The 110,337-nt window shown below is 69.5% G+C and carries 110 protein-coding genes and 4 pseudogenes (1 of these 114 only partly in view); 57 read left to right on the top strand and 57 right to left on the bottom strand.

Going from position 1 to position 110,337, the window contains the following annotated elements:
• The 4 genes from FGX59_RS16485 to FGX59_RS16470 form a co-directional block, all read left to right on the top strand.
• Positions 1–529: the 3' portion of an ABC transporter ATP-binding protein gene (locus tag FGX59_RS16485; protein ID WP_138468234.1), read on the top strand. The gene continues 254 nt to the left of window position 1, outside the view; 529 of the gene's 783 nt are visible here — the last part of the coding sequence; its start codon lies beyond the left edge, outside the window; it ends in the stop codon at positions 527–529.
• Positions 526–1,290, top strand: a complete 765-nt coding sequence (locus FGX59_RS16480) for an ABC transporter permease (protein WP_138468233.1) — start codon at positions 526–528, stop codon at positions 1,288–1,290. The genes FGX59_RS16485 and FGX59_RS16480 overlap by 4 nt, the downstream gene beginning before the upstream one ends.
• An 86-nt stretch (positions 1,291–1,376) precedes the next feature.
• Positions 1,377–1,802 (top strand): MerR family transcriptional regulator, encoded by a 426-nt coding sequence (locus FGX59_RS16475; protein WP_138468231.1) that lies wholly within the window; start codon positions 1,377–1,379, stop codon positions 1,800–1,802.
• Positions 1,741–2,160 carry a carboxymuconolactone decarboxylase family protein gene (locus tag FGX59_RS16470; protein ID WP_138468229.1) on the top strand — a complete coding sequence of 140 codons (420 nt, stop codon included), beginning with the start codon at positions 1,741–1,743 and terminating at the stop codon, positions 2,158–2,160. The genes FGX59_RS16475 and FGX59_RS16470 overlap by 62 nt, the downstream gene beginning before the upstream one ends.
• Positions 2,161–2,904: 744 nt before the next feature.
• On the opposite strand, the gene cobN is transcribed toward FGX59_RS16470, so the two are convergent.
• From cobN to FGX59_RS16405, 13 genes are all read right to left on the bottom strand, one after another.
• Positions 2,905–6,636, bottom strand: a complete 3,732-nt coding sequence (gene cobN / locus FGX59_RS16465) for a cobaltochelatase subunit CobN (RefSeq protein ID WP_138468227.1) — start codon at positions 6,634–6,636, stop codon at positions 2,905–2,907.
• Positions 6,636–7,733, bottom strand: coding sequence for a cobalamin biosynthesis protein CobW (gene cobW / locus FGX59_RS16460; protein WP_138468225.1), 1,098 nt, complete (start codon positions 7,731–7,733; stop codon positions 6,636–6,638). Before cobW ends, cobN begins: the two co-directional genes overlap by 1 nt.
• Before the next feature lie 51 nt (positions 7,734–7,784).
• A complete protein-coding gene (locus FGX59_RS16455; RefSeq protein ID WP_138468223.1) occupies positions 7,785–8,507 on the bottom strand; it encodes a cobalt-precorrin-6A reductase in 723 nt (240 codons plus the stop codon).
• A gap of 58 nt (positions 8,508–8,565) precedes the next feature.
• Complete coding sequence (locus FGX59_RS16450; protein ID WP_138468221.1) at positions 8,566–9,597, bottom strand: cobalt-precorrin-5B (C(1))-methyltransferase; 1,032 nt, start codon at positions 9,595–9,597, stop codon at positions 8,566–8,568.
• Entirely contained in the window at positions 9,598–10,362 is a 765-nt protein-coding gene (cobM, locus tag FGX59_RS16445; RefSeq protein ID WP_138468219.1) for a precorrin-4 C(11)-methyltransferase, read from the bottom strand.
• The gene (gene cobJ / locus FGX59_RS16440; protein ID WP_138468217.1) at positions 10,359–12,158 is read right to left on the bottom strand and encodes a precorrin-3B C(17)-methyltransferase; all 1,800 of its coding nucleotides are present in this window, start codon (positions 12,156–12,158) and stop codon (positions 10,359–10,361) included. The genes cobM and cobJ overlap by 4 nt, the downstream gene beginning before the upstream one ends.
• Positions 12,151–12,849, bottom strand: a complete 699-nt coding sequence (gene cobI / locus FGX59_RS16435) for a precorrin-2 C(20)-methyltransferase (RefSeq protein WP_138468215.1) — start codon at positions 12,847–12,849, stop codon at positions 12,151–12,153. Before cobI ends, cobJ begins: the two co-directional genes overlap by 8 nt.
• A 109-nt stretch (positions 12,850–12,958) precedes the next feature.
• The gene (cbiE, locus tag FGX59_RS16430) at positions 12,959–14,155 is read right to left on the bottom strand and encodes a precorrin-6y C5,15-methyltransferase (decarboxylating) subunit CbiE (RefSeq protein WP_138468213.1); all 1,197 of its coding nucleotides are present in this window, start codon (positions 14,153–14,155) and stop codon (positions 12,959–12,961) included.
• Positions 14,156–14,222: 67 nt separating this feature from the next.
• Complete coding sequence (locus tag FGX59_RS16425; RefSeq protein WP_138468211.1) at positions 14,223–14,864, bottom strand: precorrin-8X methylmutase; 642 nt, start codon at positions 14,862–14,864, stop codon at positions 14,223–14,225.
• Entirely contained in the window at positions 14,861–16,060 is a 1,200-nt protein-coding gene (locus tag FGX59_RS16420) for a sirohydrochlorin chelatase (RefSeq protein ID WP_138468209.1), read from the bottom strand. Before FGX59_RS16420 ends, FGX59_RS16425 begins: the two co-directional genes overlap by 4 nt.
• A gap of 180 nt (positions 16,061–16,240) precedes the next feature.
• A complete protein-coding gene (locus FGX59_RS16415) occupies positions 16,241–16,648 on the bottom strand; it encodes a DUF805 domain-containing protein (RefSeq protein ID WP_206078371.1) in 408 nt (135 codons plus the stop codon).
• Between the two features lie 269 nt (positions 16,649–16,917).
• Positions 16,918–17,382, bottom strand: a complete 465-nt coding sequence (locus FGX59_RS16410; RefSeq protein ID WP_138468207.1) for an Hsp20 family protein — start codon at positions 17,380–17,382, stop codon at positions 16,918–16,920.
• Between the two features lie 129 nt (positions 17,383–17,511).
• Entirely contained in the window at positions 17,512–18,345 is an 834-nt protein-coding gene (locus FGX59_RS16405; protein ID WP_171060673.1) for a serine protease, read from the bottom strand.
• A gap of 210 nt (positions 18,346–18,555) precedes the next feature.
• Between FGX59_RS16405 and FGX59_RS16400 the strand changes: the two genes are divergently transcribed.
• Positions 18,556–19,818: an MFS transporter gene (locus FGX59_RS16400; protein WP_240722502.1), complete on the top strand. Its 1,263-nt coding sequence runs from the start codon at positions 18,556–18,558 to the stop codon at positions 19,816–19,818.
• Between the two features lie 43 nt (positions 19,819–19,861).
• A complete protein-coding gene (locus FGX59_RS16395; RefSeq protein ID WP_138468203.1) occupies positions 19,862–20,599 on the top strand; it encodes a DUF599 domain-containing protein in 738 nt (245 codons plus the stop codon).
• Between the two features lie 76 nt (positions 20,600–20,675).
• Here the strand turns inward: FGX59_RS16395 and FGX59_RS16390 are convergent, their stop codons facing one another.
• The 5 genes from FGX59_RS16390 to FGX59_RS16370 are packed head-to-tail and all read right to left on the bottom strand — an operon-like array spanning position 20,676 to position 28,361.
• Positions 20,676–22,766, bottom strand: a complete 2,091-nt coding sequence (locus tag FGX59_RS16390; protein WP_138468201.1) for a hypothetical protein — start codon at positions 22,764–22,766, stop codon at positions 20,676–20,678.
• Positions 22,767–22,769: 3 nt separating this feature from the next.
• A complete protein-coding gene (locus FGX59_RS16385) occupies positions 22,770–25,544 on the bottom strand; it encodes a DUF4159 domain-containing protein (protein ID WP_138468199.1) in 2,775 nt (924 codons plus the stop codon).
• Entirely contained in the window at positions 25,544–26,416 is an 873-nt protein-coding gene (locus tag FGX59_RS16380) for a DUF58 domain-containing protein (protein ID WP_138468197.1), read from the bottom strand. Before FGX59_RS16380 ends, FGX59_RS16385 begins: the two co-directional genes overlap by 1 nt.
• Positions 26,413–27,357: a GIY-YIG nuclease family protein gene (locus tag FGX59_RS16375; RefSeq protein WP_138468195.1), complete on the bottom strand. Its 945-nt coding sequence runs from the start codon at positions 27,355–27,357 to the stop codon at positions 26,413–26,415. The genes FGX59_RS16380 and FGX59_RS16375 overlap by 4 nt, the downstream gene beginning before the upstream one ends.
• The gene (locus tag FGX59_RS16370; protein ID WP_138468193.1) at positions 27,354–28,361 is read right to left on the bottom strand and encodes a MoxR family ATPase; all 1,008 of its coding nucleotides are present in this window, start codon (positions 28,359–28,361) and stop codon (positions 27,354–27,356) included. Before FGX59_RS16370 ends, FGX59_RS16375 begins: the two co-directional genes overlap by 4 nt.
• Before the next feature lie 61 nt (positions 28,362–28,422).
• On the opposite strand from FGX59_RS16370, the gene FGX59_RS16365 reads away from it, so the two are divergent.
• From FGX59_RS16365 to FGX59_RS16350, 4 genes are all read left to right on the top strand, one after another.
• On the top strand, positions 28,423–29,022 hold the full coding sequence (locus FGX59_RS16365) for a DUF1285 domain-containing protein (protein ID WP_138468191.1): 600 nt from the start codon (positions 28,423–28,425) through the stop codon (positions 29,020–29,022).
• A gap of 81 nt (positions 29,023–29,103) precedes the next feature.
• The gene (locus FGX59_RS16360; protein WP_138468189.1) at positions 29,104–30,339 is read left to right on the top strand and encodes a calcium-binding protein; all 1,236 of its coding nucleotides are present in this window, start codon (positions 29,104–29,106) and stop codon (positions 30,337–30,339) included.
• Between the two features lie 62 nt (positions 30,340–30,401).
• Positions 30,402–33,194 carry a DNA polymerase I gene (gene polA, locus FGX59_RS16355; protein WP_138468187.1) on the top strand — a complete coding sequence of 931 codons (2,793 nt, stop codon included), beginning with the start codon at positions 30,402–30,404 and terminating at the stop codon, positions 33,192–33,194.
• Positions 33,191–33,640, top strand: coding sequence for a hypothetical protein (locus FGX59_RS16350; protein WP_138468185.1), 450 nt, complete (start codon positions 33,191–33,193; stop codon positions 33,638–33,640). The genes polA and FGX59_RS16350 overlap by 4 nt, the downstream gene beginning before the upstream one ends.
• Before the next feature lie 19 nt (positions 33,641–33,659).
• Here FGX59_RS16350 and FGX59_RS37590 read toward each other — a convergent pair whose 3' ends face one another.
• Positions 33,660–33,812: a hypothetical protein gene (locus FGX59_RS37590; RefSeq protein WP_171060672.1), complete on the bottom strand. Its 153-nt coding sequence runs from the start codon at positions 33,810–33,812 to the stop codon at positions 33,660–33,662.
• A 735-nt stretch (positions 33,813–34,547) separates the two neighbouring features.
• Positions 34,548–34,757: a zinc-finger domain-containing protein gene (locus FGX59_RS16345; protein WP_138468183.1), complete on the bottom strand. Its 210-nt coding sequence runs from the start codon at positions 34,755–34,757 to the stop codon at positions 34,548–34,550.
• A gap of 107 nt (positions 34,758–34,864) precedes the next feature.
• Here FGX59_RS16345 and FGX59_RS16340 point away from each other — a divergent pair, with 107 nt between their 5' ends.
• Positions 34,865–35,803 (top strand): ABC transporter ATP-binding protein, encoded by a 939-nt coding sequence (locus FGX59_RS16340; RefSeq protein WP_138468181.1) that lies wholly within the window; start codon positions 34,865–34,867, stop codon positions 35,801–35,803.
• Positions 35,804–36,499: 696 nt separating this feature from the next.
• Positions 36,500–36,618: pseudogene (locus FGX59_RS16335) on the top strand (IS5/IS1182 family transposase); the annotation flags it as partial.
• A gap of 363 nt (positions 36,619–36,981) precedes the next feature.
• Here FGX59_RS16335 and FGX59_RS16330 read toward each other — a convergent pair.
• Both FGX59_RS16330 and FGX59_RS39700 read right to left on the bottom strand, forming a co-directional pair.
• Positions 36,982–37,902 carry an IS110 family transposase gene (locus FGX59_RS16330; protein ID WP_370296066.1) on the bottom strand — a complete coding sequence of 307 codons (921 nt, stop codon included), beginning with the start codon at positions 37,900–37,902 and terminating at the stop codon, positions 36,982–36,984.
• Positions 37,903–37,926: 24 nt separating this feature from the next.
• Entirely contained in the window at positions 37,927–38,058 is a 132-nt protein-coding gene (locus FGX59_RS39700; RefSeq protein WP_370296065.1) for a hypothetical protein, read from the bottom strand.
• A gap of 38 nt (positions 38,059–38,096) precedes the next feature.
• Between FGX59_RS39700 and FGX59_RS16325 the strand changes: the two are divergent.
• A pseudogene (locus tag FGX59_RS16325) lies at positions 38,097–38,901 on the top strand (IS5 family transposase).
• A 38-nt stretch (positions 38,902–38,939) separates the two neighbouring features.
• Positions 38,940–39,266, top strand: a complete 327-nt coding sequence (locus FGX59_RS16320) for a hypothetical protein (RefSeq protein WP_138468179.1) — start codon at positions 38,940–38,942, stop codon at positions 39,264–39,266.
• Between the two features lie 597 nt (positions 39,267–39,863).
• Here FGX59_RS16320 and FGX59_RS16315 read toward each other — a convergent pair.
• Together FGX59_RS16315 and FGX59_RS16310 are read right to left on the bottom strand one after the other, a co-directional pair.
• A complete protein-coding gene (locus FGX59_RS16315; protein WP_138468177.1) occupies positions 39,864–40,241 on the bottom strand; it encodes an HIT domain-containing protein in 378 nt (125 codons plus the stop codon).
• A 65-nt stretch (positions 40,242–40,306) separates the two neighbouring features.
• Positions 40,307–41,587, bottom strand: a complete 1,281-nt coding sequence (locus FGX59_RS16310; RefSeq protein ID WP_138468175.1) for a beta-1,6-N-acetylglucosaminyltransferase — start codon at positions 41,585–41,587, stop codon at positions 40,307–40,309.
• 78 nt (positions 41,588–41,665) lie between these two features.
• Between FGX59_RS16310 and FGX59_RS16305 the strand changes: the two genes are divergently transcribed.
• A complete protein-coding gene (locus FGX59_RS16305) occupies positions 41,666–42,469 on the top strand; it encodes a sulfotransferase family protein (protein ID WP_138468173.1) in 804 nt (267 codons plus the stop codon).
• 19 nt (positions 42,470–42,488) lie between these two features.
• On the opposite strand, the gene FGX59_RS16300 is transcribed toward FGX59_RS16305, so the two are convergent.
• A complete protein-coding gene (locus FGX59_RS16300) occupies positions 42,489–43,481 on the bottom strand; it encodes an adenosine kinase (protein ID WP_138468171.1) in 993 nt (330 codons plus the stop codon).
• A complete protein-coding gene (nth, locus tag FGX59_RS16295; protein WP_138468257.1) occupies positions 43,478–44,122 on the bottom strand; it encodes an endonuclease III in 645 nt (214 codons plus the stop codon). Before nth ends, FGX59_RS16300 begins: the two co-directional genes overlap by 4 nt.
• Before the next feature lie 736 nt (positions 44,123–44,858).
• Between nth and FGX59_RS16290 the strand changes: the two genes are divergently transcribed.
• The 4 genes and pseudogenes from FGX59_RS16290 (at position 44,859) to FGX59_RS16275 (ending at position 48,201) form a co-directional block, all read left to right on the top strand.
• Positions 44,859–45,362 (top strand): hypothetical protein, encoded by a 504-nt coding sequence (locus FGX59_RS16290; RefSeq protein ID WP_138468169.1) that lies wholly within the window; start codon positions 44,859–44,861, stop codon positions 45,360–45,362.
• 365 nt (positions 45,363–45,727) lie between these two features.
• Positions 45,728–46,114, top strand: a pseudogene (locus tag FGX59_RS16285) (calcium-binding protein); the annotation flags it as partial.
• Between the two features lie 294 nt (positions 46,115–46,408).
• Complete coding sequence (locus FGX59_RS16280; RefSeq protein WP_240722501.1) at positions 46,409–47,773, top strand: MATE family efflux transporter; 1,365 nt, start codon at positions 46,409–46,411, stop codon at positions 47,771–47,773.
• Positions 47,770–48,201 carry a glyoxalase superfamily protein gene (locus FGX59_RS16275; protein WP_138468165.1) on the top strand — a complete coding sequence of 144 codons (432 nt, stop codon included), beginning with the start codon at positions 47,770–47,772 and terminating at the stop codon, positions 48,199–48,201. The genes FGX59_RS16280 and FGX59_RS16275 overlap by 4 nt, the downstream gene beginning before the upstream one ends.
• A 19-nt stretch (positions 48,202–48,220) precedes the next feature.
• Here FGX59_RS16275 and FGX59_RS16270 read toward each other — a convergent pair whose 3' ends face one another.
• From FGX59_RS16270 to FGX59_RS16235, 8 genes are all read right to left on the bottom strand, one after another.
• A complete protein-coding gene (locus FGX59_RS16270; RefSeq protein ID WP_138468163.1) occupies positions 48,221–48,994 on the bottom strand; it encodes a FadR/GntR family transcriptional regulator in 774 nt (257 codons plus the stop codon).
• 205 nt (positions 48,995–49,199) lie between these two features.
• Positions 49,200–49,838, bottom strand: a complete 639-nt coding sequence (locus tag FGX59_RS16265; RefSeq protein ID WP_138468162.1) for an OmpA family protein — start codon at positions 49,836–49,838, stop codon at positions 49,200–49,202.
• A 54-nt stretch (positions 49,839–49,892) separates the two neighbouring features.
• Complete coding sequence (locus FGX59_RS16260; RefSeq protein ID WP_138468160.1) at positions 49,893–50,765, bottom strand: bifunctional helix-turn-helix domain-containing protein/methylated-DNA--[protein]-cysteine S-methyltransferase; 873 nt, start codon at positions 50,763–50,765, stop codon at positions 49,893–49,895.
• A 151-nt stretch (positions 50,766–50,916) separates the two neighbouring features.
• Positions 50,917–51,474 carry a F0F1 ATP synthase subunit B gene (locus FGX59_RS16255; RefSeq protein WP_138468158.1) on the bottom strand — a complete coding sequence of 186 codons (558 nt, stop codon included), beginning with the start codon at positions 51,472–51,474 and terminating at the stop codon, positions 50,917–50,919.
• 4 nt (positions 51,475–51,478) lie between these two features.
• Positions 51,479–52,063 (bottom strand): F0F1 ATP synthase subunit B', encoded by a 585-nt coding sequence (locus tag FGX59_RS16250; protein WP_138468156.1) that lies wholly within the window; start codon positions 52,061–52,063, stop codon positions 51,479–51,481.
• Between the two features lie 85 nt (positions 52,064–52,148).
• Positions 52,149–52,385 (bottom strand): F0F1 ATP synthase subunit C, encoded by a 237-nt coding sequence (locus FGX59_RS16245; protein WP_108262886.1) that lies wholly within the window; start codon positions 52,383–52,385, stop codon positions 52,149–52,151.
• A gap of 55 nt (positions 52,386–52,440) precedes the next feature.
• Positions 52,441–53,196 (bottom strand): F0F1 ATP synthase subunit A, encoded by a 756-nt coding sequence (locus tag FGX59_RS16240; RefSeq protein ID WP_138468154.1) that lies wholly within the window; start codon positions 53,194–53,196, stop codon positions 52,441–52,443.
• 34 nt (positions 53,197–53,230) lie between these two features.
• Positions 53,231–53,584, bottom strand: a complete 354-nt coding sequence (locus FGX59_RS16235) for an AtpZ/AtpI family protein (RefSeq protein ID WP_138468152.1) — start codon at positions 53,582–53,584, stop codon at positions 53,231–53,233.
• 234 nt (positions 53,585–53,818) lie between these two features.
• Here FGX59_RS16235 and FGX59_RS16230 point away from each other — a divergent pair, with 234 nt between their 5' ends.
• Complete coding sequence (locus FGX59_RS16230; RefSeq protein WP_138468150.1) at positions 53,819–54,199, top strand: helix-turn-helix transcriptional regulator; 381 nt, start codon at positions 53,819–53,821, stop codon at positions 54,197–54,199.
• A 369-nt stretch (positions 54,200–54,568) separates the two neighbouring features.
• Here the strand turns inward: FGX59_RS16230 and FGX59_RS16225 are convergent, their stop codons facing one another.
• Complete coding sequence (locus FGX59_RS16225; RefSeq protein ID WP_138468255.1) at positions 54,569–55,450, bottom strand: LysR family transcriptional regulator; 882 nt, start codon at positions 55,448–55,450, stop codon at positions 54,569–54,571.
• Positions 55,451–55,621: 171 nt separating this feature from the next.
• On the opposite strand from FGX59_RS16225, the gene FGX59_RS16220 reads away from it, so the two are divergent.
• A complete protein-coding gene (locus FGX59_RS16220) occupies positions 55,622–56,098 on the top strand; it encodes a hypothetical protein (RefSeq protein WP_138468148.1) in 477 nt (158 codons plus the stop codon).
• 103 nt (positions 56,099–56,201) lie between these two features.
• On the opposite strand, the gene FGX59_RS16215 is transcribed toward FGX59_RS16220, so the two are convergent.
• Positions 56,202–56,657, bottom strand: coding sequence for a histidine kinase (locus tag FGX59_RS16215; RefSeq protein ID WP_171060671.1), 456 nt, complete (start codon positions 56,655–56,657; stop codon positions 56,202–56,204).
• A gap of 439 nt (positions 56,658–57,096) precedes the next feature.
• Here FGX59_RS16215 and ffh point away from each other — a divergent pair, with 439 nt between their 5' ends.
• The 14 genes from ffh to FGX59_RS16145 all read left to right on the top strand — a co-directional run bounded on the left by ffh (position 57,097) and on the right by FGX59_RS16145 (position 64,968).
• A complete protein-coding gene (gene ffh / locus FGX59_RS16205) occupies positions 57,097–58,569 on the top strand; it encodes a signal recognition particle protein (protein ID WP_138468142.1) in 1,473 nt (490 codons plus the stop codon).
• Positions 58,570–58,571: 2 nt separating this feature from the next.
• On the top strand, positions 58,572–59,096 hold the full coding sequence (locus tag FGX59_RS16200) for a GNAT family N-acetyltransferase (RefSeq protein WP_138468140.1): 525 nt from the start codon (positions 58,572–58,574) through the stop codon (positions 59,094–59,096).
• On the top strand, positions 59,093–59,323 hold the full coding sequence (locus FGX59_RS16195; protein ID WP_138468139.1) for a hypothetical protein: 231 nt from the start codon (positions 59,093–59,095) through the stop codon (positions 59,321–59,323). The genes FGX59_RS16200 and FGX59_RS16195 overlap by 4 nt, the downstream gene beginning before the upstream one ends.
• Positions 59,320–59,622 (top strand): chorismate mutase, encoded by a 303-nt coding sequence (locus FGX59_RS16190; RefSeq protein WP_138468137.1) that lies wholly within the window; start codon positions 59,320–59,322, stop codon positions 59,620–59,622. The genes FGX59_RS16195 and FGX59_RS16190 overlap by 4 nt, the downstream gene beginning before the upstream one ends.
• Positions 59,623–59,670: 48 nt before the next feature.
• Positions 59,671–60,036 carry a 30S ribosomal protein S16 gene (rpsP, locus tag FGX59_RS16185; RefSeq protein WP_138468135.1) on the top strand — a complete coding sequence of 122 codons (366 nt, stop codon included), beginning with the start codon at positions 59,671–59,673 and terminating at the stop codon, positions 60,034–60,036.
• A 5-nt stretch (positions 60,037–60,041) separates the two neighbouring features.
• Positions 60,042–60,668 (top strand): 5,6-dimethylbenzimidazole synthase, encoded by a 627-nt coding sequence (gene bluB / locus FGX59_RS16180; RefSeq protein ID WP_138468133.1) that lies wholly within the window; start codon positions 60,042–60,044, stop codon positions 60,666–60,668.
• Between the two features lie 22 nt (positions 60,669–60,690).
• The gene (locus tag FGX59_RS37585; protein WP_171060670.1) at positions 60,691–60,834 is read left to right on the top strand and encodes a hypothetical protein; all 144 of its coding nucleotides are present in this window, start codon (positions 60,691–60,693) and stop codon (positions 60,832–60,834) included.
• Positions 60,834–61,382 carry a ribosome maturation factor RimM gene (rimM, locus tag FGX59_RS16175; RefSeq protein ID WP_138468131.1) on the top strand — a complete coding sequence of 183 codons (549 nt, stop codon included), beginning with the start codon at positions 60,834–60,836 and terminating at the stop codon, positions 61,380–61,382. The genes FGX59_RS37585 and rimM overlap by 1 nt, the downstream gene beginning before the upstream one ends.
• Positions 61,379–62,194, top strand: coding sequence for a tRNA (guanosine(37)-N1)-methyltransferase TrmD (gene trmD, locus FGX59_RS16170; protein ID WP_138468130.1), 816 nt, complete (start codon positions 61,379–61,381; stop codon positions 62,192–62,194). Before rimM ends, trmD begins: the two co-directional genes overlap by 4 nt.
• Before the next feature lie 82 nt (positions 62,195–62,276).
• A complete protein-coding gene (locus tag FGX59_RS16165; protein ID WP_138468128.1) occupies positions 62,277–62,597 on the top strand; it encodes a hypothetical protein in 321 nt (106 codons plus the stop codon).
• A gap of 270 nt (positions 62,598–62,867) precedes the next feature.
• On the top strand, positions 62,868–63,260 hold the full coding sequence (gene rplS / locus FGX59_RS16160; protein ID WP_138468126.1) for a 50S ribosomal protein L19: 393 nt from the start codon (positions 62,868–62,870) through the stop codon (positions 63,258–63,260).
• An 11-nt stretch (positions 63,261–63,271) separates the two neighbouring features.
• The gene (gene rpmE, locus FGX59_RS16155; protein WP_138468124.1) at positions 63,272–63,493 is read left to right on the top strand and encodes a 50S ribosomal protein L31; all 222 of its coding nucleotides are present in this window, start codon (positions 63,272–63,274) and stop codon (positions 63,491–63,493) included.
• A 161-nt stretch (positions 63,494–63,654) separates the two neighbouring features.
• On the top strand, positions 63,655–64,434 hold the full coding sequence (locus tag FGX59_RS16150) for a transglutaminase family protein (RefSeq protein WP_370296061.1): 780 nt from the start codon (positions 63,655–63,657) through the stop codon (positions 64,432–64,434).
• A 186-nt stretch (positions 64,435–64,620) separates the two neighbouring features.
• Positions 64,621–64,968: a hypothetical protein gene (locus FGX59_RS16145; RefSeq protein ID WP_138468122.1), complete on the top strand. Its 348-nt coding sequence runs from the start codon at positions 64,621–64,623 to the stop codon at positions 64,966–64,968.
• Positions 64,969–65,023: 55 nt separating this feature from the next.
• On the opposite strand, the gene FGX59_RS16140 is transcribed toward FGX59_RS16145, so the two are convergent.
• Positions 65,024–65,263 (bottom strand): DUF6489 family protein, encoded by a 240-nt coding sequence (locus FGX59_RS16140; protein WP_138468119.1) that lies wholly within the window; start codon positions 65,261–65,263, stop codon positions 65,024–65,026.
• Between the two features lie 226 nt (positions 65,264–65,489).
• On the opposite strand from FGX59_RS16140, the gene FGX59_RS16135 reads away from it, so the two are divergent.
• Positions 65,490–66,302 (top strand): division plane positioning ATPase MipZ, encoded by an 813-nt coding sequence (locus FGX59_RS16135; protein ID WP_138468117.1) that lies wholly within the window; start codon positions 65,490–65,492, stop codon positions 66,300–66,302.
• 80 nt (positions 66,303–66,382) lie between these two features.
• Positions 66,383–67,351: a carbohydrate kinase gene (locus FGX59_RS16130; RefSeq protein WP_138468115.1), complete on the top strand. Its 969-nt coding sequence runs from the start codon at positions 66,383–66,385 to the stop codon at positions 67,349–67,351.
• 1,534 nt (positions 67,352–68,885) lie between these two features.
• Here FGX59_RS16130 and glmM read toward each other — a convergent pair.
• The 7 genes from glmM to FGX59_RS16095 all read right to left on the bottom strand — a co-directional run bounded on the left by glmM (position 68,886) and on the right by FGX59_RS16095 (position 78,584).
• Positions 68,886–70,226: a phosphoglucosamine mutase gene (gene glmM, locus FGX59_RS16125; RefSeq protein ID WP_138468113.1), complete on the bottom strand. Its 1,341-nt coding sequence runs from the start codon at positions 70,224–70,226 to the stop codon at positions 68,886–68,888.
• A gap of 137 nt (positions 70,227–70,363) precedes the next feature.
• The gene (locus FGX59_RS16120) at positions 70,364–71,023 is read right to left on the bottom strand and encodes a cell wall hydrolase (protein WP_138468111.1); all 660 of its coding nucleotides are present in this window, start codon (positions 71,021–71,023) and stop codon (positions 70,364–70,366) included.
• A 167-nt stretch (positions 71,024–71,190) separates the two neighbouring features.
• Positions 71,191–73,731 carry a putative PEP-binding protein gene (locus tag FGX59_RS16115; RefSeq protein ID WP_138468109.1) on the bottom strand — a complete coding sequence of 847 codons (2,541 nt, stop codon included), beginning with the start codon at positions 73,729–73,731 and terminating at the stop codon, positions 71,191–71,193.
• A 185-nt stretch (positions 73,732–73,916) separates the two neighbouring features.
• Complete coding sequence (gene glyS / locus FGX59_RS16110) at positions 73,917–75,995, bottom strand: glycine--tRNA ligase subunit beta (protein ID WP_138468107.1); 2,079 nt, start codon at positions 75,993–75,995, stop codon at positions 73,917–73,919.
• An 87-nt stretch (positions 75,996–76,082) separates the two neighbouring features.
• On the bottom strand, positions 76,083–77,300 hold the full coding sequence (gene gltS, locus FGX59_RS16105; RefSeq protein WP_138468105.1) for a sodium/glutamate symporter: 1,218 nt from the start codon (positions 77,298–77,300) through the stop codon (positions 76,083–76,085).
• Positions 77,301–77,303: 3 nt separating this feature from the next.
• A complete protein-coding gene (locus FGX59_RS16100) occupies positions 77,304–77,822 on the bottom strand; it encodes a DUF6446 family protein (RefSeq protein WP_138468102.1) in 519 nt (172 codons plus the stop codon).
• A gap of 87 nt (positions 77,823–77,909) precedes the next feature.
• The gene (locus FGX59_RS16095) at positions 77,910–78,584 is read right to left on the bottom strand and encodes a DUF6639 family protein (protein ID WP_138468100.1); all 675 of its coding nucleotides are present in this window, start codon (positions 78,582–78,584) and stop codon (positions 77,910–77,912) included.
• Positions 78,585–79,379: 795 nt separating this feature from the next.
• On the opposite strand from FGX59_RS16095, the gene FGX59_RS16090 reads away from it, so the two are divergent.
• From FGX59_RS16090 to FGX59_RS16080, 3 genes are all read left to right on the top strand, one after another.
• Positions 79,380–81,560, top strand: coding sequence for a primosomal protein N' (locus tag FGX59_RS16090; RefSeq protein ID WP_138468098.1), 2,181 nt, complete (start codon positions 79,380–79,382; stop codon positions 81,558–81,560).
• A gap of 152 nt (positions 81,561–81,712) precedes the next feature.
• Positions 81,713–82,357, top strand: coding sequence for a MarC family protein (locus FGX59_RS16085; protein ID WP_138468096.1), 645 nt, complete (start codon positions 81,713–81,715; stop codon positions 82,355–82,357).
• On the top strand, positions 82,354–83,013 hold the full coding sequence (locus FGX59_RS16080; protein ID WP_138468094.1) for a bifunctional 2-polyprenyl-6-hydroxyphenol methylase/3-demethylubiquinol 3-O-methyltransferase UbiG: 660 nt from the start codon (positions 82,354–82,356) through the stop codon (positions 83,011–83,013). The genes FGX59_RS16085 and FGX59_RS16080 overlap by 4 nt, the downstream gene beginning before the upstream one ends.
• Here the strand turns inward: FGX59_RS16080 and FGX59_RS16075 are convergent.
• Positions 83,001–83,921 carry a glycine--tRNA ligase subunit alpha gene (locus FGX59_RS16075; RefSeq protein WP_138468092.1) on the bottom strand — a complete coding sequence of 307 codons (921 nt, stop codon included), beginning with the start codon at positions 83,919–83,921 and terminating at the stop codon, positions 83,001–83,003. The two genes, FGX59_RS16080 and FGX59_RS16075, sit on opposite strands and share 13 nt — an antisense overlap.
• A 371-nt stretch (positions 83,922–84,292) precedes the next feature.
• Entirely contained in the window at positions 84,293–85,144 is an 852-nt protein-coding gene (locus tag FGX59_RS16070; RefSeq protein WP_171060669.1) for a glycosyltransferase family 2 protein, read from the bottom strand.
• Between the two features lie 178 nt (positions 85,145–85,322).
• Here FGX59_RS16070 and FGX59_RS16065 point away from each other — a divergent pair, with 178 nt between their 5' ends.
• From FGX59_RS16065 to FGX59_RS16055, 3 genes are all read left to right on the top strand, one after another.
• Positions 85,323–86,333: an FUSC family protein gene (locus tag FGX59_RS16065; RefSeq protein WP_171060668.1), complete on the top strand. Its 1,011-nt coding sequence runs from the start codon at positions 85,323–85,325 to the stop codon at positions 86,331–86,333.
• A gap of 53 nt (positions 86,334–86,386) precedes the next feature.
• On the top strand, positions 86,387–87,385 hold the full coding sequence (locus tag FGX59_RS16060; RefSeq protein WP_138468086.1) for a serine hydrolase: 999 nt from the start codon (positions 86,387–86,389) through the stop codon (positions 87,383–87,385).
• A 67-nt stretch (positions 87,386–87,452) separates the two neighbouring features.
• Entirely contained in the window at positions 87,453–88,262 is an 810-nt protein-coding gene (locus FGX59_RS16055; RefSeq protein WP_138468085.1) for a leucine-rich repeat domain-containing protein, read from the top strand.
• Positions 88,263–88,463: 201 nt separating this feature from the next.
• Here FGX59_RS16055 and cobO read toward each other — a convergent pair whose 3' ends face one another.
• The 6 genes from cobO to FGX59_RS16025 all read right to left on the bottom strand — a co-directional run bounded on the left by cobO (position 88,464) and on the right by FGX59_RS16025 (position 93,808).
• On the bottom strand, positions 88,464–89,069 hold the full coding sequence (gene cobO / locus FGX59_RS16050; RefSeq protein ID WP_138468253.1) for a cob(I)yrinic acid a,c-diamide adenosyltransferase: 606 nt from the start codon (positions 89,067–89,069) through the stop codon (positions 88,464–88,466).
• A 72-nt stretch (positions 89,070–89,141) separates the two neighbouring features.
• Positions 89,142–89,858 carry an LrgB family protein gene (locus FGX59_RS16045; protein ID WP_138468082.1) on the bottom strand — a complete coding sequence of 239 codons (717 nt, stop codon included), beginning with the start codon at positions 89,856–89,858 and terminating at the stop codon, positions 89,142–89,144.
• Positions 89,855–90,205, bottom strand: coding sequence for a CidA/LrgA family protein (locus tag FGX59_RS16040; RefSeq protein WP_138468080.1), 351 nt, complete (start codon positions 90,203–90,205; stop codon positions 89,855–89,857). Before FGX59_RS16040 ends, FGX59_RS16045 begins: the two co-directional genes overlap by 4 nt.
• Positions 90,202–90,600, bottom strand: a complete 399-nt coding sequence (locus tag FGX59_RS16035) for a GFA family protein (protein WP_138468078.1) — start codon at positions 90,598–90,600, stop codon at positions 90,202–90,204. Before FGX59_RS16035 ends, FGX59_RS16040 begins: the two co-directional genes overlap by 4 nt.
• 124 nt (positions 90,601–90,724) lie before the next feature.
• Entirely contained in the window at positions 90,725–91,009 is a 285-nt protein-coding gene (locus FGX59_RS16030; RefSeq protein ID WP_138468076.1) for a hypothetical protein, read from the bottom strand.
• Between the two features lie 30 nt (positions 91,010–91,039).
• Positions 91,040–93,808 carry a glutamine-synthetase adenylyltransferase gene (locus tag FGX59_RS16025; RefSeq protein WP_138468074.1) on the bottom strand — a complete coding sequence of 923 codons (2,769 nt, stop codon included), beginning with the start codon at positions 93,806–93,808 and terminating at the stop codon, positions 91,040–91,042.
• 42 nt (positions 93,809–93,850) lie between these two features.
• Between FGX59_RS16025 and FGX59_RS16020 the strand changes: the two genes are divergently transcribed.
• From FGX59_RS16020 to FGX59_RS16005, 4 genes are all read left to right on the top strand, one after another.
• A complete protein-coding gene (locus tag FGX59_RS16020; protein ID WP_138468072.1) occupies positions 93,851–94,321 on the top strand; it encodes a YbaK/EbsC family protein in 471 nt (156 codons plus the stop codon).
• Between the two features lie 130 nt (positions 94,322–94,451).
• Complete coding sequence (locus FGX59_RS16015) at positions 94,452–94,844, top strand: DUF2852 domain-containing protein (RefSeq protein WP_138468070.1); 393 nt, start codon at positions 94,452–94,454, stop codon at positions 94,842–94,844.
• A 78-nt stretch (positions 94,845–94,922) separates the two neighbouring features.
• Positions 94,923–95,372 carry an RDD family protein gene (locus FGX59_RS16010; protein WP_138468068.1) on the top strand — a complete coding sequence of 150 codons (450 nt, stop codon included), beginning with the start codon at positions 94,923–94,925 and terminating at the stop codon, positions 95,370–95,372.
• A gap of 230 nt (positions 95,373–95,602) precedes the next feature.
• Positions 95,603–96,445: an arginyltransferase gene (locus tag FGX59_RS16005; protein ID WP_138468066.1), complete on the top strand. Its 843-nt coding sequence runs from the start codon at positions 95,603–95,605 to the stop codon at positions 96,443–96,445.
• A gap of 9 nt (positions 96,446–96,454) precedes the next feature.
• Here FGX59_RS16005 and FGX59_RS16000 read toward each other — a convergent pair whose 3' ends face one another.
• Both FGX59_RS16000 and FGX59_RS15995 read right to left on the bottom strand, forming a co-directional pair.
• Entirely contained in the window at positions 96,455–97,471 is a 1,017-nt protein-coding gene (locus FGX59_RS16000) for a hypothetical protein (protein ID WP_138468064.1), read from the bottom strand.
• A gap of 103 nt (positions 97,472–97,574) precedes the next feature.
• Entirely contained in the window at positions 97,575–98,594 is a 1,020-nt protein-coding gene (locus FGX59_RS15995; RefSeq protein WP_138468062.1) for a hypothetical protein, read from the bottom strand.
• Between the two features lie 386 nt (positions 98,595–98,980).
• Between FGX59_RS15995 and FGX59_RS15990 the strand changes: the two genes are divergently transcribed.
• Positions 98,981–100,732, top strand: coding sequence for an acetolactate synthase 3 large subunit (locus FGX59_RS15990; RefSeq protein WP_138468060.1), 1,752 nt, complete (start codon positions 98,981–98,983; stop codon positions 100,730–100,732).
• A gap of 44 nt (positions 100,733–100,776) precedes the next feature.
• Here the strand turns inward: FGX59_RS15990 and FGX59_RS15985 are convergent, their stop codons facing one another.
• Positions 100,777–101,268 (bottom strand): hypothetical protein, encoded by a 492-nt coding sequence (locus tag FGX59_RS15985; protein ID WP_240722500.1) that lies wholly within the window; start codon positions 101,266–101,268, stop codon positions 100,777–100,779.
• Positions 101,269–101,533: 265 nt separating this feature from the next.
• Here FGX59_RS15985 and ilvN point away from each other — a divergent pair, with 265 nt between their 5' ends.
• Positions 101,534–102,100, top strand: coding sequence for an acetolactate synthase small subunit (gene ilvN / locus FGX59_RS15980; protein ID WP_138468058.1), 567 nt, complete (start codon positions 101,534–101,536; stop codon positions 102,098–102,100).
• Positions 102,101–102,143: 43 nt separating this feature from the next.
• Here the strand turns inward: ilvN and msrA are convergent, their stop codons facing one another.
• The gene (msrA, locus tag FGX59_RS15975) at positions 102,144–102,800 is read right to left on the bottom strand and encodes a peptide-methionine (S)-S-oxide reductase MsrA (protein WP_138468056.1); all 657 of its coding nucleotides are present in this window, start codon (positions 102,798–102,800) and stop codon (positions 102,144–102,146) included.
• A gap of 198 nt (positions 102,801–102,998) precedes the next feature.
• On the opposite strand from msrA, the gene FGX59_RS37580 reads away from it, so the two are divergent.
• The 5 genes from FGX59_RS37580 (at position 102,999) to FGX59_RS15955 (ending at position 107,189) form a co-directional block, all read left to right on the top strand.
• Complete coding sequence (locus tag FGX59_RS37580; RefSeq protein ID WP_171060667.1) at positions 102,999–103,157, top strand: hypothetical protein; 159 nt, start codon at positions 102,999–103,001, stop codon at positions 103,155–103,157.
• Positions 103,158–103,505: 348 nt separating this feature from the next.
• On the top strand, positions 103,506–103,757 hold the full coding sequence (locus FGX59_RS15970; RefSeq protein ID WP_138468054.1) for a hypothetical protein: 252 nt from the start codon (positions 103,506–103,508) through the stop codon (positions 103,755–103,757).
• 258 nt (positions 103,758–104,015) lie between these two features.
• The gene (locus tag FGX59_RS15965) at positions 104,016–104,867 is read left to right on the top strand and encodes a glycosyltransferase family 2 protein (protein WP_138468052.1); all 852 of its coding nucleotides are present in this window, start codon (positions 104,016–104,018) and stop codon (positions 104,865–104,867) included.
• 87 nt (positions 104,868–104,954) lie between these two features.
• Positions 104,955–105,980, top strand: coding sequence for a hypothetical protein (locus tag FGX59_RS15960; protein WP_138468050.1), 1,026 nt, complete (start codon positions 104,955–104,957; stop codon positions 105,978–105,980).
• Between the two features lie 192 nt (positions 105,981–106,172).
• A complete protein-coding gene (locus FGX59_RS15955) occupies positions 106,173–107,189 on the top strand; it encodes a hypothetical protein (protein ID WP_138468048.1) in 1,017 nt (338 codons plus the stop codon).
• Between the two features lie 440 nt (positions 107,190–107,629).
• Here the strand turns inward: FGX59_RS15955 and FGX59_RS15950 are convergent.
• Positions 107,630–108,025 (bottom strand): annotated as a pseudogene (locus FGX59_RS15950) (integrase core domain-containing protein); the annotation flags it as partial.
• 87 nt (positions 108,026–108,112) lie between these two features.
• Here FGX59_RS15950 and FGX59_RS15945 point away from each other — a divergent pair.
• From FGX59_RS15945 to FGX59_RS15935, 3 genes are all read left to right on the top strand, one after another.
• Complete coding sequence (locus tag FGX59_RS15945) at positions 108,113–108,490, top strand: transposase (protein WP_138468044.1); 378 nt, start codon at positions 108,113–108,115, stop codon at positions 108,488–108,490.
• Complete coding sequence (gene tnpB / locus FGX59_RS15940; protein ID WP_138468042.1) at positions 108,487–108,837, top strand: IS66 family insertion sequence element accessory protein TnpB; 351 nt, start codon at positions 108,487–108,489, stop codon at positions 108,835–108,837. Before FGX59_RS15945 ends, tnpB begins: the two co-directional genes overlap by 4 nt.
• Before the next feature lie 54 nt (positions 108,838–108,891).
• A partial coding sequence (locus FGX59_RS15935; RefSeq protein WP_240722499.1) for an IS66 family transposase occupies positions 108,892–110,337 on the top strand: 1,446 nt, incomplete at its 3' end.

Genomic DNA, 110,337 nt, shown 5'->3' with positions numbered 1-110,337 from the left:
CCCGGTCCTGCTGGAATGGCGCTCGATCCTGTCGAACGTGCTCCTGCCCCTCGAGATCGTCCCGAACAAGCTCTCGAAATCCCGGCGCGTGGCCCGCGCCCGCGAGCTCCTGGCCCTGGTCGGCCTCTCGGAGTTCGAGGACAAGCGCCCCTCCGAGCTCTCGGGCGGCATGCGCCAGCGCGCCTCGCTCTGCCGCGCGCTGGTCCACCGGCCCGAAGTCCTGATCCTCGACGAGCCCTTCGGCGCGCTCGACGCCTTCACCCGCGAAGATCTCTGGCAGACCATGCACCGCCTCCGCGAGGAAGAGAACTTCACCGCCGTGCTGATCACCCATGACCTGCGCGAGAGCGTCTTCCTCGCCGACGAGATCGTCGTCATGTCCGCCCGCCCCGCCCGCATCCAGCACCGCATGGCGAGCCGCCTGCCGAAGGCGCGCGACCTCGAGGTGCTCTACACGCCCGAGGCCGTCGAGATGCTCGCCGCGCTGCGCCGCCAGATCCAGATCGCTCAAGGCAGGGACGCGGCATGACCGCCCTGCGCAAGATCCTCGTGCCGCTCGCGGCGATCCTCCTCTTCCTGGCGCTCTGGGAATGGCTGGTCTGGGCCAAGGGCTGGCCCGACTACAAGATGGCCTCGCCCTCCGATCTCTGGCCCGCCTTCTGGAAATACCGCTGGCTCTTCCTGGAAAACGGCTGGCAGACGCTCTGGCGCACGGTGGCGGGCCTCCTCCTCGCGGTCGTCGCAGGCACCGGGATCGGCATGGTGATGGGCTTCTCGCGGCTGGCGCGCGAGGCGCTCTACCCGCTTCTCGTCGGCTTCAACGCCATCCCCAAGGCGACCGTCGTGCCGATCATGGCGCTGATCTTCGTGGGCGAGCACGACTTCAACACGATCATGATCGCCTTCATGATCTCCTTCTTCCCGATCGCGGTCTCGGTCTCGATCGGCCTTTCGACGCTCGAGCCCGAATACCGCGACATCCTGCGCTCGCTCGGCGCCTCGCAGCTCACCGTGTTCTGGAAGATCGCCCTGCCGAAGACCCTGCCCGAGTTCTTCGGCGCGCTGAAGGTCTCGGTGACGCTCGCCTTCATCGGCACCAACCTGATGGAGATCGTCTCCCCCCATGGCCGCGGCCTCGGCGCGCTCTTCGACTCAGGGAAAATCAGCGCCGACTACCCGCTGATGTTCGCGGTCCTGATCGCCTTGGCCTTCCTCGGCATCGTGCTCTACTACATCGTCGTCGCGCTGGAGAAGGTCTTCGCCGGCTGGGCGGAACGGGCGCCGGGCTGACCCCGCAGGGGCCGCGGAAACCCGCTTGACTTCGAGCGCGCTCGAACCCCTAGGGTCGGAGGCGTCTTGATGAGAAGCGGCTTGCGATGAAGATCGGCGAACTTGCGAAACGCAGCGGGCTCTCGGCCCATACCATCCGCTACTACGAGCGGATCGGCCTCCTGCCCTATGCCGACCGCGATGCCGGCGGGCGGCGCGACTACGACGCCTCCATCCTCGCCTGGATCGCCTTCCTCGACCGGCTGAAGACCACGGGCATGCCGATCCGGGACATGCTGCGCTATGCCGAGCTGCGCGCGGCAGGCAGCCGGACCGGCCCCGAGCGGCGCGCCCTCCTGGAGGCGCATCGCGACCGGGTCCGGGCGCATCTGGCCGATCTGCAGGCCTGCCTTCTCGTCCTCGACACCAAGATCGGCGGCTATGCCGAAGCGGAGAAAAGGACGCATCCCGATGACCAATCCCACCCCCCTGACGCCGGAGAGCCGGCTGGAGCGCGGACGCCGCGCGCTTGACGCGATCGACGGCCAGGCCGGACGCGACGTGATCGACAGCCTGGCCGGCATCGCGCCGGATTTCGCCACCTACCTGTTCGAGTTCCCCTTCGGCGACATCTACAGCCGCCCCGGGCTTTCCCTGCGCGACCGCGAGATCGCCACCGTCGCGGCGCTCGCCGCCATGGGCACGGCCGCACCGCAGCTGCGGGTGCATATCGAGGCCGGGCTGAATGTCGGGCTGACGCAGGAGGAGATCACCGAGATCCTGATGCAGATGGCCGTCTATGCCGGCTTCCCGGCCGCGCTGAACGGGCTCGCCGCAGCCAGGGAGGTCTTCGCCGCAAGAGCCGGGGACGTCACCGCAGAGCCGGCCTGACCCCCGTCCCGGCCCTCTCGGCCGCCCTGCTCGCCCCGGGGCGGCCACCTCCCCGCACGGCCGCGCGGCCAAATCTCCCGCCGGGGCCGCCTGCGTCATCCGCATGGCTCGCTCCATCGTCCCGGAACCGCAGAACCTGCCCGGGCGGCATCCGCATTGCCCCTCCGAGCAGCCGAGCCCTCAGACCGGCCGGAAAAGCCGAACGCGGCATCCGCGTGCCCGCTCCCTCGCTCCGGCATTGCCGAGCAGGACCCCGTGCGCAAGCCCCTGCCCAAGGTAGAACGCGCCTGCGCCTCTCAGTGCAGCCACACAAGCCGATCGGCAGCCGCAAGTCCGCTCAGTCATCCGGCGCTGCAGTGCAGGACCCGGGACGTGCCCCTGCCCCAAGGAGGAACGCGCCTCCGTCTCTCCGAGCAGCCGCCCCAGCCGATCGGCAGCCAAGGCCGAGCGCTGCATCCTCATGCCCGCTCCATCACTTCGGTGCCGCAGAACAGGAGCCCGGGCGAACGCCCCTGTCCAGGGCGGAACGCACCTCCGCCTCTCCGTGCAGCCGCCCAAGCCGCCGGGTTCGAACGCAGTGCCCGCATCCCGCGCCGAGGCGCGAGCACCGCGGACCAGGTCCAGGCGGGCATAGCACGCGCTTGCGCGCCTCAGCGCAGCCGCGCGATCAAAGCAGCCGAAGCGGCCGGTCGCAGCGCCCGGATGCCCGCGCCACCGCCCTGTCGCCGCCGCCCAAGCCCCGGCTCAGCCCGGGGCCTGCGCCGTTCCGCGCAGCCGCGCGACCAGATCGGCCGCCGAGTTCGAGCGCGGCATCCACATGCCCCGCTCCATCGCCTCGCCAAAGCGCTCCGCCATCTCGCGCAGCGCCGGGGCATTCGCCCCCTCGATGAAGTCGCGCACCGTCCCGTCGGCCAGATAGGCCTCGAAGACCATGTCGAAATGGTGGCCCTTCACCGCGCCGGTCGTGGCCGCGAAGGCGAAGAGATAGTCGACCGTCGCCGCCATCTCGAAGGCGCCCTTGTAGCCGTGGCGCATCACCCCCTCGATCCATTTCGGATTCGCCGCGCGCGACCGCACCACCCGGGCGATCTCCTCGTCGAGCGTGCGGATCCGCGGCGTCTCGGGGCGCGAATGGTCGGGATGGTAGCTGACCGGCGCCTTGCCGCGCAGCGCCTCCACCGTTGCCGCCATGCCGCCCTCGAACTGGTAGTAGTCGTCCGAATCCAGCAGGTCGTGCTCGCGGTTGTCCTGGTTCTGCACGACCGCCTCGACCTGTCCGAGACGATGCGCGAAATCCTCCCGCGCCGCCTCGCCCCCGGCCTTGCCGCCATAGGCATAGCCGCCCCAGTCGAGATAGCTCGCCGCCAGATCGTCCCGCCGGTCCCAGAGCCGCTCGTCGATCATCGCCTGCAGCCCCGCCCCGTAGGCGCCGGGCTTCGAACCGAAGACGCGGAACCCCGCGCGGGTCTCGCCCAGCTCCGCCGCCTCCGCGCGGAAGCGCGCCGCGGCGGGGTTCCCGTGCTCCGGCTCGTCCAGCGCCATCACCGCGCGCGCCGCCGAGTCGATCAGGTCGATCTGCGCCGGGAAGGCGTCACGGAAGAAGCCCGAGACCCGCAGCGTGACATCCACCCGCGGCCGCCCCAGCGCGGACAGGGGAATGATCTCGAAGCCGGTGACGCGGCCCGACATCTCGTCCCAGCGGGGCTTCGCCCCCATCAGCGCCAGCGCCTGGGCCAGGTCGTCGCCGCCGGTGCGCATGTTCGACGTGCCCCAGGCGGTGATCGCCATCGCCTTCGGCCAGTCGCCCTCGCGCTGCAGGTAGTCGTCGATCAGAAGCGACGCCGATTTCCAGCCCAGCGTCCAGGCCGTGCGCGTCGGCAGGGCGCGGCTGTCCACCGAGAAGAAGTTCCGCCCCGTCGGCAGCACGTCGAGCCGCCCGCGCGTCGGCGCCCCCGAGGGCCCCGGCGCCACGAAGCGCCCGTCGAGCGCCGTCAGCAGCCCCGCCATCTCCGCCGCGCCCGACGCTGCCACGGCCGGCGCGATCCGCTCGCGCAGTTCCCCGAGCACCGCGCCGGAGGAGGGACCGGGAGGAGGCGTGCCTCCTCCCGCGGCGAGCTCCGCCGCCAGCAGCTCCAGCCGCTCCACCGTATCGCCCGCCGTCCGCCACGGATCCTCCGCCGCCTGCGCCAGCAGCTCCGGCCGCGGCCCGGTCCAGGGCGCGCCCATGTCGCAGTCGAGCGGGTCGAAGCCCAGCTCCAGATCCGCCGCCAGCGCGCGGTGGAGCGAGGCGTTCCTCCCCTGCCCGTCGCCCCTGGGCACCCGCGCCAGCGCCACCGCCAGGTCGCGGGCCAGCCGCCCCTCGGGCGCCGCGCCGAAAATGTGCAGCCCGTCGCGGATCTGGCTCTCCTTCAGCTCGCAGAGATAGGCGTCGAGCCGCTGCAGCCGCGCATCGTCATCCTCGATCCCGGCCAGCCCGGCATCCTCGTCGAGCCCGGTCACCGAGATCATCGACAGGATCTCCTTGCGCAGATGCCCGATCCGCCGCGCATCCAAGCCGGCCGCCTGGTAGTACTCGTCGACCAGCGCCTCGAGTTCGCGCAGCGGCCCGTAGGTCTCCGCCCGGGTCAGGGGCGGCGTCAGGTGGTCGATGATCACCGCCGAGGCGCGGCGCTTCGCCTGCGTGCCCTCGCCCGGATCGTTGACGATGAAGGGATAGACATGCGGCACCGGCCCCAGCGCCACTTCCGGAAAGCACTCCGCGCTCAGCGCCAGCGCCTTGCCCGGCAGCCATTCGAGATTGCCGTGCTTGCCCATATGCACGATCGCATGCGCGCCGAAGGGGCCCCGCAGCCAGAGATAGAAGGCCAGATAACCATGTGGCGGCACCAGATCGGGGGCGTGATAGGTGTCCTCCGGATCGATATTGTAGCCCCGCGCCGGCTGCACGCCGACGACCACATTGCCGTATTCCAGGATCGACAGCGCGAAGGCGCCGTCTTCGACGAAGGGATCGGCCTCGGGCGCGCCCCAGCGCTCCTCGATCTTCAGCTTCGTCTCCCAGGGCAGCGCGTCATACCAGGCGCGGTAGGTCCCGACCGGCAGCCGCACGCCGCCCATCCGTTCCGCCCGGTCAGTCAGCCAGTTGGTCGGCCCGGCCAGCACCTGCGCCATCAGCGCCGCGCCATCCTCCGGCGCGTTCTCCACGGCGTAGCCCGCCGCCGCCAGCGCCGCCAGCACACCGGCCGTGGCCGCGGGCGTGTCGAGCCCGACGCCATTGGCCAGCCGCCCGTCCTTGTTCGGGTAGTTCGCCAGCACCAGCGCGACCTTGCGTTCCGCGGGGGCGGCCCGGCGCAGCTTCACCCAGTTCTCCGCCAGATCGACGACGAAGCCCACCCGGTCCATCAGCCCGCGATAGGTGGCGATCATGCATTCGGTGGCCTCGTCGAAATAGGCCTCGTCCTTGAAGCTGACCGCGCGGGTCAGCACGCGGCCGTCGACCTCGGGCAGCGCCACGTTCATCGCCACGTCCCGCGCGGAAAGCCCGCGCACCGAGTCGAGCCAGGCCTGCCCCGAGGCGCCCGACAGCACCACCTGCAGCACCGGCGCGCCCGTCGCGTCGAGCACGGTCGCGGGCCGCTCGCCCTGCCAGCGCGCCGGATCGGGCGAGGAGACGGCGAAGGAGGTGGCGTTCAGGATCAGATCCGGCGGGGTCTCGCCGAAGATGCCCTCCAGCGTCGCGATGCTGACCGGATCCTTCAGCGAGGCGACGAAGACGGGAAGCGGGTTGAGCCCGCGGCGCAGCAGCGTCTTCACCATCTGCCCGATCGGATGCAGCCCGGCCCCCGCGACCAGCGCGCGGTAGAAGACCAGCGCCACGACCGGCGCGCCCTCGGTCCAGGAGCGGGTCACGTCCTCCGCCCGGGCGATGCCCTGCCCCGGCCAGTAGAACCCGGCCCGCAGGAGCGGCGCGGCCGGCGCGGGCCGCTCGCCCTGCCCGGCCATGTGCGCGCAGAGTTCGAGGAACCCGGCCGCATTCGCCGGGCCGCCCTCGATCATGTAGCCCCAGAGCTGCTCCCAGTCTTCGCGCGAGACAGTGGAAAGCGCAAAGAGCTCCTCGTCGGGCTTGTCGTCCCCGGGCAGCAGCGCGAGCTTGATCCCCGCCTCGCCGAGCCGCGCCGAGAGCTGCTCGGCGGCATAGCGGAAATAGGCCGCCCCGCCGAGCACGCGGGCCACGACCAGCCGCGCGCCCAGGCAGGTGTCGTCGATGTACTTGTCGACCGTGAAGGGATGGCTCAGCCAGCCCATATTCGCCAGCCGCAGCCCCGGCGGCGCCGCCATCTGGCCCCGTGCCTCGCTGAGCGCGGCAAGCTCCGTGTCCGCGGCCGAGAGGAAGATCACATCCGCCGGGCTCTGCCCCGGATCGACGGGTTCGGAGCCGTCATTGACAGCTCCGGGCGTTGCGGCCAGCAGATGCATCAGGCGGGCTCGGTCTGCGCCGCGAGCGCAGTCGAGATGGCCGCCCGGTCGAGCCCGGCGAGACCGATGACGACCAGCCGGGTGGCACGCTCCTCTCCGGCGGCGAAGGGGCGGTCGAAATGCGTGTCGATCCGCGGCCCCACGGCCTGCAGCACCAGCCGCATCGGCTTGCCTGCGACCGCGGCGAACCCCTTCACCCGCAGGAGGTCATGCGCGGCAATCGCCTGCGACACCCGCGCCTCGAGCGCCTTCGCATCGGCGATCTCGGGCAGCTCGACCACGAAGCTCTCGAACTCGTCATGGCCGTGCTCGTGGTGATGGTGGTGGTGATCGTGATCGTCGCCGTCATGGTGATCGTCGTCGTCATGATGGTGGTGATGGTGGTGCAGCTCGTGGCGCGCCTCCATGTCGTCCTCCGCCCCCATGTCGAGCCCCAGCAGCACCGCCGGATCGACCGCGCCCTTCGAGGTCGGGATCACCTGCACGCCCTTGCGCACGCGGGCATGCACGGCGGCGGTCACCTCTTCGGGCGCGGCCATCAGGTCGGCCTTGTTCACCAGGACCATGTCGGCGCAGGCCAGCTGGTCCGCGAAGAGCTCGGAGAGCGGCGTCTCGTGGTCGAGCCCCTCGTCCTGCGCGCGCTGGCGGTCGACGGCGGCCTCGTCGGCGGCAAAGCGGCCCTCGGACAGCGCCGGGCCGTCGACCACGGTCACCACGCCGTCGACCGTCACCCGGGTGCGGATCGCGGGCCACTGGAAGGCGCGGACCAGCGGCTGCGGCAGCGCCAGGCCCGAGGTCTCGATCACGATATGGTCGGGCGCGGGCTCGCGCGCCAGCAGCCCCTCGATGGCAGGCACGAAATCCTCGGCCACGGTGCAGCAGATGCAGCCATTCGACAGCTCGATCACGTCCTCCTCGGCGCAGCCTTCGATGCCGCAGCCCTTCAGGATGCCGCCATCGACCCCCAGATCGCCGAATTCGTTGATCACCAGAGCGATCCGGCGGCCATTGGCGTTCTCGATCAGGTGGCGGATCAGCGTGGTCTTGCCGGCGCCGAGAAAGCCGGTGACGACGGTCGCGGGAATCTTCTGGGCCATGGACATCTCCTCTGTCGCTCCGGCGCATTTGCCGGGCGGCGGGCGGGGGTGTCAAGCAAGCCCTTCGATCCAGTCGAGCGCCGCTTCGGGCCGCGCAAAGAGCCGCCCCGGCGGCAGCAGGGGGCGTGCCACGAGGAGCACCTCCAGCCCCAGATCGCGCGCGGCATCGAGCTTGGCCCGCGCCGGGCCGCCGGAATTCTTGGCAACCAGATGGGTGATGCGATGCGCCCGCAGGAGCGCGGCCTCCTCCGCGGCCGTGGCGCCGGGACGGGCGACCAGCACCTCGACGTGATCCGGCAGCGGGCCCGGCGGGGTCATCTGGCGCAGCAGGAACCGGCAGTCGCGGCACGAGGCGAAGGCCGGAAGCGAGCCCGCCCCGGTGGCGAGGAAGACCCGCGCCCCCGCAGGCAGAGCGGCAGCGGCGGCGGCCAAATCCGGCATGCCGCGCCAGCGCTCCCCCGGTCCCGGCAGCCAGGGCGGGCGCTTCAGCATCGCCCGGGGCAGCCCGGCCCCGTCGGCGGCCTCCGCTGCGTTCCAGGGCATGGCGGCGGCGAAAGGATGGGTGGCATCGAGCAGCGCGCGGATGCGGGCCTCGCGCAGATAGCGAGCCAGTCCCGCCGCCCCGCCGAACCCGCCCGAGCGGACGGGCAGCGGATAGTCCGTCCCCGGCACGCGCCCGGCCAGCGAGACCTCCGCCTCAATGCTCCGCGCGGCCAGGAGGCTGCAGAGCGCGCGGGCCTCGGTCGTGCCGCCCAGGATCAGGATGCGGCTCACAGCGGCTGCCGGGGAGGTCCCGGGTCGAGCCCGGGACGGAACAGTGCCAAGCGCGCCGTCATGCCCCGGCCCCCGAGCCGGGGCCTCCTGCCTCTGCCAGGATCGCGCCGGCCCGGTCGATGACCAGCACGTCCACCGCGCAGTCCCCGGCGACGCGCTGCGCCACGCGCCGTGCCTCCTCGGCCACCAGGGCCGCCAGCGGCGGGTGCCGCATCACTGCCTCGAGCGCGGTGTTGCACCCGGCCAGTTCCGGCCGCCCGGCCAGCGCCGCGAGCTGCGCGAAATCCACCTGGCTGCGCTTCGAATGCAGATCCATCGCCCCCTGCGCCAGCTTCGCCAGCTTGCCGATCCCGCCCGCGACCGTCACCCGCGCCACCGGATGGCGCGCCAGGTATTTCAGCATCCCGCCTGCGAAATCCCCCATGTCGAGCATGGCATGCTCCGGCAGGCCGAAATGCGCCTGCGCTGCCTTCTCCGAGGTCGCCCCGGTGGCGCCCGCGACATGGGAGAGCCCCGCCGCGCGCGCCACGTCGATGCCGCGATGGATCGAGGCGATCCAGGCCGCGCAGCTGAAGGGCCGCACGATGCCGGTCGTGCCCAGCACCGACAGCCCGCCGGTGATGCCCAGGCGCGGGTTCCAGGTCTTCGCCGCGATCTCCGCCCCGCCGGGGATCGAGACCGTCACCTCCCACCCGCCGGGGCCGAGCGCGCGGGCGATCATCTCGCGCGGCACCGGGTTGATCGCGGGCTCGCCCGGCGGCACCGGCAGGCCGGGCCGGGTCACCGTGCCGACCCCCTCGCCCGCGCGGAACCGCACGCCCTCGCCGCCGGTCTGGCGCACCCGCGCCCGCACGGTCACGCCATGGGTCACGTCGGGATCGTCGCCGGCATCCTTGACCACCCCCGCCTCGGCCCAGCCGTCGCCCTCGCGGCGCTCGGCCAGCGCGAAGCGCACGACCTGGCCGCGCGGCAGCACGATCTCCACCGGATCGCTCCAGCGCCCCGAGACCAGCCAGCCCGCCGCCGCTGCCGCGGCCGCCGTGGCGCAGGCGCCGGTGGTGAAGCCGGTGCGGAGCGGCCCGGCGGCCATTCAGGCCTTCTCCACCTTCCGCAGCACATGCGGCTTGGCGGCGTCGTAGAGCGCGCTGTCGGGAAAGTCGCTCTCCTCGAAGACCCGGCCGACGAAGACCAGCGCGGTGCGGGTCAGCTTCGCCGCGCGGACCTTGCCGCGGATATCCGCCAGCGTGCCGCGCAGGAAGGCCTGGTCCGGCCAGCCGACGCGGTAGGCCACGACGACCGGGCAGTCCGCCCCGTAGAGCGGCGCCAGCTCGCGCTCGATATGCAGCAGGTTCCGGATCGACAGGTGGATCGCCAGCGTCGCGCGGCTCTGGCCCAGCGTCGCCAGATCCTCGCCCTCGGGCATGCCGGTCGACTGCATCGAGGTGCGCGTCAGGATCACCGTCTGCGCCTGTTCGGGAACGGTCAGCTCCTGCCCCAGCGCGGCGGCCGCGGCCGCATAGGCGGGGACGCCAGGCACGATCTCGAAGGGGATGCCCGCGGCGCGCAGCCGCCGGATCTGCTCGGCAATCGCGCCATAGAGCGAGGGATCGCCGGAATGCACCCGCGCCACGTCCTGCCCGGCGGCATGCGCCGCCTCGATCTCGGCCATGATCTCGTCGAGATGCATCGGCGCGGTATCCATGACCTTCGCGTCCCCGGGCGCGCCCGCGACCACGGCGGGCGGCACCAGCGAGCCCGCATAGAGGCAGACCGGACAGGCCGCGATCAGCCGCTGGCCCTTGACGGTGATCAGATCGGGATCGCCCGGCCCCGCGCCGATGAAATAGACGGTCATTCCGCTGCCTCCTCCAGTTTCTTCGCATAGCCCCGCGGGGTGTAGATCCAGTGCCCGTCGGCGCCTTTCGACCGGTCGCCCGACAGCACCGCGCGGCTGGTCGAGGCGCCGACCAGCACCACGGTCAACATGTCGACCTCGTCGACCTGCAGATCGGCGAGGCGGCGCAGCCGCAGGCTCTCCTCCGGGCGGCCCAGATGCGCGGCCAGCAGCACCGGCGTGTCGGCGGGGCGGTGCTGCAGCAGCGTGTCGCGCGCCTCGGCCAGCAGCGTCCGGCGGCGCATCGAGACCGGGTTGTAGAAGGCGATGACGAAATCGCCCTCGGCCGCCGCCTTGATGCGTTTCTTGATCGCGTCGCGGGGCGTCAGCAGATCCGACAGCGAGATAGTGCAGAAGTCATGGCCGAGAAGCGCCCCCGCCCGGGCCGAGGCCGCCTGCAGCGCCGAGACGCCCGGGCAGTTGACCACGTCGACGCGCCGCGCCGCCGCCGAGACGCCATGGGCGCTCTCGGGCCGGTCGATCAGCTCCATCACCAGCGCGCCCATCGCGTAGATGCCCGCATCGCCCGAGCAGACCAGCGCCACGCGGCGGCCCTTGGCCGCCTCCTCCAGCGCGAAGCGGCAGCGGTCCTCCTCGCCGCCCAGCGGGAAGTCGGCGCGCGCCTTGCCCTTGGCCAGCGGTCCCAGCAGGTCGATATAGAGCCCGTAGCCGACCAGCAGCTCGGCCCCGGCGATCGCGCGGGTCGCCTCGGGCGTGCGCCAGGACGCCTGGCCCGGGCCGATGCCGACCACGGCGAGCGAGCCGCGGGGCATCCCCGCCTCGCCATTGCCCAGCCAGGCCAGCGCGCAGGTGGCATTGGCGGTCTTCTTCTTCTCGACGGCCAGCGCGCCGCCCTCGCCCGCCGCCGCCAGCGCCGCGCCCTCGCTGACGCCGTGGCAGCCGACCTCGGCGAAGACGATGTCCGAGGGCGTGGCGAGGCGCGGGGTCTCGGCCTCCAGCCGCTCGGCCGGAAAGAACCGCGCCGGGACGCCCAGATGGGCGGCCAGCGCATGGACCGCGGCCTCGTCGGATTTCACGTCGATCGAGGCGACCGAGGCGACCTGCCCCTGCGAGAGCCCGGCGCCTGCCAGCGTCTCGCAGGCCAGCGCGACCAGCTCCTCGGGAGGGCAGCCACGGGCGCAGCCGACGCCCAGCACCAGCCCCTGCCGCCGCCAGACCAGCGGCGCGGTGCCCGGCACGCTGAGCACCACAGTGTCGCCCGCGCCCGGATCTGCCAGCACGCGGCCATCCTCGACCAGCGGCTCCAGCCAGTCGGCGCGGCCCGAGAGCTCGCCCTGCGCGCCCGCCAGCAGCGCCGCGGCGCAGGCCTTGGCATCGCCGGGATTGTCGAGCACCCAGCCGGCCGGCGGCTCGTCGAGCGCCACGCCAAGCCGGACATCCCCCGCCGTGGTCAGCGCGGCGCGGATGCCGAGGATGTCGGCGATGCGCGCGGCCAGCTGGTTGGCGCCGCGATGACCGCCCAGCAGCGGCACGGCGGCCGAGCCGTCCTCGGCCAGCACCACCACCGGCGCCTCGGACCACTTGTCGGAAAGATAGGGCGCCAGTGCGCGGATCACGATGCCGCTGGCGCAGATCGCGATCACCGGGCGGCCGGCGAGGAATTCCGCGGCGATGGCGCCGGGCACGTCGCAGCCGAGCTCCGCGCGGGAGAGATGCTGCGCGCCCAGCCGTCCGGCCAGGCGCTCGCCGAGTTCGGCACCGCCCTGGGTCAGGCTGAGGATGACGGGATCAGACATGGGCATCCTTTCCGGGGATGACGATCATCGAGAAATAGGGCACCTCGGCGGGCGCCTCGGCCAGAGGGCAGACCGCCTGGCCGGGCAGCGAGGCATGCTGCACCAGCACCGCGCGGTCCGTCAGGCCGAGCCCGTCGATCACCGCGCGCGCCTTGGGGAAATGGCGGCCGAGCTTCATCACCGCCGCCGCGTCCGTGGCGGCGAGCCGGTCGCGCAGCACCTCTTCGGGCAGGGTCGCGGGCAGCACGGTCAGCACGTCCATCCGCGCGCAGAGCGCCCGCGCCGCCGCCGCCGAGGAAGCGCCGAGCGACGAGACGCCGGGGACGATCTCCACCGGGAAGCGCCCGGCGAGGCGGCCGAAGAGATACATGAAGGAGCCGTAGAAGAACGGGTCGCCCTCGCAGAGCACGACGACATCCTCGCCCGCCTCGAGCACCGCGGAGAGCTCGGCGGCGGCCCGGTCATAGACCTCCTGCGCGGGGAAGCGCGCAGCGCGCATCGGGATCACCACCGGGATCTCGCGCACGCCCTCGGGCAGGTAGTCCGCGACGATGCGGCGGGCGAAGCTCTCGCCGCTGTCGGGGGCGGGATAGGCGATGACCCGCGCCTGCGAGATCAGCCGGTGCGCCTTCAGCGTCAGGAGCTCGGGATCGCCCGGACCGGTGCCGAGGCCGTAGAGGGTTCCGGTCATGTCCGCGGGTCTCCGCATGAGTGGCAAGATGTGTCTGCAGCGCGCGCGAGGCCGGCCGCCGGAGCGGGAGCGGACGGCGCGCCGGGGCGCGCGGGACAGCGGCCGCCGGTCATGTCGCAAGGCTCCACTGGGTGACGGGCATGGCGGGCTTCCAGCCGCGATAGGGGCCGACCGGCTCGGCGCGGGCGACCGAGATGCGGCGCAGCTCGCCGCCATGGCGGGCCTGGAGGGAGAGGAGCAGCGCCTCGCTTTCCAACGTCACGGCATTGGCCACCAGCCGGCCGAAGGGCTTCAGCGCGGCCAGCGCGGCGGTGACGGTCTCTTCGGAGAGGCCGCCGCCGATGAAGACCGCCTCCGGCGCGGGCAGCCCGGCCAGCGCCCCGGGCGCGGTTCCGGCGACGATCTGCAGCCCCGGCGTGCCGAGCCGCGCGGCATTGGCGGCGGCGACGGCGCGGCGCTTCGGCTGGCTCTCGATGCCGACGGCGCGGGCGCCGCGGGCGGCGCGCATCCATTCGATCGCCACCGAGCCGCAGCCGAGGCCGATGTCCCAGAGCATCGCGCCGGGGCGCGGCGCCAGCGCGGCGAGGGTGACGGCGCGGATCTCCTGCTTGGTCATCTTGCCGTCATGGGCGAAGGCGTCGTCGGGCAGGCCGGTCAGCGGCAGCGGCACATGGCCGGGCGCCGCGGCGCAGTCGATTGCGAGCACATGCAGGTCGGGCGCGGCGCCCTCCCAGCTCTCCGCGGTGGCCTCGAGACGGCTTTCCTGCGGGCCGCCGAGATGGGCGAGCACGGTCATCCGCGACGGGCCGAAGCCCGCGCGGGACAGGAGCGCGGCGATCTCGGCCGGGCTCTGCCCGTCGCGGGTCAGCAGCAGCAGGCGGCGGCCGGGGGCGAGATGCGGCAGCACCAGCTCGGCCGGGCGGCCATGCACGGTCAGCGTCTCGCAATCGGCGAAGGCCCAGCCCATCCGCGCCGCCGCCCATTGGAAGGCGGAGAGCTGCGGGTGGAGCGTCGCGGCGCCCTCGGGCAGGGCGGCGAGGAGCCGCGGCCCGGCGGAGTACCAGAGCGGATCGCCGCTGACGAGCACGGCGACGGGGCGGCCCTCCAGCCCGGCGATCTCGGCCTCGAGCGCGCTGAACGGGCTCGGCCAGGCACGGCGCTCGGCCGCGAGCCCGGGCAGCAGCGCATGGTGGCGCGGCGCGCCGAAGATCACCTCGGCGCCTTCCAGGCGGGTGCGGGCGGCGGGCGAGAGCCCGTCGGGGCCGTCCTCGCCGAGGCCGATGATATCGAGCCAGGGGGCGGTCACGGGCGGTCCCCCGGGAGGTCCCGGGTCAGGCCCGGGACGCCGCAGCGCGGGGCGGCATGTCTCCGGCTCATGTGCCGTCCCCGCCGAGGCCGAGGAGCAGCGCATTCACCGCGGCCGCGGCCATGGCCGAGCCGCCGCGGCGGCCGGGCAGCGTGGCGAAGGGGATGCCATGGGGCAGCCGGGCCAGCGCCTCCTTCGATTCCGCGGCGCCGACGAAGCCGACCGGGAAGCCGAGGATCAGCGCCGGGCGCGGCCAGCCCTGTTCCAGCCCCTCGAGCAGGTGGAAGAGCGCGGTCGGCGCATTGCCGATCGCCACCACGGCGCCCTCGAGCGCGGGCTTCCAGTGCTCGGTCGCCGCGGCCGAGCGCGTCGTGCCGAGCGCAGCGGCCAGCGCCGGGGTCTCGGGATCGTTCAGCGTCACCTTCGGCACCGTGCCCGCAGGCAGGGCGCGGGCGATGATGCCGCGGGCGACCATCTCGGCATCGCAGAAGATCGGCGCGCCGGCCGCCAGCGCACGGCGCCCGGCCGCGACCGCGCCGGGCGAGACCAGCAGCTCGGCCCCGACCTCGACCATGCCGCAGGCATGGATGACCCGGATCGCCAGGTCATGCGCGTCCGGCTCCAGATGGTCGAGCCGCGCCTCGCGGGCGATCGCCGCGAAGCTCTCGGCATAGATCCGGGCCGGGTCGCGCTCGTAGGCGAGGCTCATGCGTCGTCCTTCAGATGCTTGCGGACGCTCTCCGGCCCGAGCGGGTGGTCCGCATGCGGATAGGCCGGATGGTGGTGGTGCCCGTGGTCATGGGAGTGATCATGGCCGTGGTCATGGGAATGGGGGTGATGGTGGTGCTCGCCGTGGTCGTGGTCATGGCCGTGCCCGTGGTGGTGGTCGTGGTGGTGGTCGCCGTCATGATGATGATGGGAACCGGCATCGAGCCTGCAAGCCCCGGTGCAGAAGCTATCGCAAAGTTGACACTCCGCGACATTCGAGCCGGGCGCCGCCGCGCCCTGCCCCTCGACATGGTGGTGATGGCTTTCCTGGGCCATGCCGACCTCGGCCTCGAAGCCCAGGACCTGGGTGCGGTACTTGCACATCGCGCAGTTCATCGCGGTGTCGCCGCCGAGGATCTCGGTCACCCGCTCGGCGAAGGTGGCCAGCACGTCCGGGTGGTCGTTGAGATAGCCCGCCTTGACCCATTGCGTGCCGGGATGCGCCGCGGCGACCATGTCGGCGAAGCCGTAGATGCGGTCGATCAGGATGCCGGTGAAAAGGAAGTACGGGAAGACGATCACCCGCTTGTAGCCCAGCCGCGCGGCATGCTCGAGCGCGGGCTCGACGAGCGGGAAGGTCACGCCGGAATAGCCGACCTCGCACCAGCCGAAGCCCATGCCCTCCCACAGGAGCCGCGCGACCTTCGAGACGTTGGAATTGGCATCCGGGTCCGAGGCGCCGCGGCCGATCACCACCAGGCAGGTATCGTGGCGGGCGACCGCGCCATGGGCGGCATCGGCGGCGGCCACGGCCTCCTCGATCCGGGCGGAGGCGGCGCGGACCATGCGCGGATCGACACCGAGCTCGCGGCCGTAATCGACCTTCAGCCCGTTCTCGGCGGCATAGGCGTTCAGGACCGAGGGAATGTCGTTCTTGGCATGCATCGCAGCGAAGAGCATGCCCGGCACGGCGAGGATGCGGGTGCAGCCCGCGTCGCGCAGATTGTCGAGCCCCTTGCGGATCACCGGATTGGCGAATTCGAGATAGCCGTAATCCACCTCCCATTCGGGCGGCAGGTAGCCGGGCAGCTTCTCGGCCAGGACCGCGAATTCGGCCACGGCTGCCTCGCTGCGCGAGCCGTGCCCGCAGAGCATGACGCCGATCTTCTCGGCGGGATCGTGGGAATGGCTGCTCATCGGCTCGCTCCTCGTGCTGCGCCCGGGGATGCAAAGCCGCCATCGGACGCGGAGACCGCGCCCTTGACGACATCCCGGCGCGCCCCCGGATTGGGTCGGCGTCCCGGCATTTCCTTGCAAGCCCCTCGGCATCGTCGGCGCAGGGCCTAGCAGGCGCCGCAGGCTGCCGCAAGCGCCGCGTCAGGCAGCGGCGCGCGGCCGCCTGTCCCAGTGCGGCGCGGGACCGTAGCGGTTGCCCTCCGGCAGGCCCGGCTGGGCGAAGAGCCAGACCAGCGCCAGCGCGCCGATCACCGGCAGCAGAAGGAGCACGAGCCACCAGCCGCTGCGGCCGGTATCGTGCAGCCGCCGGGCGCCGAGCGCGAGCTCCGGCAGGATCAGCACCAGCCCGATCGCCGAAGCCAGCACCCCCGCCGCCCCGGGCAGTCCGAAGACCGGCTCCAGCACGAAGGCGTCGGCGAGCCCCGCCATCAGGTTCAGCAGGATCACCGCCAGCACGAACCGCCAGAACTCGCCCCGCGCGGCCCGGCCGGAAAACGTCGCGTAATTCTCGAAGACCGCCCTGCGGAAGGCGTCGATAATGTCGTCCATGTCATCCCCTCGCCCGGAACGGGCCCTCCCTGCCGGCAAAATAGCCGAACATGGCAAGCATCGCATCTGCGGGGCGCTGCGCCAAGCCATGCAATGATCCGCGAGGCCAATAGCGCAAAGCCGCCGGGGGGGACCGGCGGCTCTGGCACGTTCTGATATCCGGACCGGGGGAACGGACGGGCCGCGCAGGGCGGCTGGGCGCAGGAAATCTCCGCCGCAGCGCGGCCGCCGCTTCCGGGGCGGCTTGCGCGCGCCCCGGGTCCGGGCCGTCAGTTGACGGCCTTCGGCTCCTCGGCCGCCGCGCGGGCGAGACCGCGGGCGATCTCGATCTGGCGGGGCTTCAGCGCTTCGGGCACTTCGCGCTTCAGGTCGACATGCAGCATGCCATTCTCGGCCGCCGCGCCGGTGACGCGGACATGGTCGGCCAAGGTGAAGCGGCGCTCGAAGGCGCGGGTGGCGATGCCGCGATGCAGGTAGGTGCGCGGCTCGGCCGCCTCGGCCTTGCGGCCGGAGATGACCAGGGCGTGCTCCTTGACCTCGACGGTCAGCTCGTCCTCGGCAAAGCCTGCGACCGCGATCGAGATGCGGTAGGCATCATCGGCGGTCTTCTCGATATTGTAGGGGGGGTAGCTTTCGCGGCTCACATCGGTGGACGTGACACGGTCCATGAGATCGGCAATCTGGTCGAAGCCGACAGTGGCACGATAGAGCGGCGCGAGATCGAAGCTGCGCATGGGGATATCCTCCTTGAGCGATGTCCTATGTGATGCCCTCCCCTCGGGGACGGGCGGTGCGCGGAACCCGTATCCGGCGTCCCACGGGAATTAGCTGGGAACTGCCCCGGACGGTTTCAACCCCCCGATTCATCCCCCCGACGGCGCCGCCTGCGCCCCCGGCGCGGCAAGCCCCGCGGCGAGCCGTGCAAGCGCCTCCGGCCCCACCGGGACCACCACCGCGCGGCCGCCCGGCCCCGCCCCGCCGCCGGCCCGGGCCAGGCGGCTCGAGACCACGGCGGCGACCCGCAGGCGCCCCTCGGCATCCTCGACGATCACCGGCGCGCCCGACATGCCGCCCACCGCCTCGCAGCTCGTCACCATCGCCCCGCGCAGCGGCGCCAGCGCCTCGCAGGGCGCCTCGCGCGCCAGCGCGTCGGGCGCGTCATAGCCGAAGGACAGCACCTCGAGCGGATGGCCGCGCAGCAGCGGCGCCTCCGCCACCGGGATCGGCCGGGCGACCTCGGCGGGCACCGGCGCCTTCAGCCGCAGGAGCGCGAGATCCTCGGCCAGCGCGGCCCCTTCGAGATAGCGCCCGGCTACGGCCAGCGCCGCAGCGGCGACGGCCCCGGCCTCCCCGCCCTTGCGGTAGGCCGGCCAGAACACCGTGCGGTAGGGCTGCGCCACCCAGCCGGTCCCGGGATTCGACACGCAATGCGCCGCGGTCAGCACCAGGTCGGGGGCGATCAGCGTGGCGGTGCAGTGGCGCGCTTTGGGCCCGGTGCGCACCTGGCCCACCGCCGAATAGCCCGCCTGCTGCGGCGCCGAGAGCAGCACCCGCGCCGATCCCGCCGGCAGCGCCCGCGGCGCGCCCCGCTCGCCGGACACGGCCAAGCCGGGCAGCAGCCCCGCCAGGAGCGCCGCCCCGAAGACGGCCCCGAGGACAGTCCGGCGGCGGGCGCGGTCACGGTCTCCTTGGGCCATGCGGTCCTCCTGCGGCAGCTCCGGCACCGAGCTTTGCGCCATTTACCGCCGCCATCAAGGTCCGGCTCACAGCCCGCGGCACGCGACGGCGCGGCAAGGGCGCGCCTGGCGCCGCGCGGAAACTGCGGTATCACGGCGGAAAGTGCTGCCGGATGTCTCGCGCTTGCGCCGAAACGCCCTAGATCCCCGGCACTCTCCAGCGAGGCTCCCATGCTCAGCCAGACCTTCTACCGCCTGACCGCGCGCCCGGGCGCCGGTGCCGATCCGCGCGAGGCCCGCCGCTTCGCCACCGCCTTCCTCTCGCTTGCCGCCACCAAGATAGCCGACGGGCTGATCGAGCCGAAGCTGGTCCTCGCCTGGCTCTTCTCCGCGCTCGGCGCGCCGGGCTACCTGACGGGCGCGCTGGTGCCAGTGCGCGAGGCGGGCGCGCTCCTGCCGCAGCTCGCGCTGGCCGGGCGGATTGAGCGGATGCGCCATCGCCGCATCGCCTGGGCCGCCGGGGCCGCGGTGCAGGGGCTCGCCGCGCTCGCCATCGCGGCGGCCGCGCTCCTGCTCGAGGGCGCCGCCGCGGGATGGACGATCCTCGCCGCGCTCGCGGTCCTGGCCATCGCCCGCGCCGCCTGCTCGGCAAGCTTCAAGGACGTGTCCTCGCGCACACTGAAGAAGGGCACGCGGGGCACGCTGACCGGGCTCGCGGGCTCGGCCGGCTCGGCGGCGGTCCTCGCCTGGGCGGTGCTGCTGGGGCTCGGCATCGTCCCGCGCGAGCCGGTCTGGATCGCGGGCTCCGTCGCCGTAGCGGGCGCGCTCTGGCTCGGCGCCGGGGCGCTTTTCGCGACACTCGACGAGCCCGCGGCCGAGCCCGACCCGCCCGGGGGCCTGTCCGGCCTCCTGGCGCCCCTGCGCAGCGATCCCGGCTTCCGGCGCTACCTCGCGGTGCGCGCGCTGATGATCTCCACCGCCCTCGCCCCGCCCTATCTGGTGATGCTCGGCCATGCCGCAGGGCAGGACGGCCCGGGCAATCTCGGCCTCCTCATGATCGCCTCCTCGGCCGCGGCGATCCTCTCCTCCTATGGCTGGGGACGGCTCGCCGACCGCTCGAGCCGCCAGGTGCTGGCCTTCTCGGGCCTCGCCGCCGCCGCCGTGCTGGGCGCGGCCGCCGCAGCGGCACTGGCCGCGGGCGGGCTCGGCGGCAGTTGGGGCACCGCCGGCTTCGTCTTCGCCGCGCAATGCGCCTACCAGGGCGCGCGGATCGGGCGGAAGACCCATCTGACCGACATGCAGAGCCCCGGCGGCAAGGCCGCCGCCACGGCGCTGGCCAATACCCTGACCGGCGGGCTCCTGCTGCTCGGCGGCGGCTTCGGGCTCCTGGCCGAGGCGGCGGGCGCCGGGACCGTGCTGGCCGTCTTCGCCGCCATGGCCCTCGCGGGCGGCGCGGCCGCCTTCCGCCTGGGCGAAGTCCAGCACCCCGGCTGAAGCCCCTTCCCCGCAGCCGCGCGCCTGCGCTATGGGTTCCATCATGGATATCACGACGCTCTTCCTGCTCCTCTCCTGGCCCGACCTGCTGGCCGCCGTCTTCGCGATCCTCTGCTGGGGGCTGGTCGGCTGGCATGTCGAGCATCCGCGGCAGTCGCGCCCCTCGGTCAACCGGCTGATGCGCCAGTACCGCCGCGAATGGATGCTGAACAACATCGACCGCAGCCCGCGGGTGCATGACGCGACGCTGCTGGGCTCGCTGCGCGACGGCACCGCCTTCTTCGCCTCCGCCTGCCTGATCGCGATCGGCGGCGCGCTGGCGCTGATCGGCAATACCGACCGGCTCGACAAGGTCGCCTCCGAGCTGATGATGGGCCCGACCGCCTCGATCCTCTGGGAGGTGAAGATCCTGCTGCCGCTCCTCCTGATCACCAACGCCTTCATGAAGTTCGTCTGGTCGCACCGGGTCTTCGGCTACTGCTCGGTGATGATGGGGGCGATCCCGAACGAGGCCTCCGACCCCGAGGCGCGGCGCCGCGCGCTGATGGCGGCCGAGCTGAACATCGAGGCGGCGCGCTCCTACAACCGCGGCCTGCGCTCGGTCTATTTCGCGCTCGGCACGCTCGGCTGGCTGCTCGGGCCGGTGGCGCTGATCCTGACCACGCTGGCGACCGCCGGGACCATCTGGTACCGCGAATTCGCCTCCTCCTCGCGGCGGCTCCTGCTCGAGGGCAAGCTGCCTGCCGAGAGCCTCGCCGAGATCGGCGAAGAGCTGCCCTGAGCCAGGCGTCCCGCGGCCTCCCGGACCTGATCCGGGAGCTCCGCGCTCTCCGCCCGCGCCACCTTGCGGAAAGGGCTCAGACCGCCCGGCGGCGGCGCCCCTCCAGGAGCCAGGCGCCGATCACCAGCGCCGCGGCCAGGAACAGGAAGGCCCAGGGCGGCAAAAGCGGCATGATCCGCAGATCGGCCGTGACATAGGCCTCGCGCGGGGTGATCCCGATCCAGCCGCGCCCGGCCGCCGGACGTCCGGGCCGCACCTCGCGCAGATCGGGCGCGCCGTCCTCCAGCGCCAGCGTTCCGCCGCGCGTCGCCGAGACCAGGGGCGAGATCGCCTCGCCCGAGGCGATGGTCTGCTCGAATTCCCGCGGCGCCGAGGGCCCCAGCGCGATCACCGCGTCGAGTACCCCGTCGGTGATGCGGTAGAGCCCGATCTCCGGCGCGTCGAATTCCGCCTCGAACCGGCCCGGGCTGACCTCCTCTGGCGCCAGCGTCCAGCTCCGCCCCTCGGGACCGGTGATGGTGATGTCGCCGGTGCTGTCCTCCAGCGTGCGGCGGATCACCGTCATCGACTGGCCTTCGGCCTCGGCCCAGAGCGCCTCTTCCTCCAGCTCGGGCTCCTTCATCATCCAGTGCGCCAGCCGCCGCAGCAGCTCGAGCTGCGGTCCGCCGCCCTCGAAGCCGCGGTTCCACAGCCAGGCATGGTCGGAGGCCAGCAGCGCCACCCGCCCCTCGCCCACCCGGTCGAGCACCAGCAGCGGCTTGTCCTCGGGTCCCGACATCACCGTCTCGCCGGATTTCGGCGCCAGGTCGATCATCCGGAACCAGCGGCCCCAATAAGGCGCCTCTGCGCCGTCGGGCGCATTCTCCGCGCCCCAGGCATCGAGCCCCTCGGTCACCGGATGGCGCCGCCCCAGATCGGTGAGCTGCGGCTTGTAGCCCTGCTCGTAGACCCGCGCGGTCGGCTCGGCCGGGATGATCTGGTTCAGCGGCGACCGGTAGATCGAGGTCGCGCCGGCGAAATCCGGCCCGGCGGCGACCAGCACCGCGCCGCCGTCTTCGACATACTGGCGGATATTGTCGAGATAGATCACTGGCAGGATGCCGCGCCGCTTGTAGCGGTCGAAGATGATCAGGTCGAACTCGTCGATCTTCTCCAGGAAGAGCTCCCGCGTCGGGAAGGCGATCAGGCTCAGCTCGGTGACCGGCACGCCGTCCTGCTTCTCCGGCGGTCTCAGGATGGTGAAATGCACCAGATCGACCGAGCTGTCGGATTTCAGCAGATTGCGCCAGGTGCGCTCGCCCGCATGCGGCTCGCCCGACACCAGCAGCACGCGCAGCCGGTCGCGCACGCCGTTGATCTGCAGCACGGCGGCGTTGTTGCGGTCGGTCAGCTCGCCGGGGCTGTCGGCCAGGGTGAACTGGATCACGTTCATGCCGCCATGGGGCAGCACCACGGGCAGGTCGATATCCTCGCCCACCGGCACCTGGTAGGTGCTGGGCTCGCCGCCGTCGAGCGCCAGCGACAGGGTCGCCATCTGCGGCAGGTCCGCGGGCACCCGTCCCTGGTCCTCGATCCTCAGCGTCAGGTGGAATTCCTCGCCGAGAATGGCGAAGGCCGGAGCGTTCTTGACGATCAGCCGCCGGTCCCAGTCGCTGTCATGGCCGGTCATCAGCAGATGCACCGGCGCGGGCACCGAAGGCGCGCCCTCCATGTCGTGGATCTGCCCGTCCGAGATCACCACGATCCCGGCGACGCGGGCGCGCGGCTCGTCGGCCAGCGCCTCGGCCATGGCCTGCATCACCATCGAGCCCTCGTTGCCGTCGGCATCGCGCACCACGACCTCGCGCAGCTCGGTGCCCGGGCGCTGCGCCACCTCGGCACGCAGCCGCTCGAGCGCCGCCCCGGTCTGATCCGCCCGGTCCGACAGCCGCTGGCTGGCGGTCTCGTCGACCACCGCGATGACGATGTCCGAAAGCGGCGTGCGGTCCTCCTCCTGCAGCGAGGGATTGGCCGCCGCGCCAAGCAGCGCGACTGCCGCCAGCGCGCGCAGCCACCAGCCCGAGAGCCGGTTCACCGCGGCGAAGACCACCAGCAGCCCGGCCATCGCGGCCAGCGTCCAGACAAGCGCCATCGGCACGAGCGGGGCGAAGACGATCTGGTCCGTCATGGCTCAGTTCCCCAGCCGGTCGAGCAGGGCCGGGACATGGACCTGGTCGGATTTGTAGTTTCCGGTCAGCACATGCATCACCAGATTGACGCCGAAGCGGTAGGCGACCTCGCGCTGGCGCTCGCCGCCCAGCCCCGATCCGACGCGCAGCATCGGCTGGCGGCGGTCATCCGTCGCCCAGGCGCCCGCCCAGTCATTGCCGCCGATCACCACCGGCGTCACCCCGTCATTGAGATCGCGGAAGGGCATGCCCTCGACCGCCTCGGCGCCGGGCGGTGCCGCCTCGACCCAGACCTCGCGCCCGGCAAAGCGGCCGGGGAAGTCCTGGATCAGGTAGAAGGCGCGGGTCAGCACGTGATCCGCCGGGATCGGCTCCAGCGGCGGGATGTCGAGCCCGGTGGCGATCTCCTGCAGGCGCCGCCCCTCGGGGGTGCCGCCGCCGAAGCCCGCCACATTGGCGTCGCGGGTGTCGAAGACGATCATGCCGCCGGTGCGCAGATAGCGGTTCAGCTTGGCATAGGCCTCCGCCGAGGGCAGCGGCTGGTCCGCCGTCACCGTCCAGTAGATCAGCGGAAAGAAGCTCAGCTCGTCGGTCTCGATATCGACCTCGGTCGGATCGGCCGGCTCGATCGAAGTGCGCGAATACAGCACGTCCGACAGCCCGGCGAGCCCCGCGCGGGTGATGCCGTCGACCTGGGCGTCGCCGGTGCGGACATAGGCCAGCGTCACCTCCGCGGTCGCGGCGATCGCCTTGGCGTCGGCGTCCTCCTGGGCCTGCGCCTGGCCCTGCGGCAGCCCCAGCAGCGCCGCCGCCAGGATCGCGGCCGCGCCTGCGCGGCGCATCCGGGGCATCTTGCCCGAAAGCCACATCGAGGCCAGCAGATCCGCCATCAGCAGCAGCAGCGCCACCGAGAGCACTCCGCCCTTCAGCGGCGTTTCCTGGCGGATGTCGAGCCCCTCGACCGGGATGCGCTCCGGCCAGGCGGTCGGTGTCAGCACGGTGTCGGCTCCCGTCACGTTCAGCGCCAGCCGGCGGTCGCCATCGGCATAGACCCCCGGCGGCATGTCGGCGGCGGGCACGCCCTCGGCGATCCGCTCGCCCGGCACCCCCGCCATGGTTCCGGCCTCGGCACCCGCGCCGAAGCCGTCGATCACCTCCTGGGCCACCCAGGTCGTCCCCTCCAGCGCGGCGGCATCGGGCCGGGCGCTGCCGGCCGCGACCGAGAGCCGTTCGAGCATCGACATGAAGAGCCCCGAGAGCGGCAGGTTCGACCATTCGGCATTGGCGGTGACATGGAAGAGCACCACCTGCCCCTCGCCCACCGCCTTGCGCGTCACCAGGGGCGTGCCGTCCTGCAGCGCCGCGATCGTGCGCTCCGCCAGGTCGGGATCGGGCTGGGCCAGCACCTGCGCGGTCACCGTCACCTCGCCCGGCACGGCGAGCCCGTAGAAGGGCGAGTCCTCGGCAAAGGGCATCAGCGTCTTCGGCGCGCCCCAGCTCATCGCCCCGCCGACCGAGCGGCCGCCCGCGCGGAGCCGCACCGGCATCAGCGGATCCTCGGTCTCGCGGCTGACATCCGAGGCGGCGAGCCGCGGCCCGGCGAAGCGCAGGAGCAGCCCGCCCTTCTCGACCCATTCGCCGATCTGCGTCTCCTCGGCGGGCGAGAGCCGCGCCACATCGGCCAGCACCAGCACGTCGGGGTTCGCCAGCAGCATGTCGGCGAGGTCGGTCTCGATCAGGTCGGCATTCGGCGCCAGCGCCTGGCGCAGGTAGTGCAGCGGCGACAGCAGCTCGAACCCCTCGCCCTCGCCCTGCCCGGACAGCAGCGCGACCTCGCGGCGGCGCAGCGCATCATCGGCCAGGGAGACCGCGCCGGCGGAGCGCACGCCCTCGATCTCGAAGCGGGTGACGCGGTTGCGCAGCTCGGCCGGCAGGCTCAGCTCCACCGTCGCCGTTGTGGCCTCGGGCTCGAAGCTGCCCTCGGCGCGGGCCAGGATGCGGTCGGCCCCGGTCGGGTCGAGACCGCGCGCCGCCACCGCGAAGCCCGCCTCGCTGCCCGCGCGCTCGCGCAGCGCCTCGAGCCGGATCACCCCGTCCTCGTAGACCGCCGGGCGCAGCGCCATCACCGGGCGCGGGCTTTCGAAGATCCGCACGCGGCCATGGTCCTCGAAGGCGGCCAGGAGCGCGTCGCGCCCCGGACGGGCCAGCCCGTCGGAGAGCCAGAGCGTCTCGAACCCCTCGTCAGGCAGCGCCTCGGCCCAGTCCGCCACGGCCGCGGCATCGGGCGCCCAGGGCTCGGGGACGAGCGAGGGCAGCCGGGTCAGCCAGGTCTCGGCCGCCTGGAAGGGCAGCTCGCCCGGCGACAGGTCCGTCAGCGTCGTCACCGCGGCCGGGCGGCCGTCGCGCGCCGCCTCGGTCAGCGCCGCCTCCACCCGGTCGAGCCGCCGCGTCCAGTCGCGCGCATCCGCCCAGCTGCCGTCGAGCACGATCAGCAGGGGCCCGCGCCCGCCGGCGGTCTGGGACGGGTTCAGCACCGGCCCGGCAAAGCCCAGGATCACCAGCGCCACCGCCGCCATCCGCAGCAGCAGCAGCCACCAGGGCGTGCGGTCGGTCTGGCTCTCGTCGTCGGTCAGCCCCAGCAGCAGCGCCACGCCGGGAAAGCGGCGGCGCACCGGCGCGGGCGGCACGGCGCGCAGGATCACCCACAGGACCGGCAGGGCCAGGAGGGCGAAGAGGAGCGCGGGGGCAGTGAATCCCAGGGAACCCAGGGTCAGCATCAGCGGGTCTTCTCCATCGCGCCGTAGAGCCAGAGCAGCGCGGATTGCGCGCTCTCGCCGGTATGGTGGCAGGCGAACTGCCAGCCGGTCAACCGCGCGAGGTCGGAAAGCCGCGCCTTGCGCTCGGCCAGCCGCTCCAGGTAGCGGTCGCGCAGCGAGGCCGCCTGCAGGGTTTCATGCGCGAGCCCGCCGCCCATGCTCTCGAAGACGGTGCGCCCGTCGAAGGGGAAGGCCTCCTCCTCGGGATCGAGGATCTGCAGCAGCGCGCCGCGCACGCCGCGGTCGGCCGCCTGGGTCAGCGCCGCCTCGACCTGGTCGAACGGGCCCATGAAATCCGACACGAAGAGCGCGCGGGATTTCGACATCATGCCGCGGATATCGGGCGCGCCGTAATCGCCGCCCGCCCCCTGCAGGAGCCCTTCGGCCATGCGCAGGAGCTGGATCTCGCCGGTGCGCGGCGGCACGTCGAGCCCCGCGAGGCCGACCCGCTCGCCCGCGCGCAGCATCAGGATGGCGGCGGCCAGCGCCAGCGACCGGCCGCGATCGGCCTTGGGCGGCATGCCCTTCGAGGCGAAGCTCATCGACTGCGCGCCGTCGACCCAGATCAGCACGGTCTGGCTGGCCTGCCATTCGCGCTCCTTGATGAACTGCTGGTCGGAGCGCGCGGAGCGGCGCCAGTCGATCAGCCGCGCCTCGTCGGTGGCCTGGGCGGGGCGGTACTGCCAGAATTCCTCGCCAGTGCCGGGACGGCGGCGGCCATGCGCGCCGAGCAGCATGTTGGCGGCCAGATGCTCGGCATCGGCCAGAAGCGGCGGCAGCGCGGCAGAGAGCCCGTGCGCTTCGCGGCGCAGATCGGCAGGCGTCCGGATCATGCCGCCGCCTCCGTTACGAGGGCCAGCCGCGCCGCTTCCCAGTCGCGGCAGGTCTGGCCAGTGCCCTCGACGCGCCATTCGATCGGTCCGGCGCAGGAGCGCCCGGCGACGACGGCCCCAGCCGCGCTTGTGCTGTTGAAAGCGTAGTCGCGCACGAAAACCAGCCGCCCCGGTTCCGTCGTGGGCACGAGCACGCCGGAGGCCACGAGATCCTGATGACTCTGCGCATAGGTCTGCGGCGTCGCGCTCGAGCACTCCGCTCTGGCGAAGGACCCTTCCCGCACGACGAATTCCCCGTCGATCTGGCTCGCATGCGCCACGAGGGAGTGCTTCGGCATGCGAAGCTCGAAGGCTGTCGCACCTGACGGCGCGGGCACCCCGCTGATGGATTGCGGGTCGTTGGCACTCTGGCCGGCCGGAGCCGAAATCGCGCGCCGCCGGTCCTCGAAGGCAGTCACCCCGAGCGCCGGCAGCACCACGCGCAGTTCCGAGAGGAAGCCTTCCATATTCGCCGCCTGCGCCTCCGACAGCCCCGCCCCGCCGGGGGTATTGCCATTCTCCAGATCGCGGCCGAGCCCGCGGGCGATCTCGGCCAGTCGCGCCTCGAGGTAGCGCGCATGCGCCTTGTTGAGCGCATCCGCCCGCGCCGTGACAAGCACCGCGCGGTCCCACCAGTCCTTGTCGGCGGCATGCTGCCGGAGACGCGCCGACAGGCGCTCGGTTTCGCCGATGTAAAGCTGCGCGCGGCCCCCGCTTTCGCCCATCAGCAGGTAGACGCCGGTATAGCCCGCCTCCGGGCGGCGCAGCGCGGTCTCCAGCCGCACCCGCGGCACCATCAGAACATGGCCCGTCCAGTTGAACATCTCGGCCGTCACCAGCCCGTCCGGCGTGCCGTCGACGAAATAGAGCTCCAGGGACCTGCCCCGGCCCGGATCGCTCATGCCGCGGCCTCGACCTTCGTCATCTGGGCGGCGACGCTGCGGATCAGGCCGTTCAGGCTCTGGCCGCGGGCGCGCGACGCGAAGGTCAGCTGCATGCGGTGGGTCAGCACCGGCACCGCCATGCGGGCGACATCCTCGGCGGTCGGCACCAGCCGCCCCTCGAGCAGCGCCTGCGCGCGCACCATCAGCATCAGCGACTGCGCCGCGCGCGGCCCGGGGCCGAAGCTGACCATGTCCTTCACCGGTTGCGGCGCGGTCGGATCCTCGGGACGGCAGGCGCGCACGAGATCGAGGATGGTCTCGACCACCGCATCGCCCACCGGCATCCGCCGCAGGAGCGTCTGCGCCGCGATCAGCTTCTCGGCGGTGAAGACCTGCACCGAGTCGGCCTCCTCGACGCCGGTCGTGGCCAGGAGGATGTCGCGCTCGGTGTCGCGGTCCGGGTTCGGCACGTCGATCTGCACCAGGAACCGGTCGAGCTGCGCCTCGGGCAAGGGATAGGTCCCCTCCTGCTCGATCGGGTTCTGCGTCGCGAGCACGTGGAAGGGCTGGCCGAGCGCATGCTCGGCGCCCGCGACGGTGACGTGCTTCTCCTGCATCGCCTGCAGCAGCGCCGACTGGGTCCGCGGGCTGGCGCGGTTGATCTCGTCGGCCATCAGCAGCTGGCAGAAGACCGGGCCGCGGATGAACCGGAAGGAGCGCGTGCCGTCCTCGGCCGTCTCCAGCACCTCGGAGCCGAGGATGTCCGCGGGCATCAGGTCGGGGGTGAACTGGATGCGGTTGTCCTGCAGCCCCATCACCTTGCCGAGCGTGCCGACGAGGCGCGTCTTGCCCAGCCCCGGCAGGCCGATCAGCAGCGCATGGCCGCCGCACAGAAGCGCCGCGAGGGTGAGGTCGACGACGCGTTCCTGGCCGATGAACCGCTTGGTGATGCTGTCCTTTGCGGCAGCAAGGTCATGGCCCAGATCCTCGATCTCCTGCACAAGGTCGGTTCCGTCGGTCATGACATTCTCCTATTCCGGGGTATGTTGACCATCATAGAGCCACGTCTCCGGACAGTTTCAAATGACAAATGACGGAAAAGCGCAAAACATCGTGAGCCCCCAGGACCGCCCCGACGCCAACAGCCTCATGGCCTCCGCCAGCCGCGCCTCGAAGAAGGGACCGCCGCCGGTTCACCTGTGGAATCCGCCCTTCTGCGGCGATATCGACATGCGGATCGCCCGCGACGGCACCTGGTTCTACATGGGCACGCCGATCGGCCGGCCCGCCATGGTCAAGCTCTTCTCCTCGATCCTGAAGAAGGAAGGAGATGCCTATTTTCTGGTCACTCCGGTAGAGAAAGTGGGCATCCAGGTCGATGACGCGCCGTTCGTGGCGGTGGATTTCGCCGTCTCGGGCGAGGGCGCGGACCAGGTGCTGACCTTCACGACCCATGTCGGCGACGTGGTCGCGGCCGGGCCGGACAACCCCATCCGGGTGGAGATGGGCGAGGATGGCGAGCCCGCGCCCTATGTCCATGTCCGCGCCGGGCTCGAGGCGCTGATCGACCGCAAGAGCTTCTACCGGCTGGTCGAGCTGGGCGAAGAGCAGGACGGCTGGTTCGGCCTGCGCTCGGGCGGCGCGTTCTTCGGGATCGACCGGGCCGACGCGCTCGGCATGTGACGGGGCCGGGCTTCCCGGACTGGCCCCGTCCCCGGGCGGCGCCGGCATTGCGGGCACGGGCGAGGGCTTCAGGAGGAGCCCATGGCGGCAAGGGGAATGCTCCGCTTCTGGCGGGACGGCGCGGCGACGGCGTATTCCGGATTGCAGCACCGGCAAGTCTTCCGGCTCGATGACTGGACGGGAGACGCCGGAGCGTCCGTCGCCTGGCGGGCCATCCATGCCGTGAGCGGCACGGATCTGGCGCTGGCGGAGGACTGGACCGTCACCGGCGAGATCACCGCCCTGCGGCTCGAGATGACCGTCGACGGGGCCGGCGCCCATGCCGCGGAATACGAAACGCGCCTGTCCTATGACGGGATCGTGCCGCGCGACGGCGCCGGGGCGGAGATCGGCCAGCTCCTTCTGGCGGGCTGGGACACGCGCACCTACATGCCGTTTTCCGGGTTCCGGCAGACGCCCTGGCTGAAGGGCGAGTCCGGAACCGAATGGCAGTCGGCCGTGGCCGATATGCGCGTCACCGGCAGCCATGGCCGCGACCAGTTCCACAATGTCCACGGCGCCGCGAGCCATGCGCACGGCCGGGGCGGCGATGACGAGCTGTGGCTGCGGAACACCTCGGGGGAGCTCCATGGCGGCGCCGGGGACGACCGCCTGTCCGGGCCGGGCCGGCCGCGCGACATGCCGGAGGATGCCGGCCTGTCCTGCCATCTTCTCGGCGGGCTGGGCGACGACCGCATCGGGTATGCCAGCGGCGATGTCATTGCCCGCGGAGGCCCCGGCGATGACGTGATCACCTATGCCTACAGGAACATTGTCCACGAGGGCCCGAAGGCCGCCGGCCAGGTGAGCCTTCACGGCGGCGCCGGCGACGACGTGATCGTCTCGGGCGGCCTGCGTGCTGCCGCCCGCGGCGGCGGCGGAGACGGCACGCTCGAGGCAGGCTTCGGCAAATCCATCCCCTGGGGCGGCGCGGGGGCCGACACCTTCGTCCTGAACATCGACGACACCAGCACGATGACCAAATACGCCACCAGCAGGAACGTCAGCGGCCTGCTGCTGGAAGCCACGATCCGGGATTTCGAGCCGGGCACCGACCGGATCATCTTCGCCGGTTACGGCAAGCGCTCCTCCGCGGAGCTGGACGGCCCGCTGGACACCGCCCTGTTCCCCTTCGCGCCGGACCTGGCCGAGATCAGGGCCGCGGCCTTCCAGGACGGCGCGGATGCCGTCATCGACCTGGAAATCCGCCAGATCCTGCTGCGCGTGAAGGAGACGGACCTGCCCGAGCTCTTCGAACACTGGCCCGAGCCGCTCTAGCCCCTTTCCTCGCCGGACGCTTGCCAATAGGTAGGAGCGGAAACGGCAAGGGAACGCGCGACATGGCCTTCGGCAAGGGACATCATCTGCATCTGATCGACGGATCGGCCTTCATCTTCCGGGCCTATCACGCGCTGCCGCCGCTCACGCGCAAGTCCGACGGGCTGCCGGTCGGCGCGGTCGCGGGCTTCTGCAACATGCTCTACAAGTATGTCGAGGACAATGCCGGCCCCGATGCGCCGACCCATGCGGCGGTGATCTTCGACCATTCCGGCAAGAGCTTCCGCAACGAGATCTACGACAAGTACAAGGCCAACCGCCCGCCCGCGCCCGAGGATCTGGTGCCGCAGTTCCCGCTGACCCGCGACGCCACGCGGGCCTTCAACATCGCCTGCCACGAGATCGAGGGCTTTGAAGCCGACGACATCATCGCGACGCTGGCCTGCCGCGCGCGCGAGGCCGGCGGGCGGGTGACGATCATCTCCTCCGACAAGGACCTGATGCAGCTCGTCGGCGGCGGGGTCGAGATGCTCGACGCGATGAAGAACGCGCGGATCGGCGTCGAGGGCGTCGAGGCGAAATTCGGCGTCGGCCCCGACCGGGTGGTCGATGTCCAGGCGCTGGCCGGGGACAGCGTCGACAACGTGCCGGGCGCGCCCGGGATCGGCATCAAGACCGCGGCGCAGCTGATCAACGAATACGGCGATCTCGACACGCTGCTGGCCCGCGCCGAGGAGATCAAGCAGCCCAAGCGCCGCCAGACCCTGATCGAGAATGCCGAGCAGATCCGCATCTCGCGCCAGCTGGTCAAGCTCGACTGCGACATGGAGCTGGATTTCACCCTCGACAGCCTCGAAGTGCGCGAGCCCGACGCCGAGGAGCTGGTGGGCTTCCTCAACGCGATGGAGTTCCGCACGCTGACGAAGCGCGTCGCCGACCGGCTGGGCGCCCCCGCGCCCGCGGTTGCCGAGGCGCCCTCCGCCGCCCCTGCCCCGGCCGAGGACCAGCCCTTCGATCCGGCGAAATACGAAAGCGTCGGCGATGCGGACGCGCTCCGGCGCTGGATCGACCTGGCCTATGCCCGCGGCTGGGTGGCAGTCGATACCGAGACGACCGGGCTCAACGAGATGACCGCCGATCTGGTCGGCGTCTCGCTGGCCGTGGAGGAAGGCAGCGCCTGCTACATCCCGCTGGCGCACAAGGCCGAGGCCGAGGATGGCGGGCTCTTCGGCTCCGACGCGCTGGCCGAGGGGCAGATGGGGCTCGACGAGGCGCTCGACCTGCTCAAGCCGATGCTCGAGGATCCGCAGATCCTCAAGATCGGCCAGAACATGAAATACGACATGAAGATCCTCGCCCGCTACGGGATCGAGGTCGGGCCGATCGACGACACGATGCTGATGAGCTACGCCCAGCATGCCGGGCTGCACGGCCACGGGATGGACACGCTGAGCGAGACCTATCTCGGCCATGTGCCGATCCCGATCAAGCCGCTGCTGGGCTCGGGCAAGTCGGCGATCACCTTCGACCGGGTGCCCCTGGAGAAGGCCGTGCCCTATGCGGCCGAAGACGCCGACATCACATTGCGCCTGTGGCATTTCCTGAAGCCGGGGCTGCACAGGGCGAAGGTGACGACCGTCTACGAGACGCTGGAACGGCCGCTGGTCCCGGTGCTGGCGCAGATGGAGCGCACCGGCATCAAGGTCGACCGCGACGTGCTGAGCCGCATGTCGAACGCCTTCGCGCAGAAGATGGCCGGGCTCGAGGCCGAGATCCACGAGCTGGCGGGCGAGACCTTCAATGTCGGCTCGCCGAAGCAGCTGGGCGAGATCCTCTTCGACAAGATGTCCCTGCCCGGCGGCAAGAAGGGCAAGACCGGCGCCTATTCCACCCCGGCCGACGTGCTGGAGGACCTGGCGACCGAGCATGACCTGCCGGCCCGCGTGCTCGACTGGCGGCAGCTCTCCAAGCTGAAATCGACCTACACGGACGCGCTGCAGGACCATATCAACGGCGAAACCGGGCGGGTCCACACCTCCTACTCGATCGCGGGCGCCAATACCGGCCGCCTCGCCTCGACCGATCCGAACCTGCAGAACATCCCCGTCCGCTCCGAAGAGGGCCGCCGCATCCGCGAGGCCTTCGTGCCGGAGAAGGGCCATGTGCTGGTCTCGCTCGACTACTCCCAGATCGAGCTGCGCATCCTCGCCCATATCGCCGGGATCGAGGCGCTGAAGGAGGCGTTCCGCGACGGCCAGGACATCCACGCCGCCACCGCGTCGGAAATGTTCAACGTGCCCCTGGACGAGATGACCCCCGAGATCCGCCGCCAGGCGAAGGCGATCAACTTCGGCGTGATCTACGGCATCTCGGGCTTCGGGCTGGCGCGCAACCTGCGCATCCCGCGGGCCGAGGCGCAGGGCTTCATCGACCGCTATTTCGAGCGCTTCCCCGGCATCCGCGACTACATGGACGCGACCAAGGGCTTCGCCAGGGAGCACGGCTATGTCCAGACGCTCTTCGGCCGCAAGATCCACACGCCCGAGATCAACGCCAAGGGGCCGCGCGCGGGCTTTGCCAGCCGCGCCGCGATCAACGCGCCGATCCAGGGCACCGCGGCCGACGTGATCCGCCGCGCCATGGTCCGCATGCCCGCCGCGATCGAGGGGCTGCCGGCCAAGATGCTGCTGCAGGTGCATGACGAACTGATCTTCGAGGTCGAGGACGGCGCCGTCGACGAGACCATCGCGCGGGTGCGCGAGGTGATGGAGGGCGCGTCGCTGCCCGCCGTCGAGCTTGCCGTGCCGCTGATCGTCGATGCCGGCCAGGGGCAGAGCTGGGCCGAAGCGCATTGAGGGACTTCGCCCGGCTCGCCGTCGCGGCCTGGGCGGCGGGGATGATCTTCCTCGTGCTCTCGGTGGCCGGCTGGTTCGCCGAGGCCTGGCTGATGCCGGTCTCGGGACGGCCCTATCTGGTCCCCGGCCAGGCCGCGCAGATGGCCGCGGGCTTCGCCCGGGCGGGCATCGTCCTCCTGCCGCTGGCGCTTTTTCCCGCGCTGGTGCTGCGGCTCGCCGTCTGGCTCACCCCGCTGGTGCTGACGGTCCGCAAGATCGCGGTCCTTGGCGGCGCGGTGCCGCTGGCGGGGATGCTGCTCTTGCCGCATGTCGCCGAGACGCTCTGGGCCCCCTGGGACTACGTCCTCACCACCGCCGCGCTGGCGTTGATCGGCGCCGCCGCCGCCTGGAGCGGCTGGCGCCTCGCCTTCGGTCCGGGCGCGGAGCTCGGCCGCAGGCGCGGCTGAGCGGGACCGGGCTCAGCTCCTACTCTTCAGCCGCCACGGGCACCGGCGACGGCACGCCCAAGGTCAGCGGAAAGTGCTTCTGCAGCTGCTTCGACATGGCGCGGTCGCGCAGCGCGTCGAGATAGTTCTTCGTCGTGTGGTCCTCGCCGCCATGCACGCCTTTCGGCCTCATCGTCGGCACATGGCCGACGCGGGCAAAGCCCACCCGTCTCGGCGGCAGTCCGCAGACCAGACCATCCGAGCGCAGGATGTCGAGCGCGTAACGGCTGCCCTTCGGCCGCCTCGCCTTCTGTGCTGATCCTGCGGGCCGTCCGGGATGGCGGAGCCGATGCCCGGCACGCCCTTGCGCCGCCGATATACGCCGTTGCTGCTCCTAACGAATGGCCGGAGATCAGCCCCGGCATCTCCGGCATGCCTGGCAGGAAGCCGTGCCCGCAGGGACAGTGTCGCGGGACCCGGGCCTTCGGCTGGCACCTGCCTCAGTCTCTTAGGAGCGGTCTGGTGTCGTGGCTTCGCAGGGAGCAGGCATCGATTCCCGGCGGTCCCGGATACCGCGAGGGCACCTTCCCGATATCGCGCTGTCCCGGAGGAAGACCGCTGCGTCCCGGCCTGCAGCCACGCTGTCTGCCAAGTCAGCTCTGAACCATCCGTCCTGGCAGGGTGATACCACCTGTTCGGCCGCGGCGCTTGGGGGCAAAACTGGGAAAATGGTCCTGACGGCGGCAAGACCTGCTCGCTTCGCAGGGAAATCCCGACCAATTCCGGAACGATTTCCTGCGCGGCGACGCCCCATTGTCCTTCTTCAGCGGCCTTTCAGCGTGCGTCCCCGCAAGGCATGGAGGCCAGTCCAGATCCCCGCTGGCCAGAGTACTCTCCGGCGCGGCGCGCGCAATGCGCGCCCGGCAGATCAGCTTGCTTCGGAGAGCCCCATCGAGGCCAGGATCGCCTGGGCGCGGTCCTCCTCGACGAAGAGCTTGTCGCAATAGGGGCATTCCACATAGCCGCGGTCCGGATCGACCGTCAGCCAGACCCGGGGATGGCCGAGCGCGCCCTCGCCGCCATCGCAGGCGACGCGGTGGGCCGAAGTGATCTGGAATTCGGGCGGTCTGATGGCCATGGGATGCACTCCTCCTGCTTGCCGGGGCGGGCCGATCGGCTTAGGTCTCCGGTTACGGGAACGCCCGCAGCCGGGCAAGCGCTCCTTCCCTAAGATTAGAGGCCAGGATGTCACAGAACGCAATCGAGATCGAAGGGCTGCGCAAGACATATGCGGCCCAGAAGGGACAGCCGGCCAAGGAGGCGCTGAAGGGCGTCGACCTGACGATCCGCCAGGGCGCCATCTTCGGGCTGCTGGGCCCGAACGGCGCGGGCAAGTCGACGCTGATCAACATCCTCGCCGGGCTGGTGCGCAAGACCGAGGGCAAGGTGCGGATCTGGGGATTCGACCAGGACGCCAATCCGCGCCAGTCGCGCGCCTCGATCGGGGTGATGCCGCAGGAGCTGAACATGGACCCGTTCTTCTCCGCCCGCGGCGCGCTCGACATGCAGGCCGGGCTCTACGGCGTGCCGCGCAGCCAGCGCCGAACCGACGAGATCCTCGCGCTGATCGGCCTGACCGACAAGGCGGATGCCTATGCGCGCACGCTCTCGGGCGGCATGCGGCGGCGGCTGCTGCTGGGCAAGGCGCTGGTCCACGGGCCGCAGGTCCTCGTGCTCGACGAGCCGACGGCCGGGGTGGATATCGAGCTGCGCCAGATGCTGTGGCGCAATGTCCGGCGGCTGAACGAAGAGGGCATGACGATCATCCTGACGACGCATTACCTCGAAGAGGCGCAGGACATGTGCGAGGAGATCGCGATCATCAACCAGGGCGAGCTGGTGGTGCAGGACACGACGCCGAACCTGCTGGGGCGGCTTGATGCCAAGACGCTGGTGATCGAGCCCGAGACCCCGCCTGCCGCCCTGCCCCGGATCGAGGGCGTCGAGGTGGCGACCCGCCCGGGCGGCGCCATCGCCTTCGATTACCGCCGCAGCCGCACCTCGCCCGGCGCGATCCTCGAGGCGGTGCGGGAGGCCGGCATCCTGATCCGCGACGTCCGCACCGAGGAGGCCGATCTGGAGGACGTGTTCCTCGCCCTGACCCGCAGCCCGGAACCCGCCTGATCCCGCGGCCCGTGCGGGGCGCGGACCAGCCCGGCCCGAGCAGGCTGGCGCGGGTTCGGCCTTTCCGCAGGATGCTCAAGACGGAGTCCAGGGTGCCGCCCTGGAGGAAACCGTTCCGGATCTGACCTGTGTTCCTCCCGGACTCCGGCAAGTCTGGCCGCGTTCGGGACCATTTCCCCGGTTTTCCAGCATACCCCGTGGCCGCGCGGACGTTTTCGGCTCCCTCATGACGGCCCGATCCGGCCGGAGCATTCCAAGACGGACCTGCCGGACAGGGCGCACCCCTGTGCAGACGGCGCGGCCGGCCAGCGTGTCCGCGGTCAAGTGGCCGCCCAGCTGTCCGGGCCATGCGGCTGTCCCGCCCCGAGGGCCTGCGGACGGTCCGTCACCGCGGCCCGGGACGGTTCAAGGGATCCGCTGGGGGGAGACCGCCGTCGGGCCGGCATCCGGTCGACCGGCACCTGCACCGCTTCGCCCGCCGGAAACTGCCCATGCCCCGCTGGGGGTGTCAGAGCCCTCCGGGATCCGCCCAAGTCCCACCGCCGCGATTGCGTCCAAGACGAGCCGGACCTGCATCCGAACGCCGACCGGGACCCTGCTCCGCCGCCGCATGACCGGCTCCGGGCTCGCCCAGGCTCAGGGCCCGCTGATCGTGGCGGAGGGGCATGATTCACGGCAAGAAAACAGAGCGGTGGCATGTCCGGTCTCTTCCGGCTGAGCGATGCGCCGATGGCGCGTCTGGAGCCTTGCTTCCCGAAGTCGCACGGCAGCCCCGGGTTGATGACCGACGTGCGCTGATCGGCATTATCTTCATGTGCGGGCAGCTCCGGTTTCAGCGGGCGCACGCCTCGGCTGGCATCATGCGATCGAAGGCGTCCATGCGTCAGGCCTTTTCCTGGAGTTAGCCCCCCTGGCCAGTATGGGAGCCGCGGGTCAGGATCAAAACATCAAGCCGAGCTCGAAGCCCATCATGCAACGCTGATTTCCCGACCCCGATCTTTCCGATCGATATCATGCTCGCTTCAGCTCCTCCCGCATTTCCGAGGCAGTGCCCTGGCCGCGTCAACCCGCCAGCTGCGGACCGCCCCGAAACTCGTCATCCTTCGTCATCATCGCCCAGAGCGAGCCCGCGAACGCGGGCCGTTCGCGGGCCGCTCGGACCGGTGGCGCGTGACCGCTCACTGTTGGCCAGCGCGATCGCCGCCGGCATCCGCGGCTTGCGCGCAAGGATGCGGCAGAGCCACGAACTCCCGGCAGGCGGCCGCGCCTTGGTGCTGGAAATCACCGCCATCGCGCCAATGATCAGCAGGCGCCGGAGTTGCCGAGGGTCGCGCCACCGGTCCGAGCGGCCATCGGCAACGCTCTGCCCGGACTTGCCGGTTCGGCCCAGCCTCGGCTTGCCGCCGCTCGAATGCTGTCTCGGCAGTGCGGGCCGGAAAGCGATCCGCCCGGGAGACGGACCGCACGCCGAGCCATGCCGGGAAATCGCGGCCGCGCCCGAAGGCTTCCATCGGCGGGGCGAAGGCGGCAACGGCCATCGCTGTCACCGGGCCGATCCCCGGCATCTTCCGGAGCCGGGCGGAAAGCGGAGTTCGCCTGATTGCCGCCTGTATCTGCGCGTCGAGGTCGGAGATCCGCTCGGACGGGCCGTCGATCTGCTCGAGGCAGAGCTGCGACATGGCCCGAACCGAGGCGGGCAGGCTCTCCGAGGCCTCCTCCGCCGGCCGCAGCTTGGCGACGGTCTCCCGGCCCTTGCCTGCGACGATCCCGAATTCAGACAGATGCCCCCGCAGGCTGTTGATCATCTGGGTTCGCTGCCCAACCAACATGTCCCGCAGCCTGAAGATCATGCCGAGGCCCTGCTGCCCGGGTGTCTTGATCTCTGCGAACCTCATGGTCGGGCGGATCGCCGCTTCGGCAATCGCCTCGGCATCGGCCATGTCGCCCGGCGGCGGTACCGTCCCCCGGATGGTTCCGGACCCCGCCTCGCTCTGGGTCTTCGCGAATGGTTTCGCGAACTTCGGCGAAATCAGGCAGACGTCATGGCCAAGCGCCGACAGCAGCCTCGCCCAATGATGCGCCGTCCCGCAGGCTTCCATTGCGACCCGGCATCGCGGCCGGGCCTAAATGAATTCCTCGAACCGCCTGCGCGACAGCTCCTTGCGGAAGACCACTTCGCCAGTCCCGGTTGCCCCGTGCAGCTGGAAGACCTGCTTGGCCAGGTCCACGCCGATGATGGAGACGTCCTTCTTCATCCAAACCTCCTGATCCTTTCCGGGTCACCGAGGTACAAGTGCCGTCAGGAGGGGCTACCCAACCCATCCTCAATCGTAATGGCTTTCGGTGGCGCGATGTGCCTGCGGAAGACGGCCCCCGCAGTTGAAGGGACCGTGGCGCCAGTGGCGCCGCGAAAGTCCCGGAAATACTCTGCAACCGGTGGGAGCGCTGGAGCGACAAGGCATCTTCGCGAGAATGATGGCCGGACTGGCTGCCGGGCACGGCGAGAAGAGGACCGTGATGATTGACGCCACCTACCTGAAGGCTCATCGGACCGCGTCCAGTCTGGGCGCCGAAAAGGGGAGCGTGGCCGCCTGATGGGGCGGAGTTCGAAAGTCGGGAAACGGTCCGGGGGATTGTTTCCCCGAGAACGGGCGGGATGAACCATTGCGCAGTAATGTCCCGAGAGGGACGGAACTGCATGCCATATGCGACAGCCAAGACCGTCCCCTCAACCTGTTCGTCACGGCAGGACAGGTGAGCGACCACGCCGGTGCGCGGGCGCTCTGCGACAGTCTGCCGGATCCCGGCTGGCTGCTCGGAGATCGCGGCTCGTGAGCCATGCCGCGCCACTGGTCCAAGCGACAATGGCGAATGCCGACTGGTTCAGGGAAGCGTTGAAAGACAAAGGGATAGGTGCCCGCGCCCCCGGACGGAAACAGCGCAGGACACCGGTAAAGTGTGACAAGCGCCGAAACCGGGTCGAGATCATGTTTGCCAGGCTCAAGGACTGGCGGCGCGTTGCCCCTCGCTACGACCGATGCCCGAAGGTCTTCCTCTCCGCCATCGCGCTCGCCGCTACCGTAATCTACTGGCTATGAGGCCCGAGCCTAGGGTCGGCGCCCCGGACGACATCCACTTGCGCGGGATGATGCCCGCCCCCTGCTGCACGGCCTGTGGCGATGTCTTCGGGCAGCAGGCCGATGCCGAGCGCGCGGCGGCCGGCATCCGCATCAACGGCGGCGGCAACCGGCACGATCCGCTGATCGTCATGCTGACCGGGAACCACATGGCCGACAGCCGCGCCCGCGACGGCCATGTGGTGACCCGCAGTCCCGGGGGCCCCGGCCGGGGCCGAGCGCGGATCCAGAACGCGGGCAGCCACTCGGACGCCTCGGTCTTCCCGATGCTCTGCCGCGGCCAGGGCGCCGGCGACAGGACGCCCGCCGTGTCGCCGGTGCCGTAGCTCGAGGCCGGGCTCAGTCAACGCATGCCGGAGCCGGGCCGATTGTGCTGGAAAACCCGGGCACGAGCCCGCAGGCCTCAAGATCGGGAAAATGCGCGTCGATATTCGATGCCCACTGCCATCCAGGAGAACAAGTTTCCGACACCGGGTGTCCTCTCGACCGGAGCTGGCGTTTTCCGCCAGTAGCGCCTTCCGGCTGGCCGACGCGACCCGGTTTCAGAAGACGGAGATCGGGCCGGACCTCTGAATGCGCAATGATCGTGAAAGCCTGGCCCAGGGCCGCGTTCCCCGCCCCGGGGCCGCCATCCGCGACCTCCCCGGCCCGCTGGCGCGAGTGTCAGGAGCGTTCTGGCCGTCGAGACGCCGCGACCGCTATCGCCCCTGTCCGGCGTTGCGCCGAAGCGCCCCGGGCAGCCGGCGCGTCTCGGACACACCTGGGCAGCAGCAGGTCGCAAGCGACCGGGACGCGGCCCGATACAGGCGGCGCCGACCGGTTCCAAGCGCGTCCAGGCCGGTCGGCCGCAGCGCCGTCGCGCGCTCATCCGGCGCACAAACGGGCCGGGCACAGGCGGCGGGGCATGCCCGCCGCCGGGCGGGTCATTCCGGCAGGATGCGGCCCAGCGGGCGGCCCGCGATCAGGTGGACATGCATGTGCGGCACCTCCTGGATCGCGTCGGGGCCGGCATTGGAGATCAGCCGGAATCCGGTGCCGCCCTGGCCCGGCTGCACGCCCAGCTCGGCGGCGATCCGGCCGACCACGCGGGTGAAATCGACGATCTCCGCCTCCGAGGCCTCCAGCGCGAAATGGTCGTAGGTCGCATAGGACCCCTTCGGGATCACCAGCACATGATGCGGCGCCTGCGGGGCGATGTCGGAGAAGGCCAGCGTGTGCTCGGTCTCCATCAGCGGCGTGCTGGGGATCTCGCCGCGCAGGATCTTCGCGAAGATGTTCTGGTCGTCATAGGGATAGCTCATCGCGGGCTCACTCTCCGGTCAGGTCTGGATCTGCGCATAGGTCTGTCGCGAGCTCCAAGGGCATGTCAAGCGCCCGCGCCATCGCCCGCGCCGCCGCGGCGGGCCCCTGCCCGGGACGGATCGCCGCGCCGGTCCGGGCGCGGTCGAGCGCCGCCTCCTCCGCCGCCAGCTCGGACGCCACCAGATCGAGCATGCCCCCGCCAAGCCCGATCCGCGCCGAATGCCCGGCAAGGAAGGCCGGGCCGGGCCGCGTGCCGATCCGCAGGATCCGCGCCGGGGGCCGCCGCGCCAAGCGGACCGGCCATGCGGGCGGCGAGACGGGCGGAGACATGCCAGCGCTTGCAGACGATCACCCTGAGCCCGGGCAGCGGCTGGTCCCAGGGCGGCGGCGGGCTGGCGCGTCCCTCGCGGCCGCGGGCCGCGCGCCACTGGCAGCGCCGGTCGAGATCCGGTCCGGGCGGCGCGGGCGCCTGCACCTCGGACAGGAACTGCCGCGCCATCGCCTGCCGCAGCCCCCGGGCGCCCGGGGCGATCTTGCGCAGGAAGAAGGCCTCCGCCCCCAGCACCTCGGCGCTCTGGTCGTCATGGAAGCACAGCGGCATGCCGTAATCGCTGAAGACCGAGCGGGTCAGCAGCCGCGATGTCCGCTCCGCCCCGGGGACCAGGCGGGCCACGACGCTCTGGAAGAAGCACTCGTCGGGGATCCAGGCCAGCCGGAAGAAGCGCGGCACCTCCGGCCGGGTCCGGCAGAAGTCCAGCACCGCCTCGGCCGTCTGCCGCCGCAGGCACCACCATTGCGAGCCGATCTTCAAGGGCAGATCCGCGGGCAGCCGCCGCTCCAGCCCGGCCCGCTGCTGCAGCGCCAGGGCGCGGGCGAAGAGCCGCGGATGGCGGCGTTCGTTGAAGGGATGGCGGTAGAGCACCCGCTCCGCGCGCAGACCGGTCTTGATCCAGTCCGAGCGGAAGAGATCCTCGGTCTCGATGACGTCCCGCGGCGCGCTGTCGAGATGCGCCGCGAGCGCGCCATGCGGGCGCACCGGCATGCAGTCACCGGAAAGGAGCAGCAGATGGGTCGCCCCGGGGGCCGCGGCGAGAGCGGCGCGCATCATCTCCAGCGTGGCGGCGACCAGCGACCACTCTCCCCAGCCGCAGCGCTGCCGCCGCGTGACGAGATGCACCCGCGGCAGCCCGGCCAGGGCCGCGACCAGCGCCAGCCAGTCCGCCGCGTCCGCGCCCGCATCGAAATGCACCACCACATGGTCGCCCCGCGCCGAAAGCAGCCGCGCCTGCGCCGCTACCCGGCCGGGCGCCTTGTGCGCCAGAAGGAGAAAGGCGATGGACGCCACGCATTCCACCTGAATTCGTCAGACTTTCTTCACCTGATGGCGCGTAACCGTTGAGAAAGGGCGAAGAAGGGCGCGGCCATGGGATTTCCCGGCATCTGGATGACCGAAAGCGGCGCGGTGGCCTATCGCGTCGTGCCGAAATGCGCCTGCTCCACCATCGGCCAGATCCTCTATTACGGCGAACGCGGGACGTTCTTCGACGGCGACATCCACGATGCGGCCGAGGGGCTGTGCAAATGGTCGATGGAGCCCTGCCGCCCGGCCATCGAGGAGGCGGTGTTCGACCCGGCGGTGCCGGTCTTCACCTGCGTGCGCAACCCGTTCCGGCGCATCCTCTCGGCCTTCTTCGACAAGATCTGCGGGGTGCAGCGCAACGGCCGGCGCTACCGCGGCAACCTCGTGCCGCAGGTGATGCAGCTCTACGGCGTCGCGGTGGAGGGGGAGGTCGACCAGATCGCCAGCTTCCGCCGCTTCCTGCTCTTCGCCCGCGACACGATCCGCTTCCGCAAGCCGATGGAGCCCGACATCCACTGGTCGGCGCAGTCGGGCCATGTCGCGACGCTGATCGCCAATGGCGGCCGCTACGACCGCATCATCCGGACCGAGGAACTTGCCGAGGGGATGGCGGCGGTGCTCTCGGACTACGCGCCGCGCCACAGGCTGCCGACCGGCGGGCTGCCGCGCTTCAACGAGAGCGCCGGGCACGGGCCGGTCCGCGCCCATCCACCCGGCGCCTATTTCGACGATCTCGCGCTGCATCTGATGCGCGAGATCTACCGCGACGATTTCGAGCTTTTCGGCTACGACCCCGATGATCCGGAGCGCGCCGCGCCGGTCGCCGCGATCGACCTGGAGGAGGTGCATCGCCGCCTGGCCGGATGACCGGCGGCGATGCGCGCGCTCAGGCGGCGATGCCCGCGGCGCGGAACACGTCGGCCACGTCGGTCTGCGGCCGCGCGCCCATGTGCTGGATCACTTCCGCGGCGGCCAGGACGCCCATCTTGCCCGCGGTCGCCAGGTCGCGCCCCGCGGCGAGACCGTAGAGCAGACCGGCGGCGAACTGGTCCCCTGCCCCGGTGGCATCGACCGGCACGACCTTGTTCACAGGCACTTCGATCTTCTCGCTGCCGCGGATCAGCCAGACGGACTCGCCCGAGCGGGTGCAGATCACCGTCTCGCAGACCGCCGCCGCCTCGGCCAGCGCGGCGTCGAGATCCTCGGTCTCGTAGAGCGCGCACCATTCATGGACATTGCCGATCACGTAATCCATCTGGCCCGCGATCAGCCCCTTGAAATCGGCGCGGTGGCGGTTGACGCAGAACGGGTCCGACAGCGCGATCCCGGCCTTGCCGCCGGCCTTGTGGCAGAGCTCGGCCGCCTTGAGGAAGGCCGCCTTGCCCGGATCCTTGTCGAAGAGATAGCCCTCGAGGAAGAGATAGGCACAGTCGCCCGCGACCTCTTCGGGGACATGCTCGGGGCCGACCTCGGCGGAGACGCCCAGATAGGTGTTCATCGAACGCTCGCCATCGGGCGAGACGAAGATCATCGAGCGCGAGGTCGGCAGGTCGGCCGGCGCGGGATCGACGGCGAAATCGGTGCCCCAGTCGGACATGGCCGAGGCATAGCCCTTGCCCAGGCTGTCATCGCGCACGCGTCCCATGAAGGCGGTCTTCAGGCCGAGCCGGCCGACGCCGGCCAGCGAATTGGCGACAGACCCGCCCGGGGCCTCCGTCCGCTCTTTCATCGCGGCATAGAGCAGCTCGGCGCGGTCGCGCTCCACGAGCTGCATGATGCCCTTCTCGATCCCCATCAGGTCGAGGAAGTGGTCGTCGACCGGCGACAGGACATCGACGATGGCATTGCCGATTCCGGCAACGGCGTAGCGGTGGCTCATGCGGTCTTCTCCTCGAAGGCACAATAGTCTCGAATGATGCAGCGCGCGCAGTCGGGCTTGCGCGCCTTGCAGATGTAGCGCCCATGCAGGATCATCCAGTGATGGGCGTGCAGCTGGTACTCGGCGGGGATGTTGTCCTCAATGGCGCGTTCCACCGCATCCACGTCCCGCCCCGGGCACAGCCCCGTGCGGTTGCCGACGCGGAAGATATGGGTGTCGACCGCCTGGGCCGGGATGCGCCACCACATGTTCAGCACGACATTCGCCGTCTTGCGCCCCACCCCCGGCAGCGACTGCAGCGCCGCGCGCGAGCTGGGCACCTCGCCGCCGTATTCCTCGACGAGGATGCGGCTGAGCTTGATGACGTTCTTCGCCTTGTTGCGGAAGAGCCCGATCGTCTTGATATGCTCGATCAGCCCCTCCTCGCCCAGATCCAGCATCTTCTGCGGCGTGTCGACGGTGGCGAAAAGCGCGCGGGTGGCGCGGTTCACCCCGACATCGGTCGCCTGCGCCGACAGCGCGACAGCGACGAGCAGCGTATAGGCATTCACGTGGTCCAGCTCGCCCTTGGGCTCCGGCTCGGACTGGCGGAACGCCTCGAAGGCGGCGCGGACGGTGTTGTAATGCGCCTGGGGCGCCATCGGCGTGGCGGAGGGCGCCGAGGCGGCAGGCGCGCGCGGCTTCTTCCGGCGCACCGGGCTGGAGGGGATCGGTGTCTGGGCCATCTTCCCTGCTCTTGCGAGAACGGTCCCGTTTTCTTAGGCGCCGGCGCCACAGGTTTCCAGCCCTCTCGCCGCAGCACAGCGCCGCGGCCCGTCGCCGGTTCATCCGGGACGGCAATCCAGGTCCGTCAATTTCCCGCCGGTCCCGGCTGGCATCAAGCAGCGGATTGGCGAAGGAAACCACGCATGGCCTCTCGCATCGTGGCCACAGATGTGACGATCTCCCGACGGACCGGATCGACGGCGCCGACCTCAAGACGGATCGCGGCCCGGTCGCGCTGGCCGGCGGAACGCTCGCGCAGCTCTGAATCACGGGGATCGACGGCAGCTATGCGCTTTCGGCACGAATGGCACATGGCCGGAGCGCTACGCGACCCTGGCCGCGGCCTCCGGCCTGCCAGCGCCCGCCAAGGCTACGGCGCTGCCATGTGGCGGGTTCCTCGCGACCCGGAACAGCTGCCCAAGCTCCATGCGCCAACCGGCCAGACCTTCGATCCCATTGGCAAAGCGACCGCAGATCCGCTGGTGATCGCCGCGTCGCCGAGGGCCATCTGGAAGAATGCCAGTCTTGAGGAGCACGGCGACGGGCGGCCGGTCGCGCTCTTGCACAGCCGCATCAACAGTAATTCCGGCATCGGCACGCATGACAGCCGCCATGGCATCCACGGCCGGGACCTCGAAGCCGACTGGCGGCAGCTTCGAGGTCGACGCCTTCAACGAGTATCCGGGCCGCGAGGTCGGCGGCCACTACGGCGCGATCTTCGCTGCCGGTCTCGCAGCGGTCGACGACAGCACGTTCCCGGTCTCCTGGCGGGACCGCGATGCCCGAGTGTCCGGCAAAGGGGCGCCGGAGTTCAATGTCCATGCGCAGCATGTCGTCGCCTCGGGCGCCGAGGTCTTGGCGACGGACAGCGACGCGACCGGCGGCGCCCATGCCAATGACGACGCGGAGGAAACGGCCTCGGCCGTGCAACCCTACGTCAACGCGAGGACGATCACCCGCCACGGCCTTTCCTGCGACGCCCGCAACGCTGCGCTCTCGGGCGACACTCTGCCCAATGTCGTCGCCGACGCGGCCAGGCGGAAGACCGAGATGACACCCGACGTCACCATCGCCGCGCTCTCCGACAGGCGCGACCTGGCCGCCCCGGCGCGCTGATCCCGGGGCGGCATTCCTCCGCCGCGGGCGGCACGGTCACGCTGGTCGAGGGCGGCCATGACGGCGGCAGCATCACCTGCTGGTGCAATCCCCCGCGATTTAGGCGCTGCCCGATGGCGGCTTCGCGTCGGTCAAAGATGTCGCCGCCGCCATCGCCCATGCCCCGGACAACACCGCCCATACCGGCAGGTCCGGGGCGGACGCGATGCAGGGCGGCGCGGAGGCCGGGACCTTCCCACGGCTCAGCGGCAATGACCTGATCGCGACCGGCGCCGGGGCGGGGCCACGGGACGCGACATGATCGAAGGCGACATGATCCTCGCCGATGGCGGCATGGACAAGGTCGGCGCAGGTCCGGGCGCGACCTCGTCACCGGCGGCCGGGGCGCGGATGTGCGGCGCGGCGGACTCGGCGACGATACGATCTTCGGCGGCAACAAGCAGGGCGGCGCGGGCGCCGACCTGGCCGATCTTGGCCCGGGCAGCGACCGCCTCTCCGGCAATGGCGGGACCGGCGCGGACGGCAGCGGTACTGTCAATGGCGGCAACGGCCGGGACACGCTGGCGGCCGGGGGCGGCTTCGAGCTGCCGACCGGCGGCGCGGGCGCCGACAGCTTCGTCTTCGCCGCAGGGGTCCAGGACGGCACCATCACCGGGTTCGAGGCCCGGACCGGCCGGACCGACCTCGCCGATGCGGTCGGCACCGGCTATTTCGGGGTCCGGTCTTCGAGGACACGGCGCAGGGGCTGCTGATCCATGCCGCGGGAAAGGCCTCCGGCACGATCCTGCTGGCCGCGCGCCTGCGGGCGATCGCGACGCCGCCGACGTCCAGCCTCCTTGCCCGCCCGGGAGATGCGGCGGGGAGATTCCGTCTTGCCATGCGCGCGGCTTGCACCTAGATGCGGGACAGGTGCCGGGCACCTGCCGCCTGCGGACGAAAGTCACGGTGAAGCCCGGAAGACGACGACATCTCACCCTCGAAGCATTTCGCTGGTGGGCAATGCAGGCTCCCATCCCGTCCGAAATGCCTCGCGAGAGGAGTGAGCGATGTCCGAGCGGCACGCCCGAAATCCGGGGGATTCCCCCTTCCTGACCGCCCCGCCGGGGCGGCTGTTCCTGTCGAATGCGCTGCCGATGGCGGTGGTGATGTCGATGGGCGGCATCCTGACCGTGACCGACGGCCTCTTCGTCGGCCGCTATCTCGGTGCGGAGGCGCTGGCCGCGGTCAGCCTGGCCTTCCCGGCGGTGATGCTGCTGACCGCGCTGTCGAGCCTGTCGGGCGGCGGCATGGCCAGCCTGATGGCGCGGCATCTGGGCGCCGGGGACCGCAACGCGGCCGCCGCCGTGCTGGCCGGGGCGCAGGGGCTGGCCCTGGCGCTCTGCGCCCTCCTGCTCTTCGCCGCGCTGGCCGCCGGTCCGCAGCTGGTCGCCGGGCTCGCGGGCGGCAATGGCGCCCTGGCGGAGACGGCCGGGCGCTACCTGCTGGTGCTCGTCCTCGGCGCGCCGCTGCAATTCGGCCTGGCGCTCCATGGCGACGCGCTGCGCAGCGAGGGGCACGCCGGGCAGATCGCGCTCCTCTCCGTCTTCGTCAATCTCGCCAATATCGCCGCGAACTGGCTGGCCATCGCGGGGCTCGGGCTTGGCGTGGCGGGCTCGGCGCTCGGCACGGTGGCGGCGCAGGGGCTCGGGCTTGCCCTGCTCCTTGCGCTGCGCCTGCGCGATCCGCGGCTCCTGCCGCCCGTCCGGCCCGCCCATCGCGGATGGGGCGCGATCCTGGCGCTCGGCCTGCCGGTCAGCCTCGGGCTTCTCGGCATGGCGCTGGTCTCGGCGACGGTCGTGCTGGCCATCGGCGACGATGCAGGGCTGCTCGCCGCCCATGGCGTTGCCACTCGGCTCCTCGGCCTCGCCTTCCTTCCGCAGATGGCCATCGCGCTGGCGACCCAGACCATCGCCGGGCATAATGCCGGCGCAGGGCACCCGGCGCGGGCGCTCCGGGTGCGCAACCTGGCCATGGCGGCGGCCTTCGGCTGGTGCCTGGCCGTCGCCTTGGCGGGCAGCCTCTTCGGGGAATCGCTCGGCCGGGCCTTCGGCGGCGACGCCCGGATGGCGGCGAGCGTGGCGGCGATCCTGCGGGTGATGCTGGCGCTCTACGCCTTTTCCGGGCCGGTGCTGGTGCTGGCGCTCTACCTGCAAGCGCTCGGCCGGCCGCGCCCGGCAGCGGTTCTGACGCTGGCCAAGCCCTGGCTGCTGGTGCCCGTGCTGGTCCCGCTCATCGCGGCGCGGGCCGGTCCGACGGGCCTCTGGGCCGCCTTTCCGGTGGCCGATGCCGTTCTTCTGGCGCTGGCCGTCGCCATTCTCTTCCGGGCCCCGCGGCATGCAGGCCCCGACGGACAGACGGAGGTCCTGCCATGACGCGGCTCACGCTCGAAGAGGCCAAGGCGCAGGCGAAGGCGCTGCGCAGCGCGCTGGAGGCGCGCGGCACGCCGGTCAGCCATGGCCAGGCGCTGGAACTGGTCGCCCGCCAGCATGGCGCGCGCGACTGGAACACGCTGCGCGCGCGCCTCGGCCAGCGCAACGCGCCGCCGGAGCTGGCGCTCGGCGACCGGGTCAGGGGGCGCTATCTGGGGCAGGCCTTCACCGGGCGGATCGTGGCGCTGGCGGGGCCGGCCGCGCACCGGCAGATCGAGATCCAGCTCGACACGCCGGTCGACACGGTGCGCTTCGAGAGCTTCTCCAACTGGCGCAGCCGCATCCGCGGCACGATCGGCGAGGATGGCGCGTCGCCGCGCCGGACCTCGGACGGGGCGCCGCAGCTGAGCGTGGAGAAGGTGCCGTCCTGAACGGACGGCGGGCGGCGGCTCAGACCCGCCGCCCCTGCTCGTGCTCCAGCCGCTGCTGCGACACGGCCTCGTGCTTGTCGGCCTTCTGCTGCTCCTTCAGGCAGCGGGCGACGAAATCCATATGCGCGGCCACGGCATCCCGGGCAGCATTCGGATCGCGCTCCTGCAGAGCGCGGTTGATGTCGCCATGCTGGCCGAGCAGCACGTCACGGGTGGCGCGCTGCTTGAACATGATCTGGCGGTTGTAGAACACGCCCTCGCGCAGGAGCTCGAACATCGAGCGCATCATGTGGAGCGTGATCACGTTATGGCTGGCCTCGACGATGGAGAGGTGGAACTCGGCGTCGAGCCGCGCCTCGTCGGCCGGGTTGCGCTTGCGGTGCGCGAGCTCCATGCGGCGGTAGATCGTGTCGATGACCTTGAGGTCGGTATCCGAGGCCATGCGCGCGGCGCGCTCGGCGGCGAGCCCCTCGAGGTCGCGGCGGAAGTCGATATAGTCGAAGACCGCATCCTCGTTGGTCGAGAAGAGCCGCACCAGCGCCGGCGAGAAGGCGGAGCCCAGCACCTCGGCGACGAAGACGCCCGATCCGGCCCGCGCGGTCAGGAGCCCCTGGTCCTGAAGATGCGCCACCGCCTCGCGCAGCGACGGACGCGAGACGCCGAGCTTGTCGCTGAGATCGCGCTCCGCGGGGAGCCGCTCTCCGGGGCGCAGCACGCCGCGCAGGATCAGATCCTCGATCTGGCGCACCACCGCCTGGCTCAGCTTCTCCGGTTCGATCCGTCTGAACGTCATGTAAATCCCCCTGATGCGGTCAAATCATATAACCGCACCAAGCCAGGGGGCAACGGCAAGTCGCCGCAGCCGCCCAGCTTTCCCGGCCGGGGAGGCGCCGCCTCGGGGGCGGCGCGGGACAGGGCCGGGATCCTGCCGTACGGAAAAGGCCCCGCCTTGGGCGCCCGGCATCTGCCAACTGCGCGGAAGGCGGGGCCGGGGGGGCCTAGGCCGTCGGGCGGATGATGACCTCGACGCGGCGGTTCTGCGCGCGCCCCTCGGGGGTCAGGTTCGAGGCGACCGGCTGGTCCTCGCCGCGGCCGGTGGAGGTGATCCGGCTGCCCGCGACGCCATTGTCGACGAGTACCCGCGACACCGCGCCCGCGCGGCGGTTCGAGAGGTCGAAATTCAGCCCGGCGCTGCCGGTATTGTCGGTATGGCCGACGATCTCGATCGTGGTGTCCGGATAGGTCTTGAGGTTCTTCGCGAGGCCGCGCAGCTCGTCATAGCTCGAGGACGACAGCGAGTCGCTGCCGGTGGCGAACAGGATCGCCTGCGGGAAGTTCACCAGCAGGCTGTCGCCGGTATTGGTCACGGTCACGGCGTCATTGCCGAGGTCGTTGCGCAGATCGGCCGCCTGGCGGTCGAGGACGTCGCCGATCCCGGCGCCGAGGATGCCGCCCGCGGCGGTGCCGATGGCGATGCCGCGGCCGCTGCCGCCGGTGGTCGCCGCCCCGATGATGCCGCCGAGCGCCGCGCCGCCGAGCGCGCCCGCGTTGCGGTTGCTATTGGCCGGGTCGTTCCAGCTTTCGCAGGCCGAGAGCATCACGGCGCTCGACAGGAGGATGAGAGTTGCTCGCTTCATGTTCGCCTCTTTGCAGTTTTGCGCCCAATATAGCGAAGCGGCGGGAAAACGAAATCATTCAGCCGTGACCAGCCCCGCCTGCGGCGCCTCGGCGCGCGCGCTTTCCCAGGCGAGGATGGCGCGCTTGACCTCGAGCCCCCAGTGATAGCCGCCGAGCCCGCCGGATTTCCTCAGCGCGCGGTGGCAGGGAATGAAGAGGCCGACGGGATTGCGGCCGCAAGCGGTGCCGACCGCGCGGACCGCCTTGGGGTGGCCGATGGCGCGGGCGATGTAGGAATAGGTGCTGACATGGCCCGAGGGGATCTGCAGGAGCGCCTCCCAGACCTTGATCTGGAAGGGCGCGCCGATCAGGTGGAGCGGGGTGCGGCGCCCCGAGAAGGCAGCCTGGGCAAGCGCGCCGACCCGCTCGGGCTCTTCGGCGAAGCGCGCCTCGGGCCAGCGCGCGGCGAGATCGGCGAAGGCCGCCTCCCGCCCGCCATCGCCGGTGAAGCCGAGCCCGCAGAGGCCGCGATCGGTCGCCATGGCCAGCGCCTCGCCGAAGGGGGTCTCGATCCAGGCATGGCCGATCGCGAGCCCCGCGCCGCGGCGGGCATAGTCGCCGGGGCTCATCGCCTCCCAGGCGACAAAGAGGTCGTGCAGCCGCCCTGCCCCCGACAGCCCCACGCGGTCGGCGGTCTCGAGCGTCGTGTGCCGCTCCGCCAGCAGCTGCCGGGCGTGGCCGAGCGCCAGGTACTGCTGGTAGCGCTTGGGCGAGACCCCGGCCCAGGAGGAGAAGAGCCGCTGGAAATGCGCGGGCGACATGCCCATGCGCCGCGCCAGCTCGTCGAGCGCCAGCGGCGCCGCTCCGGCGCGGTCGATCTCCTCGATGGCGCGGCGGATCACGCCGTAATGGTAGCTGTCTTCCAGGGGGGCGGCGGTGTCGGGCATGGCGGGATCCTGCTTCGGGCTCTGGGCCCAATCTACGCCGCCGCCCGGCCCGGCGCGACCCGGAGCTTGTGCCTTCGCCCCCGCGGAACGGGAAAAGCCCCGCAGGGGGCGTCCCTGCGGGGCTTTGCGATGGCGTCGGGCGCGGATGCGCTCAGTGCAGCTTGGCTTTCACCTGGGTCACGGCGTCGTCGAAGAGGACGCCGGCCTGCTCGGGGCCCATCTGCTTGGCGATGACCTCGGCCGCAGCGGAGACCGCCACGGTGACAGCCTGGTCGCGGACTTCCTTGACGGCCTTGGCCTCGGCCGAGGCGATCTGCTCTTCGGCGGCGGCCATGCGGCGCGCCATCGAGGCTTCCAGATCGACCTTGCCCTTCTCGGCAGCCGCCTTGGCTTCCTTCTTGGCCGTGTCGACGATGCGGCCCGCCTGCTCGATCATCTCCTCCTGCTTGCGCTTGTAGGAGGCCAGCAGCTTCTGCGCCTCGTCGCGCAGCGCCTTGGCTTCGTCGAGTTCGGACTGGATCTTGGCGGCGCGCTTGTCGAGCAGGCTGCCGAGGATGCCCGGCACCTTGAAGTAGACGAGCACGGCCACGAACAGGATGAAGGCGAGCAGCACCACGAAATTCGTGTTGTGCAGCGAGAAGAACGGCCCGGTGGCGGCCAGGGCGGGACCGGCGGCCAGCGTGAGGGCGAGCGCGAGGATGCGGGTCATGGTCTTAGCCTTTCACACGGGAATCGACAGCAGCGTCGATTGCGGCCTGGTCGGCCGACATGCCGAGCGCGGAGACCAGCGCGGCGGCAGTGTCCTTGGCGACGGCCTCGACGCTTTCCAGCGCGCCTTCGCGGATCCCGGCGATGGCCTTCTCGCTCTCGGCGGTCTTCGCGGCGATCTCGGCATCGGCCTTCTCGACCGCTGCGGCGAGCTCTGCCTTGATCTCCGCCTTGGCCTCGGCGACGATCCGGGCGCTTTCGGCCTTGGCGTCGGCCAGGGCCTTCTCGTAGGCGCGCTCGGCTTCCATCGCCTGGGCCTTGAGCTCTTCGGCGGCGGCAATGTTGTTCGAAATCGTGCCGCGGCGCTCGGCCAGGATCATGGCGATGCGCGGCAGGGCGATCTTGGAGAGGATCCAGTAGATCGCGGCCAGGGCGACGATCAGCCAGAAAATCTGGTTCGCGTAAGTCGTGAAATCGAGCTGGGGCATGCCGGCTTCGACATGCTGCAGTTCGGTGGGGTGCTCCACGGTTTGTCCGTGCAGGACGACGGCTTCACCGGCCGCGTCAGTGCCATGGGTCTCGTTGGCCATCTGGGTTTCTCCGGTCGCCGTTATCACCACGGGCGGGCGCGCATCTGCGCCCCCACCCGGTCGTAAGGATGATCGACGGTCTGGATCAGACGGCGAACATCAGCAGCAGGGCAACCAGGAACGAGAAGATGCCCAGTGCTTCTGCGAATGCGATGCCGATGAACAGGGTCGCGGTCTGATCGGCTGCAGCGGAGGGGTTGCGCAGGGCGCCGGCAAGGAAGTTGCCCGCGACGTTGCCCACACCCATTGCGGAGCCGCCCATGCCCATGCAGGCCAGACCAGCGCCGATGTACGCACCCATTTGAACGATATCGCCTTCCATTGTCGTGTCTCCTTACGTCGGAAGTGGCAAATTTTCGGGTTTTCGGGATCGGACCTCAGTGGCCGGGATGCAGGGCATCCTTCAGGTACACGCAGGTCAGAATGGTAAAGACGTAGGCCTGGATGAAGGCCACCAGGACCTCGAGGCCGTACATTGCGGTGATCGCGACCACCGAGAGCGGCGAGATCGCGGCGATGGCGGCGAAGCCCGCGAACACCTTGATCACCGCGTGGCCGGCCATCATGTTGCCGGCAAGTCGGATCGAGTGGCTGACCGGACGCACGAAGTAGGAGATCACCTCGATGATCGCCAGGATCGGGCGCAGCGGCAGCGGCGCGGCGGTCACCCAGAAGAGGCCGAGAAAATGCGAGCCGTGCTTGACGAAGCCCAGGATCGTCACCGACAGGAACACCGCCATTGCCAGAACCGCGGTCACGGCGATGTGGCTGGTCGTGGTGAAGGCCAGCGGCAGCAGGCCGAGGAAGTTCGAGAAGACGATGAAGAGGAACAGCACCATGATGTAGGGGAAGTACTTCACCCCGTCCTTGCCGGCGACATCCTCGACCATCTTGTAGACGAAGCCGTAGGCCAGTTCCGCCAGAGACTGCGCCCGGCCCGGGACCACCGCGCGGCCGCGCGCGCCCAGCACCATCAGGGCGGCGACGCAGGCGACGCAGATCGCCATCCACAGCGTCACGTTGGTGATGGTGTACCAGTGGACATCGCCCTCGCCGAACAGCGGCACGACTTTGAACTGGTCCATCGGGTGAAAGACAAGGCCGCCGCCTTCGGATTGGGCTGCATCCGCCATGGTCAAGGTCCTCTTCTCTTCGGGCCGCCGCCCGTTACGCCTCGGGGTCCGTGGACCCGTGTTTCCGTGCCTCGGCGGCTTTCGCCGCCTGCTTTTCCTTCTGGACCTCGCCCGCGGTGTGCATCATGGTTTTCACCCCCGCAGCAAAGCCCAGCAATGTGAAGAGCACCAGCAGCCAGGGACGCGTGCCAAGTATCGCGTCCAACCCCATGCCGATGCCGCAGCCGATCGCAAGACCGGCCACGAGTTCAGTGACCATCGTCCAGGCAATGTTTGCCTGACTGTACTTGTCGCCCCCCTTCCGGCCCGCGGGCGCCTGTTTCTGGCGCAGCGCGTCGAGCCGCTCTTCTAGCTGGCGGAGCCGATCCCCATTGTCCGGGTCCGTCACAGAAGGCCTCCCTTGGAACTGCCGTGGTTCTAGGCGTTTCTTGCACTGGTCGTCAATTGCTTGTGTGGTAACGCAACCCACTGAAAACAAAGGCGTCATGGCAGATGCGGCAGAACGCGCAGCGAATAGGTCGGGAATTCCTAATTCAACTATCCAGTTGAGTTTGCGCTGTCATCGGCAATGCGCGGCATCCGGCGGGCTTTTCCGCCGCCGACGGGACGGCTAAGGAGGCGCATGACCGATGACCCGCTCGACCTCGTTTTCTCCGCCCTTGCCGACCCGACCCGCCGCGCCATCCTGGCGATGCTGCTGGAGGACGACATGGCCGTGACCGATGTCGCCGCCCCGTTCGAGATGTCGCTGGCCGCGATCTCCAAGCACCTGGCGATCCTCGCGCGGGCCGGGCTGATCCGGCAGGAGAAGCGCGGCCGGGTGAAATGGTGCAAGCTCGAGCCCGACGCGATGCGCGGCGCCAGCGTCTGGATGCAGGGCTTCGGCCAGTTCGAGCCGGTCAACCTGGAGGAGTTCGAGCGCTTCCTGGAGCGCGAGCTGGCCGATGCCGATCTTTCCGGAGGCACGGCAGAGCCGGAGGACGGCACAGCCCCCCTGCCCTAGCCCGGCAGCTGACAGCCGCAGCGGCCGCAGGGCGCGGCAGCGGATGGCAACACGGACTTTCGGATGGGTTCGGGTCGGCTCGACGAGCCAAGAACATGACAGCGGCGCGGCACTTCGCGTGGATATCAAGTATCCCAGCGGTCTCCGGCTTTGCGGCGACGCGGCCTGCGCCGCTGTCATGGGCCCCTCCTGGCCTCCCTGGAAACGAGTTTAGCATATGAAAATTGGCGGTGACAGAGCCGAGATGCCGGATTTCCATCCTTGAAACGACTTTTTTAACACTCTCGCCGTAACGGAATCCGCGTTTCACGCCGAAATGATTTCCCAAAGCGATTCGAGTCGCGGAGGGTCAATCCGCGACTCCGCCGCTCAGACCAGCGTCCACGAATCGGCTGCGGCCTTCAGATGCGCGAGAATCGCCTGGACCTTGGCGGTGCGGTGCAGATCGACATGGGTCACGAGCCATAGCGGCGCCGCCCATTCCGGCTTCGGCTCCACCACCTGCACCAGATCCTCGTATTGCGAGGCCTCCCAGGTCTGCATGAAGCCCAGCCCGATGCCCGCGCGGATCGCGTGCTTCAGCGAGCGCCCGTCGCTGCCGCGCATGACGATGTTATGGCGCGGGACCTTGTCCTCCATCCAGCGGTAGAAGGGCGCGCGGCTGTCCATGTTCTCGTAGCCCATGAACTTCTCGTTCGGCAGCTCGTCCTCCGGGATCGGCAGCACCCGGTCGCCGAGATACTTCCGCGAGGCATAGAGCGCGATCTGCACCGTCGCGTAGCGCTGCACCACATTGTCCGGCTCGTTCGGCGCCGTGCCCGCGCGGATCGCGACATGGGCCTCGCCGTATTCCAGGCGGAACACCCGGTCGCCGGTGACGAAGCGGACGGTGACGCCGGGATTGGCCATCTGGAATTCGGCCAGCACCGGCGAAAGCAGCGGCGAGAGCGACTCGATCGAGGTCACCACCAGCTCGCCGGTGACGGAGTCCCCCCGCCCCTTCAGCCGGCTGGCCAGCTGGGTGAACTGGTCGTCGGTCGCCTGCGCCACCTGCATCAGGTCCTGCCCCGCCTCGGTGGCGGTGTAGCCGCGGGCATGGCGCTGGAACAGCTTCGTGCCCAGCCGCTTCTCCAGCGCGTCGATATGGCGGATCACCGTGGCATGGTGGACGCCGAGCACCTCGGCCGCCCCGGAGACTGTGCCGAGCCGCGCCACGTGATAGGCGGTCCGGATTTCGTCCCAAGCATCGATAGACATTTTGTGATGTGCACTCATGAACAGAATTGTGGCTAGCCATGCATATTTTGTTCGTCCGCGCAAGGCCCCATCTCGGCTCCATCGAAGGAGCAACGCCCCGGCCGCGCTCCGGCAACCAGAGATTACGCCGCCGCAATTACGGCGCCATCCACCAGGAGAATACACATGTTCCGCAACGCAACTCTTGCCGCACTCGCCCTCGCCGCTTCCAGCGCAGGCTTCGCCGCCCAGGCCAGCGACCAGCTCGCAACTTCGCTGGGCGTCGAGCCGGGCCAGTACACCACGGCCGAACTGGCCCAGATCCGCTCTGCCGTCGAAAAGGGCGACAGCACCCGCGTCGCCTTCCTGCTGAACGGCGGCTCGCAGGATGACGGCCTCAGCAACGGCAGCCAACTGGCCGGCAGCCTGGGCGTCGCGCCCGGCACCTACACCACGGCCGAGCTGGTCCGCCTGCGCGACGCGCTGGAAGACGGCCGCTCCCAGTCGCAGAGCTACGTGCTGGACGGCACCTACCGCGTGACCCGCAACGCAACGCCCGCCGCTGCCCCCTCTGACTCGCAGCTGGCGCAGCTCCTCGGCGTCGAAGCCGCCAGCTACACCAATGGCGAGCTCGGCGCGATGTATCTCGGCGCGCACGACTGACCGCGGCTGCGGCCGCCATCGTCCCTGATGCACCCGAAGACCGTCCCGGCCCCGCCGGGGCGGTCTTCTTCCATCAGCGCGCCCAGATTCAGGCCACCCGGTTTCAGGCCGCCCAGTTCAGGAAGATCCCGACATCGCCCGGCATCCCGTTCGGGAAGTCGAGGATATAGGCGCGCAGGTGGTAGCCCGCGGGCTTGGCCACCTTCTCCCAGGTCAGGTAGAGCTCGTGCGCCTTGCGGGGCAGCGTCTCCGGCCAGTTCGGCAGCGCGTTGTTGACCGCCCGCCCCTTGTCCGAGCACAGGCTCGACGGGAAGCGCATCACCATCACCTCGAACATGCCGTGATCCACCGCATGGCGGATCTTGCGGCGCACCTCTTCCAGTTCTTCGTGGGTCAGGTGGCCGCGGGTGAATTCCTCGGCCACGTCGCGCATCGCGTTCTCGGCCTTGGAGCGCTTCATGTCGAGAAGCTTCTGCTTCTCCGCTTCCAGCTCCGCCATGTATCCCCGCAGCTCGGCCGCGGTGAAGGGCTGGTGCCGTGTTTCTCCTGCTGCTTTCATCGGTGGTCCCTCCTCGGCAACTCCCGGACAGGCCGCGCCGGCGCATGGAACGGCCCCGCGGCATCGGCCCTACCCTGCCACCCTATCGCCCGCCGCGCCTTGCGCCATATCAGAAACCGCCTCGGCCCCGCGGCTCACGCCGATATGACGCTCCGGGATTGCCCGTGGCTGACTATATATATAGTGACAGCCGCGCATCGGCCGCGCATCCCGCGGCTGCCCGATCTTTCGGCTCCCGGCGATTGACTTTTCTTCCGGAGGGCGCTAAGCGCGGGGTCCATCCCGGAAGTCCCCGAGTCTTCCGGTCCCGGCCGTTCCGGGATCGACACACGCCAGCGCGTTGCGCCCGCGGGTGCCGCTTCCGCTTGATCGGGTTCCATTCGGGATCACCGCCTCCCATCTGGGAAGCATGTCGTCAACGGTCGCAGGAGGACCTTGGATGTTCGAAAGTCTGTCGGAACGCCTTGGCGGGGTCTTCGACCGTCTGACCAAGGCCGGGGCCCTGTCGGAGGAAGACGTCAAGACCGCCATGCGCGAAGTGCGCACCGCGCTGCTGGAGGCCGACGTCTCGCTGCCGGTGACCCGCGACTTCGTCAAGGCCGTTACCAAGAAGGCCACCGGCGCGAATGTCACGAAATCCGTGACCCCGGGCCAGCAGGTCGTGAAGATCGTCCATGACGAGCTGATCGAGATGCTGGCGGGCGACAATCCCAATCCCGGCGAACTGAAAGTCGACAGCCCGCCCGCGCCGATCCTGATGGTCGGCCTGCAGGGCGGCGGCAAGACGACGACCACCGCCAAGATCGCCAAGCGGCTGAAGGAGCGCAACAACAAGCGCGTCCTGATGGCCTCGCTCGACACCAACCGCCCGGCCGCCATGGAGCAGCTGGAGATCCTCGGCCGCCAGATCGGCGTCGACACCCTGCCGATCATCCCCGGCCAGGACGCGGTCGCCATCGCCAAGCGCGCCAAGCAGCAGGCGGAACTGGGCGGCTACGACGTCTTCCTGCTCGACACCGCCGGCCGGCTGTCGATCGACGAAGAGCTGATGACCCAGGTGGAGCGGGTGCGCGACGTCGCCTCCCCGCGCGAGACCATCCTGGTCGTCGACGGCCTGACCGGCCAGGACGCGGTGACCACCGCGGAGAATTTCGACAGCCGCATCGGCATTTCCGGCGTCGTTCTGACCCGGATGGACGGCGACGGCCGCGGCGGCGCCGCGCTGTCGATGCGCGCCGTCACCGGCAAGCCGATCAAGTTCGTCGGCCTCGGCGAGAAGATGGACGCGCTGGAGGAATTCCACCCGCACCGGATCGCGGGCCGCATCCTCGGGATGGGCGACATCGTCAGCCTGGTCGAGAAGGCGCAGGAAACGCTGGAGATCGAACAGGCCGAGCGCATGATGAAGCGCTTCCAGAAAGGCCAGTTCAACATGAACGACCTGCGCTCCCAGCTTGAGCAGATGATCAAGATGGGCGGCATGCAGGGCGTGATGGGCATGATGCCGGGCATGGCCAAGATGGCCAAGCAGGCCGAGTCCGCGGGCATGGACGACAAGCTGCTGCGCCGCCAGATCGCGCTGATCAGCTCGATGACCAAGAAGGAGCGCGCCAACCCCGCCCTCCTGCAGGCCAGCCGCAAGAAGCGGATCGCCCAGGGCGCCGGGCTCGACGTTCAGGAGCTGAACCGGCTGCTGAAGATGCACCGGCAGATGGCCGATGCGATGAAGAAGCTCGGCAAGATGAACAAGAAGGGCCTGATGCGCCAGATGAAGGGCATGATGGGCGGCAAGATGCCGTCGGAGGCCGAGATGGCCGATGCCCAGGCGCAGATGGGCAAGATGGGCGGCATGCCCGGGCTCGGCGGCGGCGCCCTGCCCCCGGGTCTCAGCGGGTTCGGCAAGAAGAAGTAACGATGCAGACGCCTGTCCTCCATAGCGAACGGCTGGTGCTCGGCCCGCTCGGCGCGGCGCATTTCGAGCCCCTGGCCGCATTCTACGCCTCCGAGCGGTCGCATCATGTCGGCGGCCCGAAGACGCGCGACCAGGCCTGGCGGCAGCTCGCCTGCGAGATCGGCCACTGGACGCTGAAGGGCTATGGCCGCTTCGCCGTGACCGAGGCCGCCACCGGCGCCTTCGTCGGCAATATCGGCGCCTGGTGCCCCGAGGGCTGGCCCGAGCCGGAAATCGGCTGGGACCTGATGGCGGGCTTCGAGGGCAAGGGCTATGCCACCGAGGCGGCCCGCGCGGTGCGCGACTGGTGCTACGGCACGCTCGGCTGGCCGACCGCGATCAGCTTCGTGCATCCGGGGAACCCGGCCTCGGCCGCGGTGGCGAAACGGCTCGGCTGCACGCTCGAGGGCATGCACGAGCTGGTCGGCCACGGCGCCGTCGAGATCTGGCGCCACCCGGCCCGCGGCAGCGCGGAGGCGGCGGCATGATCCCCTACGGCACGATGCACCATGTCTACATCCACGCCCGCTGGACCTGGCCGACCTTCACCCGCGCCAAGGCGCCGGTGATGTGGCGGTCGCTGTTCCGGATGGGCCGCGCCGTGAAATCCAGGACGCCGCTGTGCCGCCGCCGCATGCCGCCGCCCGTCGGCCATGCCCTGGCGCTCGGCCTGGCCATCCCCCGGACCGTCCCAGCCGCCGCGAGGAACCGATGACCGACACCAAGACCGCCGAGCGCGCCGCCGAGCTCCTCAAGGGGCATCGCGAAAGCATCGACCGGCTCGACGCCATCCTGGTCTACACCCTGGGCGAGCGCTTCAAGCACACCCAGGCCGTGGGCCATCTGAAAGCCGAACACGACCTGCCGCCGTCCGACCCGGCGCGGGAAGCCATCCAGATCGCCAGGCTCGAACGGCTGGCGGTGGAAGCCGACCTGGATCCGGAATTCGCCAAGAATTTCCTGAACTTCATCATCGCCGAAGTGATCCAGCACCACAAGAAGCACCAGTCGTAAGACGGCCCCGCCGTCAAGCAACGCCATGAATATGAAAGGACTCAACCCATGGCCATGAAACTTCGCCTCGCCCGCGGCGGCTCCAAGAAGCGCCCCCACTACGCCATCGTCGCCTCCGACTCGCGCATGCCGCGCGACGGCCGCTTCATCGAGAAGCTGGGCACCTACAACCCGCTGCTCGCCAAGGATGACGAGCGCCGCGTGATCATGAATGTCGAGCGCGTCCAGTACTGGCTCGGCGAAGGCGCCCAGCCGACCGACCGCGTGTCGCGCATGCTCGAAGCTGCCGGCGTCGTCGGCAAGAAAGAGCGCGCCAACCTGAAGAAGGGCGAGCCGGGCAAGAAAGCCAAGGACCGCGCCGAAGAGAAGGCAGCCAAGGCAGCCGCAGCAGCCGAGGAAGCCACGGCCGAGTAAGGCCCGTGCGCTTTCCGGACAGCTTCCCGGACGAGCTGGCACGGCTGATGCGGCTCCGGCGCGACACGCGCCGCTTCCGCACGGATCCCGTGCCGGACACCGTCCTGGAGCGCTGTCTGGACTGCCTCGACACGGCCCCCTCGGTGGGGCTGTCGCAGCCCTGGCGGCTGGTCTCGGTGGCCAGTCCCGGGGCACGCCAGTCGATGCGCGACATCTTCCGCGACGCCAACGCGACCGCGCTGTCGGGATATGACGGCGAGCAGGCCCGGCTCTATGCCGGGCTGAAGCTTTCCGGGATGGACCGCGCGCCGGTGCAATGGGCGGTGTTCTGCGACGAGGCGACGGAGCAGGGCTCCGGTCTCGGCGCGCAGAGCATGCCCGAGATGCGCCGCTATTCGGTGGTCTGCGCGGTGATGCAGATGTGGCTGGCGGCGCGCGCCCAGGGACTGGGCATGGGCTGGGTCTCGATCCTCGACCCCCTGCGGGTGCGCGAGGCGCTCGCCCTGCCCGGCGACTGGCGGCTGGTCGCCTATCTCTGCCTCGGCTGGCCCGAGACGGAGGAGACCGCCCCCGAACTTGAGCGCCTGGGCTGGGAGCATCGCCGCCCCCGGCCCGCGCTCGTCCTGCGATGAGACAGCCGACGGAGCCCGGCCCGTGATCCGACTGATAATCTATGCGACACTTCTGGCCGTAGGCGGCTATGCCGGAGCGGAATATGCCCGCTACGAGCTGATGCAGGCCTGCCTCGACGCGGGCGGCTCTGTTGATGCGCGCGGTTTCTGCAAGGGAGTGGAGTGATGGCGGATCTGACCTGCGTGGGCGCGATTGCCGGATCCTTCGGGGTGCGTGGCGAGGTGCGGCTGAAGAGCTTCTGCGCCGAGCCCGAGGCGATCGCCGACTATGCGCCGCTGACCACGGAAGATGGCAGCCGCAGCTTCACCGTGAAGATCACCCGGCCGATCAAGAACGGCCTGGCCGCGCGGCTGGGCGGGGTCTCCACCAAGGAGGCGGCGGACGCGCTGAAGGGCGTGCGGCTCTACGCGCCGCGCGACCGGCTGCCCTCGCTGCCCGATGACGAATTCTACCATGCCGACCTGATCGGCCTCGAGGTCGTCGATACCGGCGGCACGCGGCTCGGCCGGGTGCGCGCGGTCTACGACCATGGCGCGGGCGACCTGCTGGAGATCCACGGCCCCGGGCTGAAGGGCGGCGTGCTCCTGCCCTTCACCCGCGAAGCGGTGCCGACAGTCGACCTGGCCGCCGGACGGATCATCGCCGACCCGCCTGCCGGACTGTTCGGCGGCGGCGAGGATGACGACGACGAAGACGGGGAACCGCAGGCATGAGCGACGCGCCCAGCCGCAGCCATGGCCGCAAGTCGATCCGAGCGACGCTGCAGCCGCGCGACCTCCTCAGCGAGACGCCCGAGCTCCTGCATGCCTGGCAGGCCCGGATCGTGACGCTGTTTCCCGGCGCCTTCCCCGGCGTGCTGGGGGAATCGCTGACCGGCAAGGCGCTGCAGGAGGGGCTCTGGCAGCTCCATCCGATCGACCTGCGCCCCTTCGGCGAGGGAAAGCACCGCAATGTCGACGATACGCCCGCAGGCGGCGGCGCGGGCATGGTGCTGCGCGCCGACGTGGTCTCGCGCGCGCTCGACATGGCGATGGCCGGCACGCCCGAGGACCGCACCGACTGGCCGCTGGTCTATCTCTCCCCGCGCGGGCGGCGCTTCGACCAGGCGATGGCGCGGCGCTGGTCGCGGGCGCGCGGCGTCACCCTGCTCTGCGGCCGTTTCGAGGGCGTCGACCAGCGCGTTCTGGACGCCTACCAGGTCGAGGAAGTCTCCCTGGGCGATTTCGTCCTGACCGGCGGCGAGATCGCCGCGCAGGCGATGCTCGACGCGACGGTGCGGCTGCTGCCCGGCGTGCTCGGCAATGCCGCCTCCACCGAGGAGGAGAGCCATTCCGGCGGGCTCCTCGAGCATCCGCAATACACCCGCCCGGCCGACTGGGCGGGCCGCGCGATCCCCGAGGTGCTGCTGTCGGGCAATCACGCGAAGATCGCCGAATGGCGGCGCCAGCAGGCCGAAGAGCTGACCAAGGCCCGCCGTCCCGACCTGTGGCAGCGCCATCTCGCCGGCACGCCGGAGACGCGCTAGCCGCAAGGGCGACGCGCCGCATTCCCAAAGGGCAGGATCCGTCCTAGCATCCGGCAGGTTTTCGGAGCGGGAGGCAGGGCGGATGCACGCATGGCAGACCGGCAGGGGGCGCCTCGCGGCGCTGCTGCTGCTTCCCCTCCTCGCGGCCTGCCACCACATGGGCGGGCCAGGCTACGGCCATATGGCGGGCGGTCCGGCGCATATGGCGGGGATCGCGCCCGGCATGGCGCGCAGCGACGTCACCGCGATGCTCGGACCGGGCGCGGCAGGCAGCGGCAGCGGCGATTGCACCGCCTACATGTACGGGAGCGGCGGGCCCTATGGCTACATGCATGTCTGGTACGACGGGGACCGCGTGTCGCGCGTCACCCGGGGTCCCGGACCGGCCTGCGCGGCCCCCTGAGACGGCGCCCCGGAGGCCTGCGCTGCCTGCGGCATTCCGCGCTTGAAAAGCGGGACGCTTCCTGTCATAGACCCCCCACTTCCGACTCGTGCTGTGCCTGGTTGCGCGCCGTCTTCTTCTGATGGCGCCGGGGCGCGTTCCCGGTCGGGGCGACGAAAAGCAAGGACGACCTAACTCCCGCGGGCGCCGAGGCGGACCCGACAGAAGGCGCGGAGCTCTGGGACGCCACCACCTTCACGGGATAACCGTGAGCCAGACAGGAGAGATCAGATGGATCTGATCGCACAGCTGGAGGCCGAGCAAATCGCCTCCCTCGGGAAGTCCATTCCCGACTTCAAGGCGGGCGACACCATTCGCGTCGGCTTCAAAGTGACCGAAGGCACCCGGACCCGCGTCCAGAACTACGAGGGCGTCTGCATTTCCCGCAAGAACGGCCAGGGCATCGCCGGGTCGTTCACGGTCCGCAAGATCAGCTTCGGCGAAGGCGTCGAGCGTATCTTCCCGCTCTACTCGACCAATATCGAGAGCATCGAAGTCGTGCGCCGCGGCCGCGTGCGCCGTGCGAAGCTCTACTACCTGCGTGCGCGCCGCGGCAAGTCCGCCCGTATCGCAGAGGTCTCCAACTACAAGCCGAAGGCCGCCAAGGCCGGCGCCGACGCGTAAGGACCGGACCGATGAAAGCAGACATCCATCCCGAATACCATCTCATCAACGTCAAGATGACCGATGGCACGATCATCCAGATGAAATCCGTCTGGGGCAAGGAAGGCGACACGCTGTCGCTGGACATCGATCCGCTGGCGCACCCGGCCTGGACCGGCGGCAACACCCGCCTGCTCGACCAGGGCGGCCGCGTCTCCAAGTTCAAGAAGAAATACGAAGGCCTCGGCTTCTGAGCCTGACCGCCATCGCGCATTTCAAGGGCTGCCCTGCGGGGCGGCCCTTTTTCTTTTCCGGCGACAATCGGGGAAACCTCTGCCAGCCTCGGGCGTAGACCAAGGCGGGCCGCTGCGCGGAACGCCTTGATGCAAGTGCGGAAAAGACAAGAGGTGCAGTTTTGGGCAGGATCGATATCGACGTGGCGATGGACTACCGGCTGGGCGAGGAGCGCGTGGTGTTCCTGACCCTGGAGGCGGCCTCTGCCCCGGGGCAGCGCGTGCTCTCCAGCCGGCTGGAGATCGGCGGCGCGGCGCTGTCGCGCATCCCCGGCGAGAGCGGCATCGGCAGCCGCGTCATCGCCCGGCTGGATCACGACCGGCTGCGCCTGGCCTATCGCGCCTCGGTGGAGGTCACCCGCCTCGACGGGACGCTCGAGGGCATGATGGCCGCGCCCTGGCACGACCTGCCCGCCGAGGCGATGACCTATCTGCGGCCCAGCCGCTTCTGCCAGTCCGACATGTTCGAGACCTTCGCCCTGCGCCGTTTCGGCGATCTGGACGGCGGCGCCAAGGTGGCGGCGATCCGCGACTGGGTGGCCAGAGAGCTGAGCTACGTGCCGGGCGCCTCCCATGCCCAGACGACCGTGATCGACACCTTCACCGGCCGCCAGGGGGTCTGCCGCGACTATGCGCACATGCTGTGCTCACTCTGCCGCGCGGCGGACATCCCGGCGCGCTATGTCTCGGTCTACGCGCCCGAGGTCGATCCGCCGGATTTCCACGCCGTCTCGCAGGTCTGGCTCGACGGCGGCTGGCATATCGTCGATCCGACCGGCATGTGCCGACCCGAGACGGCGGTGATCGTCGCCGTCGGCCGCGATGCCTACGACACCGCCTTCATGGAGAATCGCGGCATGGTGCAGCTGGTGTCGCAGACCGTGTCGGTCACCAGGGGCTGAGCCCCGCAACCAGCGCGCGTCCCGCCACCCGGGCGCACCCGCCCCGGCCGGCCGGGCGCCTCCGCGGCAGGCAGGCAGGCCGTGCAAAGAGCGGGTTTCCGCGGAACCGCCTGCCCGGCCTTGGCGCGCGCGGCAGCGCCCCTAGCTTCGCCGCACAGGACGCTTTCTCCAAGGATACGACCCAATATGCGCCATTGCCTCGCCCCCCTCGCCCTCGCCGGTCTCTGCGCCGCTGCAGCGCCCCTCTGGGCGCAGGAGCCTCCCTATGCCGGACAGTGGTCGCTGGACGAGGGCGACTGCAGCGACACGCTCTCCGTCTCGGAAGAGGCCATCGAGAACAACTTGGATCTGCAGTGCGAGATCAGCGAGGTCGTGGAAGGAGACGGCATCTACACCGCGCTGAGCGACTGCAGCGGCACGCCGGTCACCTTCAGCTTCTCCGTCGACGGCGACGGCAGCGAGCTGACCTTCCTCGGGGGCATCGATTTCGGCACCGGATTCCCCTCGGTCTGGCACCGCTGCCCGGCGGGCTAGCAGGGTCGCGGCAGGCGGCCGGGCGCCGGAGCCCGGCACGCCTGTCAGCCAGGGCTCAGTTCTTCGAGGCCATGTTCATGAAGGCGGACATGAAATCGCTGAAGATCTCGGCATTGCCGCCCGCGGCCTTCATCCAGTTCTGGATCATCGCCTCGGGGGTGAGCTGCTCCATGTGCTCCTCGATCTTGGAGTTCATCTTGTCGAGCCAGGCTTCCTGCATGGGCCGCACATCAGGCAGGCCCATCAGTTCGCGCGCCTCCATCGGCGTCATGTCCACGTCGATCTTGACCTTCATCCCGTTTCCTTCCCGCCATCCGCGCGCTCTCAAGTTAACTGAAGCTTAGCAGCGCCTTATCCACAGGGAAAGCCGCCGCTGTGACTCATTGGCCGCACCCGGCCCGGCTTTCGCGCGCGCCGCCCCCGGCGCCGCGACGGGACGGCTTTTCATTGCCCGCGCCACGACATAGGGTGGCGGCCGCCGTCCCCGGGACGGCCCCACCCCCTGACAAGAGTTCCGCCCCATGGCCCACATCATCGTCGTCGGCAACGAAAAGGGCGGGTCCGGGAAATCGACCACGACCATGCATGTGGCCACGGCGCTTGTGCGCATGGGCCATCGCGTCGGCGGCATCGATCTCGACCTGCGCCAGCGCTCCTTCGGCCGCTTCGTCGAGAACCGCATGGCCTTCTGCCGCCGCGAGGGCATCGCCCTGCCGGTCCCGGACTACCTGCCCCTGCCCGAAATCGCCCCCGAGGACGTGCCCGAGGGCGCCAATATCTACGATCTGCGGCTCGACGCGGCGATCACCCAGCTCGAGGACCGGCACGACTTCCTGATGATCGACTGCCCGGGCTCGCATACGCGGCTGAGCCAGATCGCGCATTCGCTGGCCGACACGCTGATCACGCCGCTGAATGACAGCTTCATCGATTTCGACCTGCTGGCGCATCACGACCCCGACACCGGCGCGATCACCGGCCCCTCGGTCTATGCCGAGATGGTCTGGAACGCGCGGCAGCTGCGCGCCCAGGCCGGGCTGAAGCCCATCGACTGGATCGTCCTGAGGAACCGCATGGGCTCGCAGCAGATGCACAACAAGAAGCGCGTCGGCGACGCCCTCTCCGAGCTCTCCCGGCGGATCGGCTTCCGCGTCGCGCCGGGCTTCGCCGAGCGGGTGATCTTCCGCGAGCTCTTCCCCCGCGGGCTCACGCTCCTCGACCTGCGCGACACCGGCAGCGGCGGCGGGCTGACCATGTCGAATATCGCCGCCCGCCAGGAAGTCCGCGACCTTGTCACCGAATTGCGCTTGCCAGGGGTGGTGGCGAATTTCTAAATCGGGTTTATAAATTCTGCGTGCATTGCCCCGGGCTTTCGCCCATAAGGCAAGCATAAGCTCACGTGAGGGAGGACAGGATGGCACGGATTTTCGTCTGCGGCGAAGCGATCATGGATTTCGTTCCCGTCGAGTCGGCGGCAGGCACGGCCTTCCTGCCCCTGCCCGGCGGCTCGCCGATGAACACGGCCAAGGCGGCAGCCTGCGCGGGGGCCGAGGCGCATTTCCTCGGGGCGCTTTCGACCGATCTCTTCGGCGAGCGGCTGCTGGCGGACATGGTCGCCCACGGGGTGCGCACCGGGCTGACCCCGCGCAGCGACGATCCCTCGACCCTGGCCTTCGTCGACATGTCGACCGGCGAGCCGCATTACGCCTTCTACGACCGCGACAGCGCGGCGGTGAACATGGCGCCGACCGCCGAGGGCATCACCGCGGAGCCGGGCGACATCCTCGCCGTCGGCTCGATCTCGCTGATCCCGAACCCGGGCGCGGACAACATCCTCGATTTCGCCCTGGCACAGTCGCAGAGCCAGATGCTGGCCTTCGATCCGAACGTGCGCGCCAACATGATCACCGACCGCCCGGCCTGGGAGGCACGGGTGGAGGCGCTTTTCGACGCCGCCGCGGTGGTGAAGATCAGCGCCGAGGATCTCGACTATCTCCGCCCCGGCCAGGGCCGCGAGGCCTTCGCCCGCGAACTTCTGGGCCGCGGCACGGCGCTCGTCGTCGTCACGGGCGGCGCCGAGGGCGCGCTGGGGATGACGCAGGCGGGCCAGGCCTCGGCCCAGGCGCCGGTCGTCACGGTCAGGGACACGGTCGGCGCGGGCGACACCTTCATGGGCAACCTGCTGGCCGGCATCCTGGAGCTCGGCTGCCGCGACGCCGCCGCGCTCTCCGCGCTTGGGGAGGAGTCGCTCTCCGCCCTGCTGACCCGCGCCGCCTGGGCGGCCGCGATCAACTGCACCCGCGCGGGCTGCAACCCGCCGCAGCGCTCCGAGACCCTCGCCGCCATTGCCGCGGGCCGGATCGGCGGACCCGTCCCGGCCTGAGCGCCCGCGCCCTGCGCGGACCGTCGCGCCCCGGTGCCCGCCGGATCGGCAAGGACGGCCGACCGCGCCGCAGCGCCCGAGGCCGCAGGCCGGCTGTGAAGGACAGCGGCGCCCCGCAGCCCGCGGGCGCGCTACCGGGCCCGCCCGACAGCCGGACCCGCAATCCGCAAGCTCCGCCGGGGATGGCAGCAGGACGGCCCCGGAAAGGCAGCCTACGGGCGGTGATGTCCCAGGGCGTGCCCATGATCCATCAACCAGGCGTGGCGCCTGCCATTCCGCGATCCTCGGAAGGATGCGCCATAGGCAGCCCCTCCGCGGCAGAGCAACGGCCACGGACGCCATCCGGGCTCTGATCCAGCGATCGACAGTTCGAACACGGCACCGCGCCGGGAGCCCGGCTTCACCGCCAGTAGAGCGGCCATTGGCAAACGCGCGATCGGGCCGAGGATGCAAGCGGCGACGGACCGGAGCCCCGCAGCCCGAACGGCCCGCCACGGCCCGTCCACCTCAAGGCCCACGCCCGCCACAGGACCGGCAGGCGGGCCGGGCATGCCGCCGTCCTCAGCGCCGGGCTTCCACAGCATGACCAGACAGCGCCGGAGGACCCGGCGGGCGCTGTCGGGGAACCGGGATCGGCGACCGGGATCGGTGGCGCGAGCACCGCGATGCGTCGGCGAAGAGCCCAGTCCGGCCGGCCAGCTCGAACACGTGCCTACCCGCCTCTTCATAAAGGCCTCAGGCGCCCCGGTCCGTCCGCGCGAACGCAGCGAATGGACGGCGCCCTTGTCCATCGCGTCGCTCTCTCAAGGTGGCCGTGGCACCCCGCAGCCGCGACCCGCACCGGATCATCAAGACAGACCCCTATCTGGGGGCCGGAAAGGAACACCAGGCCGCCGCGGTGGAGGAGTTCGTGCCGGGTTCAGCCCGGACTTCCAGCGGAAATGAGAGACTTGTTCCGAAGTCAGGATCATCTCCCCAGTTTCTCCGCAGGTTCCGCGGCCGAGCGGACTTGCTCGGCACCCTGCTAGAGACTGGGGAATGCGGCAGAGCCGGAGGGCGGGACGCCGATCGCCTCGCGCGAACCCACACAGAGCGAACAGGCGGACGCAGCGGACCACGGGCCGCCGGGCGCGCTCGGCGCCCTGCTAGAGACCGGAGAAAGCGACAGATCCAGAGCGCGGGACGCCGATCCCCTCCCACGAACCCACACAGAGCGAACAGGCCGACGCAGCGGACCACGGGCCGCCGAGCACGCTCGGCGCCCTGCTAGAGACCGGAGAAAGCGACAGATCCGGAGGGCGCGACGCCGATCCTCTTGCGCGAACCCACATAGAGCGAACAGGTCGACGCAGCGGGCCTCCGGTCCGGAAATCCGGGCCAGCGGCGGAGGCAGGCTTTCCGCACCGCTTGCCCGGGCCCGCCTCTCAGCGAGGCCCTTCAGTGCCAGAACGGCCGGCGAGGCGTTCCGGAAGAATGCCGCACCGCCCTGCCCGCGGAACAGCCCATGCCAAGGCACAAAGGCCGCCGCGCCCGTTCAGACGGCGCGTTCGACCACCTCCGCCAGCTCCTCGACGATCTCGCTGAGGATCGCGGCATCGGCGTGTTCGGCCATGACGCGGATCAGCGGCTCGGTGCCGGACTTGCGGATCAGCAGCCGCCCCTGCCCGGCCAGCCGCGCCTCGGCGGCGGCGATCGCGGTCTTGACCGCCTCTTCCTCCAGCGGCGCCTTGCCCGGGGCGTAGCGGACATTCTTCAGGAGCTGCGGACAGGGCTCGAAGCTGCGGGCCAGCTCGGAGGCGCGGCGGCCGGTGCGCACCATCTCCGCCAGGAATTGCAGCCCCGCCAGCAGGCCGTCGCCGGTCGTGGCGTAATCCGTCATCACGATATGGCCCGACTGCTCGCCGCCCAGGTTCCAGCCATGGCGGCGCATCGCCTCGACCACGTAGCGGTCGCCGACCGGCGTGCGGTGAAGCTTCAGCCCCTGCCCGGCGAGGAAATGCTCCAGCCCCAGATTGGACATCACCGTCGCGACCAGCGTGCCGTCCTTCAGCCGCCCCTCGGCGGCCCAGCGGGCGGCCATCAGCGCCATGATCTGGTCGCCATCGGCCTGGGCGCCGGTCTCGTCGAGGATCAGCACCCGGTCGGCATCGCCGTCGAGGCAGATCGCGACATCGGCGCCATGGGCGCGCACCGCCTCGGCCGCGGCCTGCGGCGCGGTGGATCCGACCCCGTCATTGATGTTGCGCCCGTTCGGGCTGACCCCGACATGCACCACCTCGGCGCCCAGTTCCCAGAGCACTTCCGGCGCGGCGCGGTAGGCGGCGCCATTGGCGCAGTCGATCACCACTTTCAGCCCGTCGAGCGTCATGCCGTGCGGCAGGGTGGATTTCACCCGCTCCTGGTAGCGGAAGCGGCCGTCGTCGATCCGCCGGGCGCGGCCGATGCTCTCGGGACGGGCGGGCTCCACCCCGGCCTCGAGCAGCGCCTCGATCTCCTCCTCGGCCGTGTCCGAGAGCTTGAACCCGTCGGGGCCGAAGAACTTGATGCCGTTATCCTCGTGCGGATTGTGGCTGGCGGAGATCATGATGCCGAGATCGGCGCGCATCGAGGTGGTCAGCATGCCGACGGCGGGCGTCGGCACCGGCCCGAGCAGCAGCACGTTCATGCCGGTCGAGGTCAGCCCCGCGGTCAGCGCGGTCTCCAGCATGTAGCAGCTCAGCCGCGTGTCCTTGCCGATCACCACGCGGTGGGTGTCCTTGCCGTCGCGGCGGAAGTACCGCCCGGCCGCCGCGCCGAGGCGCAGCGCCATCTCGGCCGTCATCGGATAGGCATTCGCGCGGCCGCGCACCCCATCGGTTCCGAACAGCTTCCGCATCGAGCTCTCCCAGGTTCCGTTCCGGCCGGCCCCGGCCGGCGCCCTTGCTCAGGACCCGCACATGTGCATGCCCGCCCCCGGCATGGCAAGCCGAAAGCGCGCGCCTGCGACACCGCTGGGCGCGGGGCCGCCGAAGGCTACTGCCTGTAGAAGTAGTGGACGCCGATCGAGGCCGTGCGCGGGAAGATCCGCGCCCAGCGGGGGCGCACGGCGCTGGTGTGGTAATGCGTGGCGCCCTTGGTCAGGTTGCTCTTCGCCCCGCGCAGCATCAGCGCGGCCACTTTCGAGACCTGCTTCCAGGCCTTCTTCTCGCCGATCACCTCGGCGCGGCCGTCGCAGGTATAGCTGAACTGGCAGGCATTGATCCGGCCCGTGCCCTGGTTGACCACGCCGCAGACCGTGTCTGGATAGGCGTTCGACTTCACCCGGTTGAGGATCACCTCGGCCACCGCGAACTGGCCCTTCACGCTCTCGCCGCGCGCTTCGAAATAGAGCGCCTCGGAGAGGCAGTGCCATTCGTCGCCCGTGCCCTTGACGGCCTGGCGGGACAGCCAGTCCTTGGAGTACTCGACCCGGCGGAAGCGCGGCTTGCGGTCGCCCCGCGGCACCGGCCGGATTTCCGGCAGCTTCTCGGCGGCCCCGTCCGAAAGCAGGGTGTCGCGCTCTGCCTCGAACACCGCGCCCGGCCCGTATCCGAAATCGAGAGAGGGATCGTTCGACGTGCTGAGCGTTACTTCGGCAAAGGCAGTCCCGGCACACAGGACGGCAGCCAAAAGCACCACAGCACGGAGTATCATGACAATTTCACCCAAGTCGATCAATTTCGACTCGGGGCGTATAAAGGTCATGCGCTAGATGCAATACTCGGCAAAAGGTATGCATCTATTGACATGTGTCCCAAAGGCCACATTGACAATGTCGGCGAGATTCTGCCGACGGTCAATATTTCTCTGGGATTCCGGGCTTATCGTCGCGTCAAAACCGCGTGTGCGCCTGCCAGCCGGGCAACGGGAACACGAAAAGGCGAACAGGAAACATAGTTAAAACCTGCATCCCTGGCGAAGGCGATCGAATCAGCCGTGCCGCCATGTTCGCCGCAAATAGATAGAACGATTCGCGGATTCGCCTTCCGCCCGCGCTGCGCGCCGATCTGCAGGAGCTCGCCGACGCCCTCCTTGTCGAGGTAGTGGAACGGGTCCTCCTTGAAGACCCCCTGTTGCACATAGGTCTGCATGAACCGCCCGGCATCGTCGCGCGACAGCCCGTAGGTCATCTGCGTCAGGTCGTTGGTGCCGAAGCTCATGAAGGAGCAGAGCTCGGCGATGGCATGGGCCTTCAGCGCGGCGCGCGGGGTCTCGACCATGACGCCGAGCTTGTAGTTGAAGATGGCGCCGCGCTCGGCGCGGACCTTGGCGGCGACCTGCTCGATCCGGCTCTGCAGGATCTCGACCTCGCGCTGCGCCGAGACCAGCGGCAGCATGATCTCGGGCACGACCTCGGTCCCGGCCTCGGCCAGCGCGATCACCGCCTCGAAGATCGCCTGGGCCTGCATCTCGTAGATTTCCGGCACGGTGATGCCGAGCCGCACGCCGCGCAGCCCCAGCATCGGGTTGAACTCGGTCATCGAGTCGATCCGTGCCTGGACGTCCGAGACCGGGCGGCCGAGCGCATTGGCCAGGTCGACCACGCCCTGGCGGTCGGCGGGCAGGAATTCGTGCAGCGGCGGGTCGAAGAGCCTGATGCAGACCGGCAGCCCCTCCATGATCTCGAAGAGCCGGGTGAAATCCTCGCGCTGCATCGGCAGCAGCTGGCGCAGCGCGTCGGCGCGGTCCTCGGGCGCATCGGCGAAGATCATCTCGCGCATGACCGTCAGCCGGTCGTCGTCGAAGAACATGTGCTCGGTGCGGCAGAGGCCGATCCCCTCGGCCTTGAAGGTGCGGGCGATGCGGGCATCCTGCGGCGTGTCGGCATTCACCCGCACGCCGATGTCGCGGATCTCGTCCGCCCAGCCCAGCAGCGTCTGGAAGGCCTCGCCGAGCGCCGGCTCCAGCATCTCGGCCTCGCCCGCCAGCACCTCGCCGGCCGAGCCGTCGAGCGTCACCACCGTGCCTTCCTCGAAGAGCCGTCCGTCGGGCAGGCGCATGGCCCGCGCGCGGCGGTCGATGATGATATGCCCCGCGCCGACCACGCAGGGCACGCCGAGGCCGCGGGCGATCACCGCCGCATGGCTCGACATCCCGCCCTTGGCGGTCAGCACGCCATGCGCGGCATGCATGCCGCGCACGTCGTCGGGGCTGGTCTCGCGCTTGACGAGGATGCAGGCCTCGCCCTGGGCGGCCAGCGCCTGGGCGCGGGTCGAGCTGAAGACGAGCTTGCCGACCGCCGCGCCGGGGCTGGCGCCGATCGCGCTGAGCAGAACGTCCCGCACCGCCTCGGGGTTGACCTGCCAGTGCATCAGCTCGTTGAGCGAGCGCGGCGGCACGCGCAGCAGCGCCTCCTCGCGGGTGATGATCCGGTCGACCGCCAGGCCGACGGCGATCTCGACATTGGCCCGCGCCGTGCGCGCCACGCGGACCGCGTCGATCACGCAGAGTTCCCCCTCCTGGATGACGAATTCGATCTGCATCTCCTCGCGCAGCTTGGCGCGGGCGAGCTCGCCGAGCCCGACCAGCTGGTCGAAGATGCCCGGGGCGAGTTCTTCCAGCGAATGGCCGCGCGGATCGCGAGTCAGGAAGATCGCGGCATGCTTGTCCGCCAGCGCGTCGCGGCCCTGGCTCTGGCTCATGTAGCGGCCGGTGATCTGGGCGCGGCCGGTGGTCGAGTTGATGAACTGCATCACGCCCGAGCCGCTCTCGTCCGCGCCGACGCCGAGCGCCATGCGCTGCACGACGAGGCCCAGACCGGCATTCTCCGGCGCGCCCCGCGCCTTTCTCAGAAGCCGCGCCGAGGTGCCTTCCCAGGCGCGCGCCATCGACCGCAGCACGCCGGCGAGCTGCTCGGCCGGATCCTCCGGGAAGGGCTCGTCGGTTTCCAGCTCGTAGATGCGCAGCGCCTCGGCCACGTCGGAGCGCAGCGGGTTGCGCACCGCCGGGAAGAGATCGGCATCGAGATGGGCAACCTGGACGGCATAGGTGTGGATGAAGCGCAGGTAGATGGCATTGGCGGCATCCTCGCCGCGGCGCTGGACCATGACGGCATGGCGGCGCTCGTTCATGCCGATGTTGAGGATCGCGCCCGGCCCGCCCCAGTCGGCGCCCTCGGCGGAGGGGCGCACCGAGACCAGCGGCGTCTCGCCGAAGAAGTCGAGGATCGCGTCGACATCGGTCATCTTGCCCTGGGCGATCTGGCGCACGGTGTCGAAGCTGAGCGCGACGGTGGTCGGCACGGGCATGTCGAGGCGCACGAGCCGCTGCAGGCACTTGGCGCGGCCGCCATGCTGGTCCACCGTGATCGTGGCGGTCTTGGTGATCTCGGTGAAGGCCTTGAAAGTCAGGTTTTTCAGCAAGCGCCCACGTCCTCCTTCGCGTCCTCGCGGGCGAGGCTACACCGCAGCCGCGCCAAGGCCAAGCGCTGCCGCGCGGCACAGAGCAGGGCCGGACCCGGCAGCCCGGCACGCCCGGAGGCCGCGGCCGGTCGCGGTCCGGCCAGCACGCTCCCCCGCCGCAGCTGCCGGGGCGGCCGGCCGGGAGCTCAGAGCTCCGGCACCGCCCGTTCGCCGGCGAGCTTCGAGAGGTCGGCGGCGCGGCTGCAGGTCGTGCGGATGACATGCAGGAGGTTCAGCCGGTTGCGGCGGATCACCTGGTTGTCGCTGTTGACCTGGACGGCCTCGAAGAACGCGTCGACCGGGGCGCGCAGGGCGGCCATGCCCCGCATGGCAGCCGCGAAATCCTCGGCCTCGATGGCCGAGGAGATCGCTCCCCCCTGGCTCTCGAGCGCCGCGAAGAGCGCGCGCTCCTCGCCGGTTTCCGCAAGCTTCGCATCGGGACCGAAGGAGTATTCCACCCCGTCCGCTTCTTCCGCCTGGGCCAGGATGTTGTTCGCCCGCTTGAAGCCCTGCACCAGGTTGCCGCCATCGGCCGTCTTCAGGAACGCCTCCAGCGCCTCCGCCCGCTTCACCAGGAGCGCCAGGTCGTCATTCCCCGGCATCGCCAGGCAGGCATCGATCACGTCATGCGGGATGCCCTTGTCGCGCAGGTAGACCTTCAGCCGGTCATGGAAGAAGCCCATCAGGTCGGCCGCATCCGCCCCCGGATAGCCCTTGGCGAAGACCTCCGAGAGATTGCAGCGCACCCCGTTCTCCAGCACCAGCCGGATCACGCCGAGCGCGGCGCGGCGCAGCGCGAACGGGTCCTTCGAGCCGGTGGGCTTCTCGTCGATTGCCCAGAAGCCGGTCAGCGTGTCGATCTTGTCGGCCAGCGCCACCGCCACCGAGAGCGGCGCGGAGGGCACGTCGTCCGAGGGTCCCAGCGGCTGGTAATGCGCCTCGGCCACCGCCGCGACCTCGGCGGGCTGACCCGCGGCCTCGGCATAGTAGCGGCCCATCACCCCCTGCAGCTCGGGGAATTCGTAGACCATCTCCGAGCTCAGATCGGCCTTGGCGAGCCGTGCCGCGGTCTCGGCGCGGCCGGGATCGGCCCCGACCAGCGGCGCGATCTCGCGCGCCAGCGCCGCGATCCGGCCGATCCGCTCCGCCTGGGAGCCCAGCTTGTTGTGGAAGGTCACGTGGCTGAGCGACTCGAGCCAGTCGCCCATCCCCGCCTTCGCCACCCGCAGGTCGTTCTCCCAGAAGAATTTCGCGTCCGACAGCCGCGCCGACAGGACCTTCTGGTTGCCGCGCAGGATCTCGGCGCCCTGGTCGCGGGTCTCGCGGTTCGCGACGGTGACAAAGCGCACGATCTTGCCGCTCTTCGGATCCTTCACCGAGAAGAACTTCTGGTGCTCCTTCATCGAGGTCTTCAGCACTTCGGGCGGCAGGCCGAGAAACGCCTCGCCGATCTCGCCCATCAGCACCACCGGCCATTCGACCAGCCCCGAAACCTCGATCAGGAGACCCGGATCCTCGACCGCCTCCAGCCCGCAGGCAAAGGCCTGGTTGGTGGCATCGGCCCAGATATGCGAAGCGCGGTCATCGGCGTCGAGCACGACATTGCGGCGGCTCAGTCCCGCGGCATAGTCCTCGAAGCTCGTGACCTTGAAGCGCCCGGGCGCCATGAAGCGGTGGCCCTCGGTGGTGTCGCCCGACGCGATGCCCCCGACCTCCAGCGGCACGATCTCGCTGCCGGCCTCGTCATGGAGGATGCACAGGATCGAGTGCAGCGGCCGCACCCAGCGCAGCTCGCCCGCGCCCCAGCGCATGGATTTCGGCCAGGGGAACTTGTGGATGGCATCGGCCAGCACTTCGGCGACGATCTCCGCGGCCTTGCGGCCGGGCTTCTCGAAGGAGGCGAAATAGACCTGGCCCTTCTTGTCGTCGCGGATCTCGAGCTGGTCAAGCGTCAGCCCGGTCGAGCGCAGGAAGCCCTCGATCGCCTTCTCCGGCGCGCCGACCTTGGGCCCCTTGCGCTCCTCGGTCAGCGCCGGGCTTTCCGCCAGCAGCCCCTGCACGGTCAGCGCCAGGCGGCGCGGCGTGGCGAAGGCGCCCGCCCCCGCATAGGTCAGCCCGGCCTCGACCAGGCCGTTCGTCACCAGCTTCTTCAGATCCTCGCCCGCCTTGGTCTGCATCCGGGCCGGAATTTCTTCGGAAAAGAGTTCGATCAGCAGGTCGGGCATCGGACAGGTCTCGGCAAGTGGCTACGGTCCTGCGCGCGATACCAGCCGCGCGAGGGGAATGGCAAGCCGCCAGGTGCGCGCGGCGGCTCAGAAGCCGAGCGCGACCTTGATGATCAGCGCATTGGCGATGTCGACGAAGAAGGCCGAGACCAGCGGCAGCACGATGAAGGCCAAGGGCGACGGCCCGTAGCGCTGGGTCACCGCCGTCATGTTGGCAATCGCCGTCGGCGTCGCGCCCAGCGTCACCCCGGTGAAGCCCGAGGCGACGACCGCCGCGAAATAGTCCCGCCCCATCGCGCGGAACACGACCAGCAGGATGAAGGCGGTCGCGGCCACGGATTGCAGCACGATCGCCAGCGCCAGCGGGCCGGCATGGGCGGCCAGCGTCCACAGCTCCATCGACATCAGCGACATCGACAGGAAGACCGAGAGGCTGAATTCCTGGATCAGCCCCATCGCCGGGGTGCCCGCGGGCCACTCGACCTTCGGCAGAATGCGCGGCACCGCGTTCGACACGACGATGCCGGTCAGCAGGCAGGGCACGAAAAGCGGCAGGCGCACGCCGAGCTCGGACAGCGCCTCGTGGACCGCCGCGCCGATCGCCACGCAGATGTTGATCCACAGGATCGAGCGCATGAAATCGCCATTGGTGACGCGGCCCGGGATGTGGCCCTCCTCCGAGACCGCCGCGGCGGCGAAGGATTCGGGATCCTCGTCGGGGACCGCCAGCTTGTGGCGGCTGATCAGGAAGCGCGCGATCGGCCCGCCGAGCAGGCTCGCCGAGATCAGGCCCAGCGTCGCCATGGCGATGCCGAGCTCGGCCGAGCCCGGCACGCCGTAGGTGTCCTGCACCACCGGTCCCCAGGCGATGGCCGTGCCGTGCCCGCCGATCAGCGCCGCAGTGCCCAGCATCACCCCTGCCTGGCTCGGCAGGCCGAAGGCCAGCGCCGAGGCGATGCCGATCCCCGCCTGCACCACCATGTAGCCCACCGTCAGCACCAGCATCAGCGCCAGCACCGGCCCGCCCTTGATCAGGTCGGACAGACGTGCCGAGAGCCCCACCGTGGTGAAGAAATAGACCAGCAGGAAATCGCGCGCGCCGAGATCCCAGGACACCTCGCGGCCGGTGAGCGCCACCACGCCCCAGGCCAGGAAAGCCGCCAGCAGCCCGCCCGAGACCGGCTCGGGGATCGAATAGGCGCGCAGGAACGGGATCGCGGCGGTCAGCTTCACGCCGCTGAAATAGACGACGATGGCGATGGTGAAGGCGGCAAAGCCGCCGATCGTGATGGGATCGGGCGTCATGTCCTAGTCCTCGGGGGGCGGCGGGCAGCCTTCCGGGGCGGGTTCCCCGTCGAAGACCTTCTCGCCGCAGCGGTTGATCTGCTGCCAGGCATAGCCGTGGCCGTCCTCGGTGACCGCGACGACGCGGTCGATCCCGTAGCGGATGTTCTCCTCGCCAAGGAAGGCGATGGCGCGGCCTTCTTCCAGCGCGGCGCCGATGGCGGCGGCGTCGAAGCAGCCGAACCAGCCCGGCGCGACCAGCGGCTCGGCGGCCTCGTCGATGCGGTAGGTCTCGCTGAGCGTGGCGAGCGAGACCGGCGTCTCGAAGCAGGCCCGGAAGCGGATCGGAGAAGAGGTCGCGTCGATCGCCTCGATGCCGGTCGCCGGAATGGCCTCGGGCGTGCCGTCGAGCCGGGTCAGCCGCATCTCGAGGCTCTCCGCTGGCACGCGGTCGTAATAGTAGTAGACCTGCAGGTAGTACATCGCCGCCCCTGCCACGGCGGCCACGGCCACGATCATTCCCGCGATCCACTTTCCCTGCATCCGGCCCTCCTGCCCTCACCCCCTGATACCGCTCCGGGCGGCGACGGACAAAGACCAAAGGGCCGCAGGTCAAGGCGCGGCCCGGCTTCAGCGGCGGCGCTGGAAAGAGAAGCGCCCTGCCAGGATGTCACGCACCGCGCCGCAGCCATGGGCTGCGAAATGCCGCCAGGCGGCGGCGGCGAAGCGGCGCGGCGCGAAACGGGACCAGGACAGGGTGATCTCGCCGCCCGGACCCGCCGCGGCGAGGAATGCCGCGCGCTCGTCCGGGCCGAGGGCAGCCAGCTCCAGCGCGTCGGCGATGTATTCCTCGTCCACCTGGTGCAGGGCGGCGCCGCCGGGCCGCTGGGCGATCAGCGCGTGGACCAGTTCATGCGCCAGCAGCGAGCGGAAGGCCGCCTGCACCGGCAGGGCTGCATAGGCATCGCCGGGCGGCAGATGGCCGGCAAGCAGGTCCGGCGCCAGGATGCGGATGCGGCCGAGAGTGCAGTCATAGCTCGCCAGGCAGCGGTCCCGCCCCGCCGCCAAGCTGTCGGCGGTTTCGATCTCCACCGGCGCGGAAAGGTCCATGCCGCAGGTCTCCAGGGAGTCGCCCGCTGCCATGGCGGCCGCACAGACCGCGCCATGCGACTGGCCCTCTTCCGCGAGGAAGGCAGGATCGGCACAGGTCTCGAAACCATCCGCCGCTGCCGCCGCGCCCGGCAGGATCGTGGCTGCGGCCAACGCGGCCCCGGCGATCTGCTTCCTTCTCCGTTCCCCCCGCATCGGCCCTCCTGCCGCACCGGTCATCGGCAAGGGTAGCGCGCGCAACCCTGAATTGCACGCCGCGCCGCTATCCTTTCATTGGGCCGCCCGCCGGAAACGGCCATCCCGGCATGCCTGCGCGGCAGGAAAGGCCGCGGCCGGGCAAATGGACCCCATGCCGCGGTCAGCCATAACATCGGCCCTTGCCCGGAGTCCCGGCCCAGGCAGACCCGAAAACTGGCGGCCGGTCGCGCGCCGCACGATCAACCGCGCCAATTCAGTCCCGGCGCGGCCGCGGACGGGGCAGCGACAGCGGCCAGGCCCGCCACGGGTCTCGTGGCACGTGCGGCCGATGAAGCCGCCGCGACCATGGATCGCGGAGGCTGCAAGACCGCCGAGACCGGCGAATCCGGCAAGATCAACCGTCCGAGCGGCCCGAGCGGAGCGGAACGGCGACTGGCCGCATGGTCCGGATTTGCCGGGACAATGGCGTGCCGTCCGCGTGAAGGCACCGGAAATCAGGAGAAGTCGCTCGCCTCTTCAAGGTCCCTGCGGGAGCAGTCCTCGCCTGCCTGCCCGGTCTCATCGCCCGGACGCCCCGAACTGCAACGATCGGCGCGGCCGTCCGGCGCCGCATGCGCGCGTCCTTCAGGACGCTTTTTTCGGACGCCAGCGGGCAGAAGCGGCGGCAGAAGCCCGGCATGCCCGCGCCGGGACCGTCGCGCAGCGACGATGCCGGCGGTCCTGCGCTCTTGCCCTCGCCCCGCATCCTCCGCTACGGCTCGGGCCTGACATCCCCGACCGGCAGGATCCCCCTTGTTCCCCGCAGGCGCGCGCATTTCCGTCCTTACCACCCAGCCGCTCGACCGGCTGCTCGACTACCGCGCGCCGGAGGGCGGCTGCCGGATGGGCGATTTCCTCGAGGTTCCGCTGGGCCCGCGCAAGATCCTGGGCGTGGTCTGGGGCGAGGGCGGCGGCGATTTCGACGAGGCCAAGCTGCGCGCCGCCTACCGCGTGCTCGACGTGCCGCCGATGCGCGAGGAGATGCAGGAGTTCCTGATCCGCGCCGCCGACTACACGCTGACCCCCTGGCCCGCCATGCTGCGGCTCGCCGCCCGCGCGCCGGGGCTGTCGGACCCGCCTTCGATGAAGACGCTCTATGTCCGCGGCCGCGAGGAGCCGTCGCGGATGACCGAGGCGCGCGCCCGGGTGCTCGACGCGCTCGAGGCCTTCGGCGGCCAGCCGGTGACGCTGAAGGAGCTTGCCGACGAGGCCGGGGTGACCTCCTCGGTGGTCAAGGGGCTGGTCGGCCAGGGTGCCGTGGCCGAGATCGAGGCGCCGCGCGACACGCCCTATCCCGGTCTCGACCCGCATCTGCCCGGCAAGGAGCTGACCGGCGACCAGCACGCCGCGGCCGAGGCGCTGGCCGGGGCGATCCGCGAGGGGCGCTACGGCACGACGATGCTCAAGGGCGTCACCGGCTCGGGCAAGACCGAGGTCTATCTCGAAGCCGTCGCCGCCTGCCTGGCCGCCGGACGCCAGGCGCTGGTGCTGCTGCCCGAGATCGCGCTGACCGCGGAATTCCTGACCCGGGTGGAGAAGCGCTTTGGCGCGAAGCCCGCCGAATGGCATCACGGCGTGACCATGACCGAGCGCCGCCGCTGCTGGCGGATGGTCGCCCAGGGCGGCGCGCAGATGGTGATCGGCGCACGCTCGGCGCTGTTCCTGCCCTTCCGCGACCTCGGACTGATCGTCGTCGACGAGGAGCACGACACCTCCTACAAGCAGGAGGACGGGGTGCTCTACAATGCCCGCGACATGGCTGTGCTGCGAGCGTCGCTGTGTTCGGCGCAGGTGGTGCTGGCCTCGGCGACGCCCTCGCTGGAGACCTGGGTCAATGCCGAGCAGGGCAAGTACCGCCGCCTCGACCTGGCCTCGCGCTTCGGCGCCTCGGTCCTGCCCGAGATGCGCGCCATCGACCTGCGCCGCGAGGATCTGCCGCGCAACCGCTGGATCTCGCCCAGCCTCGAGCGCGCCGCGCGCGAGCGGCTGGAGAAGAACGAGCAGGTGCTCTTCTTCCTCAACCGCCGCGGCTATGCGCCGGTCACCGTCTGCCGTGCCTGCGGCGAGCAGGTCGGCTGCCCGCATTGCGACGCGCGGCTGGTCGAGCACCGCTTCCAGAAGCGGCTGGTCTGCCACCAATGCGGCCATTCCGAGCCGGTCCCCGAGGCCTGCCCGAAATGCGGCGCCGAGGACCGGCTCGCGCCGATCGGGCCGGGGGTGGAGCGGCTGGCCGAGGAGGCGCAGGCGCTCTTCCCCGAGGCGCGTCTGGCGGTGCTGTCCTCCGACCTCTTCGGCACCGCGCGCGAGCTGAAGGCGCGGATCGAGGAGATCGCCCGCGGCGATGCCGAGATCATCATCGGCACGCAGCTCGTCGCCAAGGGGCACAACTTCCCCAACCTGACGCTGGTGGGCGTGGTCGATGCCGATCTGGGGCTGCGCGGATCGGATCTGCGCGCGGCCGAGCGGACCTTCCAGCAGATGCGCCAGGTGGCCGGGCGCGCGGGCCGCGCCGAGAAGCCGGGACTGGCGCTCCTGCAGAGCGCCGAGCCCGAGCATCCGGTGATCGCCTCGATCCTCTCGGGCGACGAGGAGGCCTTCTGGCGGGCCGAGGCGGAGGCGCGGCGGATGCTCTCCATGCCGCCCTATGGCCGGATGGCGGGGATCATCCTCAGCTCGCCCGACGTGGCGCAGGTCTTCGAATTCGGCCAGGCGCTGGCGCGCGCCGCCGGCCCCCTGAAGGCGATCGGCGCCGATGTCTACGGACCGGCCCCGGCGCCGATCGCGCGGATCCGCGGCCGCCACCGGGTGCGGCTGCTGGTCAAGGCCGGGAAGACCGCGCCGCTGCAGCAGGGGCTGCGCAACTGGCTCGGGCAGCTGCGCCCGCCGAACAACCTGCGCCTGGCCGTCGATATCGACCCGCAGAGCTTCTTCTGACGCCGCCGTGACACGCCGGGGGCCCGTCGACGCAATGCGCCGGGGCCGCACTTGCCGGGCCTTTCCGCGCGCGGCGCAGAGGGCGATTGACCCGGACCCTCCGGCTCCGCAGGAATGGACCCAGAGGCTTTGCAGCGGCGAGAGACGGATCCTTGGACCACATTTCGGCAATCAAGTTCTTCGGCGCGCTCTTCGCCATCATGAACCCCTTCGTGAACCTGCCGGTCTTCCTCGGCCTGACAGACGGGTTCTCGCGCAAGCTGCGCCGCTCCATCGCGCTCCGGCTGGGGCTCTACTCGGCGGTGATGTGCGCCGCCACGGCGCTGGCCGGCGCGCCGATCCTGAAGCTCTTCGGCATCTCGGTCGACGATTTCCGCGTCGCGGGCGGGCTGGTGCTCCTGCTGATCGCGCTCAACATGCTGCATGGCGAGGAGAGCAGCACCCATCACGGCAGCGAGGACGAGCAGGACAATTACGACCGGGCGGGCGCGCTGGCCTTCTATCCGCTGACCTTCCCGATCATCGTCGGCCCCGGCACGATCACCACGCTGATCGTCTTCTCGGGGCAGATCCGCGGGACCACGGATGCGGTCCTCTATGCCGGGGTGCTGGCGGGGGTGCTGGCGCTGCTGACCGGGGTGCTGCTCTTCGCCGGGCCGCTGGGCGCGCTGCTCGGCCAGACCGCGCGGGCGATCATGTCCCGGCTGATGGGCATGATCCTGGCGGCGATCGCGGTCGACATGATCGCCACCGGGCTGCGCACGCTGCTGCCGGGGCTGGCCGGGGCGGTCTCGTGAGGGAGCCGCAGAAATTCTGGAACCGGCTCGCCCCGCGCTATGCCAGGATGCCGGTGCGCGACCAGGACGCCTACCGCGAGAAGCTGCGCCGCACGCGGATGCATCTGGGGCCGCAGGCAAGCGTGCTGGAGGCCGGCTGCGGCACCGGCTCGACCGCGCTGGCGCTGGCGGACGCGGCGGGGCATGTGCTGGCGACGGATTTCTCCGGGAAGATGATCGCCATCGCCGAGAAGAAGCGCCGGGAGGCCGGAGCCGCCAATGTCGAGTTCCGCACCGCCTGGTGGGACGAGCTCTCGGGCAGCTACGACGCGGTGCTGGCGATGAACGTCTTCCATGTGCTGCCCCATGCCGAACCGGCGGTGGGGCATCTGGCCTCGCTGGTGAAGCCCGGCGGCGTGCTCGTCAGCTCGACCACCTGCGTGGCGGACAATTCCGTCTTCGCCCGCCGCCTGGCGCCGGTCTTCGCGGCGGTTGGCGTCTTTCCGCAGATCAGCATCTTCTCCCGCGCGCAGTACGAGGCGATGCTCGCCCGCGCGGGACTGGAGATCATCGACAGCTGGCATCCGCGCCGCCTGGCCGCCTGGTTCGACGTGGCAAGGAAGCCCCTGCCCCCCGGCCAGCCTGCGGATCAGCCGGCCCCGGATCAGCCGGCGTAGCCGCCCGCCTCGGTCTGCACGAAGGCGTCGGCGCACATCTTGGCCAGCGCGCGGACCCGGCCGATATAGGCCTGCCGCTCGGTCACCGAGATCACGCCGCGCGCGTCGAGCAGGTTGAAGAGATGGCTGGCCTTGATGCACTGGTCATAGGCGGGATGCGCCATGACGATGCGCTTGCCGGTCTTGGGATCGTCGTAGGGGGCGGCCAGGATCGCCTGGCACTCGGCCTCGGCATCCTCGAAATGCTGCAGCAGCTTCCCGGTATCCGCCTGGTCGAAGTTGAAGCGGCTGTACTCGCCCTCGGTCTGGCGGAAGACATCGCCATAGGTCAGCGGCTGCGGCGACTGCGGATCGTTGAACGGCATGTCCATGACGTGGTCGATGTTCAGCACGTACATCGCCAGCCGCTCGAGCCCGTAGGTCAGCTCGCCCGAGACCGGCTTGCAGTCATGGCCGCCGACCTGCTGGAAATAGGTGAACTGGCTGACTTCCATCCCGTCGCACCAGACCTCCCAGCCGAGCCCCCAGGCGCCCAGCGTCGGGCTTTCCCAGTCGTCCTCGACGAAGCGGATGTCGTGCAGGTCCATCTCGATGCCGATCGCCTCGAGGCTGCCGAGATACAGCTCCTGCAGGTTCGCGGGCGAGGGCTTAATCAGCACCTGGTACTGGTAGTAGTGCTGCAGCCGGTTCGGGTTCTCGCCATAGCGCCCGTCCGTCGGCCGCCGCGAGGGCTGCACATAGGCCGCCGCCCAGGCTTTCGAGCCGAGCGCGCGCAGCGTGGTTGCCGGATGGAAGGTGCCCGCGCCGACCTCCATGTCATAGGGCTGCAGCACGGCGCAGCCCTGCCGGGCCCAATAGGCCTGGAGGCGCATCAGGATGTCCTGGAAGCAGGTGGGGCGGTCGGTCATGGCGGGGCCTCGTTGCTGATTGCGTGCGGTGTAGGCAAAGGGCCCGAAAGGGTCAATGCCGCAGCGCCCGCGCGCCCCGGCTCGCCAGCCGGCCGGGGCCGGCGCAGCCCGCGGGCGAGCTGCGCCCCGTGCAGCCCTTGCGCGGGAAGAGCGCGGTCGGCACGTTGCCGGGCCGGGCGCCGTGTCCGGGCGCATCACCGCGGGCGGCTCGAACTCCGGCTGCTCGCGCATCGCCCGGTCGAGACGCGGCCGGCTGCCCATGCGGTCCAGCAGCGCCGCCCGCTCCGCCTCGAAGCGCGGCCGCATCCAGCCCGGCACCGGACCGGCCTCGCCGTTCAGGTCGAGGCGGCAGGCATCGTGGATGCTGCGCGTCAGCGCCGGGATGCCGACAAGGCCCCGCTTCCGCTTCGTCTGCACGGATTCGCCCCGGGACCGCACCGTGTCGTGGTTGATGCGGAAGGGCGCCCGGAAGGCGCGCTCGCCGATCCCCCTGCGTCGGGCCGAGCGGCTGCCGATCGGCGCCGGCATGGCGGAAACCGGGCCCGAGATGCACGTGATGCGGTGTCGGCAGGCTGCCGCCGAAGGCTTCGGACCGCAGGATCCTTGATGCCGGTCCGCGCCTCCGCGCCCTCGCAGAGCGGCCTGCGGCAGGGCCCGGGGCCGGGCCCGGCGGCCAGATGCCCCGAGGAGCCGCAGACCGCCCGGGTGAACGAGACCGAGCCGATATCGGGCGCCACCTTGCCCGGGAGCCGCCGCAGGTCCTCGCCGGGCCCCGCGGGCAGCAGGAACTCGTCGGCATCGAGAAAGGCGATCCAGCCGAGCCCGGTCAGCTCTGTCGGCCGCGCGGCCCGGGCATAGGCCCCGAGCTGCGGGATCTCGTGGAAGCGGGCCGGCATGGCGAAACGGCGCAGCACGCGCCGGCGCCCGAGCTGCGCTAGTAGGCCCGAGGTGCGGTCGCTGTCGGCGATGATGAAACCGGTGACGCCGGGCGCCCGGTGCCAGGCAAGCCAGCCGGTCAGATACCCGGCCTCGTCCTTCACGATGCCGAAGAGAGCCAGCCGCAAGCTTTGCTGCAGGCAATGGTTCAGCGCCGCAGCCGGGCGCTTTGCCCGGCGCCGGCAGTGTCCCGGCCGCACGAAAGCGGCAGCTCGCCGACGCTGCGCGCCCGCCAGCGGGTCCGGCCGGCCGAGACCAGGTGCCCGCCGCAACGGAAACAGACCCATCACCTTCCGTTGATCGCGCTTACGCTCGCCGCGCTCCCGCGCTAGAGCCTCCCCGCCTGATGCCGGCATGCCTCGCACCGGCCGGCCCGCGCGATTCCGGCGCGAAAGACGGGGCCGGATGCCCTAGGCTGGTCCCGACACGCTCTCGCAGGCGGATAATTCGAACCGGAGTATGCCCGTGACCAGTCCCGCCCCCGCGCCGCGGCCGCTCGTCCCCGACGTGCCGCGTGCCGCCCAGCTCTTCATCGCCGCCTTCGGCGCGCTCTCGCTCGCCCATGCGCTGGGGCTGACCAACCCGTTCTGGGCCGCCATGCCGGTCTGGGTCGTCTTCCAGCCCTGGCGCGAGGACATCCTGATCCGCGGCGGGCTGCGCTTCCTCGGCACGGCGATCGGCGCGGGCATCGGCTATGGCGCGCTGTCGCTGACCCAGAACCCGCTCCTGCTGGCGGCGGCGCTCGCCCTTACCGCCTTCGCGGGCGTCGCCCTCGCCTACTGGATCGGCTCGATCTACAGCTACGGCGCGATGATGGCGGCGATGACCTGCGCGGTGGTGATGCTGCCTGCGCTCGCGGGGACGGCCGATCCGCTCGACCTGGCGCTCGACCGCGCCTGGTGCACGCTGATCGGCGTCGCCGCGGTGACGCTGGCCACGGTGGCCTTCACCCCGCCGCGCGAGACCCCGCATCCCTTCCGCTTCGAGCACCACACCGCCGGGATCGCGCTGCGCCGCGGGGCGGTGGCCGGGCTCTGCGCCGCGGCCGGCATCTCGCTGGTCCTCGCCACCGGCAGCGTCATCGCCATGGCCGCCGCGCTGTCGCTGTGCATCTTCTCGGCGGTGATGGGCAGCATGTCCGATCCCGCGCCGATGCTGAAGAACCTGCTGCCCGGCGCCGCGCTCGGGGTGTTCGCGGGGATCGCCTGGCGCTTCGGCGGCGACGCGATGGGGCTCGCGCCCGAGGGCATGCTGCTCCTGGCCGGGGCCTTCATCGCCATCGGCGCGCTGATCCGCGCCACGCCGCGGATCGCGCCGCTGGGGCTCGACGGCAACATGTGCTTCCTGCTCTCGGCCGAGGTCGGCACCGCCGGGCACGGCCATGCGCTGCATCTGCAGACCGCCGCCGCGCTGCTGGCCGGGGCGGGCTGCATCGTCGCGCTCTACCGGCTGCTGCGCGCCCGCGCGCTGGTCTGAGCTCACCCTCTCGTGACTGGCGCCGCGGCCGCCCGCGCGGGCAGGATGGCGCCATGCACCACAGCCGCCGCGCCCTCCTCGCCCTGCCCGCCCTGATCGCCGCCACCCGCCTTGCCGCCCAGTCGCGCTGGGACAGCGTCGCCGACGCCGCGGCCGGACTGGGCCAGCTCCATTGCGTGATGATCGCGCAGAACGGGCAGACCGTCCTGTCCCGCCGGGTCCGCGGCCCGTCGATGGAGAGCCCGGCCAATGTCAAATCCGTGTCGAAGACGCTTCTCGCCACGCTCGCGGGAACGGCCGTCGACCGCGGCGAGATCCCCGGGCTCGGCGCCACGCTGGGCGAGCTCGCCCCCGGGCTCGTGCCCGCAGGCGCCGATCCCCGCGTCGCCGGGCTGACGGTCGAGAACCTGCTGAGCCTGCAGGCCGGGCTGGAGCGCACCTCGGGCGGCAATTACGGCGCCTGGGTCTCCTCCTCCGACTGGGTGGCCGACGCGCTCTCGCGGCCCTTCGTGGCCCAGCCGGGCGCGCGGATGCTCTATTCCACCGGCACGACCCATGTGATGGGCGCGGTGCTGGCCGAGGTCACCGGGCAGAGCCTGCTGGAGCTCGCCCGCGACCGGCTCGGCGATCCGCTGGACATGCCCTTCGCCCCCTGGGTGGCCGATCCGCAGGGCTACTACCTGGGCGGCAACGACATGGCGACCACCCCCGCCGGGCTCCTGCGCTTCGCCGAGATGATCCGCCAGGGCGGCAGCCTCGAGGGCCGCCGCGTGGTCTCGTCCGGCTGGATCGACGAAAGCCTGCGCCCGCGCACCCGCTCGCCCTATTCCGGGCTCGATTACGGGCTCGGCTGGTTCCTCGGCCGGTCCCGGGGCACGCGGATCGCGCTGGCCCGCGGCTATGGCGGGCAGATCGCGGCCATCGTCCCGGACCTGTCGCTTTCGGTGGTGATCCTCTCGGACCCGACCCGCCCGGCGCGCAGCGAGGGCTATTTCGGCGATCTGATGGCGCTGCTGACAGACCGGATCCTGCCCGCGGCCCGCGCCGCCTGACGCCGCGCTTGACCCTGGCCGCGGCGGGCGGCAGGGTCCGCCAGCCCTGCCAGACGGAAGACCCGCCATGCCCGACCCCGCCGAGACCGCCCGCGCCGAAGCACTGGCCCGCATCAGGACCGCCGAGGCCAGCGGCGCGGCCGAGCTCAGCCTCTACGGGCTCAAGGCGCTCGACCGGCTGCCTGCCGAGATCGCCGGGCTCTCCGCCCTGCGCTCGCTCGACCTGGGCGAGACCGGGATCGCCGATATCGCGCCGCTGGCGGCGCTGCCCGGTCTGCAGATCGTCCAGCTCGTCGGCACCCCGGCGCTGCGGCAGATCCAGGATCTGGAGCCGCTGATGGATGCCCGCGACCTGCGGCTCTTCTTCGAAGCGCATCCGCCCATGCCTGAAACCGTGCCCGAAGCGCCCGGCCCCTTCGCCATCCGCGGCATCGCTCCCCGGCTGGAAACCACGCAGATCGCCGAATGGGACATCGCCCTGACGGGCCTCGGCGCGGCGCAGCTCGACCGGATCGGCCGCGCGCTGCTCGCCGGCAGCTTCGCCGGCGCCGCGCGGCTCCATCCCGGCCTGCCGGTCTTCCTGCGGCGGTTCGAGGGGGTCGACCTCCTCTTCCTCGCCAGCCGCGCGGAACCGCAGGTGCTGGCACTGACCCTCGGCGGGCTCGCCCGGCCCGGCCTCGACGCAGCCGAACTCGCCGCGCTCATCGACGGCCCTGCCACCGCGCTCGGCCGCAGCGGCGCCGCCGCACCGGACGCCCCCGCCGCCGAGCTGCCGGACAGCCCCGCCGCCTATGCCGCGATGACCGAAAGCGGCCGCAACCACGCGCGGATCAACGCACTGGCCCAGATCGCCGCCGCCGCGGAACCGTCCGCCTGACGGCATGCGCGCCCTCTCTCCGGAGCCGCCGTCTCTGGGGACGGAAAGCCGCGGGCGCGGGGACGGGTCAAGGGGCCCGCAGGGCCCGCGCAGCGGCCTGCCCTTGACCCGTCCCCGGGGCTGCGGCAGGCCGGATCAGCGTCGTCGGCTGCGGAGGGAGGGCCCTCTCTCTGGTGAGCCCGAGCCCCCTTCCCTATTGGTTCAGAACTCCACCCCGGCCTGCGCCTTGATGCCTGCGCGGAAGGGATGCTTGACCAGCTCCATCTCGGTCACCAGATCGGCCGCCTCGATCAGCGGCTCCTTGGCGTTGCGCCCGGTCAGCACGACATGCACCATCTCGGGCTTGTTCGCCGCCAGCCAGGCCACGACCTCCTCGACATCGACATAGTCGTAGCGCAGCGCGATGTTGATCTCGTCCAGGAGCACCATGCGCATGCCCGGGCGCAGGATCAGCTCCTTGGCCTTCGCCCAGGCGGCCTGGGCCATCTCCATGTCGCGGGTGCGGTCCTGGGTCTCCCAGGTGAAGCCCTCGCCCATCGTGTGGAATTCGCACAGATCGGAGAAATGCTGCGTGATCAGCGTCCGCTCGCCGGTCTCCATGCCGCCCTTGATGAACTGGACGACGGCACAGGGCATGCCATGGGCGATCGAGCGGAAGATCATGCCGAAGGCGGCGGAGGACTTGCCCTTGCCCTTGCCGGTATGGACGATGACCAGACCCTTCTCCTCGGTCTTGGTCGCCATGATCTTGTCGCGGCTGGCCTTCTTCTTGGCCATCTTCTCGGCATGGCGGGCGGGATCGGTGATGGTCACGGGCGGGCTCCTTCCTCGGCTCGGTGCCCGAGATAAGCCCGCCCGGCGCCCGCGCGCAACCCTCGCTCAGAACAGGAGATGCGCCACCGCCGGCGCGAGCAGCGCGGTCAGCAGCGCATTGAGCCCCATGCCGATCCCGGCAAAGGCGCCGGCCGTGTCATTGACCTGGAAGGCCCGCGCCGTGCCGATCCCGTGCGCCGCCACGCCGGTGGCGAAGCCGCGCGCGCGCCAGTCCGAGACCCCCATCGCGTTGAAAAGCGGCGTCACCACCACGGCGCCGATGATGCCGGTCAGTATCACCATGGCCGCGGTCAGTGCCGGGATGCCGCCGATCGTCTCGGCCACGCCCAGCGCCACCGGAGAGGTGGCGGATTTCGGCAGGAGCGAGACCAGAACCTCGCCGCGCACGCCGCAGAGCCAGCCGATCCCCACCGCCGAGAGCATGGCCACGAGCGAGCCGACGACCAGCGCGGCCGTCATCGGCACCAGGGCCGAGCGCAGGTGCCGCAGATTGGCGAAAAGCGGCACGGCAAGCGCCACGGTGGCCGGGCCAAGCAGGAAATGGACGAATTGCGCGCCCTGGAAATAGGTCTCGTAATCGGTGCCGGTGGCCACCAGCGCGACCGAGATCAGGAGGACCGCGACCAGCACCGGATTGACCCAGGGGCTGCGGCGGGCGCGGACGAAGAGGAAATCGCCGATCCCGTAGGCGACCAGCGTGACCGTGAGCCACAGCAGAGGCCCCTGCTGCAGGTAGATCCAGAGGCGGGTGAAATCGCTCATCTGCGGTCCCCCATCACGCGGGCCACGCCGCGGAAGGTCGCCACCCCGGCGGCCAGCGCCAGCACGGTCGAGCCGAGGAGCGCCGCCAGCAGGCCGAAGCCGTATTGCGCCACCTTGTCGAGCTGCGAGACGATGCCCACGCCTGCGGGCACGAAGAGCAGCGACAGGTTGCCGAGGATCACATGCGCCGTCGGCGCCACCGTCTCGGGCACCCGGCGGTGCCCGGCCATCAGGACCAGGAGCAGCACCATGCCGATCACCGGACCCGGCACCGGCAGGCCGAGGACGCGCGACACCGCCTCCCCGGCCAGCTGGCAGCCGAGCAGGATCGAGAGCGGCCAGATCATTCCCCGTCCCTCCGGTAGACCGGCAGAGAGGGCGCGTCGAAGGCCCAGGAGAGATGCTCTTCGGGGTGGAAGTTCATCTCGGGGACGACGGCCTCCGGATCGTCGAGCAGCGCCGCGTAGAAATGCATCTCGCCGGGGCTGTCGACCTCGTTGGCATAGGCCGCGGGCGCGCCGCAGCCGGCGCAGAACCAGCGCGTGCGGCCGGGGCCGCTCTCATAGCGGACGGGCGGCGCGCCGGTCCAGCGCCACTGGCCCTGCTCCACCCCGATGAAGGTGGTGAAGGCCGAGGCGGTCTGGCGGCGGCAGCTCTCGCAATGGCAGTGGCCGACGAAGAGGAAGGGCGGATCGAGTTCGAAACGGGTCCGGTTGCACAGGCAATGTCCGGTCAGGGTCATGGGCGGAACCTCCTGCCGCCAGAGGACGCCTGCCGCACCGGAAGTTCAAGGGGCTGCATCGCCCGCGCGGGACCTGCGCAGAGCGGATCTGCGCGGGGCGCAGGGCTCGGCCCGGCAGCGGCGCTCAGGCGGCCGTGCTGGTGGCGCGGCGCGCCCTGCGGCGTCGCGGCGCCGGGGCGGTGGCCAGGTTTTCGGCCAGGATGCGGGTCATCGGATGGTCGGGCGCGTCGCGGCCGTGGCGTTCGATCAGCGCTCGCAGCGCCAGGCAGGGCTCCACCCCCTCGGGGATGGAGAGCGACCAGTCGAGGAAGATGATCCGGCATTCCGGGACCGCGATGCCCGCCATGTGGTAGGCGTCGCGGATAAGGCCTTCGGGATCGGGGTCGGCAGGAAGCTCACGAGTCGGCATGGGCTCAAGCTAGCAATCTGCGACAACCTGTCAATCCGGACAGGAATGGACAACACTGTCCACAATCCTGGCCGATTGAGCCAGGGCCTCGGCGATCCGCGCCTCCAGCGAGCTGATGTCGGGCATGCCGGTATCGCGCAGCAGCATGTCCCGCCCGCCCTGGCCCAGATGCGCCGGATCGGGACGCCCGCCGGTCAGCAGACGTCCGGCCTGCTTGAGCACCGCGAAGAAGCGCAGATGGCCGATCAGCTCGCCCGCGAAGCCCGAGGTCAGCCCGCCCGAGCGCAGCTGCGCCTCGGGATCGCGCGCGGTGCAGCCCGAGATCAGCGCGCAGGCCTGGGCCAGCAGCTCGATGTCCTGGCGGCCGCCGGGACCGTTCTCGGTATCCCAGGGCCCCTTGCGCGGCTTGCCGGTGCGCAGCCGCTCGCGCATTTCCCGGAGATCGGCCATCACTTTGGACGGATCGCAGCCGCCGGTGATGATCGCGCAGCGGAAGGCCTCGATATCCGCGGCCAGCTCCGGCGCCCCGGCGATCACCCGCGCCCGGGTCAGCGCCAGATGCTCCCAGGTCCAGGCCTCGGTCTCCTGGTAGCTGCGGAAGGCGCTCCAGCCGGTGGCGACCGGCCCCTGCCGCCCCGAGGGGCGCAGCCGCATGTCGACCTCGTAGAGCGTGCCCTCGGACATCTGCGCCGAGAGCGCGGTGACGAAGGCCTTGGTCAGCCGCGCATAGTAGGTCCGCGCATCGAGCGGGCGGCGCCCGTCGGAAACCGCCTCCCCGGGGGCGTCGTAGATCACGATCAGGTCGAGATCCGAGGTGGTGGCGAGGTTCCGCGCCCCGAGCGAGCCCATGCCGACCACCGCCGCGCCGCGCCCGGGCACAGAGCCGTGCTTCTCGGCGAATTGCGCCACCACGATCGGGCTGAGCACCTCGAGCACCGCCTCGGCCAGGTCGCTGTACTGCCCCGCCGCCTCATGGGCATCGACCAGCCCGCGCAGCAGGTGCACGCCGATGCGGAAGCGCCATTCCTTGTGCCAGCGGCGGGTGGCGTCGAGCTTCTGCTCGTAATCCTCGGCATCGTGGTCCAGCGCCTCGGACAGCTCGGCCGCCAGCGCCCCGCGTCCCGGCCAGGGCGCGAAGAAGCTGCCGCCGATCACCGCGTCGAGCACCTGCGGATGGCGCGACAGGTACTCTGCCAGCATCGGCGAGGAGGAGGCGATGTCGACCATCAGGTCGATAAGGTGCGGATTGGCCTCGAAAAGCGAGAAGACCTGCACCCCGGCGGGCAGCCGCGACAGGAAGCGCTCGAACTGCAGCAGCGCCTCCTCGGGCTTCGCCGCCCGGTCGAAGCGCGACAGCAGATCGGGCAGCAGCCGCGCCAGGATCGCCCGCGCCCGGTCCGAGCGCAGCGCCGCGAAGCCGTGCCAGCGCGCGGTGATCTCGGCCGCCTGCGGATGCTCCGCCCTGGGCTGGGCGGGCTTCTGCAGCATCAGCGGCGCGGTCAGCTCCTGCACCCGGGCGAAGGTCCCGCGCATCTGCGCCTGCAGCGCCGCCGCATCCGGCGCGCCGAGGAAATCCGCCATCCGCGCCCAGCCGTCGGCATCCTTGGGCAGCGCATGGGTCTGTGCGTCCTGCACCATCTGGGCGCGGTGCTCCCAGCTGCGCAGCAGCGCGTAGTGCCCGGTCAGCTCCTCCGCCTCCGCCGGCGGGATCCAGCCGCCCGCGGCCAGCCGCGCCAGCCCCTCGCAGGTGCCGCGCACCCGCAGCGACGGATCGCGCCCGCCGGCGATCATCTGCCGGGTCTGGGTGAAGAACTCGATCTCGCGGATGCCGCCCGGCCCCAGCTTCAGGTTGCGCCCGTCGAGCCGCGTGTCGTCCCAGGTGTTCTTCTGGGCGCGGATCTTGGCCTGCATGTCCTGGGTCTCCTCGATCGTGGCGAAATCGAGATGGCGGCGCCAGATGAAGGGGCGGATCTCCTTGAGGAAGCGGCGGCCCGCGGCGATGTCCCCCGAGGAGGGCCGCGCCTTGATGAAGGCCGCCCTTTCCCAGGTGCGCCCGAGGCTCTCGTAATAGCGCTCGGCGGCCGAGATCGACATGGCGACCGGCGTCGCCGAAGGGTCCGGGCGCAGCCGCAGGTCGGTGCGGAAGACATAGCCGTCGCCGGTGATGTCCGACAGCAGCGCCATCGCCTTGCGCACCGCGCGGACGAAATGCATCCGCGCCTCGCCCAGATCCGCCCCCTCGAAGCGGTCGTCGTCGAAGAGCACAATCAGGTCGATATCGGAGGAGTAGTTAAGCTCGCGCGCGCCGGTCTTGCCCATCGACAGCACGGTCAGCCCGGCGCAGGTCGCCAGGTCGTCCTCGCCCTGGCCCGGGATCTTGCCCGCCCGCAGCACCGGCGCCAGCACCGATTGCAGCGCCACGTCCACGGCCCGGTCCGACAGCCGCGTCAGCGCGCCGGTCACTTCGGCGAGGCTCCAGACCCCGCCGCAATCGGCCAGCGCCGCCAGCAGCGCGATCCGCCGCTTGGCGCGGCGCAGATCGGCCGCGGCCTCCTTCACCGGTCCGGGCTGCAGCTGCGCCAGCTCGGCGGCCAGGCTTTCGGCCGGGTCCTGCGCCAGCGCCGCCTCCAGCCACTCGGCCTCGCGCAGCATCAGCCCGGCCAGATAGGGGCTGCACCCGGCCACGCCCTCCAGCAGATTGCGTGCCGCGCCCGGATCGGGCAGCTTGGCCAGCGTATCGGCCGCGCGCCCGGGCTCGTGCGGCCGCGGGTGCTGTCGGATCAGGTCGGTCAGGGTCATCACGGTCCTCCGGCTGCCGGGAATCATCGGAAGGAGTAGCAGGTGAGCCGGAGTTTGAAACGGGTCAAGGCAGCGCTGGCCGCCGCCGGGGTGGAGGCGGGGATCCTCGAGGTCGACGATCGCGCCCGCACCGCCCAGGGCGCTGCGGAGGTCGTGGGATGCAGCCTGGACCAGATCGCCAAGTCGATCCTCTTCCGCGGAGAGGAGAGCGGCGAGGTCGTGCTCTTCGTCACCGCGGGCGGCAACCAGGTCTCGGCCGGGAAGGCCGGGCAGCTCGCCGGAGAGCCGCTGGGCAAGGCGGATGCCGCGCTGATCCGCGCGCGGACGGGCTTTGCCATCGGCGGGGTCTCGCCGGTCGGCCATCTCGCCCCGCCCAGGACCTTCTGGGATCCGCGGCTCTCGGACTTCGCCGAGGTCTGGGCCGCCGCCGGGACGCCGCGCCACCTCTTCGGCATCGCCCCTGCCCTGCTGCAGCGCATCAGCGGCGCGACACCGGCGGAATTCACGCTCTAGAACCTGCGGAAGACGGGCGCGGGCGGGAATGTGAAAAACTTTCACATCGCCTCTTGAAGGAAGTTAAGCGGCTTCACATCTAGGCAATGTGAAAGGACTTCACATGCAACTCGAACCAACGGAGACCCCGATGAGCACTGTCGCTTCCTGGCCCGGCCAGGCAGAACAATGGCTTGACCAGCGCGGCAAGGGCGCCTGGATCGCAGCCATGGTTCTCGGTTTCATCTTCTTCTGGCCTGTCGGCCTCGCCCTTCTCGCCTACATGATCTGGAGCAAACGCATGTTTTCCGGCTGCAAGCACGCCCGCAACAAGATGACCCACGCCAAGCACGCCTTCCGCAGCTCGGGCAACACCGCCTTCGACGCCTACAAGGCCGAGACGCTGCGCCGCCTCGAGGAAGAGCAGGAGGCCTTCCAGGACTTCCTCCGCCGCCTGCGCGAGGCCAAGGACAAGACCGAATTCGACCAGTTCATGGAAGACCGCGCGCGCCGCGCCGCGTCCCCCGAACCGGCCACCGAATAACCGACGCGAAGGCGGCCCGGCGCTCCGGGCCGCCTCCCCCTGCCACGAGACCGAAGAACGGAGACCGAAAGACACCCGATGGAGCGAAATCCTTACTGGGGCCTGCCCGACCCTGACACGGGCCATGCATTCTATGACGGCGTGACCCGGCGGCGGTTCCTGGCCTGGATCGTGGACATGGTCCTGACGGTGGGTCTGGTGCTGCTGGCGATCCCGCTGACGGCCTTCACCGGCCTCTTCTTCCTGCCGCTCCTGTGGCTCGCGGTCAGCTTCGCCTACCGCACGCTGACCATCGCCAGTTCCGGCGCGACCTGGGGCATGCATTTCGCCGGGATCGAGCTGCGCAACCAGGACGGCTCGCGCCCCGACGGGCTGATCGCGGCGCTGCATACCGGCGCCTACCTGGCGATGACCATGGTCTTTCCGGCGCAGCTGATCTCGATCGTGGTGATGCTGGCCAGCAATCGCGGCCAGGGCCTGCACGACCTGGTGCTCGGCACCGCGATGATCAACAAGTCGCAGATCTGACGCCCCGGCCATGCTGCAGCGCGGCGCCGCAAAACCCGGCACTTGCCGCAGCTTCGGGCAGGCGGCCGGGCGCCCGGCCGCCGGGCACGGGCCGCGCTTGCATCCGTCCCGCCGAACGGGCAGTCTCCGGGCGAGACCCCCCGCTGGTTGTTAGCAAAGCGTTAGCCTTTTAGGGACTTGGCGCAGGCTGGAACCGTTGCTAGGCTCGGCTTGCAAACGATACGGACACCATGCGCCACAGCCTTCCCATCGCCCCGCAGTTCTACGTGACTGCCCCCCAGCCCTGCCCGTATCTTCCGGGCCGCATGGAGCGCAAGCTGTTCACTGCGCTGCAGGGGGAATATTCGGAAACGCTGAACAACGCGCTGTCCAAGCAGGGCTTCCGCCGCTCGCAGAACGTGCTCTACCGGCCGTCCTGCGCCGAATGCATGGCCTGCCTCTCGGCGCGGATCCGCGTCGCGGATTTCGAACCCGGCCGCAGCCAGCGCCGGACGCTGAACCGCAATGCCGACCTGGTGCGCCGCGCGACCTCGCCCTGGGCCACCGAAGAACAGTTCTCGCTGTTCCGCAGCTATCTCGACAGCCGCCATGCCGATGGCGGAATGGCCGACATGGACATCTTCGAATTCGCGGCGATGGTCGAAGAGACCCCGATCCGCAGCCGGGTGATCGAATATGCCCGCCCTGCCCCCGAGCAGCCCTCGCGCAGCAAGCTGACCGCCGTCTGCCTGACCGACGTGCTCGATGACGGGCTGAGCATGGTCTATTCCTTCTACGACCCCGCGCTGGAGCGCCGGTCGCTGGGCACCTACATCATCCTCGACCACGTCAATATCGCGCGCGAGGCCGGGCTGCCCTATGTCTATCTCGGCTACTGGGTGCCGGGCAGCCCGAAGATGGCCTACAAGGCCAAGTTCGGCAGCCTGGAAATCTACAAGAACGGCCGCTGGATCGAAATCGGCGACCCCGAGGGCCATACGGCCAGCGCGCATCCGCTGTCGATCGACCCGATCGCCGAGCAGGTCGCAAAGATCAGCCTGCCCGACACGATGGCCCCGCCGCAGAAGCGCTGAGCCCCGGGCTCAGGCGCTGCCGAAGGCGAAGCTGCTGGCGATATCCGGAAACTTGCGTGCCGCGAGCCGGGCATTGCCCTCGGCATAGCGCGCGCGGCAGAGCTCCGTGACCGCGTCGAGGCCGGGCCGCGCGGGCGGATCGCCGAGCGCGGTGGCGAAATCGTGGATCCGCGTCAGGAGCTCGATCCGCGCGACCTGGGCCTTGCGGGTCGCCACCGGCAGGCGGTTCAGCACCCGCGCGATCTCGGTCGCGGTCTCCGACAGCGTGGCATTGGCCTCGGGCTCCGACGGCGCGAGATGATGCGAGACATCCGCGCCGAGCGGCGCCAGGCAGCGGGCATAGAGCGCCGCCTCGTCCGCGCTTTCGAGCATCTCGAAGGGCACGACAGTGACGCGCTCTGCGCCGAAGCGCGCCTCCAGCGTCTCGGTCACCGCCTCCCAGGACAGCGCCTCCAGATCGACGCGGCGGGCGACCCAGTCGTCGAACTCGGCCGTTTCGCCATTGCGCTTGACCCGGTGGCCGTAGCACGAGCGCAGGTACCGGTCCTGGCGCCGCACGGTCAGCAGGATCTCGAGCCCCGGCAGTTCCAGCGCCTCCAGCAGGTCGGCAACCCGGCCGATCGCGCCGAAGCCCGTCGCCTCGTCGCAATAGCCGGGAATGAAGACATTGGTCAGCGTCTCCTCGCTGGCGAGCACCTTGGGCTTCTCGGCTTCCGCGATCAGCGCCTTGAGCGCCGAGACGTCGATCTCGGCGGTTTCGCCTTTCACGTAGCGCAGGAAGGGATTGACGATCTCCGGCTTGCGCAGGCTGGCCGGGATCAGCGACTTGATCCCCGAACGGCCGAGCCGGATGCGGTTGGTGCTGGTCCATTGCTGCACTGTCGAGGTCGCCGATTTCGGCGCGCCGATATGCAGGAGCACCCGCTGCGGACCGCCTTCGGCAACGCCATTCCCGGCACCGCCTGCAGCCGATGCAGGCAGATCCGGCCGGGGCACGGCGGCGAGACGCGGAAAACTCCTGTTCATCAGAACTTCACTACCGTTTACGTTATCGCATGCCTAGCATTGCCGCGGCGCGGCTCCAAGCCTCGCCGCCTTGCAGCCTGCGCCAGTGCGGCATTCTGCAACTTCACGTTGCGGTGAAATCGAAGCTGGTGCGCAGATCCGGGAACTTCCGCGCCGCCAGGGCCGCATTCTCCGCGCCGTAGCGGGCCCGGCAGAACTCGGTCAGCGCCGCCATCTCCGGCCGGGCCGGCCCGTCGCCCTGCTCCGCGGCGAAGGCCTCGATCTCGCCGATCAGCGCCGCGCGCTCCCGCTCGGCCGCCGCATCGCGCAGGGGCAGCCCGTTGAGCAGCCGCACCGCCTCCAGCGCCGCGTCGCCGAGCCCGGCATTGGCCTTGCGGATCGTCGGCACCCGGTGGCCCTCCGCGCTTGCGCCCAGGGGCGCCAGGCAGCGCGCATAGAGCGCCGCGTCATCGGCGGCTTCCAGCATCTCGAAGGGCACGACGGAGACATTCTCCGCCCCGAAGGCCGCGTCCAGCAGCTCGGTCACGCCGAGCCAGGAGAGATCCTCCAGATCCGCCTGCGCCTCCAGCCAGTCGCCGAAGTCCAGGCTGACGCCGTTGCGCTTGACCCGGTGGGCATAGGAGGAGCGCAGGAACCGGTCCTGGCGCCGCACGGTCAGCAGGATCTGCAGCTCCGGCAGCGCCATCGACTCGAGATAGGTCACCAGCCGGTCGATCCCGGCAAAGCCGCTGCGCCCGTCGCTGTGGCCCGGGATGAAGAAATTCGTCAGCGTCTCCTCGCTGGCAAGCGTCGCCGCCTGCCCGGTGCCCAGAAGCGCCGCCCGCAGCGCGGAGGCATCCGGCGTCTCGCTGCGGCCGAGCACGTAGCCGGTGCAGCTGGCGAAGATCCCCGCATGGCGCAGGTCGCGCGGCGACAAGAGGCCGATTCCCGCGCGCCGCAGCGGCCGCCGGTTGGCATTCATCCAGCGCTGGATCGTCGAGGTCGCCGTCTTCGGCCCGCCGATATGCAGAAGGATGCGCGCGGGCGCCGCCGGCTGCGCCTGCACCGGCTCTGCCTGCGTCTCGGGCGCGGCCGCGGGCCGTGCAGCCGCAAGGCGCGGCAGGGATCGTGGGAACAGCTTCATCGTCTCGCCCTGGCAGTCACTGCCGGAGCTAGACCCGCACGGGGGCGGAGGTCAAGCGCGCGCGCCGGCGCCGCCGTGCCCGGATCCGCGGCCTGTCGAAGATTTTCCGCGTTCAGCGCAATAATATTTCAAGACACCCCGCCTACAGCTTCCTTAATTGTTTTCGGTTGACGCCCCGGATCGCAGCGCATAGACAGGCGTCGTTAAAGAAAGGATACCCCCGATGGATCTCCGGATCGTACTTGCAGGAAGACAGCGCATGGGCCGGTGACGGACCCTGGATGAACCCCATGCGCCCCCGAGTAACTCCGGGGGTTTTTTTATTTCTGCAGCACGCGAACCGGAGCCCGGGGCTCCCGAGAGGCCGCCATGACGGAGTGGACAAGATGACGAAGATGACCGGCGCGAAGATGGTTGTTCAGGCCCTGAAGGATCAGGGGGTCGAGGTGGTTTTCGGCTACCCCGGCGGCGCCGTCCTTCCCATCTATGACGAGATCTTCCAGCAGAACGACATTCGCCACATCCTGGTGCGGCACGAGCAGGGCGCGATCCACGCCGCCGAGGGCTATGCCCGCTCCACCGGCAATGTGGGCTGCGCGCTGGTGACCTCGGGCCCCGGCGCGACCAATGCCGTGACCGGTCTGACCGACGCGCTGCTCGACTCGATCCCGCTGGTGGTGCTCTCGGGCCAGGTGCCGACCTTCATGATCGGCAATGACGCCTTCCAGGAGGCCGACACGGTGGGCATCACCCGCCCCTGCACCAAGCACAACTGGCTGGTGAAGGACACGGCCGATCTGTCGAACGTGATCCACCAGGCCTTCCACGTGGCGCGCTCCGGGCGCCCGGGCCCGGTGCTGGTCGACATCCCGAAGGACGTGCAGTTCGCCTCGGCGCAGTATACCGAGATCAAGAAGGCCAAGACCTCGCACTACCAGCCGAAGGTGAAGGGCGACCCGGAGGCGATCGAGCGCCTGGTGGAGCTGATCGAGACGGCGGAGCGGCCGATCTTCTATACCGGCGGCGGCGTGATCAACTCGGGCCCCGCGGCCTCGCAGCTCCTGCGCGAATTCGTGTCGGCGACGGGCTTCCCGATCACCTCGACCCTGATGGGGCTCGGCGCCTATCCGGCCTCGGGCGAGGCCTGGCTGGGCATGCTCGGCATGCACGGGCTCTACGAGGCCAACCTGGCGATGCATGACTGCGACCTGATGATCAATGTCGGCGCGCGCTTCGACGACCGCATCACCGGCCGGGTGCAGGATTTCAGCCCGAAATCGAAGAAGGTCCATATCGATATCGACCCCTCCTCGATCAACAAGGTGATCCCGGTCGAAGTGCCGATCATCGGCGATGTCGGCCATGTGCTGGAGCAGGCGCTGAACCTGTGGAAGGCCCGCGGCCGCAAGGTCAACCGCGACGGGCTGAAGAAATGGTGGGCGAAGATCGAGGAATGGCGCAAGGTCGAGTGCCTGCGCTACAACAACTCGGAAACCGTCATCAAGCCGCAATACGCGCTGGAACGGCTCGAGGCGCTGACCAAGGGCATGGACCGCTACATCGCGACCGAAGTCGGCCAGCACCAGATGTGGGCGGCGCAGTTCCTGGGCTTCGAGGATCCGAACCGCTGGATGACCTCGGGCGGGCTCGGCACCATGGGCTACGGCTTCCCGGCCTCGATCGGCGCGCAGGTGGCGCATCCCGACAGCCTCGTCATCAACGTGGCGGGCGAAGCCTCGTGGCTGATGAACATGCAGGAGATGGGCACGGCCATGCAGTTCGGCCTGCCGGTGAAGCAGTTCATCCTGAACAACGAGCGGCTCGGCATGGTCCGCCAGTGGCAGCAGCTGCTGCATGGCGAGCGCTACAGCCAGTCCTGGTCCGAGGCGCTGCCCGATTTCGTCAAGCTGGCCGAGGCCTTCGGCGCCAAGGGCATCCAGTGCAAGGATCCGGCGGATCTGGACGACGCGATCATGGAGATGCTCAAGTACGACGGTCCGGTGATCTTCGACTGCCTGGTCGAGAAGCACGAGAACTGCTTCCCGATGATCCCCTCGGGCGAGGCGCATAACAAGATGCTGCTGGGCGACGCCCAGGCCACCGACGCGATCCAGGGCAGCGGCGCGGTCCTGGTCTGATCCCGGCTCCGGGCGCCCGCGGGCGCCCGGCCTCCGCGGGCCCCTCAGTCCCCGCGGATCCGCATCACGACGGCTGTCACGATGGCGAAGAGAACATGACCCACCAGCGCCACCCAGGCGATCTGCGCGAAGCCGAGGAAGGGCGGATTGCCCGCCACCAGCGAGGCCATCACGTAGAGCGCGAAGATCCACAGCGCGACGCCGTAGAGCACGGCGCCTGCCAGCCAGCTCAGCCCCGGCACGAGGCGGCGGCGCAGCGGCTCGGCCAGGAAGACCCAGCCGAAGGGATAGCCGATCATGCCCGCCATGTAATGGAGCGCATGCGCCCCCGGCAGGCTCTCGGCGCCGGTCAGGCTGCGGATCACCTGGTTGGCCAGCGGCACGGGCGCCAGGCCCGAGAAGCCGAGGCCGGGGCTGAGGCTCTGGCCGAAGAAGTCGAAGGCCACGGTGGCGAAGGCCCCTGCGGTCAGCATGGTCACGACGCGGTGCGAAAGGCTGCGGTTCACGGGCATGTCCGGGGCGCTCATGGCTGTCATGGGGTCCTCCTACAGGATTACGGCAATTGGATGTCCCCTGTCTACACGCCTGCCTCACCTTGCGTCAGCCACCCCCACGCCGGGTTCACCGGCCGTGAGAATCCGGCCTCTTCCGAGGCCTTCCGGGCGCGGATCTGAAACAATGTCCGCCATCCCGCCCCCGATCCTGCGGCCGCGTGTTTCAGCCCGCGCCGCATCCCGTCCCCTGCGGCCCGCCGAGGCGCGCCGCATCTCCCAGAATGACCCCGAACCGGAGGAAGTCCCGATGTCCGCTCTCCAGATCAAGAAAGGCTCGTCGAAGCATTCGGCCTATGATCTCCGCAGCCACATGAGCGACGTGATGGAGCGCCATACGCTGGCGGTCCTCGTCGACAACGAGTCGGGCGTGCTGGCACGGGTCATCGGCCTGTTCTCGGGCCGCGGCTACAATATCGAAAGCCTCACGGTGGCCGAGGTGGACCATCAGGGCCACCGCTCGCGCATCACCATCGTCACCACCGGCACGCCGCAGGTGATCGACCAGATCAAGGCGCAGCTCGGGCGGATGGTGCCGGTGCATGACGTCCATGACCTGACGGTCGAGGGCCCGTCGGTGGAGCGCGAGCTGGCGCTGCTGAAGGTCGCGGGCACGGGCGACAAGCGGGTCGAGGCGCTGCGCCTGGCCGACATCTTCCGCGCCAACGTGGTCGACACATCGCTGGAGAGCTTCGTCTTCGAGATCACCGGTACGCCGGAGAAGGTCGATGCCTTCGCCGACCTGATGCGGCCGCTGGGCCTTGTGGAAGTGGCCCGCACCGGCGTCGCCGCCCTGCGCCGCGGCGCAGGCGCCTGATCGCAGGCCGGGGAGGTTGCCCTCCCCGGACCCCTCCGGGCGCTCAGGCTCCGATGCCGGTCCCGATCGGGCAGCTCACGCCGGTTCCGCCGATGCCGCAATAGCCCGACGGGTTCTTCGCCAGGTACTGCTGGTGGTAGTCCTCGGCATAGTAGAACGCGGGCGCGGGCAGGATCTCGGTCGTGATCCCGCCATGCCCCGCCGCCTTCAGCCGCGGCGCGAAGACCTCGCGCGACGCCTCGGCCGCGGCCTGCTGGGCCTCGGAATAGGTGTAGATACCCGAGCGGTACTGGGTGCCGACATCATTGCCCTGGCGCATCCCCTGGGTCGGGTCATGGCCCTCCCAGAAGACCTTCAGGAGTTCGTCATAGGAGATCAGGGCAGGGTCGAAGATCACCCGCACCACCTCGTTATGGCCGGTTCTGGCGGTGCAGACCTCCTCGTAGAGCGGGTTCGGGGTGTGGCCGCCGGCATAGCCGACCATGGTCAGCCAGACGCCGGGCAGCTTCCAGAACATCCGCTCGACGCCCCAGAAGCAGCCCATGCCGAACATGGCCTCTTCCATGCCCTCGGGCACCGGCGCCTTCAGCTCGCGCCCATTGACGAAATGCTGCGGCGCGGTGGGGATCGCCGCCTTGCGGCCCGGCAGGGCCTCCTCGGGGCCGACCATCCGCGTCTTAGCCGTATTCACGAAGAACATCGCGCGCTCCTTTCCGGGATTTCCCCGAATATAGGGTGCCGGACGCGCCATTGCCATCACCTGTCCGCTGCTCCGGTCCCGGCACGGAGCGTCATGTCGCAGCTGGTCGCCCGTGTTTGATTTGACCGCAAAACCGCACACGGGCTAGGCTTCGGCCATCGGCATGTGGCCGACAATCTACGACAAAGGATCATCAACATGGCAGCCAACCCGGACCGCAAGAAAATGCGCGAAGTCAGCATGCGTCTCCAGATCAAGACCGAAGAGCTCAACCGCCTCAAGGAAGAAATCAAGGTTCTTCGGGAAGAGCGGATGGCGCTGAAAGAAAAAATCGGTGCCGAAGAGGCCACCGTATAGCTAGCCTGCCGACGGCGCCTCCGGGCGCCGTTTCCTCCTCAAGAATCGCCTTTCACGACAACCATGCGCTGAGGCATAGACATTCTAGTTCTGTACTTCGGCAATGGTTCCGTAGCGTGTCGCGAGCCATCTTGCATGCACTCAAGGTATCCCGATCAGAAAAAGTGCTTCAACTTGCGAGCGACCGTTAGGAAAGTGAACTCCATCTAGTTATTCTAAGAACGTCAAGCTTAGTTGCTCAGCGCTTGTCCCCAGGCGATGAGGCTCAGGTAAGCTGGCGCCGAAACGCCGGGAATCCGGCTTGGCTTTCCGCGAACGAGTACGAATGCCTGCAGCGCAATAGGCAAGGTGAAAAACTACAGTGCCGAGTTTGAGGCGAAGCGCTCCCTGCAGGCGACCAAGTGGCCCGCGGCGCTCAGCAAGCCGGTGGAGAATTCCGGCGTGCATTTGCGGATGACCACCATCCGCAAGCGCCAGGCAATCGATGTGATGAACGGTGTATACTCGCGCAAGGCCGGAGCGAAGCAAACAGAGCTCCAAGGCTTCCACTCGGAACAATTCCGGCGCCTGAATCGATCGCCACCTTTCTCCGAGCGATAGCACAACATGAAACCGCACGTACTCCTTCAGATCTTGCAGGACAGGACCAGTCGAGCCACGCGCGAACCAGGGGCTGAAGGCATCGGCACGATCAACAGTCAAGCTTGGCCACTACCCGAAGCGTCTCGAAACGGGCACCGCCCCACCTCCTCGATTTTTCCCCTGAACCCACCTCCGTACCTCGCTACTTGCTTCGACAAAATCGTTGTGCAATCAGAGGACTGAGCCAACACTTGGAACCGTGAAAAGGTCGACCCCGTGCAGACAGAAAATGTAGCAGCAATAACGATGGTCTATGGTGACCATTTTATCGGGAAGTGGGTAGACTACTACTCTGAACACCTAGGGGAAAAAAACGTGTTTGTTATTTCCCACGGAGAGTCCGATTATCACAATAAGATATGTCGACACGTAAATCACATTACACTGCCGAGAGTCATTGACGCGCATCATGACAAGTACCGCGCCCGTCTGCTGTCGGACTTCGCGAATGCCATTCTTCAAACACACGCATGCGTTCTTGTCTTAGATGCAGATGAGATTATTTCCGTAGAGCCAAGTTTAAACATCTCCCTTAAAGACTACTTACTCCAAAAGAGAAGCGGTGCGGCTGCTCCACTTGGTTTCAATATTTTCCAGCCGGACCCAAGTTCAAATATGGACTGGGACTCCAGCGTTCTTCGTCAAGCGCACATTATGCTGTATCGAGCTGCATTTTCAAAGCCAGCCATACGCTGGGAGAGTGCCCAGCAGTCCGTAGGTTGCCACGCACTGCTGAATAGAAAATTTTCGATCGACGAGAATCTCTTCCTCTTCCACATGAAGTTCTCTGACGCAGCCGCAATGCAACAGTTTGACGAACTCGCCGCGGAGCTGGATGGAATTTCGAATAAATCGGAGAGCCTTATGCATCACTGGTTTTCCGGCAGCGACTTTGTAAAGAATCGCGTGAAAGAATGGTCAAATGTTAGCTACCAAGAAAAAAGCCCCCAAGAAGGTGCAAAAGGACACTATAGACTTGACGAATTTGGGGAAAGAGGTGCCATCGTAAAGCAACTCGGGAAACCCATCGCGTTCTCCATACCAGAAGCCTATAGAGGCATATTTTAGGGAAGCTGGGCTTAAATCGGCAAGAGTACATACCAAAACAAGTCCGGAACGCGCATTACCTACCTGTTCCAAATCGAAGAGAAAATCATGCAACTTGTAGTTCACGCCGGGATGCACAAAACGGGCAGCAGCTCAATCCAAGAAACTTTCTCCAAGCTTTCACATCCCGGAATCAGTTACGCGCCATTCGAATCATCGAACCACAGCGGAGTTTTTAAGTTCATTACCTACGACTTTGATGACGAGTCGGATTTAAGAAAAATTGGCAACAGTTCCCTGACCCGAGAAAAGCTCGACCGACTAAAACTGGAGAACACTCGAATATTCCGCAAGTTCCTTGAGAATTCTGAAGGCACAGGAATTTTTTCAGCTGAAAGTATCAGCAATCCAGGGAGCGAACGGCACATCGAAACATTCGCCAAGATCATCGAGTCGCACAATGTGCCGACAAAAGTGATCATCTATGTTAGAGCACCTAGGTCACACATGGAAAGCGCCTTCCAACAAATGGTGAAAGAGGGGCGACTAGGAAGGCTTTATCCCTCGCGCCTCTGGCCAAAATACAGGGCACGCATTGACGCTCTGGATGCTGCTTTCGGAAGGAACAATGTTACAGTCCGGGCGTTTCAACCGGAGAATTTTCTCGACGGGAATGTCGTACGAGATTTTGCGGACTTTGTTGGATGCAAGATAGAAAGCGCGGACATTGTCAGAACAAATGAATCTATTTCGGCTGAAGCGCTCGCGCTTACATTCCTTGAGCAAAACGCGAAGCCAAGCGACCGAAGCAACTCAACTCAAGAAAATGCAAAATTTATAGATCGAATATCTTCAATTGGGAACAGCCGACTGAGGTTCTCCGACAGCCTAATGGCTCCAATCCTGGAGGAAAACTCCGAAGATTTGACATGGATCGAGAGCAGAGTTGGTCACAGGTTACAAGAAAGTGAACCAAAGAATCCCATTGAGATCAGCAGTGAATCCGACCTAATCGAACTCGGAGTCGCACAATTCGACCGGCTCCGCATGAACCTAATAGGCCAGATTTGCGGCATGACCGGAGAGAAGAAAGATATGTCTCTTCAACTTCTAAATTTCTTACGGAAAATCTGATGAAGTTGCCGTTGGTCATGTTTCCAGCGTACAGTTCTGGACAAGTGTACAAAACCAGATCATCCAAGCATCCTTCCGTTCGATTTCGTTATCGACTGAAGCGTAGAGATTTCCGCACGTCCGCTCAAGCTTTCTAAAACTGCGCGTCATCAGCATCGATGTTCACCCATCCAAGACGAAATGGAGCATAGTGTGATTCAAGTAATCTTTCACATCGGCATGGGGAAGACGGGAACAACGTCGATCCAGTCCGCTCTTTCCAAGAGCACTAAGGAACTGAAGCACGCCGACTGTCGTTACGTGGGCACATCAATTGAAGACCTAGGCCACGACATCGGAAATCCCTATATATTCTCAGATTTCCTCACGCAGCCTCAAGGGAAATATCCGGAACTAGCAAAACAGTTCGCGGCCGCTTTAAATCTGGTCCACACTAAAGATGGGACGACGCGTTTCATTATTTCAAACGAATCCTACTTTACCCGTATTAAAACGCTATCTCCCTTTTTTATCTCTCTTGCCGATTTCGTAAACTTGAGTGTAGTTGTTTACGCTCGACCCGTTGGTAGCTGGCTGCCGTCGGCGTGCTCGCAGTGGGGCAATCTTCACAAGACCAATGCCGGACCAATTAGATCACTCCCACAAATTGCGAGTCGGTTAATCCGACAGTACAGCTCCTTATCTGATTGGCGCAACGCCCTCGGTGATGTTGTCAACGTTAGGCAGTACCATCAAAAGAAAAATATTGTGGAAGACTTTTCTCTGGCCACCAACGTTCCTCTTCACTTTGCGGATCAAAAAAGGAATATTCGACGCCGTCAATCTGAACTAATCCTGCGGGCAGCTTTCAATAATCAATTTGAAGGAAAGACCACGCCCCGAGAGTTTTCCAAAGTGTTCCGGATCCAGTCACCCGGCCACTTACCCACCAGCCTATCGGACAAGTTTAGATTTCTCTTCGACTACGATCAGCTTTCGGTTGTAATTGAGAAATATACAGATCAAATACGGAGGATTGAGAAAGAGTTTGACTTAGATCTTCTTTCGACGCCAATCTCGAATCCACCGAACTACGACCAAAATGGTTTAGTAAATGAAATTATTGGAGAACTCATTGACATCACAAGCAGGCAATCCATTCAGATTGACGACCTTCTCAAGCGAATAGAAAAGCTTGAAAAGGGAAAAGCAGGAGATAAACTGCGTTGATTAATACAATCGGATGATCTATTTTCAATCGCAGATAGAATCTGAAGTGGTTAACTATCCAAATCTTCTTTGTTTCGCAAATGCATAATGAGGTGCCTTGACTCTGTAACCGCCCCCGACGGCATCACTGTGCCAAGGTGGGATCGCAACAATCCAATTTGGGAGGCGGTCATGTCGGAGATTATCACGGTCGGGCTCGATCCGCTGGCCGGCAGGCGGATGCGCGGCAATCGCCGAGAGGCAGGCGAAGAATGTGTTCCAGGTCAATGGCGCTGACGCCAGGGGCGCTGCTGTTCTGCGCAGGAAACTCCGACGGTGTTTTTCAAGGTTGTTGTCACCTGTGTTTATTTTCAGGCTGCGCATTCTCCCGTCCCGGCCATGGGGCCGCCGCCGACTGCTTCCCTGGGGAGCGCGTCGGCGGCCCCATGGCCTCGCGGCATCTCGTCAGGCCGTTCCGGGTTGAGCCAGACCGATCCGATCGGTGTCCAGCAACGCGTGCCGCCTGACCAGCGCTCTGGCCGCGTTGCCCGGGCCAGCTCGTAGACCTGGCGGCGCTTTTCCAGGAGGCCCCGTTCCTCGCCGCGGTGGCGCTGCTCGGGCGTGACGAAACGGATCGCGCTGTGGCGGTGCTCGCGGTTGTACCAAGCGACAAAGCTCTGGACCCAGGTCCGCGCGGCCTCGATGCTGGCAAAGCCGCGCGGCGGCCAGCCGGGGCGGTACTTGCAGGTTCGGAACAGCGCCTCCGAAAAGGGGTTGTCGTTGGAGACGCGGGGCCGGCTGAAGGAGGCCGTGATGCCGAGCCGCTCCATCGTTGCTTTCATGGTCGCGCCTTTCATACGTACGCGAAGCCTGGCCCCCACCTGTTTGTGAGGCTGCGGTTCTGAGATCTCATTTCCTGCAACGAGCAGGGAGTGACTTTCTCAATGAGCGCATATTTTGAGGTTCTCACGAACGAGCGCGGGACGCAGCGCAGGAACCGGAAGTGGCCGGACGAGCTGAAGGCGGAGATAGTCGCCGAGACGCTGCGCCCCGGCGCGACCGTGAATGAGGTTGCTGCGCGGCACGGGCTGCAGGCGAACCAGGTTTCGGCCTGGCGGCGGATGGCGCGGGAGGGCAAGCTGGTGCTTCCAGCTCCCGAAGACGCGGTCGAGTTCGTGTCGCTGATGGTCGCCCCGGCGATGCCGCCGGAAGCGTCTTCCGGCACAGGAAGCGTCGAGATCTCGGTCGGCGCGGTGACCGTGCGGCTCGAGCCCGGCGCCTCGCCGGAGCGGATCGCCGCCGTGGTGCGGGCGCTGGCATGATCCCCTCCGACCGGGTGCGGATCCTCGTGGCCACGAAGCCCGTGGATTTCCGCAAGGGCCATGACGGGCTCTCCGCGCTGGTGCAGTCCGCCCTGAAGGAGGACCCGTTCGCCGGGGCTGTCTTTGTCTTCCGGTCGAAGCGGGCTGACAGGCTGAAGATCCTGTTCTGGGACGGCACAGGTCTCGTGATGGCGTACAAGCGCCTGGAAGATTCCGGCTTCGTCTGGCCTCCCGTGACCGACGGGGTGATGTCGCTGAACCGGGCGCAGTTCGAGGCGCTCTTCGCCGGGCTGGACTGGCGCAAGGTGAAGGCGCTCGAGGCCAGGCGGCCCTCCGCGGCGGAATGACTCGCGGGATCTTTTCCCCGCCTGCAGTGGCGCGCTCCGGGCTAAGCTGCCCGCATGACCGACGCCCCAGCAATCGACCTTTCCGCCATCCCCGAGGAGCAGCGCGCCGCCGTTGCCCTGCTGATGCGGCGCGTCGGCGAGCTCGAGGAGACGACCCGGCGGCAGGAGCACCTGATCGCCGAGCTGAACCAGGCGCTCTACGGGAAGAAATCCGAGAGGCTCTCGGAGGACGAGCGGCAGCTGGCTTTCGAGGATCTGGAAACGGCCGTGGCCGAGGTCGAGGCGCAGAAGGCAGAGCAGTCTGCCGACGGCACGGGCCAGCGCCGCAAGAGCCTCTCCGCGAAGCGCAACCGCGGCCATCTTCCGGCCGATCTTCCCCGGATCGAGGAGACCATCGAACCCGCCAGCCTCGACTGCCCTTGCGGCTGCGGGCGCATGCACAAGATCGGCGAGGACCGCAGCGAGCGCCTCGACATCGTTCCGGCGCAATTCCGCGTCATCGTCACGATCCGCCCCCGCTATGCCTGCCGCGTCTGCACCGACGGCGTGACCCAGGCTCCGGCACCCGCGCATCTGATCGAGGGCGGGCTGCCCACCGAGGCGATGATCGCCCATGTCGCCGTCTGCAAGTACGCGGACCACCTGCCTTTATATCGCCAGAGCCAGATCTTCGCCCGCTCGGGCCTGTCCATCGACCGCAGCACGCTGGCCGGCTGGGTCGGCACCGCTGCCTTCCATCTCGGTCCCGTCGTCGACCGGCTGGCGGAGCACCTGAAAAGCTCATCCAAGCTGTTCATGGACGAGACCACAGCGCCGGTGCTCGACCCGGGATGCGGAAAAACGAAGACCGGCTTCCTCTGGGCGCTGGCCCGCGATGACCGGGGATGGGGCGGGGACGACCCGCCCGGCGTGGTCTATTTCTACGCCCCAGGCCGCGGCGGCGAGCATGCCGAGACGTTTCTGAATGGCTTCGACGGCATCCTGCAGCTCGATGGATATCCAGGCTACAGCCGCCTGACCCGCCCGTCCCGAAAGGGCGGCGCCCCGGTCACGGTCGCCCATTGCTGGGCGCACGCGCGGCGCAAGCTGCGGGAAATCTTCGACCGCGACGGGTCGGAAATCGCTGCCGAAGGCCAGCGACGCATCGCCGAGTTCCACCCCATCGAGGCCGGGATCCGCGGCATGGGCCCCGGCCAGCGCCTCTCGGCCCGCCAGGCCCGCACCGCGCCGCTGGTCGCCGCATTCGGCACCCGGCTGCAGGACCAGCGGCGCCGGGTCTCGGCCAAGTCCCGGCTGGGCGAAAAGCTTGCCTACATCCACAACCACTGGGACGGGCTGCAGACCTTCCTGACGGACGGACGGATCGAGATCGACTCCAATTCCGTGGAAAATCTCGTCAGGCCAATTGCGAGCGGTTGGTCATTCTGCCCCCTTTTCGCAAGTGCTTGGAAACATTTGAAGCTGGTCGGTGGCGTCCGTGCGACACGGGCGCCCTTTGCG

It is taken from the genome of Poseidonocella sp. HB161398, from assembly GCF_005870025.1.
Lineage (GTDB): Bacteria > Pseudomonadota > Alphaproteobacteria > Rhodobacterales > Rhodobacteraceae > Mangrovicoccus.
The sequence above is the reverse complement of the archived record's forward strand: the minus strand, read 5'-3'. Positions and strand labels throughout refer to the sequence as shown.

Excerpts from the sequence above, each read along its gene's own strand:
- FGX59_RS16480 (WP_138468233.1), top strand. The coding sequence starts at position 526 with ATGACCGCCCTGCGCAAGATCCTCGTGCCGCTCGCGGCGATCCTCCTC.
- FGX59_RS16475 (WP_138468231.1), top strand. The coding sequence starts at position 1,377 with ATGAAGATCGGCGAACTTGCGAAACGCAGCGGGCTCTCGGCCCATACC.
- FGX59_RS16470 (WP_138468229.1), top strand. The coding sequence starts at position 1,741 with ATGACCAATCCCACCCCCCTGACGCCGGAGAGCCGGCTGGAGCGCGGA.
- cobN (WP_138468227.1), bottom strand. The coding sequence starts at position 6,636 with ATGCATCTGCTGGCCGCAACGCCCGGAGCTGTCAATGACGGCTCCGAA.
- cobW (WP_138468225.1), bottom strand. The coding sequence starts at position 7,733 with ATGGCCCAGAAGATTCCCGCGACCGTCGTCACCGGCTTTCTCGGCGCC.
- FGX59_RS16450 (WP_138468221.1), bottom strand. The coding sequence starts at position 9,597 with ATGGCCGCCGGGCCGCTCCGCACCGGCTTCACCACCGGCGCCTGCGCC.
- cobM (WP_138468219.1), bottom strand. The coding sequence starts at position 10,362 with ATGACCGTCTATTTCATCGGCGCGGGGCCGGGCGATCCCGATCTGATC.
- cobJ (WP_138468217.1), bottom strand. The coding sequence starts at position 12,158 with ATGTCTGATCCCGTCATCCTCAGCCTGACCCAGGGCGGTGCCGAACTC.
- cobI (WP_138468215.1), bottom strand. The coding sequence starts at position 12,849 with ATGACCGGAACCCTCTACGGCCTCGGCACCGGTCCGGGCGATCCCGAG.
- FGX59_RS16425 (WP_138468211.1), bottom strand. The coding sequence starts at position 14,864 with ATGAGCCTCGCCTACGAGCGCGACCCGGCCCGGATCTATGCCGAGAGC.
- FGX59_RS16420 (WP_138468209.1), bottom strand. The coding sequence starts at position 16,060 with ATGAGCAGCCATTCCCACGATCCCGCCGAGAAGATCGGCGTCATGCTC.
- FGX59_RS16415 (WP_206078371.1), bottom strand. The coding sequence starts at position 16,648 with ATGGACGACATTATCGACGCCTTCCGCAGGGCGGTCTTCGAGAATTAC.
- FGX59_RS16410 (WP_138468207.1), bottom strand. The coding sequence starts at position 17,382 with ATGCGCAGCTTCGATCTCGCGCCGCTCTATCGTGCCACTGTCGGCTTC.
- FGX59_RS16405 (WP_171060673.1), bottom strand. The coding sequence starts at position 18,345 with ATGGCCCAAGGAGACCGTGACCGCGCCCGCCGCCGGACTGTCCTCGGG.
- FGX59_RS16400 (WP_240722502.1), top strand. The coding sequence starts at position 18,556 with ATGCTCAGCCAGACCTTCTACCGCCTGACCGCGCGCCCGGGCGCCGGT.
- FGX59_RS16395 (WP_138468203.1), top strand. The coding sequence starts at position 19,862 with ATGGATATCACGACGCTCTTCCTGCTCCTCTCCTGGCCCGACCTGCTG.
- FGX59_RS16390 (WP_138468201.1), bottom strand. The coding sequence starts at position 22,766 with ATGACGGACCAGATCGTCTTCGCCCCGCTCGTGCCGATGGCGCTTGTC.
- FGX59_RS16385 (WP_138468199.1), bottom strand. The coding sequence starts at position 25,544 with ATGCTGACCCTGGGTTCCCTGGGATTCACTGCCCCCGCGCTCCTCTTC.
- FGX59_RS16380 (WP_138468197.1), bottom strand. The coding sequence starts at position 26,416 with ATGATCCGGACGCCTGCCGATCTGCGCCGCGAAGCGCACGGGCTCTCT.
- FGX59_RS16375 (WP_138468195.1), bottom strand. The coding sequence starts at position 27,357 with ATGAGCGATCCGGGCCGGGGCAGGTCCCTGGAGCTCTATTTCGTCGAC.
- FGX59_RS16370 (WP_138468193.1), bottom strand. The coding sequence starts at position 28,361 with ATGACCGACGGAACCGACCTTGTGCAGGAGATCGAGGATCTGGGCCAT.
- FGX59_RS16365 (WP_138468191.1), top strand. The coding sequence starts at position 28,423 with ATGACAAATGACGGAAAAGCGCAAAACATCGTGAGCCCCCAGGACCGC.
- FGX59_RS16360 (WP_138468189.1), top strand. The coding sequence starts at position 29,104 with ATGGCGGCAAGGGGAATGCTCCGCTTCTGGCGGGACGGCGCGGCGACG.
- polA (WP_138468187.1), top strand. The coding sequence starts at position 30,402 with ATGGCCTTCGGCAAGGGACATCATCTGCATCTGATCGACGGATCGGCC.
- FGX59_RS37590 (WP_171060672.1), bottom strand. The coding sequence starts at position 33,812 with ATGAGGCCGAAAGGCGTGCATGGCGGCGAGGACCACACGACGAAGAAC.
- FGX59_RS16345 (WP_138468183.1), bottom strand. The coding sequence starts at position 34,757 with ATGGCCATCAGACCGCCCGAATTCCAGATCACTTCGGCCCACCGCGTC.
- FGX59_RS16340 (WP_138468181.1), top strand. The coding sequence starts at position 34,865 with ATGTCACAGAACGCAATCGAGATCGAAGGGCTGCGCAAGACATATGCG.
- FGX59_RS16330 (WP_370296066.1), bottom strand. The coding sequence starts at position 37,902 with ATGGAAGCCTGCGGGACGGCGCATCATTGGGCGAGGCTGCTGTCGGCG.
- FGX59_RS39700 (WP_370296065.1), bottom strand. The coding sequence starts at position 38,058 with ATGAAGAAGGACGTCTCCATCATCGGCGTGGACCTGGCCAAGCAGGTC.
- FGX59_RS16315 (WP_138468177.1), bottom strand. The coding sequence starts at position 40,241 with ATGAGCTATCCCTATGACGACCAGAACATCTTCGCGAAGATCCTGCGC.
- FGX59_RS16305 (WP_138468173.1), top strand. The coding sequence starts at position 41,666 with ATGGGATTTCCCGGCATCTGGATGACCGAAAGCGGCGCGGTGGCCTAT.
- FGX59_RS16300 (WP_138468171.1), bottom strand. The coding sequence starts at position 43,481 with ATGAGCCACCGCTACGCCGTTGCCGGAATCGGCAATGCCATCGTCGAT.
- nth (WP_138468257.1), bottom strand. The coding sequence starts at position 44,122 with ATGGCGCCCCAGGCGCATTACAACACCGTCCGCGCCGCCTTCGAGGCG.
- FGX59_RS16290 (WP_138468169.1), top strand. The coding sequence starts at position 44,859 with ATGGCATCCACGGCCGGGACCTCGAAGCCGACTGGCGGCAGCTTCGAG.
- FGX59_RS16280 (WP_240722501.1), top strand. The coding sequence starts at position 46,409 with ATGTCCGAGCGGCACGCCCGAAATCCGGGGGATTCCCCCTTCCTGACC.
- FGX59_RS16275 (WP_138468165.1), top strand. The coding sequence starts at position 47,770 with ATGACGCGGCTCACGCTCGAAGAGGCCAAGGCGCAGGCGAAGGCGCTG.
- FGX59_RS16270 (WP_138468163.1), bottom strand. The coding sequence starts at position 48,994 with ATGACGTTCAGACGGATCGAACCGGAGAAGCTGAGCCAGGCGGTGGTG.
- FGX59_RS16265 (WP_138468162.1), bottom strand. The coding sequence starts at position 49,838 with ATGAAGCGAGCAACTCTCATCCTCCTGTCGAGCGCCGTGATGCTCTCG.
- FGX59_RS16260 (WP_138468160.1), bottom strand. The coding sequence starts at position 50,765 with ATGCCCGACACCGCCGCCCCCCTGGAAGACAGCTACCATTACGGCGTG.
- FGX59_RS16255 (WP_138468158.1), bottom strand. The coding sequence starts at position 51,474 with ATGACCCGCATCCTCGCGCTCGCCCTCACGCTGGCCGCCGGTCCCGCC.
- FGX59_RS16250 (WP_138468156.1), bottom strand. The coding sequence starts at position 52,063 with ATGGCCAACGAGACCCATGGCACTGACGCGGCCGGTGAAGCCGTCGTC.
- FGX59_RS16245 (WP_108262886.1), bottom strand. The coding sequence starts at position 52,385 with ATGGAAGGCGATATCGTTCAAATGGGTGCGTACATCGGCGCTGGTCTG.
- FGX59_RS16240 (WP_138468154.1), bottom strand. The coding sequence starts at position 53,196 with ATGGCGGATGCAGCCCAATCCGAAGGCGGCGGCCTTGTCTTTCACCCG.
- FGX59_RS16230 (WP_138468150.1), top strand. The coding sequence starts at position 53,819 with ATGACCGATGACCCGCTCGACCTCGTTTTCTCCGCCCTTGCCGACCCG.
- FGX59_RS16220 (WP_138468148.1), top strand. The coding sequence starts at position 55,622 with ATGTTCCGCAACGCAACTCTTGCCGCACTCGCCCTCGCCGCTTCCAGC.
- FGX59_RS16215 (WP_171060671.1), bottom strand. The coding sequence starts at position 56,657 with ATGAAAGCAGCAGGAGAAACACGGCACCAGCCCTTCACCGCGGCCGAG.
- ffh (WP_138468142.1), top strand. The coding sequence starts at position 57,097 with ATGTTCGAAAGTCTGTCGGAACGCCTTGGCGGGGTCTTCGACCGTCTG.
- FGX59_RS16200 (WP_138468140.1), top strand. The coding sequence starts at position 58,572 with ATGCAGACGCCTGTCCTCCATAGCGAACGGCTGGTGCTCGGCCCGCTC.
- FGX59_RS16195 (WP_138468139.1), top strand. The coding sequence starts at position 59,093 with ATGATCCCCTACGGCACGATGCACCATGTCTACATCCACGCCCGCTGG.
- FGX59_RS16190 (WP_138468137.1), top strand. The coding sequence starts at position 59,320 with ATGACCGACACCAAGACCGCCGAGCGCGCCGCCGAGCTCCTCAAGGGG.
- rpsP (WP_138468135.1), top strand. The coding sequence starts at position 59,671 with ATGGCCATGAAACTTCGCCTCGCCCGCGGCGGCTCCAAGAAGCGCCCC.
- rimM (WP_138468131.1), top strand. The coding sequence starts at position 60,834 with ATGGCGGATCTGACCTGCGTGGGCGCGATTGCCGGATCCTTCGGGGTG.
- trmD (WP_138468130.1), top strand. The coding sequence starts at position 61,379 with ATGAGCGACGCGCCCAGCCGCAGCCATGGCCGCAAGTCGATCCGAGCG.
- FGX59_RS16165 (WP_138468128.1), top strand. The coding sequence starts at position 62,277 with ATGCACGCATGGCAGACCGGCAGGGGGCGCCTCGCGGCGCTGCTGCTG.
- rplS (WP_138468126.1), top strand. The coding sequence starts at position 62,868 with ATGGATCTGATCGCACAGCTGGAGGCCGAGCAAATCGCCTCCCTCGGG.
- rpmE (WP_138468124.1), top strand. The coding sequence starts at position 63,272 with ATGAAAGCAGACATCCATCCCGAATACCATCTCATCAACGTCAAGATG.
- FGX59_RS16145 (WP_138468122.1), top strand. The coding sequence starts at position 64,621 with ATGCGCCATTGCCTCGCCCCCCTCGCCCTCGCCGGTCTCTGCGCCGCT.
- FGX59_RS16140 (WP_138468119.1), bottom strand. The coding sequence starts at position 65,263 with ATGAAGGTCAAGATCGACGTGGACATGACGCCGATGGAGGCGCGCGAA.
- FGX59_RS16135 (WP_138468117.1), top strand. The coding sequence starts at position 65,490 with ATGGCCCACATCATCGTCGTCGGCAACGAAAAGGGCGGGTCCGGGAAA.
- FGX59_RS16130 (WP_138468115.1), top strand. The coding sequence starts at position 66,383 with ATGGCACGGATTTTCGTCTGCGGCGAAGCGATCATGGATTTCGTTCCC.
- glmM (WP_138468113.1), bottom strand. The coding sequence starts at position 70,226 with ATGCGGAAGCTGTTCGGAACCGATGGGGTGCGCGGCCGCGCGAATGCC.
- FGX59_RS16120 (WP_138468111.1), bottom strand. The coding sequence starts at position 71,023 with ATGATACTCCGTGCTGTGGTGCTTTTGGCTGCCGTCCTGTGTGCCGGG.
- glyS (WP_138468107.1), bottom strand. The coding sequence starts at position 75,995 with ATGCCCGACCTGCTGATCGAACTCTTTTCCGAAGAAATTCCGGCCCGG.
- gltS (WP_138468105.1), bottom strand. The coding sequence starts at position 77,300 with ATGACGCCCGATCCCATCACGATCGGCGGCTTTGCCGCCTTCACCATC.
- FGX59_RS16100 (WP_138468102.1), bottom strand. The coding sequence starts at position 77,822 with ATGCAGGGAAAGTGGATCGCGGGAATGATCGTGGCCGTGGCCGCCGTG.
- FGX59_RS16095 (WP_138468100.1), bottom strand. The coding sequence starts at position 78,584 with ATGCGGGGGGAACGGAGAAGGAAGCAGATCGCCGGGGCCGCGTTGGCC.
- FGX59_RS16075 (WP_138468092.1), bottom strand. The coding sequence starts at position 83,921 with ATGACCGACCGCCCCACCTGCTTCCAGGACATCCTGATGCGCCTCCAG.
- FGX59_RS16070 (WP_171060669.1), bottom strand. The coding sequence starts at position 85,144 with ATGGGTCTGTTTCCGTTGCGGCGGGCACCTGGTCTCGGCCGGCCGGAC.
- FGX59_RS16060 (WP_138468086.1), top strand. The coding sequence starts at position 86,387 with ATGCACCACAGCCGCCGCGCCCTCCTCGCCCTGCCCGCCCTGATCGCC.
- FGX59_RS16055 (WP_138468085.1), top strand. The coding sequence starts at position 87,453 with ATGCCCGACCCCGCCGAGACCGCCCGCGCCGAAGCACTGGCCCGCATC.
- FGX59_RS16045 (WP_138468082.1), bottom strand. The coding sequence starts at position 89,858 with ATGAGCGATTTCACCCGCCTCTGGATCTACCTGCAGCAGGGGCCTCTG.
- FGX59_RS16040 (WP_138468080.1), bottom strand. The coding sequence starts at position 90,205 with ATGATCTGGCCGCTCTCGATCCTGCTCGGCTGCCAGCTGGCCGGGGAG.
- FGX59_RS16035 (WP_138468078.1), bottom strand. The coding sequence starts at position 90,600 with ATGACCCTGACCGGACATTGCCTGTGCAACCGGACCCGTTTCGAACTC.
- FGX59_RS16030 (WP_138468076.1), bottom strand. The coding sequence starts at position 91,009 with ATGCCGACTCGTGAGCTTCCTGCCGACCCCGATCCCGAAGGCCTTATC.
- FGX59_RS16025 (WP_138468074.1), bottom strand. The coding sequence starts at position 93,808 with ATGACCCTGACCGACCTGATCCGACAGCACCCGCGGCCGCACGAGCCC.
- FGX59_RS16015 (WP_138468070.1), top strand. The coding sequence starts at position 94,452 with ATGAGCACTGTCGCTTCCTGGCCCGGCCAGGCAGAACAATGGCTTGAC.
- FGX59_RS16010 (WP_138468068.1), top strand. The coding sequence starts at position 94,923 with ATGGAGCGAAATCCTTACTGGGGCCTGCCCGACCCTGACACGGGCCAT.
- FGX59_RS16005 (WP_138468066.1), top strand. The coding sequence starts at position 95,603 with ATGCGCCACAGCCTTCCCATCGCCCCGCAGTTCTACGTGACTGCCCCC.
- FGX59_RS16000 (WP_138468064.1), bottom strand. The coding sequence starts at position 97,471 with ATGAACAGGAGTTTTCCGCGTCTCGCCGCCGTGCCCCGGCCGGATCTG.
- FGX59_RS15995 (WP_138468062.1), bottom strand. The coding sequence starts at position 98,594 with ATGAAGCTGTTCCCACGATCCCTGCCGCGCCTTGCGGCTGCACGGCCC.
- FGX59_RS15990 (WP_138468060.1), top strand. The coding sequence starts at position 98,981 with ATGACGAAGATGACCGGCGCGAAGATGGTTGTTCAGGCCCTGAAGGAT.
- FGX59_RS15985 (WP_240722500.1), bottom strand. The coding sequence starts at position 101,268 with ATGACAGCCATGAGCGCCCCGGACATGCCCGTGAACCGCAGCCTTTCG.
- ilvN (WP_138468058.1), top strand. The coding sequence starts at position 101,534 with ATGTCCGCTCTCCAGATCAAGAAAGGCTCGTCGAAGCATTCGGCCTAT.
- msrA (WP_138468056.1), bottom strand. The coding sequence starts at position 102,800 with ATGTTCTTCGTGAATACGGCTAAGACGCGGATGGTCGGCCCCGAGGAG.
- FGX59_RS37580 (WP_171060667.1), top strand. The coding sequence starts at position 102,999 with ATGGCAGCCAACCCGGACCGCAAGAAAATGCGCGAAGTCAGCATGCGT.
- FGX59_RS15960 (WP_138468050.1), top strand. The coding sequence starts at position 104,955 with ATGCAACTTGTAGTTCACGCCGGGATGCACAAAACGGGCAGCAGCTCA.
- FGX59_RS15945 (WP_138468044.1), top strand. The coding sequence starts at position 108,113 with ATGAGCGCATATTTTGAGGTTCTCACGAACGAGCGCGGGACGCAGCGC.
- tnpB (WP_138468042.1), top strand. The coding sequence starts at position 108,487 with ATGATCCCCTCCGACCGGGTGCGGATCCTCGTGGCCACGAAGCCCGTG.